Source organism: Paraburkholderia panacisoli (assembly GCF_008369935.1).
Classification (GTDB): domain Bacteria; phylum Pseudomonadota; class Gammaproteobacteria; order Burkholderiales; family Burkholderiaceae; genus Paraburkholderia; species Paraburkholderia panacisoli.
On sequence record NZ_VTUZ01000002.1, the window covers coordinates 1 to 112,681 of the forward strand.

104 protein-coding genes and 4 pseudogenes (1 of these 108 cut by a window edge) are annotated in these 112,681 nt (G+C 62.0%); 37 read left to right on the forward strand and 71 right to left on the reverse strand.

What is annotated here, in order from left to right:
- Positions 1-234: 234 nt before the first annotated feature.
- The 4 genes from FVF58_RS02525 to FVF58_RS02545 all read right to left on the reverse strand — a co-directional run bounded on the left by FVF58_RS02525 (position 235) and on the right by FVF58_RS02545 (position 6,090).
- On the reverse strand, positions 235-813 hold the full coding sequence (locus FVF58_RS02525) for a response regulator (RefSeq protein WP_342802395.1): 579 nt from the start codon (positions 811-813) through the stop codon (positions 235-237).
- Between the two features lie 607 nt (positions 814-1,420).
- Positions 1,421-1,804 carry a YybH family protein gene (locus FVF58_RS02530; RefSeq protein ID WP_149668365.1) on the reverse strand — a complete coding sequence of 128 codons (384 nt, stop codon included), beginning with the start codon at positions 1,802-1,804 and terminating at the stop codon, positions 1,421-1,423.
- Between the two features lie 2,083 nt (positions 1,805-3,887).
- Positions 3,888-4,196 carry an acylphosphatase gene (locus FVF58_RS02540; protein WP_149668367.1) on the reverse strand — a complete coding sequence of 103 codons (309 nt, stop codon included), beginning with the start codon at positions 4,194-4,196 and terminating at the stop codon, positions 3,888-3,890.
- Positions 4,197-4,329: 133 nt separating this feature from the next.
- Positions 4,330-6,090, reverse strand: a complete 1,761-nt coding sequence (locus FVF58_RS02545) for a hybrid sensor histidine kinase/response regulator (RefSeq protein ID WP_149668368.1) — start codon at positions 6,088-6,090, stop codon at positions 4,330-4,332.
- 404 nt (positions 6,091-6,494) lie between these two features.
- On the opposite strand from FVF58_RS02545, the gene FVF58_RS02550 reads away from it, so the two are divergent.
- The 3 genes from FVF58_RS02550 to FVF58_RS02560 all read left to right on the forward strand — a co-directional run bounded on the left by FVF58_RS02550 (position 6,495) and on the right by FVF58_RS02560 (position 8,841).
- Entirely contained in the window at positions 6,495-6,689 is a 195-nt protein-coding gene (locus tag FVF58_RS02550) for a hypothetical protein (protein WP_188130691.1), read from the forward strand.
- A gap of 690 nt (positions 6,690-7,379) precedes the next feature.
- Positions 7,380-7,853, forward strand: coding sequence for a PRC-barrel domain-containing protein (locus FVF58_RS02555; RefSeq protein ID WP_149668370.1), 474 nt, complete (start codon positions 7,380-7,382; stop codon positions 7,851-7,853).
- Positions 7,854-8,262: 409 nt separating this feature from the next.
- Positions 8,263-8,841, forward strand: coding sequence for a phasin family protein (locus tag FVF58_RS02560; protein ID WP_149668371.1), 579 nt, complete (start codon positions 8,263-8,265; stop codon positions 8,839-8,841).
- 296 nt (positions 8,842-9,137) lie between these two features.
- Here FVF58_RS02560 and FVF58_RS02565 read toward each other — a convergent pair whose 3' ends face one another.
- Positions 9,138-9,554 (reverse strand): hypothetical protein, encoded by a 417-nt coding sequence (locus tag FVF58_RS02565; RefSeq protein WP_149668372.1) that lies wholly within the window; start codon positions 9,552-9,554, stop codon positions 9,138-9,140.
- Positions 9,555-9,751: 197 nt separating this feature from the next.
- Here FVF58_RS02565 and FVF58_RS51175 point away from each other — a divergent pair, with 197 nt between their 5' ends.
- The 3 genes and pseudogenes from FVF58_RS51175 (at position 9,752) to FVF58_RS02575 (ending at position 10,841) form a co-directional block, all read left to right on the forward strand.
- Positions 9,752-9,907, forward strand: a complete 156-nt coding sequence (locus FVF58_RS51175) for a hypothetical protein (RefSeq protein WP_188130692.1) — start codon at positions 9,752-9,754, stop codon at positions 9,905-9,907.
- A 292-nt stretch (positions 9,908-10,199) separates the two neighbouring features.
- Positions 10,200-10,396: pseudogene (locus tag FVF58_RS52470) on the forward strand (cold-shock protein); the annotation flags it as partial.
- A gap of 265 nt (positions 10,397-10,661) precedes the next feature.
- Positions 10,662-10,841: a DUF2934 domain-containing protein gene (locus FVF58_RS02575; protein ID WP_149668373.1), complete on the forward strand. Its 180-nt coding sequence runs from the start codon at positions 10,662-10,664 to the stop codon at positions 10,839-10,841.
- Between the two features lie 230 nt (positions 10,842-11,071).
- Here the strand turns inward: FVF58_RS02575 and FVF58_RS02580 are convergent, their stop codons facing one another.
- Complete coding sequence (locus tag FVF58_RS02580) at positions 11,072-11,371, reverse strand: hypothetical protein (RefSeq protein ID WP_149668374.1); 300 nt, start codon at positions 11,369-11,371, stop codon at positions 11,072-11,074.
- Between the two features lie 943 nt (positions 11,372-12,314).
- On the opposite strand from FVF58_RS02580, the gene FVF58_RS52475 reads away from it, so the two are divergent.
- Positions 12,315-12,695 (forward strand): hypothetical protein, encoded by a 381-nt coding sequence (locus tag FVF58_RS52475; protein ID WP_246216907.1) that lies wholly within the window; start codon positions 12,315-12,317, stop codon positions 12,693-12,695.
- Between the two features lie 112 nt (positions 12,696-12,807).
- Here the strand turns inward: FVF58_RS52475 and FVF58_RS02590 are convergent, their stop codons facing one another.
- The 5 genes from FVF58_RS02590 to FVF58_RS02615 form a co-directional block, all read right to left on the reverse strand.
- On the reverse strand, positions 12,808-13,125 hold the full coding sequence (locus tag FVF58_RS02590; protein WP_149668375.1) for a P-II family nitrogen regulator: 318 nt from the start codon (positions 13,123-13,125) through the stop codon (positions 12,808-12,810).
- A 361-nt stretch (positions 13,126-13,486) separates the two neighbouring features.
- Positions 13,487-13,699, reverse strand: coding sequence for an SDR family NAD(P)-dependent oxidoreductase (locus FVF58_RS54645; protein ID WP_149668376.1), 213 nt, complete (start codon positions 13,697-13,699; stop codon positions 13,487-13,489).
- A 364-nt stretch (positions 13,700-14,063) separates the two neighbouring features.
- Entirely contained in the window at positions 14,064-14,531 is a 468-nt protein-coding gene (gene arsN2, locus FVF58_RS02605) for an arsenic resistance N-acetyltransferase ArsN2 (protein WP_149668378.1), read from the reverse strand.
- A gap of 35 nt (positions 14,532-14,566) precedes the next feature.
- On the reverse strand, positions 14,567-15,820 hold the full coding sequence (locus FVF58_RS02610) for an MFS transporter (RefSeq protein ID WP_149668753.1): 1,254 nt from the start codon (positions 15,818-15,820) through the stop codon (positions 14,567-14,569).
- Between the two features lie 14 nt (positions 15,821-15,834).
- A complete protein-coding gene (locus FVF58_RS02615) occupies positions 15,835-16,338 on the reverse strand; it encodes a hypothetical protein (protein ID WP_149668379.1) in 504 nt (167 codons plus the stop codon).
- A 442-nt stretch (positions 16,339-16,780) separates the two neighbouring features.
- On the opposite strand from FVF58_RS02615, the gene arsH reads away from it, so the two are divergent.
- The 3 genes and pseudogenes from arsH to FVF58_RS02630 all read left to right on the forward strand — a co-directional run bounded on the left by arsH (position 16,781) and on the right by FVF58_RS02630 (position 18,287).
- Positions 16,781-17,470, forward strand: coding sequence for an arsenical resistance protein ArsH (gene arsH / locus FVF58_RS02620; RefSeq protein WP_246216924.1), 690 nt, complete (start codon positions 16,781-16,783; stop codon positions 17,468-17,470).
- 9 nt (positions 17,471-17,479) lie between these two features.
- Positions 17,480-17,818: an ArsR/SmtB family transcription factor gene (locus tag FVF58_RS02625; RefSeq protein WP_087645399.1), complete on the forward strand. Its 339-nt coding sequence runs from the start codon at positions 17,480-17,482 to the stop codon at positions 17,816-17,818.
- Positions 17,819-18,287, forward strand: a pseudogene (locus tag FVF58_RS02630) (VOC family protein).
- 168 nt (positions 18,288-18,455) lie between these two features.
- Here FVF58_RS02630 and FVF58_RS02635 read toward each other — a convergent pair.
- Positions 18,456-18,797, reverse strand: a complete 342-nt coding sequence (locus tag FVF58_RS02635) for an ArsR/SmtB family transcription factor (protein WP_149668381.1) — start codon at positions 18,795-18,797, stop codon at positions 18,456-18,458.
- A 273-nt stretch (positions 18,798-19,070) separates the two neighbouring features.
- Between FVF58_RS02635 and FVF58_RS02640 the strand changes: the two genes are divergently transcribed.
- The 3 genes from FVF58_RS02640 to FVF58_RS02650 are packed head-to-tail and all read left to right on the forward strand — an operon-like array spanning position 19,071 to position 20,853.
- A complete protein-coding gene (locus FVF58_RS02640) occupies positions 19,071-19,532 on the forward strand; it encodes an arsenate reductase ArsC (protein WP_149668754.1) in 462 nt (153 codons plus the stop codon).
- A 44-nt stretch (positions 19,533-19,576) separates the two neighbouring features.
- Positions 19,577-20,077: an arsenate reductase ArsC gene (locus tag FVF58_RS02645; protein ID WP_149668382.1), complete on the forward strand. Its 501-nt coding sequence runs from the start codon at positions 19,577-19,579 to the stop codon at positions 20,075-20,077.
- Positions 20,074-20,853, forward strand: a complete 780-nt coding sequence (locus tag FVF58_RS02650) for an aquaporin (RefSeq protein ID WP_149668383.1) — start codon at positions 20,074-20,076, stop codon at positions 20,851-20,853. The genes FVF58_RS02645 and FVF58_RS02650 overlap by 4 nt, the downstream gene beginning before the upstream one ends.
- Before the next feature lie 45 nt (positions 20,854-20,898).
- On the opposite strand, the gene FVF58_RS02655 is transcribed toward FVF58_RS02650, so the two are convergent.
- The 5 genes from FVF58_RS02655 to FVF58_RS02675 form a co-directional block, all read right to left on the reverse strand.
- A complete protein-coding gene (locus FVF58_RS02655; RefSeq protein ID WP_149668384.1) occupies positions 20,899-21,177 on the reverse strand; it encodes a hypothetical protein in 279 nt (92 codons plus the stop codon).
- Between the two features lie 161 nt (positions 21,178-21,338).
- Positions 21,339-21,647, reverse strand: coding sequence for an acylphosphatase (locus FVF58_RS02660; protein WP_149668385.1), 309 nt, complete (start codon positions 21,645-21,647; stop codon positions 21,339-21,341).
- Positions 21,648-21,687: 40 nt separating this feature from the next.
- Complete coding sequence (locus FVF58_RS02665; protein WP_149668386.1) at positions 21,688-23,025, reverse strand: sigma-54-dependent transcriptional regulator; 1,338 nt, start codon at positions 23,023-23,025, stop codon at positions 21,688-21,690.
- Positions 23,026-23,039: 14 nt separating this feature from the next.
- Entirely contained in the window at positions 23,040-24,497 is a 1,458-nt protein-coding gene (locus FVF58_RS02670) for a sensor histidine kinase (RefSeq protein WP_149668387.1), read from the reverse strand.
- Between the two features lie 10 nt (positions 24,498-24,507).
- A complete protein-coding gene (locus tag FVF58_RS02675) occupies positions 24,508-25,386 on the reverse strand; it encodes a substrate-binding domain-containing protein (protein ID WP_149668388.1) in 879 nt (292 codons plus the stop codon).
- A gap of 176 nt (positions 25,387-25,562) precedes the next feature.
- Here FVF58_RS02675 and FVF58_RS02680 point away from each other — a divergent pair, with 176 nt between their 5' ends.
- The 3 genes from FVF58_RS02680 to moaA all read left to right on the forward strand — a co-directional run bounded on the left by FVF58_RS02680 (position 25,563) and on the right by moaA (position 29,784).
- Complete coding sequence (locus tag FVF58_RS02680; RefSeq protein ID WP_149668389.1) at positions 25,563-26,087, forward strand: arsenate reductase (azurin) small subunit; 525 nt, start codon at positions 25,563-25,565, stop codon at positions 26,085-26,087.
- 16 nt (positions 26,088-26,103) lie between these two features.
- Positions 26,104-28,581, forward strand: coding sequence for an arsenate reductase (azurin) large subunit (locus FVF58_RS02685; protein ID WP_149668390.1), 2,478 nt, complete (start codon positions 26,104-26,106; stop codon positions 28,579-28,581).
- A gap of 75 nt (positions 28,582-28,656) precedes the next feature.
- The gene (moaA, locus tag FVF58_RS02690) at positions 28,657-29,784 is read left to right on the forward strand and encodes a GTP 3',8-cyclase MoaA (RefSeq protein WP_149668391.1); all 1,128 of its coding nucleotides are present in this window, start codon (positions 28,657-28,659) and stop codon (positions 29,782-29,784) included.
- A 263-nt stretch (positions 29,785-30,047) separates the two neighbouring features.
- Here moaA and FVF58_RS02695 read toward each other — a convergent pair whose 3' ends face one another.
- From FVF58_RS02695 to FVF58_RS02760, 13 genes are all read right to left on the reverse strand, one after another.
- Entirely contained in the window at positions 30,048-30,353 is a 306-nt protein-coding gene (locus FVF58_RS02695) for a hypothetical protein (RefSeq protein WP_149668392.1), read from the reverse strand.
- 279 nt (positions 30,354-30,632) lie between these two features.
- Positions 30,633-31,175, reverse strand: coding sequence for a hypothetical protein (locus FVF58_RS02700; protein ID WP_149668393.1), 543 nt, complete (start codon positions 31,173-31,175; stop codon positions 30,633-30,635).
- A gap of 1,266 nt (positions 31,176-32,441) precedes the next feature.
- On the reverse strand, positions 32,442-33,044 hold the full coding sequence (locus FVF58_RS02705; RefSeq protein ID WP_149668394.1) for a hypothetical protein: 603 nt from the start codon (positions 33,042-33,044) through the stop codon (positions 32,442-32,444).
- Positions 33,045-33,895: 851 nt separating this feature from the next.
- A complete protein-coding gene (locus tag FVF58_RS02715; protein WP_149668395.1) occupies positions 33,896-34,228 on the reverse strand; it encodes a hypothetical protein in 333 nt (110 codons plus the stop codon).
- A gap of 251 nt (positions 34,229-34,479) precedes the next feature.
- Positions 34,480-34,749, reverse strand: coding sequence for a YlcI/YnfO family protein (locus FVF58_RS02720; protein ID WP_149668396.1), 270 nt, complete (start codon positions 34,747-34,749; stop codon positions 34,480-34,482).
- Between the two features lie 65 nt (positions 34,750-34,814).
- Entirely contained in the window at positions 34,815-35,396 is a 582-nt protein-coding gene (locus FVF58_RS02725; RefSeq protein WP_246216908.1) for a DUF2442 domain-containing protein, read from the reverse strand.
- A 13-nt stretch (positions 35,397-35,409) separates the two neighbouring features.
- Positions 35,410-36,423, reverse strand: coding sequence for a hypothetical protein (locus FVF58_RS02730; RefSeq protein WP_149668397.1), 1,014 nt, complete (start codon positions 36,421-36,423; stop codon positions 35,410-35,412).
- 7 nt (positions 36,424-36,430) lie between these two features.
- Positions 36,431-36,661 carry a hypothetical protein gene (locus tag FVF58_RS02735; protein ID WP_149668398.1) on the reverse strand — a complete coding sequence of 77 codons (231 nt, stop codon included), beginning with the start codon at positions 36,659-36,661 and terminating at the stop codon, positions 36,431-36,433.
- Positions 36,658-37,152, reverse strand: coding sequence for a DUF6088 family protein (locus tag FVF58_RS02740; RefSeq protein ID WP_246216909.1), 495 nt, complete (start codon positions 37,150-37,152; stop codon positions 36,658-36,660). Before FVF58_RS02740 ends, FVF58_RS02735 begins: the two co-directional genes overlap by 4 nt.
- Before the next feature lie 8 nt (positions 37,153-37,160).
- The gene (locus FVF58_RS02745) at positions 37,161-37,442 is read right to left on the reverse strand and encodes a hypothetical protein (protein WP_149668399.1); all 282 of its coding nucleotides are present in this window, start codon (positions 37,440-37,442) and stop codon (positions 37,161-37,163) included.
- A gap of 24 nt (positions 37,443-37,466) precedes the next feature.
- Positions 37,467-37,853, reverse strand: a complete 387-nt coding sequence (locus FVF58_RS02750) for a hypothetical protein (protein WP_149668400.1) — start codon at positions 37,851-37,853, stop codon at positions 37,467-37,469.
- A 343-nt stretch (positions 37,854-38,196) separates the two neighbouring features.
- Positions 38,197-38,799 (reverse strand): HAD domain-containing protein, encoded by a 603-nt coding sequence (locus tag FVF58_RS02755; protein WP_246216910.1) that lies wholly within the window; start codon positions 38,797-38,799, stop codon positions 38,197-38,199.
- A 9-nt stretch (positions 38,800-38,808) separates the two neighbouring features.
- Positions 38,809-40,542: a metallophosphoesterase family protein gene (locus FVF58_RS02760; protein WP_149668401.1), complete on the reverse strand. Its 1,734-nt coding sequence runs from the start codon at positions 40,540-40,542 to the stop codon at positions 38,809-38,811.
- A 215-nt stretch (positions 40,543-40,757) separates the two neighbouring features.
- On the opposite strand from FVF58_RS02760, the gene FVF58_RS52250 reads away from it, so the two are divergent.
- On the forward strand, positions 40,758-41,207 hold the full coding sequence (locus FVF58_RS52250) for a helix-turn-helix domain-containing protein (RefSeq protein ID WP_223191116.1): 450 nt from the start codon (positions 40,758-40,760) through the stop codon (positions 41,205-41,207).
- Between the two features lie 37 nt (positions 41,208-41,244).
- Here FVF58_RS52250 and FVF58_RS02775 read toward each other — a convergent pair whose 3' ends face one another.
- On the reverse strand, positions 41,245-41,457 hold the full coding sequence (locus FVF58_RS02775; protein ID WP_149668402.1) for a hypothetical protein: 213 nt from the start codon (positions 41,455-41,457) through the stop codon (positions 41,245-41,247).
- A gap of 238 nt (positions 41,458-41,695) precedes the next feature.
- Here FVF58_RS02775 and FVF58_RS02780 point away from each other — a divergent pair.
- The 6 genes and pseudogenes from FVF58_RS02780 to FVF58_RS02805 form a co-directional block, all read left to right on the forward strand.
- Positions 41,696-42,070: pseudogene (locus FVF58_RS02780) on the forward strand (glutamate synthase-related protein); the annotation flags it as partial.
- Between the two features lie 200 nt (positions 42,071-42,270).
- Positions 42,271-43,278 (forward strand): glycine--tRNA ligase subunit alpha, encoded by a 1,008-nt coding sequence (gene glyQ / locus FVF58_RS02785; RefSeq protein ID WP_115781864.1) that lies wholly within the window; start codon positions 42,271-42,273, stop codon positions 43,276-43,278.
- Between the two features lie 15 nt (positions 43,279-43,293).
- Positions 43,294-45,393 carry a glycine--tRNA ligase subunit beta gene (gene glyS, locus FVF58_RS02790; RefSeq protein WP_149668403.1) on the forward strand — a complete coding sequence of 700 codons (2,100 nt, stop codon included), beginning with the start codon at positions 43,294-43,296 and terminating at the stop codon, positions 45,391-45,393.
- A gap of 10 nt (positions 45,394-45,403) precedes the next feature.
- Positions 45,404-45,958 carry a D-glycero-beta-D-manno-heptose 1,7-bisphosphate 7-phosphatase gene (gene gmhB, locus FVF58_RS02795; protein ID WP_149668404.1) on the forward strand — a complete coding sequence of 185 codons (555 nt, stop codon included), beginning with the start codon at positions 45,404-45,406 and terminating at the stop codon, positions 45,956-45,958.
- A 38-nt stretch (positions 45,959-45,996) separates the two neighbouring features.
- Positions 45,997-46,755, forward strand: coding sequence for a lysophospholipid acyltransferase family protein (locus FVF58_RS02800; RefSeq protein ID WP_149668405.1), 759 nt, complete (start codon positions 45,997-45,999; stop codon positions 46,753-46,755).
- A 42-nt stretch (positions 46,756-46,797) separates the two neighbouring features.
- Positions 46,798-47,688, forward strand: coding sequence for a M48 family metallopeptidase (locus tag FVF58_RS02805; protein WP_149668406.1), 891 nt, complete (start codon positions 46,798-46,800; stop codon positions 47,686-47,688).
- 100 nt (positions 47,689-47,788) lie between these two features.
- Here the strand turns inward: FVF58_RS02805 and FVF58_RS02810 are convergent, their stop codons facing one another.
- The 3 genes from FVF58_RS02810 to FVF58_RS02820 all read right to left on the reverse strand — a co-directional run bounded on the left by FVF58_RS02810 (position 47,789) and on the right by FVF58_RS02820 (position 49,809).
- Positions 47,789-48,187 (reverse strand): hypothetical protein, encoded by a 399-nt coding sequence (locus tag FVF58_RS02810; protein ID WP_149668407.1) that lies wholly within the window; start codon positions 48,185-48,187, stop codon positions 47,789-47,791.
- 26 nt (positions 48,188-48,213) lie between these two features.
- Positions 48,214-48,600, reverse strand: coding sequence for a lactoylglutathione lyase (gene gloA / locus FVF58_RS02815; protein WP_149668408.1), 387 nt, complete (start codon positions 48,598-48,600; stop codon positions 48,214-48,216).
- 87 nt (positions 48,601-48,687) lie between these two features.
- Positions 48,688-49,809: a porin gene (locus FVF58_RS02820; protein ID WP_149668409.1), complete on the reverse strand. Its 1,122-nt coding sequence runs from the start codon at positions 49,807-49,809 to the stop codon at positions 48,688-48,690.
- Positions 49,810-50,162: 353 nt separating this feature from the next.
- Between FVF58_RS02820 and FVF58_RS02825 the strand changes: the two genes are divergently transcribed.
- Entirely contained in the window at positions 50,163-51,098 is a 936-nt protein-coding gene (locus FVF58_RS02825) for a DMT family transporter (protein ID WP_149668410.1), read from the forward strand.
- 93 nt (positions 51,099-51,191) lie between these two features.
- On the opposite strand, the gene rsmA is transcribed toward FVF58_RS02825, so the two are convergent.
- The 4 genes from rsmA to FVF58_RS02845 form a co-directional block, all read right to left on the reverse strand.
- Entirely contained in the window at positions 51,192-52,022 is an 831-nt protein-coding gene (gene rsmA / locus FVF58_RS02830; protein ID WP_149668411.1) for a 16S rRNA (adenine(1518)-N(6)/adenine(1519)-N(6))-dimethyltransferase RsmA, read from the reverse strand.
- Between the two features lie 157 nt (positions 52,023-52,179).
- Positions 52,180-53,190, reverse strand: coding sequence for a 4-hydroxythreonine-4-phosphate dehydrogenase PdxA (pdxA, locus tag FVF58_RS02835; RefSeq protein ID WP_149668412.1), 1,011 nt, complete (start codon positions 53,188-53,190; stop codon positions 52,180-52,182).
- A 5-nt stretch (positions 53,191-53,195) separates the two neighbouring features.
- Complete coding sequence (locus tag FVF58_RS02840) at positions 53,196-54,560, reverse strand: peptidylprolyl isomerase (RefSeq protein ID WP_149668413.1); 1,365 nt, start codon at positions 54,558-54,560, stop codon at positions 53,196-53,198.
- Between the two features lie 67 nt (positions 54,561-54,627).
- Complete coding sequence (locus FVF58_RS02845) at positions 54,628-56,994, reverse strand: LPS-assembly protein LptD (RefSeq protein WP_149668414.1); 2,367 nt, start codon at positions 56,992-56,994, stop codon at positions 54,628-54,630.
- Between the two features lie 222 nt (positions 56,995-57,216).
- Between FVF58_RS02845 and FVF58_RS02850 the strand changes: the two genes are divergently transcribed.
- Positions 57,217-58,305: an aminoglycoside phosphotransferase family protein gene (locus FVF58_RS02850; protein WP_149668415.1), complete on the forward strand. Its 1,089-nt coding sequence runs from the start codon at positions 57,217-57,219 to the stop codon at positions 58,303-58,305.
- Between the two features lie 9 nt (positions 58,306-58,314).
- Positions 58,315-59,022 (forward strand): N-acetylmuramate alpha-1-phosphate uridylyltransferase MurU, encoded by a 708-nt coding sequence (murU, locus tag FVF58_RS02855; RefSeq protein WP_149668416.1) that lies wholly within the window; start codon positions 58,315-58,317, stop codon positions 59,020-59,022.
- Between the two features lie 188 nt (positions 59,023-59,210).
- On the opposite strand, the gene FVF58_RS02860 is transcribed toward murU, so the two are convergent.
- A complete protein-coding gene (locus tag FVF58_RS02860) occupies positions 59,211-61,097 on the reverse strand; it encodes an ABCB family ABC transporter ATP-binding protein/permease (RefSeq protein WP_149668417.1) in 1,887 nt (628 codons plus the stop codon).
- Between the two features lie 307 nt (positions 61,098-61,404).
- Between FVF58_RS02860 and FVF58_RS02865 the strand changes: the two genes are divergently transcribed.
- Entirely contained in the window at positions 61,405-61,800 is a 396-nt protein-coding gene (locus tag FVF58_RS02865; protein WP_149668418.1) for an acyl-CoA thioesterase, read from the forward strand.
- A gap of 100 nt (positions 61,801-61,900) precedes the next feature.
- Here FVF58_RS02865 and FVF58_RS02870 read toward each other — a convergent pair whose 3' ends face one another.
- Both FVF58_RS02870 and FVF58_RS02875 read right to left on the reverse strand, forming a co-directional pair.
- A complete protein-coding gene (locus tag FVF58_RS02870; protein WP_149668419.1) occupies positions 61,901-62,239 on the reverse strand; it encodes a DUF4148 domain-containing protein in 339 nt (112 codons plus the stop codon).
- A gap of 123 nt (positions 62,240-62,362) precedes the next feature.
- Positions 62,363-63,295 (reverse strand): LysR substrate-binding domain-containing protein, encoded by a 933-nt coding sequence (locus tag FVF58_RS02875; RefSeq protein WP_149668420.1) that lies wholly within the window; start codon positions 63,293-63,295, stop codon positions 62,363-62,365.
- 161 nt (positions 63,296-63,456) lie between these two features.
- Between FVF58_RS02875 and FVF58_RS02880 the strand changes: the two genes are divergently transcribed.
- Complete coding sequence (locus FVF58_RS02880; RefSeq protein WP_149668421.1) at positions 63,457-64,071, forward strand: glutathione S-transferase; 615 nt, start codon at positions 63,457-63,459, stop codon at positions 64,069-64,071.
- Positions 64,072-64,101: 30 nt separating this feature from the next.
- On the opposite strand, the gene FVF58_RS02885 is transcribed toward FVF58_RS02880, so the two are convergent.
- Positions 64,102-67,239: a sensor domain-containing protein gene (locus tag FVF58_RS02885; RefSeq protein ID WP_149668422.1), complete on the reverse strand. Its 3,138-nt coding sequence runs from the start codon at positions 67,237-67,239 to the stop codon at positions 64,102-64,104.
- Between the two features lie 472 nt (positions 67,240-67,711).
- Positions 67,712-68,188 (reverse strand): nitrate reductase associated protein, encoded by a 477-nt coding sequence (locus tag FVF58_RS02890; protein WP_149668423.1) that lies wholly within the window; start codon positions 68,186-68,188, stop codon positions 67,712-67,714.
- A gap of 169 nt (positions 68,189-68,357) precedes the next feature.
- On the opposite strand from FVF58_RS02890, the gene fdhD reads away from it, so the two are divergent.
- The gene (fdhD, locus tag FVF58_RS02895) at positions 68,358-69,197 is read left to right on the forward strand and encodes a formate dehydrogenase accessory sulfurtransferase FdhD (RefSeq protein WP_149668424.1); all 840 of its coding nucleotides are present in this window, start codon (positions 68,358-68,360) and stop codon (positions 69,195-69,197) included.
- 53 nt (positions 69,198-69,250) lie between these two features.
- On the opposite strand, the gene FVF58_RS02900 is transcribed toward fdhD, so the two are convergent.
- The 19 genes from FVF58_RS02900 to FVF58_RS02990 form a co-directional block, all read right to left on the reverse strand.
- Complete coding sequence (locus FVF58_RS02900; protein ID WP_149668425.1) at positions 69,251-70,021, reverse strand: enoyl-CoA hydratase; 771 nt, start codon at positions 70,019-70,021, stop codon at positions 69,251-69,253.
- 114 nt (positions 70,022-70,135) lie between these two features.
- Positions 70,136-71,335: an acetyl-CoA C-acyltransferase gene (locus FVF58_RS02905; protein ID WP_149668426.1), complete on the reverse strand. Its 1,200-nt coding sequence runs from the start codon at positions 71,333-71,335 to the stop codon at positions 70,136-70,138.
- A 190-nt stretch (positions 71,336-71,525) separates the two neighbouring features.
- Entirely contained in the window at positions 71,526-73,961 is a 2,436-nt protein-coding gene (locus tag FVF58_RS02910; RefSeq protein ID WP_149668427.1) for a 3-hydroxyacyl-CoA dehydrogenase/enoyl-CoA hydratase family protein, read from the reverse strand.
- Positions 73,962-74,078: 117 nt separating this feature from the next.
- Complete coding sequence (locus tag FVF58_RS02915; RefSeq protein ID WP_149668428.1) at positions 74,079-75,866, reverse strand: acyl-CoA dehydrogenase C-terminal domain-containing protein; 1,788 nt, start codon at positions 75,864-75,866, stop codon at positions 74,079-74,081.
- Between the two features lie 98 nt (positions 75,867-75,964).
- Positions 75,965-76,564: a TetR/AcrR family transcriptional regulator gene (locus FVF58_RS02920; protein WP_149668429.1), complete on the reverse strand. Its 600-nt coding sequence runs from the start codon at positions 76,562-76,564 to the stop codon at positions 75,965-75,967.
- Between the two features lie 440 nt (positions 76,565-77,004).
- Complete coding sequence (locus tag FVF58_RS02925; RefSeq protein WP_246216911.1) at positions 77,005-78,510, reverse strand: tetratricopeptide repeat protein; 1,506 nt, start codon at positions 78,508-78,510, stop codon at positions 77,005-77,007.
- A 331-nt stretch (positions 78,511-78,841) separates the two neighbouring features.
- Positions 78,842-80,101: a cardiolipin synthase ClsB gene (clsB, locus tag FVF58_RS02930; protein ID WP_149668430.1), complete on the reverse strand. Its 1,260-nt coding sequence runs from the start codon at positions 80,099-80,101 to the stop codon at positions 78,842-78,844.
- Complete coding sequence (gene nudB / locus FVF58_RS02935) at positions 80,098-80,601, reverse strand: dihydroneopterin triphosphate diphosphatase (protein WP_149668431.1); 504 nt, start codon at positions 80,599-80,601, stop codon at positions 80,098-80,100. The genes clsB and nudB overlap by 4 nt, the downstream gene beginning before the upstream one ends.
- Before the next feature lie 162 nt (positions 80,602-80,763).
- Positions 80,764-82,563 carry an aspartate--tRNA ligase gene (gene aspS / locus FVF58_RS02940; protein ID WP_149668432.1) on the reverse strand — a complete coding sequence of 600 codons (1,800 nt, stop codon included), beginning with the start codon at positions 82,561-82,563 and terminating at the stop codon, positions 80,764-80,766.
- Positions 82,564-82,639: 76 nt separating this feature from the next.
- Positions 82,640-83,299, reverse strand: coding sequence for a DUF502 domain-containing protein (locus tag FVF58_RS02945; protein WP_149668433.1), 660 nt, complete (start codon positions 83,297-83,299; stop codon positions 82,640-82,642).
- A gap of 75 nt (positions 83,300-83,374) precedes the next feature.
- A complete protein-coding gene (locus tag FVF58_RS02950) occupies positions 83,375-83,761 on the reverse strand; it encodes an FmdB family zinc ribbon protein (protein ID WP_149668434.1) in 387 nt (128 codons plus the stop codon).
- A 180-nt stretch (positions 83,762-83,941) separates the two neighbouring features.
- Positions 83,942-84,565, reverse strand: coding sequence for a class I SAM-dependent methyltransferase (locus FVF58_RS02955; RefSeq protein ID WP_149668435.1), 624 nt, complete (start codon positions 84,563-84,565; stop codon positions 83,942-83,944).
- Positions 84,566-84,605: 40 nt separating this feature from the next.
- Positions 84,606-86,183 carry a ubiquinone biosynthesis regulatory protein kinase UbiB gene (gene ubiB, locus FVF58_RS02960; protein ID WP_149668436.1) on the reverse strand — a complete coding sequence of 526 codons (1,578 nt, stop codon included), beginning with the start codon at positions 86,181-86,183 and terminating at the stop codon, positions 84,606-84,608.
- A gap of 15 nt (positions 86,184-86,198) precedes the next feature.
- Positions 86,199-86,843 carry a ubiquinone biosynthesis accessory factor UbiJ gene (locus FVF58_RS02965; protein ID WP_149668437.1) on the reverse strand — a complete coding sequence of 215 codons (645 nt, stop codon included), beginning with the start codon at positions 86,841-86,843 and terminating at the stop codon, positions 86,199-86,201.
- Positions 86,844-87,026: 183 nt separating this feature from the next.
- Complete coding sequence (locus FVF58_RS02970) at positions 87,027-88,016, reverse strand: Tim44 domain-containing protein (protein ID WP_149668438.1); 990 nt, start codon at positions 88,014-88,016, stop codon at positions 87,027-87,029.
- A gap of 38 nt (positions 88,017-88,054) precedes the next feature.
- Positions 88,055-88,786, reverse strand: coding sequence for a bifunctional demethylmenaquinone methyltransferase/2-methoxy-6-polyprenyl-1,4-benzoquinol methylase UbiE (gene ubiE / locus FVF58_RS02975; protein ID WP_149668439.1), 732 nt, complete (start codon positions 88,784-88,786; stop codon positions 88,055-88,057).
- A gap of 67 nt (positions 88,787-88,853) precedes the next feature.
- On the reverse strand, positions 88,854-89,267 hold the full coding sequence (locus tag FVF58_RS02980) for a gamma-butyrobetaine hydroxylase family protein (protein ID WP_149668440.1): 414 nt from the start codon (positions 89,265-89,267) through the stop codon (positions 88,854-88,856).
- Positions 89,268-89,349: 82 nt separating this feature from the next.
- Entirely contained in the window at positions 89,350-89,778 is a 429-nt protein-coding gene (locus FVF58_RS02985; protein ID WP_149668441.1) for an HIT family protein, read from the reverse strand.
- Between the two features lie 34 nt (positions 89,779-89,812).
- Entirely contained in the window at positions 89,813-93,907 is a 4,095-nt protein-coding gene (locus FVF58_RS02990) for a DUF3683 domain-containing protein (protein ID WP_149668442.1), read from the reverse strand.
- Between the two features lie 458 nt (positions 93,908-94,365).
- On the opposite strand from FVF58_RS02990, the gene ilvA reads away from it, so the two are divergent.
- From ilvA to queF, 3 genes are read left to right on the forward strand one after another with little or no spacing between them, the layout of a single operon-like run.
- Positions 94,366-95,931, forward strand: a complete 1,566-nt coding sequence (ilvA, locus tag FVF58_RS02995) for a threonine ammonia-lyase, biosynthetic (protein WP_281291132.1) — start codon at positions 94,366-94,368, stop codon at positions 95,929-95,931.
- A gap of 23 nt (positions 95,932-95,954) precedes the next feature.
- A complete protein-coding gene (locus FVF58_RS03000; protein WP_149668444.1) occupies positions 95,955-96,857 on the forward strand; it encodes a 5'-nucleotidase in 903 nt (300 codons plus the stop codon).
- Positions 96,854-97,678 carry an NADPH-dependent 7-cyano-7-deazaguanine reductase QueF gene (gene queF, locus FVF58_RS03005; RefSeq protein ID WP_149668445.1) on the forward strand — a complete coding sequence of 275 codons (825 nt, stop codon included), beginning with the start codon at positions 96,854-96,856 and terminating at the stop codon, positions 97,676-97,678. Before FVF58_RS03000 ends, queF begins: the two co-directional genes overlap by 4 nt.
- A 48-nt stretch (positions 97,679-97,726) precedes the next feature.
- Here the strand turns inward: queF and FVF58_RS03010 are convergent, their stop codons facing one another.
- From FVF58_RS03010 to FVF58_RS03020, 3 genes are all read right to left on the reverse strand, one after another.
- Positions 97,727-98,113, reverse strand: coding sequence for a RidA family protein (locus FVF58_RS03010; protein ID WP_128586072.1), 387 nt, complete (start codon positions 98,111-98,113; stop codon positions 97,727-97,729).
- Positions 98,114-98,187: 74 nt separating this feature from the next.
- Positions 98,188-99,669 (reverse strand): N-acyl-D-amino-acid deacylase family protein, encoded by a 1,482-nt coding sequence (locus FVF58_RS03015; protein ID WP_149668446.1) that lies wholly within the window; start codon positions 99,667-99,669, stop codon positions 98,188-98,190.
- 3 nt (positions 99,670-99,672) lie between these two features.
- Positions 99,673-100,563, reverse strand: a complete 891-nt coding sequence (locus tag FVF58_RS03020; protein ID WP_149668447.1) for a MurR/RpiR family transcriptional regulator — start codon at positions 100,561-100,563, stop codon at positions 99,673-99,675.
- Between the two features lie 157 nt (positions 100,564-100,720).
- Between FVF58_RS03020 and FVF58_RS03025 the strand changes: the two genes are divergently transcribed.
- Complete coding sequence (locus tag FVF58_RS03025) at positions 100,721-101,998, forward strand: amino acid deaminase (protein ID WP_149668448.1); 1,278 nt, start codon at positions 100,721-100,723, stop codon at positions 101,996-101,998.
- A gap of 166 nt (positions 101,999-102,164) precedes the next feature.
- On the opposite strand, the gene FVF58_RS03030 is transcribed toward FVF58_RS03025, so the two are convergent.
- Together FVF58_RS03030 and FVF58_RS03035 are read right to left on the reverse strand one after the other, a co-directional pair.
- The gene (locus tag FVF58_RS03030; RefSeq protein ID WP_149668449.1) at positions 102,165-102,671 is read right to left on the reverse strand and encodes a MarR family winged helix-turn-helix transcriptional regulator; all 507 of its coding nucleotides are present in this window, start codon (positions 102,669-102,671) and stop codon (positions 102,165-102,167) included.
- Positions 102,672-102,702: 31 nt separating this feature from the next.
- Positions 102,703-104,298, reverse strand: coding sequence for an MDR family MFS transporter (locus FVF58_RS03035; RefSeq protein ID WP_149668450.1), 1,596 nt, complete (start codon positions 104,296-104,298; stop codon positions 102,703-102,705).
- A gap of 139 nt (positions 104,299-104,437) precedes the next feature.
- On the opposite strand from FVF58_RS03035, the gene FVF58_RS03040 reads away from it, so the two are divergent.
- Positions 104,438-105,274, forward strand: coding sequence for an EcsC family protein (locus FVF58_RS03040; RefSeq protein WP_149668451.1), 837 nt, complete (start codon positions 104,438-104,440; stop codon positions 105,272-105,274).
- Here the strand turns inward: FVF58_RS03040 and FVF58_RS03045 are convergent.
- From FVF58_RS03045 to FVF58_RS03055, 4 genes and pseudogenes are all read right to left on the reverse strand, one after another.
- A complete protein-coding gene (locus tag FVF58_RS03045) occupies positions 105,244-106,224 on the reverse strand; it encodes an alpha/beta hydrolase (RefSeq protein ID WP_149668452.1) in 981 nt (326 codons plus the stop codon). The genes FVF58_RS03040 and FVF58_RS03045 overlap by 31 nt on opposite strands.
- Before the next feature lie 118 nt (positions 106,225-106,342).
- On the reverse strand, positions 106,343-106,777 hold the full coding sequence (locus FVF58_RS03050) for a CHRD domain-containing protein (RefSeq protein ID WP_149668453.1): 435 nt from the start codon (positions 106,775-106,777) through the stop codon (positions 106,343-106,345).
- A 573-nt stretch (positions 106,778-107,350) separates the two neighbouring features.
- Positions 107,351-107,533, reverse strand: a pseudogene (locus tag FVF58_RS51180) (hypothetical protein); the annotation flags it as partial.
- 369 nt (positions 107,534-107,902) lie between these two features.
- Complete coding sequence (locus FVF58_RS03055) at positions 107,903-109,336, reverse strand: MFS transporter (RefSeq protein WP_246216913.1); 1,434 nt, start codon at positions 109,334-109,336, stop codon at positions 107,903-107,905.
- Between the two features lie 97 nt (positions 109,337-109,433).
- On the opposite strand from FVF58_RS03055, the gene FVF58_RS03060 reads away from it, so the two are divergent.
- The 3 genes from FVF58_RS03060 to FVF58_RS03070 all read left to right on the forward strand — a co-directional run.
- Entirely contained in the window at positions 109,434-110,321 is an 888-nt protein-coding gene (locus FVF58_RS03060; RefSeq protein ID WP_149668454.1) for a LysR family transcriptional regulator, read from the forward strand.
- Positions 110,322-110,772: 451 nt separating this feature from the next.
- Complete coding sequence (locus FVF58_RS03065; protein ID WP_149668455.1) at positions 110,773-111,489, forward strand: c-type cytochrome; 717 nt, start codon at positions 110,773-110,775, stop codon at positions 111,487-111,489.
- A 254-nt stretch (positions 111,490-111,743) separates the two neighbouring features.
- Positions 111,744-112,681: the 5' portion of a c-type cytochrome gene (locus FVF58_RS03070; RefSeq protein ID WP_246216914.1), read on the forward strand. The gene runs 415 nt beyond the window's last position; the window shows 938 of its 1,353 coding nt (coding positions 1-938); its start codon is at positions 111,744-111,746; its stop codon lies beyond the right edge, outside the window.

Here is a 112,681-nt window from a genome sequence, read left to right on the forward strand (position 1 = left end):
CAAAGCCGCCACAAGAAAATGAGTCTTCATCGACGCGCATTGTCGATGCGTGTCGGCTGCGCCGAATGCGAGTAGGTAACGGTGTGCTTAAACTTTTGACTGTACGTGAAGCCGGGGCACTGCCTCACGCGCGCCGTGACCAGCGGTAGCTCGTTGCAGTGCTGCGGCTCGCTGTTCGGCGAACGACATACTTAACGCAGGTCCTCGTTCTGTGGTCGTGCAACCTGGAGCCGATTAGTGCGAGGGAGCCGTAGTGCACAGGCTCCGCACGATGAGAGCAAGTTCAGAAGGAGAGGTGCCTTTCCGGCAGTACCCGTCCAGGCCCCTGCTGGCTGGATTTGTCATAACAAATCGTCTATCAGCGCATGTGTAAGCCAGTATGAAAGGACCAGGAGCCGGAGCACAATGCTTGATTGCATCTGCGGTTTCGAACCCGTCGCGCTGAGGCATCCAGATGTCCAGGAGAACGACGTCCGGCAACCAGTTCCTGATTGTTTCCAAAGCGTCGCCGCATCCGCCCGCAACGCGGGCCTGCATGCCATCAAGTGATAGACATGTCGCAGTAGCAATAGCGGCGCCGCGATAGTCGTCGATGACTAGAACACGGGGCGCGCCAGCCCTACGGGCTTCGCACTGGTTACACACGTGAGAAGTGCACATGCAGGCCTTCCTTAGCTCGATTTTTTTGGCTTTGCCGTGCTTCACGCGACGCTTGGTGTTCCCGTTACATTGGCGGCGGACGCAGCAGTCAGCCTGACAGGGAGCAAAGCGCATACCGCACATAAGGCGCGAGAACACTCCGTATTGCCGCATTCAACTGTCGAATTACTTGGCTTGCCTTCAAAGAAGTGCGACCTGACTTGCGAGAACTTCACCGCAACCGGAGAAACACCTCCCGGCAAGCAACGTTGGCCGGTCCGTAGACGCCCGTTGAGTCGACAATCGCTCGCAACGTTCGAAACTACTGTCGTCGAAGGTAAAGATGAAATGGCGAAGCGCAATCGCCCGCGGAACAGTAAGCGATGCGCTCTTCGGGCGACGCGGCTACTCCTCCTTCCTTCAGACGCTGGAAGGCGTGCACGGCTTACTGCAATGGCCAATGGACGCCGGCCCCCATCAAGGCTGGGAGCAGCTTGTCCAGTCGTATCAGTCCCACCGAAGTTCTCATCAGGAAACGGTAGTTCTTTCGCGCTATCTACTTTGAAGGTGAGCTATGGGTTAAGACGCGTCGCCTGTTCGACCACTGCCGTTGCAAAGTCAACGACAACCGCATCCGGTACCTCGCGCGGCCGCTGCCGCAGCGACGTAGCCGGGACCCGTCGCAACATCGAGAAAGCGGTTGCCGCGCTCGACTTCGAGTGTGTCAAGCAGTGCGCCACTCGACTGAGTCGTCAAGTCGGCGTAATAGGGTTGCAACTCCTCAAGGCGTCGCGGGATTCACGTTCCACGTGTGCGCTTTGATGCGCAACGCGGAGCCTTCCTTCTGTGCAATGAGTAGGAAGTTTCCGCTGATGTCCATGGTCCGTTCGTCCGACACGTTGATATTCCCAGTCCAGGTTCCGGATTCCCAAGCCACATTTCCATCAGACGTGCAAAGCCCCTGCTGGATTTCCAGATGGTTCCAGATTTTCGTTGCCACTTCGGCCCATTCTTCGATTCCCTTTCGGCCGGTCACGGCTTCCTGGCCCGCCGGGATGAGGATGGCGTCTTCGGCAAACAGAGCGACCCAACTGGGTGTGTCGTGGGAGTTGACTGTATCGGCGAACCTGCCGTTCAACGCGGTAAACGCCTGCGAGATGTCCATGGTTCTATCTCCTTGAGGTGTGATGAGATGGAGTTTGGGCGGATTGATGTCGTGACAACTGGCTTCGCACGGCGTGCTATGCCACGTCCATCTCCGGATGGTCCAAAAAAGCGAACTAACATAATCGCCCGCAGTCGGTGCTTCGTTAGTCACAGCGACAAGCGCATGCGTACGCCGGAGAGGGCGCGCCAGGGTGCTATTGACCGGTTATCGAGAGTATGTGCGGGAAGCAAGCGTCCCTAGTCACCAATTCGTCTTGATTCACTACTCCGCCCTGGAAATCAAACACCTCACGACGTGATAAGGAATATATAGATAAGCCTAGGGCAGCGATTGGTGGATGGCAATCCAGGAAGAATATAAACTGCGCGACGGCATGTGGCTGAAGTTGTTACGGAATAAGGATGCCCCACCTTCGATTAACAACCGCCGAACAAATCAAAAACGAGCCCGGTTTCGACAGGGACCACTGGCCATCCATGGCGGATGCGCAATGGGGCGCCACGGTCCATCACTCACGGGCCGCGATGCAGAGTTCCTGATAGCTTCGCTCAACGGCTGATTGAAAACGCTCGAACAGCTTCCGTGGCAAAAGGCCGCTCGCCTAATTTAGCCAGGAGAGCCGGAGGCAGTTCCGCCCAGACGGCGGATGACGCACGCCAACCTTTTCCAGGAAACCCTCCCGACGCGACAACCGAGTCCGCGACGGCAACGGCCGGCAGCAGCTCGACTTCAACAGTCGCCACCAAGCCCCGATACTGATACGTGCGTTGCATTACCTGCCTACTGTTAAGTTATGGTCAAGCAGGTGCGGCTGCCAGATGGTCGCTGGACAGACCGAATCCGCGTGAACGGCGGTTTCGGCAGCGTTGTGCCGTCAATGTGAGCTTTTGCATACGCAGCGGCATACTGGAGCGCGGCATTCTCCGAGACGAAATAGGCGAGGATTCCGAATGCGCTGCACTTTCCGGTCGGGCGCGTGACAAATACGCTTGCCGCATAGCCTAGCTTCGAGATTGATGCGAAAGGCACAATTACGTGCTGTTTATAACTGAATGGCTGGGAGTCCATAGGGTGCTAAAGCCTTCCGGTAGACGTTGCACTCTGTAACGTCGCGGCATTTCCATACGTTCGGCAACGCACGCTCGCGGACAATTCCCACCGTCCGCGGAATGCACCACTTTGCCCGGAGCGAGTCGCGCCGCCCGCCGAAAGCGCCTATTGCTGATAGCAGATTCATCGTGTGAAAAGTTGGTGGCTCAATTGGCGAAACGCCGGAGTTGCAATAAACAGGTTTTTTCCCTGACCGCCGCTTAAGTGCTTTGCTCGTACAGCATGCTCGCGATATGCGAAGCACCTCGCGCATCTCCATCCCGCACCCGTCCAGGTGCTCGACGCCATCAGACGACTGTTTAGGTTTAGCTGCCTTCACATCGATACGCCGGTTTGCCGGCAGGCGCCTGCCGTGTCGACTTATGAATGCCGGCTGGCGCGTTGCCGCGCGCCAGTCCAACTGAGTTGACAACAGCCGCTGCCTGAACCCCCGAAACGAAAATATCTTGGCAACGCGTTCATCTGCAGTCAGGTGAACCGTTGGCGGCACGGTCACCGCAGCCAGACAGGGAAGCAACCAGAGGCGACGACTTTTCGCTGAAGATGGACGCCCTATCTTTTGATGACGGCACATGGCAGGTTTTCCCGGCCGGGACCGGCGGCTATCAATATATGCCGCGCCAGCGCCGTGTGATTGGGTCATCGCCGCCGCGGCTCATTGTTTTCGATATGCGCGCGATGCGCGTGGCATCCTCGTTTGAAGTCGGAAAGGACCCGGATGTCATCGCGTACAACCCTTCACTGCATTTGTTGTCAGGTGTCGTCTCGCTGTTTCGAGTGGGAGAAGGCGCGGTCTCGAAACTGGGTGACGGTCATGTCGGCCCAAACGCGCACGTCGTGGCGGCAGACGTCGAGACACACCGCTCCTACTTTCCACTCAAAAACTTTGGCGGCAGACGATGCTGCGCATCTTACAGCCGAGGCATTAGAAAGGCCCTCGCGGCGCATGCGGCCCTGACGGGCCTCACACCTACAACGTGGGCAAGAGTTCGAAGTTGTCAAAGCGGACAAACGGTGGCTGCACCTCGGTGACCTCAAGCTCGTCGACAAGCGCTGCGGACATGCCCTCGCTGAGCCAGTCGTACATTTCTGCCAGTTGCTCCGGCGAGCCCTGCAGCATCGCCTCTACCGAACCATCCATGCGGTTGCGGACCCAACCGGTGACGCACAGTTCTCTCGCGCGACGTACACAGGCCTCCCGATAGTCCATCCCCTGTACCTGACCACGCACCTGGACCAGTCGGGTCTCAAGCGACCACTCGTTCTCGTGAGATTCCATGGGCGTACTCCGGTTGCAGGTTGATGCACCCAAGAGGGCGTTTCAATGAAGCGGTTCGGACGCAATCGACTACTTGTGCACGTCCTCCGGCAAGCATTTCAGTCGAATTGCCAGCCAGGCGGTTGAGCGAACCCTACGACGGTCGTAGAACGTTCTCGAGGTCATCAAGCGACAGCGGCTTGATGAGATGGGCATCAAATATCCGTTCGTCAGTCTCGGGTCTGCTGGCAACATCGGAGGAGCCCGTCAGGGCCACCAGCTTCGTCAGCGAGCATTGCGCCCGGAGACGAAGCAGTTGTGCCAGTTCAGGGCCGTCCATACCCGGCATCGAGATATCTATGAGGGCAACATCGGGTGCAAATGACTCGACTATGGAGAGCGCGTCATTTCCACTCGTTGCCCGTTTTACCTCATGCCCCTGGAGTTCCAGGAGCGTGCCCAGCGCTTCTGTGGCGTCCGCGCAGTCATCGACAAGCAGGATGCGCCTGGAGGCAATCGGACGCGGTGCGGTCGTGGTCCGTTCGCCCCTTCTTTCGCAGACGATGGGCAGTCGTATCGTCACCTCTGTTCCCTGCCCTTCACCCGTACTCGCAATGGTGACCGTTCCGTTGTGTGCGGTCACCAGATGCTTGACAACAGCCAGTCCGATTCCAAGGCCTCCCGCTGCGCGCTCACGTGCTGAAGCCGACTGTGCAAACATGTCGTAGACGTGTGGTAGCACTGACGCTGAAATACCCATGCCGTTGTCCTTCACTGTGATGACAGCGTCGCACGGCGACTGGCCTTCGGTGGGAGCGATGCTGAGGTCAGGCGCCGCCACCGATAAGGTGATGTCGCCGCCGGGTGGCGTGTATTTCACTGCATTCGACAACACGTTCGACACAACCTGTGTAAGGCGCACGAGGTCCGCGTGAACAGTCACCGGATACGGCGGAACAGCGACATGCAGTCGATGTTGACCGCAGTTGAGGTCGGACTTCATCGCCGTAACCGCGTCCGCGACGATATCCTGCAGCAGCCCGTACGACGGATGAATGGACAGCTTGCCGTGCTTTATCCGCGAAGCATCCAGCAGGTCGCCTACCAGCCGTTTCAGTAGCTGCATCTGCCGGTCAGCAATATCCAGGGCAGACAACACGTCAGGATAGTCTGCAGCGAGCTTGATTGCCGTCGTCAGGGCGCTGTCAATAGGAGCAATGGGATTGCGCAACTCATGGCTCAAGGTCGCAATGAAGTCGTCCTTCCGTGCTTCAGCCAGCGCCAGCGCATTCCTGGCTGCCTCGGCTTCTGTGGCTCGGGCTTCCGCATCTGCTTTCGCGCGCGCCATGGTGAGCGCCGCACAGGTGAAGTTCGCGAGGCTGGTCAGGATTCGGCGGTCCTCGGCGTCGAACAGGTGCTCCCTGTCGTGGGACATCACCCACAACGTGCCCGACGGCTCTGGTTCACCCGGAATCGGCACGACCAGTTCTTCGATAATCTCGGGGGTTACATGCTTCAGGCAGGCAAAATGGCGCTGGGGAAATGAAAACAGTTGCCCTTCAGCCAGTTCGAGCGTAACGCCACTCGGACTGTCTTCAATTGGGGTTGTGGTGCCGGCGACGGCCACGCATTTACCCGACACCGCGACCCATCTCAAAATGCAGGCGTCATCCGCGTCGCGCTCGAGAAGGCCAATGCCCGCGCTGCCAGCCTCGCACAGACTAAGCGCCATGTCGGAGAGCGTTTGCAGCATGGCGCCTCCCGAGGAGGTCAGTGCCTGCGCCAGACGATGCATCGATTCGCTTTCAGCAGCAAAATCGGCTGGTCGGTGAGGACGTGCGCCGAACGCCGGTGTGACCAGCGTCCCTGCGTGCCGTGCGCGTTCCGCTGCGGAAGGCACAGACGGTCTATCCATATGTCCTCCAGGTTGCAACCCGCACCGCCGATGAGCGGAAAAAATTGCCGTACTGGATGAATTGTAGTCGCTACGCGGCGAAGACCCATGGTGGCAACGTGGCTGTCGGCAGCGGTGGCAAGTCAGGGAACGCTTATTGCACCAGCATGCGTTAACCCCTGGATGTGGGCGACTCTGGTCGCGCAATAGTAGCCTTCAGAACAGTGCGATTGGTGCACAAGCGGAATTTAGGAATAGTCTGGAACGAGCGCGTCGAGACGGCGCCACCGTGGCGCTGAAACGGCAGTCCCCCAAAACCTGTGCGGCGAGCGGGACACGCTGGGCCAAAACGTTAGCTTTGCGTATCTGACTTTCAGGAGCACCCTGCCACGTTTCAGGCGTCACCGGTTGACTACATGGGGACCTTGATTTTCGCGGTCGTTGGGCAGGACATCGAAGGTTTCATCGCAAGCGCCGTCATCACCGACGAAGCGGGAGAACGCAGCCAGGCCACCCGAGCGCTGGGCTTCTTTCCGACCGAAATGGAAGCGCGTCAATTCGCCATCGAGTATGCGAAAGCTGAAATCGGGCGGTGCGCCTTGATGAGACTTACGGGTTAGCCCTATCGCCTCCGTCCAGGGGTACCCCCAACCGACCGGACAGACAGTTTACGGGCGGTGCTTGGTAGAGGACATCACGGGCGAAGCAATTCAGGTCGTGAAATGGTAACAGCAACACCGTCGCCCACAGAGCGGCACGCAATAGCGCGCAGGAACCTGGCGCGCCCAAAGCGAGGTCAACAGTATTCGTATCTCACACATTGCGGCAGGAAGCCGATGCCATGGCTGGCGACATGGAATGATGGAGACGGCCATGCCAAGCCGAATCTATGGCGTTTGCAAAGAGCAGCTCGATAGCGCGTTGCCGGAACTTCCAGCGCCATCGCAAAACGTTTCACACGGGTACGCCATTAGGTCATTCTCGGGGCGCACCTGCCGCGGTTCTGCATGTGTTTATGAAGATGCAATAGCCGATTGGTGGATTATGTCTGCCGCATTGCTGGCGAGGGACCTACATCCCGGCGGTGGCCCGTCGTCCAGTAACACCGACAAACGGGTATTCGACGCCCATTTCATCAAACCGCCGTCACTCAACAACCTGGCGTTGGTCTTGCGAGGTTAGTGCCTACATCCGAACTGAAATTCCGCGTCCAGGGCTACCCTGCTTGTCGCGTCGAACTCGTGGTCATCCGCTCGCGCGGGTATGCCGCTTGCGCGTTACAGAAGCAGCATTTTTCAAGGAGGTGAATCATGGGCTCAATCAATCCGCAAGGTCGCACTCAAAGCGGAGCTAACATCGTGGGCGGAGGTGTCGGCGAAGGTCCGGGGCCGGACATCATGGCCGCAGCAACGCTCGATGGGAACAAGGTCATGTCTTCAGACGGCGAACACGTCGGGAAGATTTCAGACATCATGCTCGACGTCCGCAACGGTCGCATCGCCTATGCAGTGCTCTCCGAGGGCGGCTTCCTTGGAATGGGTTCTAACCTGCACGCCATCCCGTGGACCGCGCTGACTCTCGATACGGACCAGAAGTGCTTTTTTGTTGATATTGCGGCGCAGCGCCTCAAGGACGACCCGGGCTTCGACAAGGACCACTGGCCGGCGATGGCCGATGCGAAGTGGGGAGAGACAACGTACAGCTACTACAATCGGGAACCGTACTGGTCCGCAACGCGGGAAGTGGTGGAAAACGACCCGGCCATCCGGCCGAGCGAGCATTAAAAACCTATCCGGTAATCCGGTAAACCGTCCCAAGCGGATGCCTTATCTGCCGCTCAGCGCCTATACCACCGTGACCTGCGTTGGTGGCATAGGCGCACGCAGCATAGCCCCACCACGAAGACGGCGAAGGCGCCATGGCGATGCGAGCAGATGTGAACCCCGTGAGGCGCAACAGTCTGCGCACGCGATATCCGAAGGTGTCGAGCGACTACGGGCCGCACTGCCGGAACTCACCCCAAGTAGGTCTTATTTCACTACTGGAGGCCGGTGAGTCCATCGCCCCTTTTTTCTGCATCCGCCTCGGGAGCGGCCCTTGCTGCGTCACCAGATTCCTACCCCGTAGCGGTGTTCGCGGTCCCATCGAGTGGCTCCGCGGACTTCCCGCTACTTTACCCAGGTGGAGGTTGTAATGAGCAGTCTTTCTGGTGAACAAGCGATTGCTTCGCAGAGAACCAGTCTCGAAACGCTGTCCGATTTGTGGACCAAGGCATTTGGCTGCATCGAAAAGCTGACTGAGCTGAACTTGCGGGCAGTCAAATCGACGCTCGCCGAAAATCAGGCAATCGCAAATGTGGCGTTGTCAACCAAAGACCCGCAGGAGCTATTCGCATTGCACGCAAAGCGGGCGCAAGCTGCGATGGAAGAAGCACAGTCGTACTGGCGGCATGTGAGCAACATCATGTTCAACACACAGGTCGAACTGGCCGCGAGCGCTGAGGCGCAATTCAATAAGCGCCTGCGTGACACGCAGGCGTTTGTCGACATCGTCGCAAGCAATGCACCGGCCGGAAGCGAAGCCGCTGTGAGTGCGTTGCAGTCGGCGGTTACGGCTGCCAGTGAGGCGACTGGCGCGACGATTGAAGCCAGTAAAAAGGCCGCCGAGCAAGCACTGGAGATTGCGGAAAACAACGTTCACGCCGCAGCTTCCTCCTCAAACAGGATGTCGAAGCAGGCCGTTGAACAAGTCAAAGCTGCCACAAGAAAATGAATCTTCATCGACGCGCATTGTCGATGCGTGTCGGCTGCGCCGAATGCGAGTAGGTAACGCTGTGCTTAAACTTTACTGAAGCCGGGGCACTGCGTCACCGGCTCCGTGAGCAGCGGTAGCTCGCTGCAGTGCTGCGGTTCGCTGTTCGGCGGCGAACGACATACTTAACGCAGGTCCTCGTTCTGTGGTCGTGCAACCTGGAGCCGACTGCGGAAAATCGACATAGGCCTCACTGTATCTCACGTACGCAAGCCCTTTATGGAGAAACGTGAGACGTGCCCGAGCGCGAGCCAGCTTTAGCCCTCTAGTGAAAACGGTGAGCCGCCAGTGTTTTCCTCGAACCACTGAAACGCGTCTTCAACGCTGATAAAGCTGACCCGCTCGCGCACGGCCATGAGCGTTCTGACTTGCTCCTTAATGTCGGGAGGTGGGCTGCAATACGCATTGAGTACTGCTTTTCCCGCAAGTACCCGTTCCACTCTTACGTTCTCCAGCGCGAGCGTAACCTTGAAAAAGCCGCGCGAGATAGTGTTGTTTGTAAGGCTGTCGTCCGCGACGATGACTTGTACCGAGGTATCCGAGTCGGCAGCATCACCCCACAGGGTCGCGGTATCGGTCAAATCCGTGCCGATAAGTTCGCCAGCACGGGAATAGCCGTCCTGCACGCTGGTGACGGTTTTGTGAATCGGGTCGATGAGGAACGATACATCCACAAGCGTCTCTCCGTCAGGCCAGAGGCTATGCGGACCATGATACACGCTGAGGCTGTGCGCGAAACCGTCCCGGCTGGCAGCGCGTTGCTCTGGCACACTGGCCATAAGGGTCGAACACGGCTTCCGCGGTACCTACGCTGGTTGAATCTCATACAAATTGAACCAACACGCAGGTAAGCACCGAAAGTCTTGTCGACATGTTGCAGGAAATCGAGACGGCAGACCCTATCGATTACGCCGACCTGCCGTTTGGCGAGAAGGAACTGCGTCGGCTTGTTTTCGGTTCACTCGTGGAACCCCACAAACCCGTTCAGAAGGACCTCAACGTCGATGACCTTCGCGCCATGTACTAACCTGGGCGGCATATTGTCCCGGCGCAGTAGGGCTGTGAGCCGTGAGTACGCGGCTGACGACGCATCCCCGCGCACCCGCGAAGGGTACTAGCGCACTATCGAGCGGTTTGCCCCCCCGTTTTACCGGATTGACCCACGTACCACAGCAGACTACAACTTCACTGTCACTGCCGAAGTCCCCGGAAAGCGGTCGGGCCCGGTGATTGAGCCGGCGCACTCGAAGCAACGGTTGCAATAAATGTACGGCTTGCGCACCGGATTAAACGCACTCTTCAAATTTGTAGGAGTGGGTTTGGCGACTGGAACGGTGAAGTGGTTTAACGACTCGAAGGGGTTTGGATTCATCACGCAGGACGACGGCGGGGACGACCTGCCCAGTTCTCGGAAGTCAGCGCAGCAGGTTTCAGGACCTTCCCGGAGAATCAGAAGGTCAGCTTCGACGTGAAGACCGGTCCAAAGGGCAAGCAGACCGCAAATATCAAACGGGTCTGGGGAAAAGTCTGCATCTTGGGTCTTACGATGCCCGGTCCGTCTGGCGTCGTACTTTCAAGGCGGAGTCGTGCGAGAGCGTCTGGTGAAAAAGTGCCGCCCGCCACCAAGCGTCGAAATCCGGCATCCAACACGAAGCCCCTGCGGTCGCCGGACTGGCTCTCTTTCTGCTCGCGCGTCGGCTCTTCCCCGTTCCGCCGACGAAACGGTAGGCCGAGCAACAACAGGCGTGGCTGTTCGTGAATAATCTACTGGAGAGACTGCAATGGACAATGTTTCGCGGGAAGAGAAGATTCGTGTGCGGGCCTATGAGCTCTGGCAAAAAGACGGCAGCCCCGAGGAACGCGCCGACGAGTATTGGGAGCAGGCCCAGGCCCAGATAGACGAAGAAGAATACGCGGCCAACGAGAGCGGAATTGAGCCAAAGAGCCGGCTGCCCAAGTGACAGAAACCGGACGCTGAAGAGAGCCCGCCGTCGACCGCCCAGCGGAGCCATAACTCTTGCAGGCGAACCGTTCGGCGGCACAGTGCACGCGGCGCGTCCTTCCGTTGCCGCTGTGCGCCGACCCCACGACGTGCCGGACGCTATCCGGTTTCATCACGCTACCGCATAACGCTCCTGACCGGAACTCGACCTCGCAAATTACACAGGACGCTTCTGTGGCAGCACCGCTGTCAGTAGGCCTTCTTCATGCCGCCGCCTTCGGAAGCAGGTGCATCCATTCCTCCCTTCTTCTGCATCTTAGGGTTCATCTGCTTTTGCGACATGTCGCCCGACTTCCCCATCGTGTTTGCGCCGGACGCGCCAGATGGTGACTCCGTAGTGCCGCTTGCATTCGGCGTTCCCATTCCGGTGCCGCCCTGACCTGCACCGGCGCCCCCAGCACCACTTGTGCCCGCACCCTGCGCATAGCCGGCGCCAGACAAACTCAAAATGAATACCGATAACAGTAATCCTGTCGTAGCAACTCGCATGATGGTCTCCCTCGTGGAGCAAAGCGACCAGTTGCGACCCGGGTCGGTGCAACCGCCGCTGCGTTGATTCGCGCAATTCCCGTGCCGCTGATGACCCTCGCAAAGGTTCCTCAATTTCACCGTTCGCGGTTGGCCGTCCCAAGAACTATTGCGAGCAAGAGCGAAGGTCCGCGCACTGGCATGCGGATGCCGCTGCGCCGCACTGCAGGAGGTTCCCTGGACGCTGCTGTCCATCTTCAAGGCGGTCAACATACCGTCTACAGAATGCAAGTGCGCTGGCGAGAATCCAGGGCGATAACTGTCGCACGCCAACTTATGGAGAGAGATTGTTCACTGACAGGGGGCAGGTGGCATATAAATTTGCCGACCGAGTTAAGCCTTGCTGAACCTTGGACTTCGACTGCGTCGGCACGAGCCAGCAGCCGTCGCATACACTGGCATCAGGCACTGCATGCGATTTGCGAACAACGGTCGTCGTGGCATGCGTGTTGCGCGTCCAAAGGCATCAACCTTTTCAGGAGTACGTGACTGACATCTATGAGTTCTGTCCCCGACAAGCGGCATACGACGCGGTCGCCGGCTGTCGGACAGCCGCACACGCAGCACCCAGTCCGTTTGGGTCGCTGCCTCCCTCACGGAGGAAATCATGACGAATCATCGAAAGAGACAGACACGCGACACGGGCCGCGATGATGATAAAGATGACCGACCAGGAGACACCCCGAACTCCTCTGGCTCGCCAGTGCCCGACAGCGCTGCTCCGGTCTTGCAGTCAGAGGACCAAGACGCATTGGTCGACGAAGACGCGCCGGGATGAGATGCGACGGAAAGAGGCGTTCGCCGAGACGGTACATTTCCAGCTAGGGACGCAGCGAGTAGAGATAGCTGCCAGCACGACCTCTTTGATGGCAACCCTGACGGCTGGAAGACGTATGTCGCCCATATGCAGAAGAAAGTGGGATGGTTTGGGACCGGGCTTCTTGAGATGAAAAGAAGCGTCTCGGACGAAGCGGTGCACGTTGCCGCAGAAGAAGCGAGTCCGGTCGAAGCGTCGGTCGAGGCCACGCCGGCCGCTGAGTGGGATGCGCCCGACGAGAAGAAAGGGTTCGCCTTGGCCCCAGCCAGGGTCGACGTCCTGACGCACTTCTGCTCGTGGCGTCTACCGCAGATTCCAGATTCCCGAGGGCCCGAACTCGGCCTTGGCGACAGCACCCTCAATGACAAAAGCCTGAGCTTCTTCTTGCACAAAACAGTACGGGCTGTTGCCGTAGAGCAGTGGTTGCAAGCCGTCGCTCATGCGTCGAAGGCCGAGATGCGAGGTTGATGCTGTTCGTGTGCCATTTAAAGCTCCGATGGAATGGCCGGCGACAAGACCGGCTCATTTCATCGAGCAACGCACGGACCTGCGCTCAGGACCATCGGCGTGAGCCGTCAGGTCAAGGTATTGCCTCAGATTGCGTTCGGACGCGGAAAAACCTTTCGACGGGAATAATCGCGACTATGCCATCTCCGGCCGGCCCGACGTGCGCGATATCCATGATTGCTCTTACGAGGGTTTCAACGTCCGATGCCTGGGCGAAAATTTCGATTTTGAGGTGCTCGGTCGTCCAATCATCGGCAAACAGGTTTGGATGCGCGCCGAACCCTTTTACCTTGCTAACGGTTATGCCGTGGATATCAATAGCGCCGAGCCTCTTTTCCAGAGTTTGCAGAACGTCCGGCGGAACAACCGCCACAACACATTTAAGTTCCATGTCTTGCTCCTCGTTGACTCCTTGATGGAAGGACGTCATGCGCTGCTACCCCTTCGGCGCCCACCTTGCATCAACTACCTGCCTGAGTCTTCCCTGCATCTCGAACTCCGTCTTGTGTCATCTGATAGTGTATCTCCGCCGTACGTTGGGGAACCGGACAAGTTACTGCAATCCGGTCTTCAAAGCATTGCAAGTGCAACGGCGGCGTATCGGCGTTGGCGAGCGTGATAGGTGCCTGCGCCGGCTTCTTCGGGTCGTTGGCCTCTTTTCCATTGACAGCGACCGTTGCTTCACGCGTAGCCCCCGCCGTTGCACCATATGCGTCGATTACTTTTGCGTATTTGACGGAATTGCCGCTGTGTTACTCAGTGCTGAAGTACCCTGGTTCCACTACCGTCACATGAATTCCCAGTGGGGCGACCTCGATGGCCAAGCACTCGGTGATGCCTTCTACGGCGAATTTCGTCGCCCAATAGCTATCTGGCTGCAACGGAACGGGCTGACGGCAAGCTGGCTGGAGCGGATTGAAGTTGTCGCCGAGGCGCATGAAATCGCTCGCGCGGTCGTAGAGCATGAACTCAACGATGAAGGCGATGCGCGGCCCGAGCAGCTATTTACTTCTGCAATGACGGTTCAATACGCATCTCCCCTTGTTGCCAAAATCTGGAGGCGATGTAACAGTGCAGTCTCAAATCGATGCGCGGATTCGTTCCAAGCACAGACCGAAGATGGAACCGGACACGTACAAGGGATACAGCATTTGGGGCCACGCGATTCCTCAGCATGACGGCTATGCGGCGAGCGGAACCATCACGAAGGGTACGAAGCTCGTCGAGAGCTCGGGTGTGCTCGCGGCGTGTAGAACAGAAGATGAAGCACGAAGCATTGGCGTCAATTGGGCGCACGCGTGGGTGGACACCCACGGCTAACCTTCAGTTTCAAGCGCGCGTGACGCTCTCGGTAGGAACACTTTCCAGCACGCGCCTCAGGCAAATCGCCGATGCTGGGCACAACATTGCAAACTGCGCACTTGCCCGGATTTCAGCTGGCGCAGTGGTCCGGTCTGCTACGACATAGCCGGCCCGTTGAAAGAACTCGGCGGCGGTCGTCGTCAGCAACCACAATTCAGAAATGTCATCGGCCCGCGCAACGTTCTCGGCGTAAGCCAGTAATTGGCGACCCAGTCCTTTCTCGCGAGCATTGTTCGCTACGACCAGTGACCGCAGCAGCGCACTTGTCTCGAATTTCTCGAGACCAACGCACCCGATGAACCCTCCGTTTGCGTCCTCTGCGACCAAGAAGTCGTTGAGTGCAATGGCGGTGATGTCGACCGCCGGCAACCCGTTCTCTGCGAGCAATGCTTTGATGGCATCAAGGTCATCACTTCGTGCGGAACGTATCTTCAAAGTCGACGTTATCCTTGATGGTTTCGGAGGCGATGTCAGGCGGCCATAGGTTGAGTGTGGCGGCTAACTCGCACGGCAACGAAGAACGCGATTGCTGACAGTATCGAGACGAGAAACACCGTCCATTCGACAGCTACATAACCGTGAGTGAAGCTCCAGATGCTGGCGGCGGCAATCGGCGCTATCCCCTTGGCGACATTCGAGGGGAACGAGAGCATACCGCTGAGCGCGCCGTAGCCTTCTGTCCACATCAGGTCCTGAACGATGGTGCCGCGGAGGATGGTCATCATGCCATTCGCAGCGCCGTAGCAGAGCGCGAATAGCCACAGCAGCGCGGCCGAGTGACCAGCAGTTATCAGGATAACGGTCGAGAGTGGGAATAGCGTCACGATGATGATGCCCACGGTACTAACATGAACCGTTCGGCCGAAGGTGAACCAGACGGCTCGTGCGGCTACCTGAGCCGGACCGATGAGCGCCATGGTTGTTACCAGCACGGCGTTGGACACGCCGCGCTCGACCATGAGCGGCACGAGATGAAATGTGAGCGCAGCGAACGTCGCGTAGTAGGCTGTGAAGCACACCGCGAGCGCCCAGAAAATCGGCGAACGAAGAGCGCGACGGGTGGCCGCATCATTCGCCAGCTTTACCGCCCCGTTGGTGGGCCGGGTACCCGGGTCAGCGCGCGAAGAACGGATTGCCAGCACATGGATAGGTAGAGAGACAATCAGGTTCAGGGCCGCGAGGACAACGAGCGATGTTCTCCATCCCACCGAGCCAACCAGCAACTGCGTCAGCGGAATGAAGACCGTGCTGGCGAATCCAGCGACCAGCGTGACGAGCGTGATTTTGGTTCGGAAGCTTCGCGGATACCGGTGCGTGACGATGGCGAAGACGGGGTCGTAGAACGTGGCCGCCATGGAGATGCCGAGGCCAATCCATGCAACAAAGAGCACCGTCAGCGACTGCGCGCCGGCCCAGAGCAACAGCATGGCTGCGGCGATGACTGAGCCGACAACCATCACCCGGCGTCCGAGCCCGTGGTCAATCCAGCGTCCAATGGGATAGGCAGCGAATCCGGAGACTAGCAGCCCAACCGAGAGCGCTGCGTTTGTCGCCGTCCTGCTCCAACCCATGGTCTGTTCCATGGGCACGACTAGCAGCGAAAAAGAATAGTAGACGGAGCCCCATGAGACGAGTTGCGCCAGCGCCAAGGCCCAGGTCACGAGCCTGTCGTGACTGTCTGCTGGTGCGGTCTTCTCGCTGGCGTTCTCGTCGCCACTCGACATCGTGCTCAATTTTTTCAGCCTCTCATCTGGCTCAGTTTGTTGGCAGTGCCGCCGCCGGTGCGAAAAGCGTCGCAGCAAAAGAATGTTGTCGAAGCGAGTCTGTGCGCGATGACAGCGGCGACCCGCTCGTGAAGCTGGTCCATACGGCGTGTGTCGGTGGTTTGAGGTGTGACCTGTACGGAACCGAGAAAGCCAATTCCCTCCCGATTGCTATATCGCTGAACGCGTCTCGCAACCAGCCGCTCCCGCAGGCTTGCCAACGCCCCGATGACGCCACTTGCCTCACGGCGGGTGGTTAATGCGACAAAAAACTTCGAGCCCTCGTCAGCGAGACAATTGCGGACTCGCAGCAACGGCGACTTCCAGTCACACGGCGGCCACACACGGCTGAGGACTACCGCATCCATGACGAGGACAGCAGCCGACGAGCCGTCTGCAGCCAGGAATCGCGCAAGTTCGAGTTTCTCGTCAACCGCTTCTGTCAACGCAATCGCTGAAGTCGCGTACCCGGTCTCCATCTGAAACGCCCGCGCTACGTCTGCCGGGAGGGACGCACAGCCTGACTTCCTCAGAGCGCACCCTCCAGCAGACTGTGTCGCTGAGCCAGCAGCTCGCCCGTGTGCCATCAGCATGAGGAATCCTCGTGTAGAGCGGCAATGCCACCCTCCCGAAACTGGCAGGAGCGATTCAGTCGCCATCCGGTCTTCGTTGTCCATGGCAGCCTCCTAATTTTCATATTTCCAGAATACCGGAAATGTCATAGAATGCAAGTAACGAAATGATGACGGTCGTATTCGGCAGGCGCTGTAAAGCAGCCTTGAATCGACCAAACGCCTCCATATAATTGGAAATGTCAAATAGCAAGGTAACGAGATGACAGTTCATGCAATCAATGGCGACCACGGCTTCCCGGCCGCCAGAACAGATTTTTTCGACACCGATATCGCGGCACGCCTCGGCATGGCGGGGCAGCCGCCGGCAAGGATTCTGCTGCTCTACGGTTCGCTGCGTGAGCGGTCGTATTCGCGGTTGCTCGTCGAGGAAGCCGCTCGCCTGTTGCAGACGTTCGGTGCGGAAACGCGGATTTTCGACCCGCGCGGTCTGCCGCACGCAGACGACGTCGACGTTAAGAACCATCCGAAGGTGAAGGAACTGCTCGAGCTGTCGCTTTGGTCAGAGGGGCACGTGTGGTGCAGCCCGGAGCGCCACGGCACCATCACTGGCCTTATAAAGACGCAGATTGACCACTTGCCACTCGTCAGCGGCGGCATCCGCCCCACGCAGGGTCGCACGTTGGCTGTCATGCAGGTCAGCGGCGGCTCCCAGTCTTTCAACTCGGTGAACCAGCTTCGTCAGCTTGGCAGGTGGATGCGGATGTTCACCATCCCCAACCAGAGTTCTGTCGCAAAGGCCTTCGAGGAGTTCGAAGAAGATGGCCGGATGAAGCCGTCGTCCTACTACGACCGCCTGGTTGACGTGATGGAAGAACTCGTGAAATTCACGCTGCTGCTCCGCGGCCGCGCCGATTATCTCGTCGACCGTTACAGCGAACGGGTGAAAGACGGCCGCCCGCTCGACCCCGCGACCGACCTGGCTTCCCGGGCAATCGCTGACCATTCCCGCAAGGAACTGCAGGCGAGTAACCAATAAAGGACTGTGATGGCAACCTTGGATTCGAAGTTAGCGGTCAAGGCGCTCGCGGCGCTTGCGCACGAGACCCGTCTGGCGGTGTTCCGCCTTCTGGTGACAGCCGGCCGCTCGGGTATGAGTCCTGGCGCCATCGCTGAAAAGCTCGGGCTCCCTGCGCCCACGCTGTCATTCCACCTGAAGGAGCTCGCGCACGCAGAGCTCATCGAAGGCAAGAGTCAGGGGCGGTTCATCATCTACTGCGCCAGCTACGACCACATGCAGACGCTCATGGATTTCCTGATGGAAAACTGCTGTGCGGCGGAGCAAGCAGAGCAATGCGGCTGCGCGACCAACGAAACGGAGGCGTAAATGAAGCGATTTCACGTACACGTTGTTGTTCCGAAGCGAAAGCGTGCGTTTCTATAGCAGCATGTTCGGCGCGGAACCGTCAGTGCTCAAGGACGATTACGCGAAGTGGATGCTCGAGGACCCGCGCATGAACTTCGCCATCTCAGCGCGCGGCGGTGAAACTGGCGTCAATCATCTCGGCTTTCAGGTCGACAGCGACGAGGAGCTGGCCGCTCTTCGCGAGCAGGTGATTGCCGGTAGTGTCGCGGTACAGGACCAACCTGGCGCCCAGTGCTGCTACGCCAGCTCGAACAAGTACTGGACGCAGGACCCGGCTGGCGTGCCGTGGGAGACGTATCACACTCTCGGTGGCATCCCCATGTTCGGTGCGGACAGCAGGCAAACAGCCTCTGCCGAAGCGAGCGGGGCCTGCTGTGCTCCGGTCACTTCGATTCCAGCCGTGATTGAGAAAAAAGTCGGCTGCTGCTGAAACGGCAGCAACAAACCAAACGGCCGCCCAAGGCGGCCGTCGCAGGCGCAATTCTCTTCCGGCTTCGCATGGAATTCGCTTCAGGCGGGACGGGTCGCCCAGCGGCGCTGCGCTTTCACATCCGATGGCGCACCGTATCTGGGCCGAGATATTGGCCTTGAGTTCCGGTCACGCGGGAACCGGCTTGCACTTCACCTTCTTTCGGGGCGCGCATGTCGCCGAATCCACTCCCTGGCAACAGTTTTCGGTGAGGAAACCGACCAGGTCGTTCATGTGTTCGATTTCCGGTGCGTAGTAAACGAAGCGGCCTTCCTGACGTGATGTCACCAGTCCGGCGTGCGTCAGCTCTTTCAGGTGAAAAGACAGCGTTGCGCCGGCAAGGTCGAGCTTCTCCTGGATAACCCCCACGGTCAGCCCCTCGGGCCCGGCTGTCACCAGCAGCCGGAAAATGCTGAGGCGCGTCGGTTGCGCCAGTGCGGCCAAAGCCGTGATTGCGTCTTTTTCCTTCATGATGTGCCGTTCGTTGGGACTGTACGATGATTCTAACGCCTGACGCAGCAACCGCGTCGCTGACGATAGGTTGCTTCAGGTCCGTTCTCAGGGGCCAGCCTCGGCTCAGCATGGGATGTCATCGAAACGAGGTTGCTGGCCTCTAACATTTCCATTATATTGGATATATAGATATATCATCCTGAACCACAACCCATTCCGGAGAAATTCGTGGTCGAATCCCGAACCTACAATGTGCTGTTCCTCTGCACGGGCAACTCCGCTCGCAGCGTGATGGCGGAAGCCCTTCTCGCCACATTGGGACAGGGCCGCTTCCATACATTCAGCGCAGGAAGTCATCCGACCGGAAAGGTCAATCCTTTCGCAATCGAACTGGTTACGAAGACGGGCTACGACGTGTCCAATCTGCGTAGCAAGTCTTGGGACGAGTTCGCTGAGCCGGATGCGCCGGGGATGGATTTCATCATCACGGTGTGCGACCAGGCTGCTGGCGAAGTATGTCCCCTTTGGCCCGGGCAGCCAGCCTCAGCACACTGGGGCTTCTGCGACCCTGCCGCTGTGGAGGGCACTGATACCGCGAAGCGCGCCGCATTCGAACAGGTTTTCCAGCAGATTAAACATCGCGTCGACGTCTTCCTCAAGGTACCGCTGGAGACACTTGATGAAGCCGCTATTCGTGCCGAGTTGCGAAGGGTCGGCGAAATCGACGTCTCATCCATCGGCGTGGCTCAGTAACTGATTCGACGCGTATCCATCGGCTTATCTGCTTGAGGTTCGACATGAGCGACAAGGTCTACAACGTCCTGTTTCTGTGCACGGGTAATTCGGCTCGCAGCGTGCTTGCTGAAGTTCAGTTAAATGCGCTTGGCGGTGGTCGGTTCAAGGCCTGGTCTGGCGGCAGTCATCCGAAGGGGGAAATTAACTCGTTGACGCTGCAGCTTCTTCAGCAAATGGGGCTTCCCACGGAGGGACTTCGGAGCAAGTCATGGGATGAGTTTGCCGCTCCCGATGCGCCGGTAATGGACTTCGTGTTTACCGTATGTGACCAGGCGGCCGGTGAACAGTGCCCTGTCTGGCCGGGCCAACCGGTCACTGCGCATTGGGGCGTTCCCGACCCGGCAGCCATTGAGGGCTCCGACGACACCAAGATGCGCGCCTTCAAGGATGCGGCAGCAACGCTGCGTAAGCGGCTCGAACTCTTCAAAAGCCTTCCGCTTGCCTCGCTCGACCGTCTTGCGCTGAGGAAGGAAGTAACTGATATCGGGAAGTCACCACTATGAGGTTGCGTCATGCCATCGTGGCCGAGTTCCTAGGTTCGGCACTGCTTCTGGCAACCGTCGTGGGCTCCGGAATCATGGGCGAACGACTTGCCGGCGGCAACGTGGGAATCGCGCTCCTGGCCAATACCCTGGCAACTGGCGCAGGATTGGTCGCGCTCATCGCCACCTTTATCAGTATTTCGGGAGCACACTTCAACCCATTGGTAACGCTCGCCGAGGTCTGCCTTGGCAAACTGCGATGGAGGCACGCAGGTGCCTACGTCGCGGCGCAAGCCGTCGGGGCAATTGCGGGCGTGATAGCTGCTCACGGAATGTTCGACCTGCCATTAATAGAAGCATCGCGGCACGTGCGCACTGGACCGTCACAATGGTGGAGTGAGGTTGTCGCTTCGTTCGGCTTGCTCACGGTCATTCTGAACGTCGCAAAACGACGAATTGAGTTTATTCCGGTTGCGGTCGGCGGCTACATCACTGCAGCCTATTGGTTCACGGCATCCACCTCGTTCGCGAACCCTACTGTGACTATTGCGCGCTCGCTCACAGACACCTTTGCTGGCATTCGACCTGTCGACGCGCCCGGATTCATCGTCAGCGAATTGGTTGGCGGCGCTCTCGCAGTATTCCTGTTTCGTTGGATGGAGCGTTCACATGACTCATCGGGAAGCGCACCTAAGGCAGTTGAGGAGAAGGAAGCCGAGGATGATGTTGGGCGCTTGCGTGCAGGCAATGCTGAACAGATTGGCGAGACCGAAATCCCTGACGCGCGGCGGCGCTAACTCCAATCAGGTGACACGGACGCTCTCTCACCACGCCAGCCCCACTTACTGGCCAATGAGGACCTGAGGGCTGATTACGACGGCGGGAACAGGTTGATAAATCACGGCGGGAGGCTGGGTAACATACCCGCCTTTGCATTTGCTCTTTTCTTTGTATTCGCCGTTTCCCTTCCATTTGCGTTCGACCTTACAGCCGCCGTCCCAATATTCCTCCTTGTAATCGCCACCATGTTTTTTCCAGGAGTCAGCGCGGGCGCCAAGGGACACCACTGCGAGCGGGACCGAGAGCAAGGCGCTTGCCAGCAACAGGCGGGACGGTTTCATGGCGGGTGACGGAGCAGGTTGTAAGGTTGTGAGGGTAGCCTTTGGCCCCTCCGCCAGGTGTATCAAAGAGTTACGGTCGGTAATACTCCGATACCACTCCGCAACGCGCCCGCTTCAGCGACAGAGCAACAGGTACTTCCACGGTGGTGATTTGCCTGCACTCACAAAGTGGGCAAGCGCTCGAAGTTGTCAAAGCGGGCAAACGGTGGCGGCACCTCGGTTACCTCAAGCTCGTCGACAAGCGCTGCGGACATGCCCTCGCTGAGCCAGGCGCACATCTCCGCCAGTTGCTCTGGCGAGCCCTGCAGCATCGCCTCTACCGAACCATCCATGCGGTTGCGGACCCAGCCGGTGACGCCCAGTTCCTTCGCGCGACGTACGCAGGCCTCCCGATAGCCCACGCCTTGCACCTGGCCACGGACCTGAACCAGTCGGGTCTCAAGCGGTTCGTCCTTATCGTGAGATTCCATGGGCGTACTCCGGTTGCGGTTGATGCGCCTGCGAGGGTGTTCAATGAAGCGGTTCGGCTGCAATCGCATGTTTGCGCATCTTCTCCCACAGGCTCTTCCTGGAAATGCCAAGGGCGTGGGCGGTCTCTGAAATATGGCCCTGGTGCTGCAATAGCGCGGCGCGAATGAACGCGTTTTCGCAGGCGGCCATGTAACCGTCGAGCGGAGTATCCATATCAAGCGCTGCCGCAGCCTGGGACCCGTCCTCCTCGAAAATATCGGAGGAGAAAAGCATGTTGCGGGAACACACGATGCATGCGCGTTCAAGACGATTCTGCAACTCTCGCACGTTCCCAGGCCAGCCGTACGTTGCGAGTCGCGCTTCGGCAGACGGATGAAACAGTTTCGTGGGTTCACCTAGCCGGTTGGCGATATCGCGTACGAAGCGGTGCGCAAGCCAGAGGACATCGTCGGGCCTGTCGCGAAGTGCAGGCATGCGTAGCTGGAGGATGTTGATGCGATAGAAAAGGTCCTCCCGAAACTTCCCTACCCGGACCAGTTCCGCGAGGTCCCGATTCGTTGCGCAGACCAGCCAAAAGGTGGTTTCGAACCCTCTCTCACCGCCGACTCTCGTGACGCGTCGCTCCTGCAGCGCCCGCAGCAACTTCACTTGCATCGACAGAGGCAAATCGCCTATCTCATCGAGGAAGAGCGTGCCACCCTCGGCCTGCTCGAAGTAGCCTTTCTTCTGCCGCTCTGCACCAGTGAAGGCTCCTCTCTCGTGGCCGAAAAATTCGGACTCGAGAAGCGTCTCCGGGACGGCGCCGCAGTTAACTGCGACAAACGGTAACGCCTCACCAGGTGCATGCTGATGAATGAACCGTGCAAGCACTTCCTTGCCGACACCGGACTCGCCAGTAATCAGAATTGATTTGGCACGGCCGGCGATTCGCGGCACGAGGTCTGCGAGGCGCCTCATTGCTTCGGACACGCCGAGTTCGCTCTGGGCCGGCATGGCCTGGTCTGGAATCCCCGTTCCTGTCAGAAGACGGACCTTGTCGACCAGTGCGCCAATGTCGAACGGCTTCGTGATGTAGTCGGCAGCGCCGCTCTTCAGGAGAGACACCGCCGTGTCGACCGACGCGTAGGCGGTGATGAATACAAATGGCGGCACGGATATGTGCGTGGCCATTGAACGTGAAAACAGTTCTTCGCCTGAAATGTCGGGCAGCCGGATATCGCTGATGACGGCCTGATACGGCCGGTTCTGTAAGGCATCCAGGGCGGATTCACCGTCAGTGTGCCAGTCCACGTCGAAACCCTCCAGGCGGAAGCGGTCGGCCAACGACTCCCCCATGATGGGGTCGTCCTCGACGACACAGATAAGCGTTGCCGACATGATGCTCTCCCGCTTCATGGAGAATTAACCGGTAACAGCACTGCAAAACACGTTCGCCCCGGTGCGCTATCGACTGAAATTGTGCCACCAAGCTGCGTCGCGATTTGATAGCTTACCCACAGGCCGAGGCTGTACGAGCGCCGACCCTCGGCTATGGCGACCGACCCAAACGGCTCGAACAGGTGCTCCATGGCCACGCCGGATATGTGCTGACCCGTGTTCGATACCGTAATTTGTAGTCCTAGTCCGTTGACTGCGACCAGGCAGTCAACGCGTCCGCCAATCTCTACGGCCTTCACTGCGTTGAGCAGCAGATTGAGAACGAGCTGGCGCACCAGATGCGCGGGAAGTCCAATCGCCTCGTCCAGTTCAATTTCCCAATGAAATGCTGCCTGCTTTGCCTGTATCTGCGGCGCAATCAACAGCTTCAAATCCTGCCAGTCCGACAGGCTCATTGCCGGCGAGTCGAGGCGAGCCTCAAACAGTAACGCGCCGACCGTGGCGCGAATTTGGGCAAGACCGCGTTCGAGCAACCCCAACGTCTTTCTGGTTTGGGCGTCGGGTTCACCATGTGTGTTGAGTGTGTCGATGGCGTTCAGCATTCCGCCGAGCGGATTATTGATTTCGTGTGCAATGCCCGCGGCGACCTGGCCTACAGCCGCCAGTCTCTCGGAGACGACCACTTCGCGTTCCAACGCCTGTTTCTGCGCCAGTTCGGCGAGCATCGCCTGGAACTGCTGTTCCAGTTGACCTATTTCGTCGTTCCCTTGCGCTGTGATACCCGCGCCGACTTTTTCAGGGTGCTCCTTCCCAATGCGGCCCATGGCGGCCGTGAGGCGTAGGAGCGGTTTTGCCATCCGGTCGCCCCAGACCCAGCCCAGCGGTATGAGCAGCAGCAAAGCCGGCACCGTAGCCACGGCTAGCTTGAGCAACGTTGACCGTACACGGTCGTAAAAGATATTGGCGTCATAGACCAGCACCACATAGCCGAGGCGGCTTCCGTCGTCCGAATTCACCGGCATGCCGGCGGTGACGTCGCGGCTTGCGAGTAATCCCGGAAAGTCGAAAAAGAACGGGTCGCCTGAACTGCGTAGATGTGAGATGACCATACCGAATTGTGCAGGAAGCTGGGTGACCGGCCGCTGGACAGGTTCCTTTCGGGGAGAGGTCGAGGCGTACACCCGGGCCTTCGAGTCGAACAGAACGATTTCTTTCAGCGGATTCGAAGGCTCCCTGACTGCCACCGGCGTCCGTATCACTTCGAACGCGCGCCACAGGTCGTCCTTGACCATCGGGTCCCGGACCGACAGCGCGAGAACGCGGCACAGATTCTGGGCGCTGCTTTCAAGGTCATTTCTGGCATCGGACACCGCAACGCTTACGAGCGCGAAGGTCACGAGTATCTCCGTCAGCAGGATGACTGCGCTCAGCGCGAGCGGAATCTTGTAGCGGTAGCTGAGATGGGACAGCATCTGCGCGGCCCTATACCGGCCCGGAGTTCAGGATGGCAACCAGGCGGCGTATGCCGTCGAACACCTTGTCGTCGTCAGGCACGAAGCCATCAAGGTTCAATCGCTGCAGCACATCCCGAGCTGCAGGCCGGTCCTTCATTCCGAGCAACGCACGCTGGATACGAAGAAACGATTCGTCGTCGAGCGAGCGGCGCGCCACAATCGGCGGAAAACCATATTGGGGAGAACGCCACGCCACCCGCACCTCGCGGGTGCGCTCCGGGTACTGCTTCTCGATGGTGTCGTAGACGTACCCATCAATCTCGCCCGCATCCGCAAGTCCCGTTGTCACGGCATCAACGACTTTTCTGTGCGCATATGTGAAGAAGGACTTCTTGAAAAAGCCGGTCGGCCGGATACCCGCCCGTATCAGCTCAGTGGTCGGGACCAGAAAGCCGGAATTGGATTGCGGGTCGCTGAATGCGAACACGCGGTTTCGAAGCTGCGTGACGTGAGTGGTCTGCGTATCGCTCTTGGGGACAATCAGATATGAACGATAAAGCGGCTTGCCCTGATAGTCCGGTATCGCCATCAAGCGCATCGTTTGTGAGTTGGTGACGTATGGAAACCCGCATACCCATGCCACATCAAGCCGGTTCTCGGCGAGAAGGTCGTCAATCTCACGATAGCTATTGCGCTGCACAAACCTCACTTCAGCGCTGCACATCTCTCCGAGTTCGCGGCTCCAACGGTCGAGCAGGCTGATTTCGTTATCGAGGAACACGGCAGTCGTGCCGAACGCAACCGTTGGGATTTCACCGGCAGTCTCAAGCTTGAAGGACGAGAGGAGCGGGACGCTTAGCGCGAAGCGCAGAATCTGCCGGCGCCGGATGTTACTAATTGGTGACATAACGGCTGCCTCCCCATCACGAACCGTTACCGAATGGTAATGGCGTCCCTCAGGTCTGCTGAATTTGAATCCTCTTGGCGCAAGCCTTCCGGCGGACGTCGGACCGCATGGCATACCTCTTGCCGTTACGTCGATGCTAACGACTACACGAGCAAGATTCAAGCGAGGAGGAGACCATGTCCGAACTCAAAATCCGGCGTCGCACATTCCTGAAGCTGGGCGGCGGCTCGATTGCCGCAACCGCCGCTTCTGCCTTGGTACCCAACGTGGCCTCGGGCGCAAACCCCGTGGATACCAGCAGGACGAAGCTCCCTTATCCGAAAAAAGCCGTTGGTCAGGCGGGACGCATGACGGTCAACGCTCCGGTCACGTTTGCCTATCCTGATGCAGCGTCGCCGTGCACAGCTCTCAAGCTCGGCAGCCGTGTACCAGGCGGCGTCGGACCCGACGGGGACATCGTCGCCTATAGCACCATGTGTACGCACATGGGCTGCCCCGTCGTCTACGAGCCGACGACGAAGGTCTTCAAGTGCCCCTGCCACTTCAGCATGTTCGACGCGGAAAAGGCCGGACAGATGATTGTCGGGCAGGCCACCGAAAATCTGCCGCGCGTGCGCCTTCACTATGACGAGAAGACAGGCACCTTGTCGGCAGTCGGCATGGAAGGCCTGATATACGGCCGCCAAGCCAACGTTCTTTGAGTTCGAGGAGCTGAAAATGCCTACCGAAAAGGACCGCATTGCGCTACCGCCGGTCACGGCCCAGCGAACCAACATGACCTGCCACTTCTGCATCGTTGGATGCGGATATCACGTGTACAAGTGGCCGGAAGACCAGGAAGGTGGCCGCGCGCCGAATCAGAATGCGCTCGGCGTTGATTTCCGCAAGCAGGTGCCGCCACTCACACTCATCATGACGCCTGCCATGGAAAACGTGGTCACTGACCGCGACGGCTCGCGCCACACCATCATGATTGTCCCGGACAAGAGTTGCGTCGTGAATAGCGGCTTGAGTTCGACGCGCGGCGGCAAGATGGCGATGTACATGTACGCGGCTGACGGAATAACCCAGGAGCGCCTGAGACAGCCGCGCATCTATCTAAGCGACCAGTGGGTCGATACGACATGGGACCAGGCGATGGCGCTATATGCCGGCCTGATGAAGAAGGTGCTCGACAAGGATGGTCCGAGCGGTATTGTCTTTTCTGCCTTCGACCATGGTGGTGCGGGTGGCGGCTTTGAGAACACGTGGGGTTCCGGCAAGCTGATGTTTACGGCGCTACAGACCCCGATGGTCCGCATCCACAACCGCCCCGCGTACAACTCGGAGTGTCACGCGACTCGCGAGATGGGTATCGGCGAACTGAACAATTCATACGAGGACGCCGAACTGGCTGATGTCATCTGGTCCATTGGCGCGAACTCGTACGAAACGCAGACAAACTATTTCCTCAACCACTGGGTGCCGAACCTGCAGGGCGGGACGCTCGACAAGAAAAAGCAACGCTTCCCAGGCGAAGCATTCCCGAAGACCAAAGTCGTGTTCGTGGACCCGCGACGTACGCCTACCGTCGCGGTCGCCGAGCAGGTAGCCGGAAAGGACAACGTGCTGCATCTGGATATCCAGCCGGGCACGGACATCGCATTGTTCAACGGGATTTTTACCTACGTGGTCCAGCAGGGATGGATTGACAAGGACTTCATCGCCGCCCATACGAATGGGTTTGACGCGGCGGTCCAGGCCAACAAGCTGTCACTCGACGAATGCAGCAAAATCACGGGCGTACCTGTTGAGAAAATCAAGACCGCAGCGGAGTGGTCATATAAGCCGAAGGGGCCGGGCCAGCTTCCGAGAACGATGCATACCTACGAAAAGGGCATCATCTGGGGCAACGACAACTATCTGATTCAGTCGTCGCTACTGGACGTTGCTCTGGCCACTCACAATGTCGGACGGCGGGGTACCGGTTGCGTACGCATGGGTGGGCACCAGGAGGGCTATACGCGCCCACCCTATCCGGGCGACAAGAAGATATACATCGACCAGGAGCTCATCAACGGCAAGGGGCGGTTGATGACCTGGTGGGCGTGCAACAACTTCCAGACTAGCAACAACGCACAGCAACTACGGGAAGTGGTCTTGCGTCGCTCGCAAATTGTGAAGGATGCGATGCAGCGCGCCCGTGGTGCGACCTCGGAACAAATGGTCGACATCATCTACGATGCGACGACGAAGGGCGGGCTGTTCGTCGCGAATATCAATATTTACCCGACCAAGCTCGAAGAGGCCGCGCACCTGATGCTGCCTGCGACTCATCCCGGCGAGATGAATCTGACGTCGATGAACGGTGAGCGCCGCATGCGCCTGTCCGAACGGTTCATGGACCCGCCCGGAAGCGCGATGCCAGACTGTCTCATCGCGGCGCGCGTCGCCAACGCGTTGCGCGCCATGTATCAGAAAGATGGCAACACGAAGATGGTCGCGCGTTTTGACGGTTTCGACTGGAAGACCGAAGAGGACGCGTTCAACGATGGATTCCGTCGTGCCGGGCAACCGGGAGTGGAAAAGATAGATAGCCAGGGCGGCGATACCGGAAATCTGGTCACCTACGAACGGCTACGCGTTATGGCTAACAACGGGGTGCAACTGCCTGCCAAAGCGTGGGAAGGCGGCAAGCTGGTCGGTACCGAGATGATGTACATGGACGGCAAGTTCGATACGCCAGACGGCAAGGCCCAGTTCAAGCCTTCGCCGTGGCCGGGTCTGCCGAAGACGGTTGCTGACCAGAAGGGCAAATACCGCTTCTGGATTAACAACGGCCGCACGAACGAAGTCTGGCAAACGGTGTACCACGACCAGTACAACGAATTCGTCCGCGCTCGTGACCCGATGGCCTATATCGAACTTAACCCGGACGATGCGCAGGGGCTCGGAATTGCCGCTGGCGACATCGTCGAGGTCTACAACGATTTCGGGTCTACGTACGCGATGGCGTATCCGGTCGTCGAACAGAAGCATGACCAGACTTTCATGGTGTTCGGTCACATCAACGGCATCCAGGACAACGTCACGACGACATGGACGGACCGCAACATCATTCCCTACTACAAGGGCACGTGGGCGAACATCCGTCGCGTCGGGTCAATGAAGGATTACAAGCAAACGGTCAGCTTCAAGAGTCGCCGTTATACATAGGTGACGTCGGCCGGCGCATTGCCGGCCGTATTCTTTCTGAGCCGGCGGCTATCCGCACGTGGGAGTGGCGCTGCGATGAAGGCATTTACGCTGGGGCGAGTCATTCCGCTCGTGGAAGTCAGCGCCGCTGACCCGGCTGAGCGCAATTTGCTTGCGTCAGACTCCGCGGCAATGGAGTTGCCGCTTCGGGACACGCGCCATCGCCCATTGCGAGACCTGCGCATTTCGGTTACGGACCGCTGCAACTTCCGTTGCGTCTACTGCATGCCGAAGGAGGTGTTCGACAAGGACTATGCGTTCCTGCCCCGACGCGAACTGCTCAGCTTCGAGGAAATTGAGCGCGCTGCACGGGTGTTCGTTGGCCTCGGTGTCGAAAAGATTCGACTCACGGGTGGAGAACCACTACTGCGAAAAGACCTTGAATATCTTGTCGACCGGTTGGCCACGTTACGGACGCCCCGTGGCGAAGACGTCGAATTGACGCTGACGACCAACGGCTCTCTGCTAAGTCGTAAGGCGCAACTGCTGCGGAACGCGGGATTGAAGCGCATCACAGTCAGTCTCGACTCAATAGACGAGGCTGTGTTTCAACGAATGAATGGCGTCGACTTTCCTGCCGCATTGGTGCTGGAGGGAATCGACGCTGCACTGCGTGTCGGCCTCGCTCCGGTCAAGGTTAACATGGTGGTGAAGCGCGGGGTGAACGACACGCAGATTCTGCCAATGGCACTCCACTTCCGGGGAACTGGCGTGGAAGTCCGTTTCATCGAGTTCATGGATGTCGGTGCGAGCAACGGCTGGAACATGGGGTCGGTGGTGTCTTCATCCGAGGTTGTTCGTCGCATTGACGCGGCGTTCCAGCTCTTACCAGTTGGTCGCGACAAGCCTTCAGACACGTCGGTTCGATTTCGCTACGCTGATGGTCAGGGAAACATCGGCGTCATCTCAAGCGTCTCACAGCCTTTCTGCGGTGACTGCACCCGGCTGCGGTTGTCGGCGGACGGCCAGCTCTTCACCTGTCTGTTCGCCTCTCGCGGCCTGGACATACGAACGCCAATGCGAAACGGACACACTGATGAAGCGTTGCGCCAACTGGTCGCTTACCTTTGGAGACGGAGGGCCGACCGCTATTCAGAGCAACGTGGTAAAAGCAGCGTCACGGACGACCGGTCCAAAGTCGAAATGTCGTTCATCGGCGGTTGATGGCAGACGGCCGCTCTGCTGCCATTCATCACAGAGGTCGAGGGTGATTATTCAGTCGGTCCCTCCGTGAGCCACTTCTACAAACTACTTCACACGATGTCCCTGTTCGTCGACGACCACCTCACCGTCCTCTTTCACGAAAGGCACCGTGCTCGTGTGCAACCCGCTGTTATCGCGTCGGTGGCAATTCAAGATGTAGCCTATACACGATTACCGAGTCAGCGAATGGGATACCACCGGCATAGTGACGAGGAAGCTACGTACTACTGGCCCTTTTGCCTTGAGCCGCCAAGTCCACTGTTGACGTCGCTGTTCGCGCCGCTATTTGTACCCTTATTCAGACCGTTGGTCTTGCCCCGCTCCGTCCGGGGGATACTGCGCGCCGCGCCGACGCCACTGCCCGTGACGTCGGGAGCACCGTAGCCCGTCTCGTTCGGGGTCTTCATCAAACCGGCGCCGACGCCGGGTGTCGGGAGCCCGCCAGCGCTGCCGCCGGCTTGTGCGTATGTGATTGCCGACAGTGCCATCGCGAGAGCCGAAGCGAAAAACGTCTTAGTTATATGTTTCATGGCTAACCTCCATGCAAGCGTCTGCCGCTCACATGAATAGGCGCCGCAAGGGGCGTGCCTTGTGTCGCTGAATCTTCGCCGTTGCCAAGGCAAACAGGCCACGAAATCGGCAACGGACGCTCACGCAATGCGTGATGTCCGGAAAATACCGCCCTCACGACGGTCCTTCGCCGTGCCTGGCGCTCCGCCGCGTTCTGCATTGCAGCGAGCCGCTCGCAGGCTCTCGGCTCTCGTGGGTTTCTGGTATGGATGGGCGCGTGCTTCGTGGGAATTGGCCCGTCATTTCGGCGGGCCAATTCCCATGTACCACACGTGAAAAATCGCGATAGAGTTTTCCTGCTTACCCGTTGACCAGGAAATTGGCCGTGCTCTCATGCTCTCAATTGGGAGTTCAAGCTGAGGTTCGCTCAGTTTGCCTTCCAGCACCCATTGGCGCTCACTTTCCGATAGCCGGTTAATCCGGAGTGTGCCGGCACCTTGGAGTCCGTTGAATTTTCCTGTCGCTCCGCTGACTTCCCACAGGCCGTTAAAAGCAGAACGTGGCTCGCCGCGTTTGCCTGGCAAGGTTATCTGTCGCAGTTGCGTCTTCAGATAGAGTATGTCGCCGGGGCCACCACTGATGACAAGATAGCCGGTTCCTCGACCATTGGTTTCAGGTCCCAATTTCACCTCGTGGAATCCCCACTCCTGCATCGTCGCGGCGCGAAGCATGCCCTCGCTTACCATCTTGCCTGAGCGACGCACAAGCGCGGCATCTCGATTGCTGCCGTCTGCAAACACCAGTTTCGTGTATTCATTGGGCAACCCGGTTCTTGATGTCAAACCGGATTTCGGCTGCGAACGGCTTTGCTTGAGTCAATGATTGGGTCCCGGCCACGCCGCCTGCGGGCGACCCCTGAGTCAACAGGCTCGATTGCAACTGAATTTGCTGTTGCTCGCCTTCCGTCGCCTGCGCGCGCACAGCATCCAGTCGACCTCCCCCCTCGAACGTCTGCCTGCGGCGAACTTTCCGACAACTCGTCGTTGTTCCACATCCGGAGGGGCAGAACTGTAATGACAGCCCAGTTAGCGATGTCCTGCACGACGACATAACAGCGGTCGTCGACCACCCGCCGCCCTCGAACAGCGAACCGCAAAATCCAGCACATGCCAGCTCCTCTATCTGTCGTGCATTTTGTAACAACACCGACAGAAGTGCCTAGGCCGGCCCCGGTGCGCCCACAGGAAGCGCAATACGTCAAAGTCTCCCTGAAGCCGCTCGTTGAGGGCGATAAGTTGCTCTAACTGTTATGCGAGCGGGTCTTGCTTCTCGCCTGACAGATGACGTTGGCCAGCCGAGGGCCGAACCGCGCAGGGCACCGGGGACAACTCGCCCAACTAGTTTAGATAAGGGAGGCGTTCAGCTGGCTCGGCGCCAAGCAACCGCAGCAGCACCCGTCTACGGTCAGCGCAAGCGTGGCGGTCGCCATCTTCTGACGCGATGAGATGGACTAGCCCCGCTGCTTGGAGGGCGATGACGTCCGGCGTTACTGCGTTCGTCTCGGCCGACGCATTGCGCAGGCGCAAGAGAGTCGCGAGCTCCTGCGCACTCAGCGTCACGGGGTGCCTATGAGCACGATGCGTCGAAGCGCTGCCGTAATAGTGTTTTGCTTCCATGACCGTGTCGTCCCTGCAAGTCGTGTTATGGAGCCCAAACCCATCGGGCGAGCGCTGGTTTGAAAAATGAATTGTGGCCAATCCAAGCGACGATAGGGGAAAACATGCGGTTTCCCGCGTAACTTCTTGTAAGTGCTGACGCGACCAGCGCCGGCCGCCTCCTGGAATGACATTCTGCTTCGTTGCAGCCAACCGCACTGTTAGCGAGCGCACAAGCTGTTGGTACATTTGCCTCCGAGAAGCTCACACGACCGCCGCCAAAATCGTGTGCAGCTCGACCGGCAACACAGGTCGCCAGCACACAGGTGCTCGAACGCCTGCTAAAGCAGTGACTTGTTCAATTTTCCTGATATCTGCCTTGCTTCGCGTCCTCGAGCCCTACGAGCGTGCTGTCACCACCCGCGCGCCTTACCTCTCGAACAGAGTGACCCATTAGTCGCCAACGCCTCTTGAGCGAGTTCTTCCTTCCACGTCGAATTTCTCGCCAACCACGCTTTCCTGGGCCCGCATGTTGCACGCCGGCGTTGGGCCGCACGTTGTTGTTCCGTCCTCCGCAGTGAAAGGGCCCGCAATTTCCTGATGGCTTACAACACCGTGAAGGCGGTGACCCTCTTCGGTCAGCACGAATCTAACGTCGATGATGGTGGAAGCGATGGGAGCGGTAAACGTAATGTGCATGACGCCCGTGCAGTTCGGGAAGACGGTGTAAGTGCCGGTTTCGCCCGTATCAAATCCGGTCGTCGGGTCGGTCAGTCCGGGCCGTTTAAACCCGTCACTAGAGACGTAGTCAGACCGGGTGAAGGCACCAGTGCCATCAAACTTCTGGATAAACACTGCGTCAACGATGTCGGGAGTGGGTATTCGGTGTGGATTGCCGCCTGCGTCGAAGAAGCCGATGAATTCGCCACGAAGCGAAAAACCATAGAGGCCTTTGAGCGTCGCGTTCGAACACTCATCTTCTGCACGCGCCGTACTACTTACGGTCAGCAATGCGGCGCTTGCAAGCACCGCCCCTTTCCAGAAATTGCGGTTCATTTTTCATCTCCTGTTTGCTGGTTAATAGGCCCGTGGACGCCGCCCCGGCCGACCTGGGTATTTATTCGGGGGCACCGGTGGCGCGCAGAAGGGACGGGCGGCATGGAAGCCGCCCAAACGCGGACATGGCTCGACACTTCACTGGCGGGATGCCTCGTGAGCCACACGACAATATTAGGAGGTTGCGTCGGACTTTCCGGCCAAGATTCAGCCGGATTCAGGAGATTGAAAGCGGAATGTCATAGCGCTGATACACGCTGTTCTGGGAGAATCTGCTCCCCGATTTCCGCTTGCCGGTAGCGAGAGAAATCTATCAAGCCTGTCTCAGCCATCTGTTCAATTCAAGCTGCTTCAGACCGGTGCGCGCCCGCATCTATGTGCGACGTCTTCTGCCTGTTGCTGCTAGCCAACCGGAGCCTGCGAGAAACCACATTAGCATTCCTCAATTCCACGCGTCGATAATACGCAATGCGAGCGGCTAGTTGCGACGGCCGGGTTCACCCCCTCCAACACTACCGGGTCGAGACAAACTCCTTCGCCTCGCATTCCAGCAACGGCTGACGGGAAAGCAAACCGGGTCATCGGCATCAAGTAGAACGACACCGTGCATTTGACCAGAAAAGGCCAATGGCCCGTATGCGCCCAAACGCGTCGGGATAATTCTTACGCAGCGCCGATAGCGCAATCCGCGTCGCTCGCCACCAATCCTCGGGGTGCTGTTCTGACCATCGGTGCCTCGGCCTCGATATTTCCGACGGATGGCGAATGGTCCCAACTACATGTCCATCTCTGGCCGCTTTCGGACGGACTGCCGCGACCGGTTTCGATTCTGACGACGCGCGTGGGTCAGCTCATGCACCAGCACCGCCGGTTGGGTCCGGACGGAGTGGCGTCTGCAGGAGCGGCGACGGCCCCCACATCTCAACCTTGAAATTGGTCGCGAAGGTCCGTAATTCCTGCTCCAGCGCGCGCCATGGCCCGTCTGCGAACGTCGCCCAGTCGATTGTAGACCTCCAGCAGGTGGTCGTTCGAATCTGCGGGGCGCCGAGCATATTCCGGTTCGCGCGAAGTTCGACCAGACCTGGCTGCTGCACAATCGTTTCCGCCGCCTTCCTGGCCCATTCGGCGTAAGACTCCAGATTCACGCCTGGCTGCAGGTCGTACGTATTCGTCACCTCTATCATGGACGTCTCCTCACCGATGGAGTTGGGTTTCGGCAGGCACATGTCCACTGCCAGTCCGCCGGTATGGCATTGCGCCGCGTTTCTGATACTGCCTTCGTTCGCCCCAGTGGGTCAAGCAGCGTTTCCGTGACAAAACATCGAACTTGCTCTCGGAGAAGGCCGGAAATGGGACACGTGGGTTCTCGTCGATTCATACGGATATGGAAGCTGAAGTTGGGTATCCGCCGACCAGTCCGGATTTCGTCAAGCCGTTACCGCGGTGAATCTTTTGCCGCAACGAGCCGTCGCGTGAGTTCAGAATGTACGTCGTCCGCATTGAAAAACTCGTTGTCGCGATGTGCCCGCTCTACTGACGCAAGACCTCGCGCGATAAATCCACTTTGGAAGCGACGGCGAGAGACGCATTCACGCAACGCAGTCTCCATGAACTCTTCAAGCGACTCGTTCTCACGAAGGACGCTCTCGACTGCCATCAGGAGCTCTGGGGCGACACGAAGCGTCGACAACATGGTCTTCTTCATAGGATACATAGACTCCCCTACCACACGCGCGAAGCTCGCACGCACAGCGCTCAGTCAGTTGCCTGCTACCAGCCAAGCAGGGTACGCAGCCGTGCCATTAACCAGTCCGTTTCAACGCGCTCCGTCCATCCTTTGCGTTCAATTGCTCTCCTCATGCCGTTTAGCGTAACGTCGCGTGAATGCTGAGGATACTTCGCCGCGTCTTCAAGGGTCTTTCGAATGAGCTGCTGCGCGAGGTCTTCGCACATATCCCAACGGACCCACCGCTCTTCCGCTGTCAAACCGACGATAAGCCTGCCGTCAATCCAACGCCCCGCGAGTTTTGGCTGCGTTCCCGACAGCAATGCAGGTGTTGGGTCCCAGGGAAAATCGTCAGGTACCTGCGAGGTCAATCGTTCATCGCGATGGCGCCTCTCAGCATCGCGCATCAGTTCGCTGACGCTTATGACTTCAGCGAGTTGGTCCCATCGCAGGGCAGCGCCCGACGCCGAAATGTGGCAATCGCGACGTTGCTCAGGGGTTGCCACCCACAGTTTCGAGAGTCTTCGCAAGGGGACTTGCAGTCTGCCTCCGTCTTTCAGGACGACGTTGATGCAATCCTCGTCCGCGGTCACGCCGATTGCTATCGGTCGAATGCGACATATCATTTAACACCCCCCCCTAGCGGCCTGCGCTCAGCGCAAGGAGGTGAGCGATGACTTGCTTCGCGACGTCGACAAACGTTTTGTGCTTGCCAGCCGCTATTGTTTGCGAGTTGAGCGTAGAGCCTGGCGCAGCTACGATTCGGATTCGAACGAGCTCGCCCACGACAAGGATTTGGACGCAAGCTTCGGGTATTGGCGTGGAATCCCCAACCGCTTGTTGCTCAACGAAAAGCGTAAATATCCGAGCCTCCGGATACGGGCCCAATGGCCACTCGTATCCGTGCGAGTGAAGCGCTTCTGAGGCGCGCTCCCACAATGGTCTCCGCGGGTCAATTTCCGCCATCGCTGTGTACAGCCGTTCAACATCGCTCGGCTCGCGTTGGTGCTCACCCTTATACATCTTAACGATGGTGCGTGACCATTCTGCTGCCCAGGCCGCGGCTATCCGTCTGACTGATTTGAAATCAACGTCGTCGTCGAGCATCTCAACGGGACGGCGCCCGCCCAAGCTACCTCGCGGCGACGACAGGAAACCAAGTCGGCTCATCGGTTCAGCAGGAAAGATGATTCGACAAATTGTCTGCAACCGCTTGCGATTCAGCGACGGGTCGGCCAACAACGCGGGGAAGTATTCAGTCTCATCGACGTCGACGCCAAAGACACTCCCTTCTTCTATTAGCCGCGCCAGGCGCTTCTCTCTTACACCGATGCGTTTTTTGAATTCAGTCGGTGTCAGCAACTCCTCGCTTGCAATCATGTCACGACGTGCACGAAGCGCTTGCTGCCATAAATGCTCTCGCAATATGTCGCCGCCTACGTCTTCACCCGCCTCGAGGTACGATTCGCGAACAATCTGCTCGATGCGAGCAATCACCTCGTCCGGTAACTTCTGGAACTTGCTGCGGTCCACTGTGGAAAGTCGGAATTTATTAGCGGCGATTTTGCGCACAAGCGATGATGCGACGAACTGAGGAACGTCGAATTCGCTGTCGATACGTCGCATCGCGATGTCCCAGCCGCTTTCGGTCATACGTGCCTCACGAGGCTGAAGTCAAGATAACTACGCGCTCGGACCATTGCTCGTCGGTCGCTTGGTTCCACCCTAAAGTAAGGCCTCCCACGGCGGGATGGTGCACGTGCAAAAGACTTCCGTCGGCGGACCGGTGACGCTCGCCCGTCCACATGTCGCTCACAAGAACCACGTCGCAGATTTCCTCCGCGTCGCTGTCTGCTTCCTGCAAGCGACGCAGAATGTCTCGTACTTTCATGGGTGCAGCTCCTTACTCCGATGCGCGCCGCTTCGTTCGTAGGTGATAAACCTGCTCCCCAGAGAAATTCGGCGCGTAATACGGCGACGCCCCGTATCTACCACCGAAAGCACTGGCACCTGTGTGGTCTTGCCGGCGTTGTAATCGCGGGCCAGCTTGCCATGAGCGACGTCAATTTCTAACTTGCGAAAAACTTCCGCTGCTATTTCCTCGAACGTAGCGGCCGGCGCAAGCTCCCGCGTAAATTTATTGAGCCGCGTTCTGACGTAAATTCCCACGCCGACTCGCACCAGCCTTTTGGTCTTGACCAGATTGGATAGGACCCGGCTGAGTTGCGCCGGACTACCGAGGGCGGCAAGCTCCGAACGAAGAATCACAACGCCTTTCCTGCGGGCAATGGAGCGAGTCACCCGGTCTTTGAGTTTCATGTCGAACTTTTTGAGCCCATATCGTTGACCGCCGGCGCACGCGCGGTTGACAACGGCATTCATACTCGCACCTAGAGCAGCGTTACTTCGTCTGCTGCGAGCAGCACAACTAGGACTCTTTCGTACGTGACGTGCTCGCAGTTAGTACGAAGCTCGCGATGTGGCTCGCCCATGTACAGCATTTCGTATGGACGGCCTTTATCAACACCTTGCTCTCGAGTCCAACCGACACTGCTCGACGAGATAAATCTGACCTCCTCGGCGTACTGTTCCCTATCGCCAGGCGGCACAAGCATAACCGCGGCACTTGGGTCGGCGTTGCGCAAAAACTCCATCAATTCGGCTATCGTCATGATGCGAGGTTTCCTCCTTAAACTTCAGCTAGCTGATGCTGGCCCGCGACGAGCGAAGAACGAAATTGTCGCTGTGTTAATTTGCTCCGCAAGACGACAAGCGTCATCAATCGATACCGATGGCACAAAAGGCGATGTGCTGTTGGCCCACTCAGTCAGCTGTTCTACGACCTCGCGTTCCGACGACGACGCGTGTAATGCCGTCAAGCCAGCGTCGACCACATCAACACTCGGATGCGTCAGTCCGTCCAAGCTCATTCCATTGGACTCGGCCAGTTCGCATAAGCAGAAATAGATGGACTCGAAGGTGCATCTGAATCGCGAATGTGCTGACAAGCCAGAGTCGTGCGCGTCCCGCAGATACGCCGCACTGTTGGCAAGCCGTGGACGGTTGTCGTTCTGCTTGCTCATCTCGTTCTCTTTCGCCGTCGTGGCCGCGCTAGCTCGGCAGGTACGCCCGAAAGCCGCAAATCGCGTGGCGCCGATGCCGCTGCCAGGATGAACGCCAATGCATTGCGCTGCTTCGCTGCCTTCCCGGTAGGTGCGTGCAGCAACGTGTCCAGGAAGCATTTGCAGAACAGCTTTTTGATGCGTCGCTTGAAGTTGTTGGTAGCTTGCTGGCAGAACTCACGTCGATACTGCTTGCAGTGTCTTAGGAAACGGCGCCGAAAATCCCTTGAGACATCCGCGAGCGCAAATTCAAGCGTTCGGTCGGTCTCTGTGCCCACCCTAAGAGACTCCTTGCGGGTCCGCCTCATGTCCGACCACCATCGGCGGATGCTGCGGACGTTCGAGACTCGGACAGCAATCCAGCAGTACCGAACAAAGCGGCCAGGCGTTCGGCGAACAATTTTTGGACGTCTTTGTCGCCAAGGCCCACGCCCGGCTGGCAATGCACCAAATGTCCCTCGACGCCTTCGAAGCCCTCACGCATATCATCAAGTGCCATCCACTTTTTGATTCCATGTCTCCGCACATGTCGGCGAACCTGTTGACCACGAGGTATCTCCCGCCACGCTCCTAAGAAATCCTCTCCGCGACTGAAGGTCGAGCCAACCACTCGTGCTCGAAGTGAAGCAAATGGCAAGCTGTTGAGCGCCGCTTCGAAGCCGATTGCTTCCACCCAACTTGTGGACAAAACGATTTGCAATGCAGGATATGGCGCCAGCATCGTTTCGAGCACACCAGCGAACTCAAAAAAGCCGACGGTAGGGTCACTGGGAACAATGCCAGCTGCAGTCACGTATGCATCGCAAGAGTGAAGGCAGTTATCGAAATCGACATACAACACGTCCGTATCGCTATCCAGTTTTCGCGGAGCACCAGTAATGCCATTAGGTAATTCATGGTCCATCATCCGGTTCTCCTATGAGGGCAACGCAACCGCCGAAATGTTGTCCGTGATTTCCTTGAGCATTTTCAGGTCGAGCAGAACTGTGCGGGGCTCGTTGATAGCAGCAGCGTCCGCCACACGGATAGCGGGCTGTAGCTTGCCGCGGGTTGGGTGCGCGACGACGAGGCGATGAAGAATCGCGAGCCGCTCATCTTTATCGCCTGCTGTCACCACTTCCACGAAAGCCGCGTAGGCAGAGATGCGTAACGCGGCAATGGGCGGACGAACGACCTTTGCATCTATTCCGTAGGAAGCGAGGGTTGTTAGTACGTCGTGTGCCATATCGCACCATAACGCCAGCTGAATGGCAGCCCGAGAAGGCAGCGACTCAATGTCGTCAACTTGTGCTGACAACCTATCTGCCTTCGCGTAGTAGTCGTACTGCTTGGGCTCGCTCATCTCGGTCGGATACCCACGCGGCGCATCCACTGAATTGAAGAGGAAGTTGACACCGGCCCAACGGTCGTCGCTTGCAACCAGCTCTTTTTCGATGGCTCCGGATATCTGTGCCAATCGCGCAAAACCTTCCATTTCCTCGTAAATGACACGCCGAATGCATGCGCGGTGAATGGAACTTTTGCTCATGGTGAGTGGCACGGCGTTGCGAATAGCAGCTTCGTGTCCCTTCATCTGCTCGACTACTGGCAGCAATACTTTTGACAACGGTGCCGTCAACCCGGCCTCGATGTCCAAAGGCAACGGATGAAGGATTGCGTTTGGCTGCTCCAGCGGCTCTGTAGCATCGTCTCGGGTGTCCTTTCGTCTTCTTCGCCTCGCCAAACTACGAGACAGGATGTCATCAAAGGACAGGTCATCGTCGACGCGAATGCACCGGTCTGAACGTGAAACCATCCGGACCCCGTCCACGACGATGTCGCTGTGAGCAGGAACCCGGCCATGCATCCAGACATCGATGCTCGCGCGGTGACGACGAAGCAGCCATCGCAGGTCGTTCGTCTGTGCGAATAGTCGCGCGTTCGCTCTCCGGTCTTTACGCCCCGGCCATCCGAGTGGGTCGACATCTTCAGACCGGTAATGCGCTACTGCCTGCAATGGTGCACGCACTGGCGAGTTGTCCGAGATAACTACCGTTGGTCCATCGAAGGGGACATCCAGTTGTGCGTTCAGCCAGCTCACAGCTTTCCTGTTCTCAACGAACGAGATTGCAGGATGGAAAGCTGTCGCCTCATGCCGGGCACGAGACGTAGGGGACGGAAGGCCCGCTTGTCGGCAAAGCTCTTCGGCATGCTGGCAATTGAACGGGTCATCCCACCACGACGATGCGTCGATATTGAAATCAGGACAGCCGGCAAGACATTCAGCAACTAGCGAAGGTCTCCAATCGTCAAAGGAACACCACAGAGTCGTGCCTAGAAATCTCACGCCTTGCAAGACAACCGCGTCCTTTTCCAACACGTGCACAGAGGTCCGTGACGCGAGAGATTGGGCCAGTATGGCAGCTTGTGTTGCATCCCGTCCCGCCAGCTCACTTGAGCCCAAGACATAGATTGTGGGCAGGCCTGTTGCCGCTAGGGCCGGGATTGCTGCTTCAAGACTCCCAAGACCTCCCGCAACAACTAGGACGTCGCAGTTTTTTACGGCAGCAAGCGATTCACGGCGTTCCTCTACGGTTGCGCCCGCCAGCAACTGGATGCGTGGGAACGGGTCGTCGCGGTACAGGCGCCAAAGCCCTGACGAGGTGGCCATCCTTCTCTTCCTTAAATTTGAGGGGTGTTGAACCCACTAAAACTGGCTTAGGGCGCTCACCGCCCGAGCTCAAATGCATAGGCGAAATCTACCCAGGTGTATGGAGTTTGTCTATATAAAGTTAGTCTATATAAAGTTATGCTATACGGAGTTGACCGTAGACTAACTTCATACAGCATGGGACCATCGGCGCCTTAAAATCTCTCTGGCTATCGATGACGTCTCTGGCCGAACGTTTCGCCCAAAATCTCAAGTGGTGTCGCGAGGAGCTCGGATGGTCGCAGAGCGAGCTGGCGAGCCGGGCAGAGGTGGACTCGACGCTGATAAGCCGTATTGAACGGAATCTGGTTAGCGTTTCTCTCGACCGCGCTGCCCGATTTGCTCAAGTTTTAGGGGTGGAATTGTCGGCGCTGCTTGATACCCCAAAGGGTACGAAGGTCCCGTTTGGCATTCACAGCCTGGGCACCATTTCGAGCGCGCAAGTTATGGCAAATGTAAAGGCAATGCGGGAGGCCACCGGCCTCAGCCAGAGCGTCGTAGCCAAACGGGCGACTCTTCAACGGGGCCACATCTCAGTCCTCGAGAAAGGCGAGACGAAACTGTATTTGAAGACACTAGAGAAGCTTGCAGCGGCTCTTAAAGTCACGCCCGGGCAGCTTCTCTAGTCGCTGGGACCAGAAAGACTCAATGATGGGATTGGCATCAGGGCAGTGCTACGCCTGTGGTTTGGACCCAAGTGTTGACGACGTCGACGCGCCAGCGAAGAAGCTCCCTGTCGCGTAGTTCGGCGCGCGGTGGAAGCAGCCAGGGGCGGTTTTTTGCTCGCAAGATAATGGCGCGCGGCGAAAGCTTCAAAAGCTCCGCGAGTTCGTAGGGGTCGAGATAGGTTGCTGTTTGGCTGTCGGCATTCGTCATGCGCTTTATAGCGCGAGGAATTTAGACACTGGCCCCTAATGACCGCGGCGGCAGCCGTTCGATGTTGCCGGTCGGCGGCGAAAACCAATCCGTCTGGTACGGCGAACGGGTCATCGCGCGGCGTTGAGGTGGAGGGGTTTTGATGGCAAGACTGTGACCTCAAAAGGTTGCTCAACTATTACAGAGCCTCGCGCTCACTCACATCCAGCCAAATAGTTGCTTTTTGGGGGGCATAATCATGGGCTGCATCCAGGCGCAGACCTGCCACACCGGACGCTGCCCGACCGGCGTCGCGACCCAGGACCCGGTGCGTCAGCGCGCGCTGGTCGTGCCGGACAAGGCCGACCGCGTGTTCAATTTCCACCACAACACGCTGCACGCGCTGAAGGAAATCATTCAGGCCGCCGGACTCAGACATCCGGCGGAACTGCGCGCGCATCACATCGTGCGGCGCGTGTCGTCGCATGAGGTGCGCCTGATGTCCGAGCTGCTGAAGTATCTCGAACCGAACGATCTGCTCAACGGCAACTATCGCTACTCGCTGTTCGAGAAGTATTGGCCGCTTGCGCAAAGCGATTCGTTTTCGGCGAAGGCGGAGCTGGCGGCGACGTAATCGCCAACTGCCCCCGCAACGACACAGGGCCGCCTATCGCGGCCCTGTGTCGTTCAAAAACCGCGCTCACTCGCGTCCGACCCCGCAAAACGGACACCCCCCTGCCTTTCCGTTAAAATCTCAGGTTTAGCACTTCGCTCCACGGCCACCTCGCGCGCTTCGGCGCTGCGCGGCACGGCCTCATGCCCGAAAGGCACTTCATGCTCACGTTTCAGCAAATCATCCTGACACTGCAGTCCTATTGGGACAAGCAGGGTTGCGCGTTGCTCCAGCCGATCGACATGGAAGTCGGCGCGGGCACGTCCCACGTCCACACGTTCCTGCGCGCGATCGGCCCCGAGCCGTGGCGCGCCGCCTACGTACAACCGTCGCGCCGTCCGAAAGACGGCCGCTACGGCGAGAACCCGAATCGTCTGCAGCACTACTACCAGTATCAGGTGGTGCTGAAGCCCGCGCCGGAAAACATTCTCGACCTCTACCTCGGTTCGCTCGAAGCCCTCGGCTTCGATCTGAAGCAGAACGACGTGCGCTTCGTCGAAGACGACTGGGAAAACCCCACGCTCGGCGCCTGGGGTCTGGGCTGGGAAGTGTGGCTGAACGGCATGGAAGTGACCCAGTTCACCTACTTCCAGCAAGTCGGCGGGCTGGACTGCAAGCCGGTGCTCGGCGAAATCACGTACGGGCTCGAGCGTCTCGCGATGTATTTGCAGAAGGTCGAAAACGTCTACGATCTGGTGTGGACAGAGTGGGAAGAGCAAGGCCCGAACGGCCCGGAACTGCGCCGCCTCACGTATGGCGACGTGTATCACCAGAATGAAGTCGAACAGTCCACGTATAACTTCGAACAGGCCAATGTCGATCTGCTGTTCACGTTCTTCAACAGCTACGAAGCGGAAGCGAAGCGCATGATCGAAGCGCAGATCGCGCTGCCCGCCTATGAGCTGGTGCTCAAGGCCGGCCACACCTTCAACCTGCTCGACGCGCGCGGCGCGATTTCGGTCACGGAGCGTGCGGCGTACATCGGCCGGATTCGCGCGCTGTCGCGTCTGGTCGCGCAGGCTTACTACGATTCGCGTGAAAAGCTCGGCTTCCCGATGCTCGGCAATCCGGTGCACGGTGTGCCCGGCCTCACCACCGACGAGCAAGATGCCGCAATGCCCGCGTGGGCGCCGCCGCTGAAAGTCGAGCGCAAGATCGACCAGGACTGACGAGAACATCAATCAATGACTCATCCCCATCAAGCTACCCTGCTCGTCGAGCTGCTCACCGAAGAACTGCCGCCGAAGGCGCTCGCACGTCTCGGTGACGCGTTCGCCGAAGGCATTGCGCAGCGCCTCGCAGCGCGCGACCTGATCGACGGCGAACTGTCGTTCGAACGTTATGCCACGCCCCGCCGCCTCGCGGTCACCATCAAGAACGTGCGTGCGGTCGCGCCGGAAAAACACGTGCGCGAAAAAGTGCTGCCGGTTTCTGTCGCGCTGGACAAAGACGGCCAGCCCACCGCACCGCTCGCGAAGAAACTCGCCGCGCTTGGCTTCCCCGATTTTTCGGTGAACGACCTGGAGCGCGCACAGGACGGCAAGGCCGAATCGTTCTTCCTGCGCTATGCAGCACCCGGCGCCACGCTGGCCGAAGGCCTGCAAAGCGCGCTCGACGAAACGCTCGCCAAACTGCCGATCCCGAAGGTCATGACCTATCAGCGCCCGGACGGTACCAATGTGCAGTTCGTGCGTCCGGTACATCGACTGACCGCGCTGCACAACGACGAAATCGTGCCGGTCACCGCGTTCGGCATCGACGCCGACGACACCACGCTCGGCCACCGCTTCCTCTCCGAAGGCTTCGTGCAGATCCAGCATGCGGATGCGTACTCGGAGACGCTGCTGCACAAGGGCCACGTGGTGGCGAACTTCGCCGACCGCAAGGAAACCATCCGCACGCATCTGCTTGCGCACGCCAACGGCGACCAGGTGGTGATGCCGGAAGCGCTGCTGGACGAAGTGACGTCGCTGGTCGAATGGCCAGTGGTCTACGCGTGCAGTTTCGAGGACGAGTTCCTGCAAGTGCCGCAGGAATGCCTGATCCTCACGATGCAGACCAACCAGAAGTACTTCGCGCTGACCGATGCGAACGGCAAGCTGCGCTCGCGCTTCCTGATCGTGTCGAACATCGAAACGACCACGCCGGGCGATATCGTCGAAGGCAACGAGCGCGTGGTGCGCCCGCGCCTGGCCGATGCGAAGTTCTTCTTCGAACAGGACAAGAAGAAGCCGCTCGCGGATCGCGTGCCGCTGCTCGCCAACGTCGTCTATCACAACAAGCTTGGTTCGGCGCTGCAACGCGTCGAGCGTGTTGAAGCGCTGGCCGGCGCGATCGCCGGGCTGATCGGCGCCGATGCTGCGCTCGCAAAGCGCGGCGCGCGCCTGGCCAAAGCCGACCTGATCACCGACATGGTCGGCGAATTCCCCGAGCTGCAAGGCACGATGGGCACGTACTACGCGCGCCACGACGGCGAGCCGGAAGAAGTCGCGCTCGCGTGCACGGAACACTATCAGCCGCGCTTTTCGGGCGACGCGTTGCCCACCACCGCGACCGGCACCGTCGTCGCGCTGGCCGACAAGCTCGAAACGCTGGTCGGCATCTGGGGCATCGGCTTGCAACCCACCGGCGAAAAAGACCCGTTCGCGCTGCGCCGCCATGCGCTCGGCGTGCTGCGGATTCTGGTCGAGAAGCAGTTGCCGGTCGACCTCATTGAACTGCTGCACACCGCTCACGCGCAATTCGGCGCCGTGCCGAACGTTGCCGATTCGACGCAAGCCATCTACGAATTCTTCGTGGATCGCCTGCGCGGCCTGCTGCGCGAACGCGGCTACGCAGCTGGCGAAATCGACGCGGTGCTGGCGCTGAACCCCACGCGTCTCGACGACATCGTCGCGCGCCTCGATGCGGTGCGCGAGTTCGCGACGCTGGCCGAGGCGGAATCGCTCGCCGCGGCCAACAAGCGCATCTCGAACATCCTGAAGAAGTCGGAAGGCGCGGCGACCGGCGGCGTGCAGCCCGCTCTGCTCGTCGAGACGGCGGAAAAAGCCCTGCATGCGCAGCTCGAACAGGTCGCGCCGCGCGTGCAGACGCAACTGGCCGCGCGCGACTACACGGGCGCGCTGACCGCGCTCGCCGCACTGCGCGAGCCGGTCGACACGTTCTTCAACGACGTGATGGTCAACGCCGAAGATCCGGCGCTGCGCGCCAACCGTCTGGCCTTGCTCGGCGCGCTGCATCAGCAGATGAACTGCGTCGCCGACATTTCCCGACTCGCCGCCTGAGCCCCGCGCCATGCCGAACAGAAAAGTGGTGATCCTCGACCGCGACGGCGTGATCAACGTCGACTCCGACGCGTTCATCAAGTCGCCGAGCGAATGGGTCGCACTGCCTGGCTCGCTCGAAGCGATCGCGCGTCTGAACCAGGCCGGTTATCGTGTGGCGATCGCGACCAACCAGTCGGGTATCGGCCGCGGTCTGTTCGACATGAACGCGCTCAATGCGATGCATCTGAAGATGCATCGAATGGCGGCGGCGGTCGGCGGACGTATCGAAGCCGTGTTCTTCTGCCCGCACACGGCGGAAGATCACTGCGAATGCCGCAAGCCGAAGCCCGGCATGCTGAAGATGATCACCGAGCGTTTCGAGGTCGATCCGGCGCATACGCCGGTCGTGGGCGATGCAATGCGCGATCTGCAGGCCGGCGCTGCGCTCGGCCACCCGCTTCATCTGGTGCTGACCGGCAAGGGCCGCAAGACGCTCGCGGCCGGCGGCTTGCCCGAAGGCACGATCGTGCACGACGACCTGCGCGCGTTCGCACTCGACTTTCTCGCCGACGCTCAAGAGTGACGCGCCCTGCGCGTCCCCAACCCTCACAGACCACGCCGATGCGCTTCATCCGTTCTTTGCTGCTGCTGATCTACTTCGTCCTGTTCACGGTGCCGTATGCGATCGCGTGCTTCATTGCGTTCCCGTTCTTGCGCGCCGACAACCGCTACTGGATGGCGGCCGGCTGGTGCCGCGCAACGCTCGAGACGGTGCGCTGGCTCAACGGCATCCGCTACCGCATCGAAGGCTACGAGAACCTGCCCGACGGTCCGGCGGTGCTGCTCTCCAAGCATCAATCCGCGTGGGAAACGCTGGCGTTTCCGGCGCTGATGCCGCGGCCGCTGTGCTACGTCTTCAAGCGCGAGCTGCTTTATGTACCGTTCTTCGGCTGGGCGCTCGGCATGCTGAAGATGGTTCACATCAATCGCAAGGAAGGCAAGTACGCGTTCGAATCCGTCATCAGACAAGGCAAGGCGCGCATGGCGGAAGGCGCATGGGTCATCATGTTTCCGGAAGGCACCCGTACGCCCACCGGCAAGCAAGGCAAGTACAAGACCGGCGGCGCGCGCTTCGCGATCGCCTGCGGCGCACCGGTCGTGCCGATCGCGCACAATGCAGGGCGCGTGTGGCCTCGCAACTCGTTTCTGAAATATGCGGGTATAGTCACAGTGTCGATCGGCAAGCCGATCGAGACGACGGGGCTCACGCCCGACGAAGTCAACACGCGCGTCGAACAGTGGATCGAAGCTGAAATGCGTCGCATCGATCCCACCGCGTACCGCGCGGCGGATGACAACTCCGCCGCCGCACCAATCTGACGCGCCCACGCCCTCGCGGGCGTATTGCGCGAAGCGAATCCGATGCAGAAGTCTCCTACGTCGCAGCCCGCTGCGGCGCTCGATAACCGGCAGCTCGATCTCCCGCTCTTCGCCGAGCCGGGGTCGACGTCGTCGTCCCCGTCCCCTTCCGCGCCATCGGCCGGCTCGCCTGTCGCGCAACAGCCGGCCGTGCCGCTTGCGCCGGATGGCAGCAAGCTGCGCAGCCTGGCCATCGGCTCGCGCACGCTGCATTACGCGCTCAAGCGTTCGGCGCGCCGCTCGATCGGCTTTGCGATCGACAGCACCGGTCTGACGATCACCGCGCCGCGCTGGGTCACGCTCGCCGATATCGAAACCGCGATCACCGAAAAGCAGCGCTGGATCTTCACGAAGCTGATCGAATGGCAAACGCGAGTCGAACAGCGCGCGTTGCCGAAGGTCGACTGGAAAGACGGCGCCGAGGTGCCGTATCTCGGCCAGCCGGTGCGTGTGACGCTCGGTTCGCCGCAAGGCACGTTGGCGTTCAGCGCAGCCGACGCGGCGCTACAGGTGCCGTTGCCGTTGCAGGCCGATCCGCAGCAGATCAAGGACCGCGTGCAAGGCTGGCTGCAAGGCGAAGCGAAGCGTCTGTTCGGCGAGCGCCTCGCGATTTACGCTGACAAGCTCGGCGTCGACTATCGCGCGTATGCGCTCTCGTCAGCGGCCACGCGCTGGGGAAGTTGTTCGAGTGACGGCAAGATTCGCCTGAACTGGCGGCTGATTCATTTTCCGCTGTCCATCATCGACTACGTCGTTGCACACGAACTCGCGCATCTGCGTGAAATGAATCACAGCCCACGCTTCTGGCAAACGGTCGAATCGATTTTTCCGGAATTCCGCGAAGCGCGGCAGACGCTGAAGTCGCATCCGCCGGAATTGCTGCCGACGCTTTGAGGTCCTCGCGTCTTTTCTGAAACCGGCGCTTCATCTTGATGAAGCGCCGGTCCGCATGGCGACCGGCCAACACCGGTCACGCCTCGCGACGACTCGCGGCTTACTCCGTGCAGAAGGTTTCGTGCAGATGACGCCACGTCACCTTGCCGTGCGCGTCGAGATCCAGCACCGCTGTCGAGCGCCGCACGTTCGCGTTGCCCGCAGCGTCGCGCTGAAACTCGCGATACTTCACCACCGCGCCCGACGGATACTCCGCGACGATCTCCATGTCGCGGATCGTGATTTGCGAGCCGGGACGCGCGCCGCGCAGCTGCGCGAAAATGTCGCACGCGCCCGCATGATCCAGAGCAGCACCGGACGGCATCACCATCGTGAATTGCGGCGCGAAGCGCGCCACGATCCGTTGCAGCGCGCCGTCGTCCGCGGAGCCGTCGAACAATGCCTGGATTTCAGCGTGGATCTCACCGAGTTCTTTGAAGTAGGGATTATTGTTGTTCATTGCTTGAGCGTGCCCCGCCGTCTACCTCATTTTTTCTTCTGGATGAATTCGATCTTGTAGCCGTCCGGGTCAGTGACGAAAGCGATCACGGTGGTGCCGTGTTTCATCGGGCCGGCTTCGCGCACGACCGTGCCGCCCTGTGCCTTGATCTTGTCGCAAGCGGCATACGCGTCTTCGACTTCGACCGCGAGGTGTCCGAAGCCGGTGCCGAGATCGTACGAAGGCGTGTCCCAGTTGTGCGTCAATTCGATGACAGTGCCGTCGCGTTCGTCCGTATAGCCGACGAAGGCGAGCGTGAATTTACCGTCCGGATAATCGTCGCGGCGCAGCACTTTCATGCCGAGCAGCTCGGTGTAGAAGGCAATCGAACGATCCAGATCCCCAACCCGGAGCATGGTGTGAAGCAGGCGCATTGTGCACTCCTTGGTGCGTGATAACGAGACCGTCAATGTACCCGGAATCAAGCGTCGCTGCAGGGGACGGGTCACACGCGCCGGCGCTCAGAACTGATGCCGCAGCCCCGCCATGAGCCCGAGTTGCGTGCCTTTCTGCGCGAGTCCGATGCCGTTGACGCCTTGCAGTTGCGCGCCGATCAGACCGCCCCGGTACTGCGCGTAATCGCCTTCAAGATAGACGTCGGTGCGCCTCGACAGGTTATAGTCAGCGACCAGTTGATACTGCCATGCCGAGCCATCCTGTTTGGCGGTCTTGCCGTCCTGCAACGTACGCCACACGTTCACCGCGAAGTGCCACGCGTTGCCCACCTGCTGCGTGATGCCGCCCATGATCATGCGACGCCGCGCGAAGTCCGTGTACTTGAGCGCGGCCAGTACGGGCGCGGTGAAGGGTCCGTTGGCGAAGTTCGAAAAGCCGGCGTCGTTCTGATTGACGATGTAGCCCGCCGAGAAGCGTGTCAGGTTCCACGTGTACGAACCGCCGAAGGTCCACGCCTTCGCTGCCGCGCCGTTGACCGAATCTTTCGACTCTTCGTACGCGCCGCCGATACTGAACGGACCGCTCGCCGGTTTGTAGGCCGCAGCCGCGCCGATCTGGCTGCCGTACGAATTGCCCGCGTTGCCGCCGAACGCGTATCCAGCCGAGAAGAGGAAGCCGTTGTATCTCGCCTGATATTGCACCTGGTTGCTGGTCCAGATGCCGCCCGTCATCGTCACTTCCGGCTGGAAGCTGAAATCGTAGGGAATCCAGTAGTTGCTGCCATAGCCGCCGGCCGTGATGCCTTCGATCATCACGTTGTACTGCCGCCCCAGGATCACCTGGCCAAACGCGTTCGAACGCACACCGACCTGCGCCTCGTTGAAGAACGGCAACGTGGGATCGCTCTGCCCGCTGTTGACATAGAAACGATTTTCGAGCTTGAAGAAGGTGGACCAGCCGCCGCCGAGGTCCTCGACCCCTTTCACGCCCCAGCGGCTTTGCGTCAAGCCGCCTGGTCCAAGCCCGATCGACGAGTCGCCAGCCTTGTTCACGTTGGTCAGATAGCGGACGCTTTCGTCGACCACGCCGTACAGCGTCACGCTCGACTGCGCGTGCGCCATCGGGCATCCCAGCGACGCGATCGCCGCGGGCATCAATGCCGCCGCCCACCTGCTTACGTGCTTCATGTCGTCTCCTCGTACCGGCTCCGCATTGCGCGGATCGGGTCGTCGGCGTGGGCGTCGGCGCGCTGCACTGCAGGTGACGCAGTCCGTACGAAAGTCCTGATGAAACGCTGGTGTTCGAACCTTAGCGCGAAATGGCGGCGCTCATACATTAGTCTGACGAAGGTGTTGCTAACGGAGCAAAGGACTTGCAGCCTGTAAGAAGCACGCGTAGAAGGTAGGGGCTTCGGTTTGCGGGCGGGCTAGGTTTGCTATCGTATGATCTATCGTCGCGGCCGCTCGCCCTTAGGCTGGCATCCGCTGCTGAGCGCCGCCCCCGTCACCGCTACCTCCACATCTCGCCGCCATCGACACCCATGAGCACCACCGCCCTGCCCGCACGCCGCGCCCCGGATAGCTTCGCAATCCTCTTGATGATCGGCCTGTGCGCGATCTGGGGACTACAGCAAGTCGCGATCAAAAGCACCAACTCGGCGCTGCCGCCGGTCTTCCAGGCCGGCTTGCGTTCGGCGATCGCGGCGGTGCTCGTGTGGGGTTGGGCGCGTACCCGCGGCACGCCGCTCTTTCGCGACGACGGCACGCTAGGCGCAGGCCTGCTCGCGGGCGTGCTGTTCGCCGCGGAGTTCGTCTGCATCTTTCTCGGCCTGACGCTGACCAGCGCGTCGCGCATGGCGGTGTTTCTGTACACGGCGCCGTGCTTCACCGCGCTCGGGCTGCACTGGTTTGTCCACGGTGAACGGATGCGGCGGATTCAGTGGCTCGGCATCTTCGTCGCGTTTGCGGGGATGGCGCTGGCATTCGCGGACGGCTTCCTGCACGGGCCCGCTGCGCGCGGCTCGGCGCTCGCGGGTGTGGCCGGCGACGCGCTCGGCGTGCTGGCCGGCATCACATGGGCCGCGACGACCGTGGTGGTGCGCGCGACGCGCCTCGCGCAATCGAGCGCGAGCAAGACGCTGTTCTATCAGTTGGCGGTGTCGGCGGTGGTGTTGCTCGCACTGGCGCTCGGGCTCGGCCAGGCGCGCGTGGAGACCGTCACGCCGCTCGCCCTGGTAAGTCTCGCGTATCAGGCGGTGATCGTCGCGTTCGTCAGCTATCTGGTGTGGTTCTGGTTGCTGACGCGCTATATCGCGTCGCGCCTGTCGGTGTTCTCGTTTCTCACGCCGATGTTCGGCGTGACCTTCGGTGTGCTGCTACTCGGCGACTCGTTCAGCCTGCGCTTCTTGTTGGCCGCGCTGCTGGTGTTGACCGGCATCGCGCTGGTCAATGCACCGGCGAAGCGGCTTGCGGCTTAGGGATTGGCGCCGCGCGCGCACGACTCGACGCGCGGGGCGAATGGCGCTCGGCATACGAGCGCGATCCGTGTGGTGTGGCCCGGCGCGCGTGTCTTACCGTTTGCCCGCCACGATCTGCGCCACGCGCACGTATTCGGCAACCGGCACGTCTTCGGCACGGCGTTGCAGATCGAAACCGAGCGCGTCGAAATCCACCGAATCGCGAAACGCAGCCAGCGTATTGCGCAACATCTTGCGGCGCTGCGAGAACGCCGCCGTCACCACTTCGCCCAGCACCCGCTCGTCGACGGGCGGCAGCTCATGCAGCTCGTACGGGATCATCCGCACGATCGCCGAATCGACCTTCGGCGGCGGCTGGAACGCTTCGGGCGGCACGTCGAGCTGCTTGTCGATCACATAGCGGTATTGCAGCATCACTGACAGGCGGCTGAACGCCTTGGTGCCCGGCTCCGCCACCATCCGCTCGACCACTTCATTCTGCAGCATGAAATGCTGATCGATCACGAGATGCGCGAACGAGGTCAGATGAAACAGCAGCGGGCTCGAAATGTTGTACGGCAGATTGCCGACGATACGCAGCGACGCCTTGTCGCCAGGCGCGGCCAGCGAGCCGAAGTCGAACGCGAGCGCATCGCCCACGTGCAGTTCGAGCAGATCGCCGAACTTCGTCTTCAGGCGGCCGATCAGATCGCGATCCAGTTCGACCGCGTGCAGCGGCGCTTCCGGCGTAGCCAGGCGCTCGATCAGCGGTTCGGTGAGCGCGCCGAGCCCCGGCCCGATTTCGACCATGCGCTCGCCGCGCTGCGGCCGGATCACGTCGACGATCGAATCGATCACGCCCAGGTCGACCAGAAAGTTCTGACCGAAACGCTTGCGCGCGAGATGACCTTGGTGCCGGCCCTGTTGCTGTCTGCTGGTGGACATCGAAGAAACGCTAAGAAAGAGAACTGCTTAAGAAAAGGAATACGCGCAATGCACGTGCGAACCACTCGCAGGCCGCGCATGCTTCGCACTGCTGCTCGCCTGCTCGCGCCCGCTCGCGCCGAACACCCGGCCGCGGAACGCGCGCAGCGGCGCCGACTCAGCCCACGCGGCGGTTCTGCGCCATAGACACCGCCGTATCGATGGCGGCAATCAGGCTGCCCGCATCGGCGCGGCCGGTGCCGGCCAGATCGAGCGCGGTGCCGTGATCGACCGAGGTGCGGATGATCGGCAAGCCGAGCGTCACATTGATGCCTTCGCCGAACGTCGCGTACTTCAACACCGGCAGGCCCTGATCGTGGAACATCGCCAGCACGCAGTCGGCCTGCTCCAGATAACGCGGCTGGAACAGCGTGTCGGCCGGATAGGGACCGCGCGCGTCGATGCCCTGATCGTTCACGAGTTTGAGGGCCGGCGTGATGACGTCGATTTCCTCGCGGCCCAGATAGCCGTTTTCGCCCGCGTGCGGGTTCAGCCCGGTCACGAGGATGCGCGGCGCCGGCAAGCCGAAGTGATGGCGCAGATCGTGGTCGATGATACGCAGCGTCTCGACAAGACTCTCGATGGACAGCGCCGCAGAAACATCCTTGAGCGGCAGATGCGTGGTCGCGAGCGCAACGCGCAGCGGACGCTTGCCGGTGCCGGCCAGCATCATCACCACACGCGGCGTGTGGGTGCGCTCGGCCAGGTATTCGGTGTGGCCGGTGAACGGCACGCCGGCGTCGTTGATGGTGCTTTTCTGCAGCGGTGCCGTGACGATCGCGTCGAACGTGCCGGCCAGTGCGCCATCGATCGCACTGTCGAGCAGATCGAGCACGTAGCGGCCGTTGGCGGCGTCCAGCTTGCCTGCGAGCGACGGTGCGCCGAGCGCCCTGTGCTGCATGCGCACGCGCCGCCCATGCGCCAGCAGCGCGGCCCAATCGACACCCACCGCGCGGGCGCGTTCGGCGAGCAGCACCGCGTCGCCGAGCACGGTGAACTGTGCAGCGGGCCAATGCGCCGCCGCGCCGGCCAACGCCTGCGCCGTCAGTTCGGGGCCGACGCCGGCGGGTTCACCGGTCGTGATCGCGATCTGCAACGGCAGGCTGGCGGACTGGGCGGCGCTCGTCATGATGGTTACTGCACGCTCGACAGCGTGGGTTTGACTTCCACATACGCGGTGTCGCGCAATTCGCGCAGCCAGTCGGCGTAAGCCTGTTCCGCCTTGCGCTGACCGATTGCCTGACGCGCCAGATCCATCTGCTGCGACACCGAGCCTTCCGTTTCGCGGCGGCCCAGCACCTGGATCAGGTGGTAGCCGTACTCACTGCGGACCGGTTCGCTGATCTGCCCGTCCTGCAACGAGTTCATGGCGCGCTCGAATTCCGGCACCGTCTCGCCCGGGCTGACCCAGCCGAGGTCGCCGCCTTGCGACGACGAACCGTCTTGCGAGTAGGTATGCGCGAACTTCGAGAAATCGCCGCCTGCGGCGATCTGGTTCTTGATGTCGAGCAGCTTCTGACGCGCTTGCGGCTCCGACATGCCGTCGCCGATGCGCAGCAGGATGTGGCGCACGTGCGTCTGCACGAGCTTCGGCGCATCCGAGCTGGTGCCCTGACCGGCGCGGCGGTCGACCAGCCGCACGATTTCGAAACCGTCGTTGGTGCGGATCAGATCCGGACTGACTTCGCCCGGTCGCATCGTCGACGCGGCCTTGACCAATTCAGGCGGCAGCTTGGACGGCGCGAGGAACCCCAGGTCGCCGCCGTTCTTCGCGGCGTCCGGCGCCTGCGAGTTGGCCTTCGCGAGCTTTTCGAAATTGGCGCCGCCCTTGGCTTCGTTCAGCAGCGCCTGAGCCTTCTGCTGCGCCGCCTCGATGTCGGTCTCCGACGCGTTCAGCGGCGCCTTCACGAAAATGTGCTGCAAATGCAGGTCGCTCGTCTGGCCGGCGTTCGGGCCACGCTGACTGGCGATGTAGTTCGCGACCTCGGCGTCCGACACCGTGATCTTGCTGTCCACTTCCTTCTCGCGCAGACGCGACAGCGTGAGTTCGGTGCGCGCGTCGCCGGTGAACGTGGCCCAGGGCACGCCTTGCGCCTCGATGCGCGCGCGGTACATTTCGAGCGACATGTTGTTCGCCTGCGCGAGCCGCTCGAGCGTTTTTTGCACGGCGGCGTCGTCGATGGTGATGCCGTCTTCTTTCGCCTTCTGCAGCTGGATGCGCTCCAGCACCATCTGATTGAGCACCTGCTGGCGCAGCTGGTCCATCGGCGGTACCGGCGCGTTCTGCTGGTTCAGCCGCCGCGTGATCAGGCCGATGCGCTCGTCGAGCTCGCGCCGCGTGATGACACCGTTGTTGACCACTGCGGCGATGGTGTCGACCGTCTGGCCGCTATTGCCGCCCAGCGCCTGCGCCTGTACCGGCGCAACCGACAGGAAAGACGCCGCGCCGACGAGACCGGCCGCAAGCGTTGCCAAGCGAAGCTTTTTCATGATTGCCACAGATACTCCAATGATGTCGGGCACGCCTGGCCCGTCTTTTCGCATGCTATAAATGATCGGGCGAACGTCATTCGTAATTGGTGAAACGCGACTCCGGCGGCGGCGGCGGGGGCAACGGCGTATAGCCCGCCACGCTGCTGCGGAACGCGGTCATCAGCCCGTTGTCGACGCTCGACAAGCCCTTGAACGTCAACTGCGCGAGAAACCGCGTGCTCGACTGATTCTGCCCCGAGGTGTTCAGACCGTTCGCATAGCGCTGGATGCCGGCGCCGAGCGTCCAGCAGTCGGCGTCGTATTGCATGCCGATCAGGCCGTCGACGATCCGATGGCCGCCCAGGTCGTAATTAAACCGGGCGACGCCGTACACCCGGTGCGTGAGCGGCCATTGGCCCGAAACCAGCACCTGGTTGATCGGCTGGTTGTCGAGCGTGGTGTTCGCGCGCGTATAGCGATACGCGACGTTGATCACCTTGCCGCTCGCCGGGCTGAACCCGAAGCCGACGCTCGTCTTCACCAGCTGATTGTTGTCGGCATTATATTGGAACGCCGTTTCCGAAGCGAAACCGGCGCCGAGCTTGAGCGACGCGCCCGCGATCAGGTCCGAGTGCGTGGCCTGCGTGCTGGTCTGGTTCGGCTCCAGCGTGACGCGCTGATCCTGGAAAAAGTACTGCTGCGCGATCACGAAGCGCGCGCGTTCGTCGCCCGTGGCCGGGTTGATGAAGCGCGTGGTGATCGCCGCGGTCAGACGGTTCGCATCGGCGATCCGGTCGTTGCCGACAAAGGTGTTCGGCGTGAAGATTTCCGCCAGACCGAAGTCGGAATCGGCGGTGTCGAACAGCGGCGCGTTGTTCTGGTTGCGATACGGCGTGTACACGTAGTACAGGCGCGGCTCCAGCGTCTGAATGTAATCCGCGCCGAACACGCGCACCGAACGCTCGAAAATCAGCCCCGTGTCGAACGTGAACGTGGGGATGGATTCGGTGAAATTCTTCGCCGAGCCGGCCGGCAGATCGGTGCCGATGTTGTTCAGGTTGTACGACGCGAAGTGCCACTGCACCTTCGGCGTGACGAAGTAGCCCGGCCCGACCACCGAATACGACACGTACGGGTTGAACAGTACCCGCTGGCCTTCGGTCACGTCCGCGGTGGTGATGCGGAAGTTCGTGTAGTCGGCCTCGGTGCCGAAGTCGAAACCGCCGACGTTGTACTTCGCGTACTTCACGTTCAACTGCGGCTCGCGGCCATACGGCGCGACCGACGGCTCCAGCGTCTGCCAGTGCTGTTCGCGCGCGAGCACCGACCACGGGCCGTTGTTGTAGGTCAACCCGGCTTCCTGCTGATACAGGAGCTGGGTGCCGTTCATGAACTGATTAACCGACGACGACAGGTCTTCCGGATAGGTGTTATCCGAAACCTTGTTGTAGTAGATGTAGCCGCCGAACCCGTTGCCGAAGTTCTGGTTGTGCTGGATGTACAGCGCGTAGCGGTTCGTATGCGTCAGGTGATCGTCCGGCAGAAACTCGCCGGTGATCGAGCCGGAATACGTGGGCGACAGATAGCGGAACGTGCTCTGCAACTGCACACCGCGCTTCGAGATCAGACGCGGCGTGACCATCAGATCGCGATTCGGCGCGATGTTGAAGTAATACGGCACCGACAGTTCGAGGCCGTTGGTCGAACTCAGCGAGAACGTGGGCGGCAACAGCCCGCTGCGCCGGTCGCCCGACAGCGGGAACGACAGCCACGGCGACGCGAACACCGGCACGCCCTGGAAGAACAGCACGCTGTTGTACGCTACCCCTTCGTCCGCGCCGGTGTCGAAGTCGAACTCGCTGCCCTTGATGTACCACGCCGGGTTGTCCGCGCAAGCGCACGCCGTGTAGGTGCCCTTCGTGAACACCGAGCGTTCGTAGTCGAGCAGGTCAACGCGCTCCGCGCTGCCCGAGCCGCCCGTCAGGTTGAAGTGGTATTTCGGCGAGGTCATGAAGCCTTCGGTCGAATCCACGCGCAGATGCGCTTCGGGACCGATGAAGGTATTGCCGCTGTTGATCACGTGCACCTGGCCGTACGCGTCGGCCATGTCGGTGTCCTGATCGTAGTGCAGCGCGTCGGCCTTGATGACGGCGGTATTGCGGCGCACCTCGGCCGAACCCTTGGCCGCCAGGTCCTGGTCGATGGTGCCGCTCGCGCTGTCGCCGAGCACGAACGTGGCCGGCCTCTGGCCGGTCTGCAGCGGATGTTCTCCGAGTTGCGGGTCAAGCCGCATGCCCCAGGGCGCGTCGATAGGTTGCGGCTGCGCGGCTTCCCCCACCAGCTGGGCGTGCGCAAGCGCGGGCATCAGGCCCGGAGCGGCGATCAACGCCGCGACGAGCCGCCTTTTGCGCGGCACTACGGCACAAGAGGGAGTCGTTTGGGAAAGCTGTCTAGGCGGCATGTATCGTTTGGCGAATCGGCCCGTCCGTCAGCTTTTGCAGTCACGATCCACCGCCTGCACACCCCGACCGTGACAGTCGGCTGTACATCAATAATTACAATCTGTCGAACGATGAGGCGGGCGGTAAAGCGCAACACGCGAAAGCTGGCGTGAGTCGCGTCAAAAAAGTCGTGGGGTATTATATGGCAAGACGTTGCCCCTCTGAATTTGCCGCCGGTTTTCATGACGCTCCCCCCTTCCCAAGACACCAACGATACCCGCCTCGAACTGCTCAAAGCCTGGCTGCAAGGCCACGCGGCGCGCTATGCGCTGCAGCTCGACACGCTTGCCCCCGCGTCGTCCGACGCCAGTTTCCGCCGCTATTTCCGGCTCACCGGTAAGGCTGCGGAAGGCGAAAGCGCCGCCACCCTGATCGCCGTCGATGCCCCGCCGCCCGAAAAGTGCCGCGAATTCGTGCAGATCGCCGGTTTGCTCGACGCGGCCGGCGTGCACGTGCCGCGCGTGCTGGAGGTCGATTTCGACGCCGGGCTGATGCTCGTCACCGATCTGGGCACCGCGTCGTACCTCGGCGCGCTGACCGGCGCGCAACAGGCGAACGACCCGCGCCGCGCCCGCGCGCTGATGCGCGACGCGCTCGACGCGCTGATCCGCTGGCAACTGAGCTCGCGTGAAAACGTGCTGCCGCCGTTCGACGAAGCGTTCCTGCGCCGCGAGATGGAGTTGATGCCGGAGTGGTTCATCGGCCGGCACCTGGGCCGCGAGGTCGACGACAAGACACGCGGGCTGCTCGATCGCACGTTCGCGCTGCTGATCGCGAGTGCGCGCGCGCAGCCGCAAGTGTTCATGCTGCGCGATTTCATGCCGCGCAATCTGATGGTTGCCGCGCCGGATTCGCCACGTCCCGGCGCCAACCCCGGCGTGCTCGACTTCCAGGACGCGGTGTACGGCCCGATCACGTACGACGTCGCGTCGCTGCTACGCGACGCATTCCTCGGCTGGGACGAGGAGTTCGAACTGGATTGCTTCGTGTACTACTGGGAACGCGCGAAAAAGGCCGGCTTGCCCGTCGATGCCGATTTCGGCGAGTTCTACCGCCAGATCGAATGGATGGGGCTGCAACGGCACATCAAGGTGCTGGGGCTGTTCTGCCGGATCAACTACCGGGACAACAAACCGCATTACATGAAGGATCTGCCGCGTTTCATCGGCTATGCGCGCAAGGTGGCCGAACGCTATGCGCCGCTGCGCCCGTTCGCGAAGCTGCTCGACGATCTCGAAGGCCGCGCGAATGAAGTCGGCTACACGTTCTGACCAAAAACAATGTCCCTGAAGAAAGCGATGATTTTCGCCGCGGGCCGCGGCGACCGCATGCGTCCGTTGACCGACGCCTGTCCCAAGCCGTTGCTCCAGGTGGGCGGCAAACCGCTGATCGTCTGGCAGATCGAACGGCTCGCGCGGGCCGGCTTCCAGACCATCGTCATCAATCATGCATGGCTCGGCGCGCAGATCGAAGCCGCGCTCGGCGACGGTTCGCGCTGGCAGGTCGAACTGCGCTACTCGGCTGAACATGCGGCGCTGGAGACGGCGGGCGGCATCGTGCAAGCGTTGCCGCTGCTGGAAGACGACGGCGCGAGCGAAGTGTTCGCGGCAATCGCCGGCGACGTGTACGCCGATTTCGATTACGCGACGCTGAATGCTCGCGCCGACACGCTGAAGACACGCTCCGAGCCGGGCATGCATCTGGTGATGGTGCCGAATCCGGCGTTTCATCCGCGCGGCGACTTCGGTCTGATTGACGGCGTGCTGTCGCTCGACGCACAGCCCCGCTTGACGTTCGGCAGCATCGGGCTTTACGACACGCGCATGTTCCGCGATCTGCCGCGCGGCACACGGCGCGCGCTCACGCCGTACTACCGTGAGACGATTGCGCGCGGGCTCGCGAGCGGCGAGTTGTATGAAGGCTTGTGGGAGAACGTTGGTACGCCTGAGCAGTTGCAGGCGCTGGATCAACGGTTGAACACGCGCTGAGCGTAGCTAGTCGGGGGTAACTCCGAAAGCGTCGGACAGAGCGCTGGCATCGCGCGACGCTCTGCTCGATGTGCAACGCCACATACATCGCGCCCGGCATCCGGCCGCGCGATCAGCGTCTACCTATAGCGCTCACCGTTCGAGCCGCCTCGCGCCTTCCGCAAGCACGCCAATAAAGCGCGGCCCGCTCACCGTCCGCCATCCCCCGCCCCCACCGTTTCCACCAGTTCGGGCGCCGCCGCCGCGCGCTGCTGCAACGCCCACATCTGCGCGAACAGGCCGTTCGCGCTCAGCAACTCCGCATGCGTGCCGCGCTCGACGATGCGCCCCTTGTCCATCACGATGATCTGCTGCGCGTGCACCACCGTCGACAGCCGGTGCGCGATGATCAACGTCGTGCGCTCGCGGGCGATCTGATCGAGTTCGTGCTGGATCGCGCGCTCGGAACGCGAATCGAGCGCGGAGGTGGCTTCGTCGAACAGCAGGATCGGCGGATTTTTCAGGATGGTCCGCGCAATCGCGACGCGCTGCTTTTCGCCGCCCGACAATTTCAGCCCGCGCTCGCCGACCGGCGTCTCATAGCCCTTCGGCAGCCCTTCGATGAATTCGTGGATATGCGCCGCGCGCGCCGCCGCGATCACTTCTTCCCGCGTCGCCGACGGCCGCCCGTAAGCGATGTTGTAGTAGATCGAATCGTTGAACAGCACCGTATCCTGCGGCACGATGCCGATCGACGCGCGCAGCGAATCCTGCGTAACGTCGCGAATATCCTGACCGTCGATCTGGATCGCGCCGCCCGTGGCGCGATCCAGATCGTAGAAGCGGAATATCAGCCGCGCGAGCGTCGATTTGCCCGAACCGCTATGGCCGACCACCGCCGTCGTGGTACCTGCGGCAATCGTGAAGCTCACGTCGTGCAGAATCTGGCGCGCCGGCTCGTACGCGAAGTTCACGTGCTCGAAGCGCAGCTGCGCGCCGCTCACCCGCAAAGCCGACGCATCGGCGAGATCGGGCACTTCCCGGGTCGCGCCGAGCAGCGTGAACATGCGGTCCATATCGGTGAGACTCTGCTTCAGTTCGCGATACACGACGCCGAGGAAATTCAGCGGAATATAAAGCTGCAGCATGAAGGTGTTGATCAGCACCAGATCGCCGAGCGTGAGACGCCCGGCCATCACGCCTTGCGTCGCGCGCCACAGAATGAACACGAGCCCCGTGCCGATGATCGCCTGCTGTCCGAAGTTCAGCGCCGACAGCGAGCGCTGCGATTTGATCGCCGCCGTGCGATAACGCCGGAGATTTTCGTCGTAGCGGCTCACCTCCCACTCTTCGTTGCCGAAGTATTTGACGGTCTCGTAGTTGAGCAGCGAGTCGATCGCGCGCGAGTTCGCCTTCGAATCGAGATCGTTCATCGTGCGGCGAAAATGGGTGCGCCACTCGGTGACCTTCACCGTGAAGACGATGTACACCGCGAGCGCGATGAACGTGACGATCGCGTAATACGCCTCGTATTTGACGACGAAAAAACCGAGCACGAGGCCGACTTCGACCAGTGTCGGCAGAATGCTGTACAGCGAATAAGAAATGAGTTGCGTGATCCCGCGCGTGCCGCGTTCGATGTCGCGCGACATGCCGCCCGTTTGCCGTTCGAGATGGAACCGCAACGACAACGCATGCAAATGGCGGAACACCTTCAGCGCCAGTTGCCGCACCGCGCTCTCGGTCACTTTCGAAAACAGGATCTCGCGCAGTTCGGTGAAGAGCGACGTGGACAGCCGCACCACCGCATACGCGACCACCAGCAGCCCAACGCCGCCCAGCAGCACGATGGCCGGCGAGTCGTGCGCGCGGCCGAGCGCGGTCAGATGCTGCACCGACGCGAGGCTGTCGACGATGCGCTTCATCACGATCGGCACGCCGAGATTCGCCACCTTCGCGCCGATCAGGCAGCTCAGCGCGAAACCGACTCGCCATTTGTAGGTGGCGAGGTAAGGCAGCAGCGACAGGATCGTCTGCCAGTCGTTGCGAGGCTGGGTGGAGATCGGCGAGGGTTCGGACGAGGACGGACGGCGCATGGGGATCTGCAAGGGGGGAGAGGGTGGAAATGCCGGAGTTCGCAGCGGTGCGCCGAGCGCGGCATGCCGATCCGGCACACTGCTTTGTCGCGCGACCCCGCTGGGCGCTTTCCCGTACAATTCCTGATCTTTCTATTGTCGCAGAAGCCGGCTGGCGCCGCTTTTCATGGGCTGTCGGCCGTGGGCCGCACGTTGGCCGCGCGGCCGTGCCGGATGGCCCGGTTTCCCGCTGCCCGCCGCAGTCGTCGTGAAATTCCCGCCTGCTGCTCGAGCCGACCGAGCCAATACGTTTCTCAAGGATGTCCCGATGACCGATCTTCTTCAACTGCCGTCCAAGCCTTGCGCGCTGCGCGTCATGCCGCAACCGTCGGACGCGAATGTCCACGGCGACGTGTTCGGCGGCTGGATCATGGCGCAGGTGGATATCGCCGGCTCGATTCCGGCAAGCCGCCGCGCCAACGGACGGGTGGCGACCATCGCGGTCAATTCGTTCGTGTTCAAGCAGCCGGTGTTCGTCGGCGACTTGCTGAGCTTTTACGCAGATATCGTCAAGACGGGCAATACGTCGGTGACGGTGTCGGTCGAGGTCTACGCGCAGCGTATGAGCCTGACCGAAGACCTCGTGAAAGTCACCGAGGCGACCCTCACCTACGTCGCCACCGACAGCGACCGTCGCCCGCGCGCGCTGCCCGTGCTCGATTGACGAGGTTCTGCGGTCACGCAAAGAAAACGAGGCGCCAAGGCGCCTCGTTCAGTTTTACCCGTGATACCCGGATAAGCGAGCGCACGCGGTGCGCAGCGCTTTACTGGCTCGCTGCCGCGCCAATGCCCGCCTTCTTCTGCGCGTTCTGAATGTCGGTCGGATAGTTCGGATCGTTGCGCGACGGTTGATAACCGTGCGCCTCCAGTTGTTTCAGCTCCGCGTTTTTCTTCTCCCGCGCCTGCTTGCGCGCGGCCTTGCGCTCGGCCTTCGTGGTGGCTGCCGGTTTCGACGCGGCCATCGCGTTGGCCGCATCCGCATCAGCGCCGGCCGGCCCGCCGCCCGCGCCGCCGGTTTGCGCGAACGCCGGCGCGGCGCACGCCACACTGAGCACCAACGATGCCAGCAACACAGCCCGTTTCTTTGCAGGTGAAGACGTCATGTTTTCTCCAGTCGGATTGGCGAATCGTTGGCTTTGCGGTTCCCAGCAAAGCCGGCGATAGGAACCACGAATATAGCCGACCGAAGCGCCCGCGCAAAACGCCGTGATCCGCCAGCGCACGGCCTAGGTGGCGCGAATCGGGGCCGTCGGCGAACCGCCGCCGCGCAAATAAGTGTCGACCTGGCCTTCGATCCACTGCGCGAAATGCGCCTGCCCGGCATTGAGCGTGTCGCGCTGCTGCCACACAAGCCAGTACGGATAGCGGTACGGCACGCGGATGTCGGTAATCTGCACCAGCGTCCGTTGGGCCAATGCATGCGCGACCAGACTGCGCCGTTCGAGCGCGACGCCCTGCCCGAGCAAAACCGCGCCGATCACGATGTTCGAGTCGTTCGCCGACAGCACCACTGCGTCGGCGGCGGGCGCGGCGACCTGCGCCGCCTGACACCAGTCGGTCCACGGCGCGTCGGGGCTGGAGATCAGCGGACAGGCGAACACGTCTGCAGCAGTCACCGGCAAGCGGCCATTCGGCCCGAGCGCGAAATGCGGCGCCGCGACCACCACCATGTCGTCATCGAACAGCTTTTGTTGCGCGACGTCGGGCCAATGCCCCTGCCCCATGCGGATGCCGATATCGCTCATGCCCTGGCGAAAATCCTCGACCTGCAGACTGGTCACGAGACGCACCCGGTAGTACGGATGCGCGTCGCGAAAGCTCGCCAGGCGCGGCACCAGCCAGTGCTGCGCGAACGACGGCACCGTCGAGATCACCAGTTCGCTGTCGTCGGGGCGCGCCTGCGCGCGGCGCGTCGCCTGCGTGATGTCGCGCAGCGCCGCGCGGATGTCGAGCGCGTACAGCCGCCCTTCCTCGGTAAGCCGCAGTCCGCGCGCCTCGCGGATAAAGAGCGCGACGCCCATCGCATCTTCGAGCACCTTGATCTGCTGGCTCACCGCCGAGTGGGTCACATGCAATTCGCGCGCGGCCTGGGTGACGCCGCCCAGCCGGGCGACGGCCTCGAAGCAGCGCAGCGCAGTCAAAGGCGGGATCGGTTTCATGTTAGAAATTCTGACGGAAGTCGTCGGTAATTGTCGCTTTTTTTGGCGCGCCGGGATGCTTAATCTATCGGCTTGCCGCGCTCTCAATTTGCGGCGGCCCGCAATCGCCGGGTCCCGTTGGGCCAGCGGCACGCGATGATAGAACTTCTAACGGGAAAGAGATGAAACTGATCGGAATGCTCGATTCGCCCTACGTGCGGCGAGTCGCTATCTGCCTCAAATTGCTGAAGCTCGATTTCGAACACGAGTCGATTTCAGTCTTCAGCACCTACGACCAGTTCGCGAAAATCAACCCGGTCGTCAAGGCGCCGACGCTGATCGCCGACAACGGCCTCACCGTCATGGACTCGACGCTGATTCTCCAGTACCTGGCGACGCTCGCCGGGCCGGAGCAACGGCTATTCCCCACACGCCCGGACGACGCGCTGCGCGCCGCCCGCCTCACGGGGCTCGCGCTCGCCGCGTGCGAGAAGTCCGTGCAGATCGTCTACGAGCGCAATCTGCGGCCGGCCGACAAGCAGCATGAGCCGTGGGTCGAGCGCGTGCGCGCGCAATTGCTCGCCGCTTACGCGGAACTCGAACGCGAGCTCGCGACGGCCACGCTGCCGGCCGGGCAGGACTCGTTCGACGCGACGGACGTGACCGTCGCAGTCGGCTGGCATTTCACGCAGATGATGTTGCCGGAGATTGTCAACAAGGCGGCGCACCCGCACTTGCAGGGGTTTTCCGCGTTCGCCGAGGAGCTACCGGTGTTCCGGAGCACGCCGGCGGTGTGAGCGGACGCGCACGGGGGCCGGGGCGGCCGATCACGCCGTCTCCAGCTCCCGCGCCACGCCCCCTTGCAGCAACTCGGATATCGCATCCGTCGACAACGGCCTCGCGAAGTAGAACCCTTGCATCTCGTCGCACGCGCGCGCTTTCAGGAAGTCGAGCTGCGCCGACGTTTCCACGCCTTCCGCGATCACGTTCAGCTTCAGCGAATGCGCGAGCGCGATGATCGCCGACGTGATCGTCTCGTCGTCGCCCGACATGCCGATGTCCGCGACGAACGAGCGGTCGATCTTCAGCCGGTCCACCGGGAAGCGCTTCAGATAGCTAAGGCTCGAATAGCCGGTGCCGAAGTCGTCGATCGCGAGACCGATGCCGAGTGCGTGCAGTTCGTTGAGCATCAACACCGCTTCTTCGGCGTTGCGCATGATGGCGCTTTCGGTCAGCTCCAGTTCCAGATATTTCGGTTCGAGGCCGGTCTCGGTCAGCACCTGCATCACGAGCTTCGCGATATTGCGCTGCTGGAACACCCGCGCCGACAGGTTCACCGACACCCGCGTCGGCGGCAAGCCCTCGTCCTGCCAGGCCTTGTTCTGGCGACACGCTTCACGCAACACCCATTCGGACAGCGGGCCGATCAGACCGCTCTCCTCCGCCAACGGAATGAACGCCGACGGCAGCACCAACCCGTCTTCCGGATCGCGCCAGCGCACCAGCGCCTCGATGCCGACAATCTGTCCGCTGAGAATATCCACCTGCGGCTGGTAGTGCAGCAGGAACTCGTTGTCGCGCAACGCGCGACGCAAGCGCCGTTCGAGATTCAGCCGCGCGCCCGCGCTCGCGTTCATCTCCGGCTGATAGAACTGGAACGTATTGCGGCCCATGTCTTTCGCGCGATACATCGCGAGGTCGGCCTTCTTCATCAGCGTTTCGGCGTCGTCGCCGTCTTGCGGGAAGAGGCTCGCGCCCATGCTGCAACCCACGTACAGCTCGGTGCCGTCGAGCCACACCGGCTCCGAGATCGACGTGCGCACGCGCTCCATCCACGCGATCAGCGACTGTTCGTCGACGGTATCGGTCATCACGATCACGAACTCGTCGCCGCCGTGCCGGGCCACCGTGTCGCTGGTGCGCGAGCAGCGCGCGAGCCGCTCGGCGACCACGCGCAGCAGACGGTCGCCGACGCTATGGCCGAGGCTGTCGTTGACGTTCTTGAAGCCGTCCAGATCGAGAAATACGACCGCGACGCCCTTGTGATTGCGTTGCGCGATGACGAGCGCATGTTCCAGCCGGTCGCGCAGCAGGTTGCGGTTCGGCAGGCGCGTGAGGCCGTCGTAGTTCGCCTGGTATTCGAGCTGTTCCTGGTAGCGGATCAGATCGGTCACGTCATTGATCACGCCGATGTGATGCGTGATCACGCCTTCGGCGTTCGGCACCGGCGCAATGAACAACTGATTCCAGAACAGCGCGCCGTCCTTGCGATAGTTGCGCACCACCGCGCTCACTTCGCGATTCGCCGCCAGCGCCTGGCGGATCAGCGCGACGCCCTCCTGGTCGCGGTCGTCGCGTTGCAGCACGCGGCAATCGTGGCCGATCACTTCGGCGGGGTCATAACCGGTGATGCGCATGAACGCGGGGTTCACGTATTCGATCAGGTTGCCCGTGGGCGACGGCGCGGTGATCAGGATCGCGTTGACGCTCGCGTCGAGCGCGCGGCTTTGCAGACGCAACGCGAGATCGGCCCGCTTGCGCTCGGTGATGTCCGTGTACGACCCGAGCACGCCGATTACGCGGCCCTCGCCGTCGGTGAACGGCAGCTTGCTCGTGACCGTGGTGTGGTGCACGCCGTCGATCACCACGTCGACTTCGAAGTTCATCTTCGGCACGCCGGTGCTCACCACTTCCTTGTCGTGGTCGCTCAGCAGGTCGGCGAACGCGCGCCACGGCAGGTCGGCGTCGCTCTTGCCCACCACCTGCTCGGGATACGCGAGCCCCGCGTCGCGCGCGAACGCCATGTTGCAGCCGAGGTAGCGAGAGCTCAGGTCCTTCCAGAAAATGCGCTGCGGAATGTTGTCGATCACCGCTTCGAGCATCTGGTTGGACCGCTGCGCTTCAGCTTCGGCGTTGATCTGGTCGGTGACGTCGTCGGCCAGCACGAAGAGCGCCGCGCGGCCCACGAAGTTCAGCGGGTGATACGACACGTCGACGCTGATGACTGAACCGTCCTTGCGCCGGTGATGCCAGATGCCCGCCATCGTGCGGCCATGCGGGACCGCGCCGGCGCGTTGCAGATACGATTCGAGACGCGCGATCTCGGCATGCGAGCGGATCGCGCGAATCGTCATGCCGAGGAATTCGTTTTCCGTGTAGCCGTACTGCTGGATTGCGGCCGTGTTGACGGCGAGAAACCGCAGCGTCTCGCGATCGAAGATATACATCGGCACAGGATGGTCGTCGAACAGGCCGCGAAAGCGCTCGTCGTTGCGGCCGAGCGCGCGGACCGTGCGCAGCTTTTCGCGCGCTCTGCTCTCGCGCGCGCCGAACGTGAAGATCAACAGCATGCTGCCGGTCAGCATCGTTACGATCAACAGGAACATGGCGCGCTGCGTATCGCTCGCCGAGACCGCGAGCGCCCGCTGCAACGCCTGGTTTTCCTCGCTGCGCAGCGCGGCCAGCGCGTCTTCCACGCGATCGAGTTCGAGACCGAGGCGGGTGTAGGTCGACGCGGCCCAGGCGCGCGACGCGTTGGGTTCGGCGGCGGTGGCGCTGACGGCCGAGGTCGTGGCCGCGCTTTTCAACAGCGCGTCGTCGATGTCGCGTTGCAGCGCGTGGCTATCCGCGCTCAGCGTGGCCAGTGCGTCGAGCATGCGCGGCTCGCCGGCGAGTTCCTGATGCAGTTCGCGATCCAGACCGGCGAGCGAAGTCGCCATCGCAGCGGCTGCGTTGACCGGCACCGGCTCGCCCGATGCCTCGAAACGGCCGAGCGCGGCCAGCGCCCCGTCGAGCGCCAGGTGGTAGCCGTCGATGTGCTGGCGCACGCTCGTCGAACGCAGCATGCGCTCGGCGGCGTCGCGCTGGCCGCAAATCTGCGTGTAGGCGACGAACGCGTTCGCCCCGACCGCGGCAACGACGACCGCTACGTTGATCAGCAGCCGCTTCGATAAAAAAGGAGTCATGGATTCCGAACGTCAATCGTTCCGAGGGCGGGAGCGCGCGGTCGCTTTCGGTGCGTCGGGCCGCATCGATGCGAGTCTTTTTACGCGCCAACCTATGGATAACGGCAGCGTTTGGAGCGGGTTGAGGGTGGGGAGTGAAAAAAAGCGTAAGGGGTGGGGATGGGGGTGCGGTGGTTGCGGTGGGCCTGCGGGCTGCAGGGCTGCGATAGGCGTGGTTAGCGAGCCGCGGGGCGGCGCCATATGTGATCGGTGATCGAGCGCGCGTGATTTGCCGGAACTCACCGCTGTTTCTGAACTGCTGTATCTACCTGCCGGGACTGGACTGCCTTGCTCACCTGCCGGAACTGAACTGCCGCGCCTGACCGGCCGCTATTGGCCGGTCCCATTTGGCCGGCCTTACGTAGCCCCGGCTTTACCTGGCCGCTCTCATCTCGCCGGTCGCACCGGGCCCAAGGCCCTTAGCCGGCCGCACCTAACCGGCCGCACCAAACTCCTTCATCGCCGGCACGAAGTCGTGACTCACCTCCGGCTTGCGCGACAGCTTGGCGAGCACGTAGCGCTTGAACGGCGCAAGCTCGGCCCAGTGGGCCACGCTCGGCGTGGCGAGCCCCGCCAGCCCCGCGTGACGCGCGACGCCGTCCGGCACGCTATCCGTGCAACGCCAGGCCGGCGCCTCCTCGGGCGTGAACCACTCCGGTTCGATATTCGCGTGGGTGCGCAGCATTTCGAACAGCGCGTGATCGAAATTCGGCTCGATCTCCGCGTCTTCCTCGACCGGGAAGCGCGCCAGCAGCTTGCGGTCTTCGAGCGGCAGCAACTGCCACTGCGCGAGCGTGATGCGCAGCCCGAAGCGGTCGAGGTTAAAGCGCACCGACATCGGGATATAGGTGAAATTCTCCGAAGACTCGACCTCGAAGTTGAACAGAAGCGGTGCTTCGTTGAGTCCCATGACAGTGCTCCTCCTGATGGCGGACAGCGTGCGAGCGCAGCTTGAGGTATTTTAGAACCTTATTTGCGCAACGGCGGCATGGCTGGGCAGCGCCGCAAGCCGCGCAGCCGCGTGGGCCCCTGCTCATGCCAGTGGCCACCCTCGCGCGGCATCAAAGGAGGAAAGCAGCTTGAACGAACAGGAAACAGCCGGACAGCCGGGCGCGGTGGAGCGCCAGGTGCACCGGCATCGCGGCGCGGCGGTCGAAACCGTCACCGATCATGTCGGTCAGGAGTGGCCGGTCGCGCTTGTCTTCAACGGTATTTCGCACGCGGTGATGATGTGCACGCCGCGCGATCTCGAAGCGTTCGCGGTCGGATTCGCGATTTCGGAAGGGATCGTCGAGCGCGGCAGCGACATTCAGGATATCGAGGTCGAGCTGCATGACGACGACGAATTGCCGCACGCCGAAGTGCAACTGCAGGTGGTGCAACAGGCGTTCGTCGCGCTGAAGGACAAGCGCCGCGCGCTGGCCGGGCGGACCGGCTGCGGCGTCTGCGGAATCGAAAGCATTGATCTGCTCGATCTGAAGCCGGAGCGGGTGCCCGACACCGGCTTTCTGCAACGGCTCGCGCCGGATGCGATCGCGCGCGCCGCCCGCGAACTGCCCGGGCACCAGGCGCTAACGCGGCTGACGGGCGGCCTGCACGCAGCCGCATGGTGCGACGCGGCGGGCGCGATCCGTTACGCGTTCGAGGATGTCGGCCGTCACAATGCGCTCGACAAGCTGATCGGCCAGCTGGTGCTCGATCGCGCGGATACCCGCGACGGCTTCGTGTTTCTGTCGAGCCGTGCGAGCTACGAGCTAGTGCGCAAGGCCGCGCGCGTCGATGTGCCGATGGTCGCCACGATTTCCGCGCCGTCGTCGCTGGCGATTGCGATTGCCCGCAAGGCGGGCGTGCGGCTCGTCAGCTTCTGCCGCGAAGGCAGCTACGTCGACTACGACACGTTGCAGCCAGAGCGGACTTGAGCGAATGAAGCGTGACGGCGGTTCCCGGTGCCTCGCCGCCTGGAGGGGGCGCATCAGTCGAACTGCCTGAAGTCCGGCTTACGCTTCTCGAAGAACGCCTTGAACGCCTCGCGCGCTTCCGGCGCGAGCAGCATCTTGCCGAAGTGCACCGCTTCGTCCGTCATCTGCGTTTGCAGTTCCTGGTGGCTGGCGTGCTTCATCAAACTCTTCGTCACGCGCAACGACGACGCCGGCAGCGCAGCCAGCTTCGCGGCCTGCGCGGCCGCGAACGCATCGACTTCGGCGGCCGGCAGCACGCGATTCACGAAACCCATGCGGTGCGCTTCGGCCGCGTCGAACGCCTCGCCGAGCAGCAGCTTTTCCGCCGCTGCCTGATAGCCACCCACGCGCTGCAACAGCAGACTCGACGCCGCTTCCGGACACAGCCCGAGTTGCGTGAACGGCAACGAAAAGCTCGCGTTATCGGCCGCATAGACCAGATCGCAATGCAGCAGCAAGGTCGTGCCGATGCCCACCGCCGGTCCCGCCACCGACGCCACCACCGGCTTCTCCGCCGAGCTGATCGCGCGCAGGAACTGGAACACCGGCGCGTTCTCGCCCATCGGCGGCGTCTTCATGAAATCTTCGAGATCGTTGCCGGCGCTGAAGATGCCCGCGCTGCCGCGAATCAGGATGGCGCGCACCGACGTGTCGCCGTGCGCCTGGACCAGTGCGTCGGCCATCGACTGATACATCGCGGCCGTAATCGCGTTCTTCTTGCCGGGCCGGTTGAAGGCAATCGTCAGCACGCCATCGGCGCGTTCGACCAGAATATCCATCGTCATCTCCTTCATCTCGTGCTGTTGCTGAGAACGTAAAAATGGTTCGCAAGCCTGACGGCCTGCGAACCATTCTGCGGTCGTCAAGGAATCACTGCGGGAATCACCGTGTGAACTGGTTTACAGACGCTCGATGATGCCCGCCGCGCCCATGCCGGTGCCGACGCACATCGTCACCATCCCGTACCTGTAGTTGCGGCGGCGCAGGCCATGCACCACCGTCGATGCACGAATCGCGCCCGTGGCGCCGAGCGGGTGGCCGAGTGCGATCGCGCCGCCCAGCGGGTTGATCTTCGACGGGTCCAGACCCAGGTCCTGGATCACCGCCAGCGATTGCGCTGCGAAGGCTTCGTTCAGTTCGATCCAGTCGAGGTCGTCCTGCTTCAGACCAGCGGCCTTCAGCGCGGCCGGAATCGCTTCCTTCGGCCCGATGCCCATGATTTCCGGCGGCACGCCGCGCACGGCGAAGCTGACGAAGCGCGCGAGCGGCGTCAGGTTGAATTCCTTGAGGATCTTTTCCGACACGACGATCAATGCGCCCGCGCCGTCCGACGTTTGCGAGCTGTTGCCCGCCGTCACCGAGCCTTTGTTCGCGAACACCGCGCGCAGCCGCGCGAGACCTTCGAGCGACGTGTCCGCGCGCGGGCCTTCGTCGAGCGAGATTTCACGCGTCTGTACGCGCACTTCACCGGTCGCGAGATCGGGGAAGCGCTCGGTGATCGTGTACGCGGCGATTTCGTCGTTGAATTCACCGGCCTGCTGCGCGGCGATCGCGCGGCGGTGCGATTCGACCGAGAACGCGTCCTGCGCTTCGCGGCTGATCTTCCAGCGCTCGGCGACTTTCTCGGCGGTCAGGCCCATGCCGTACGCAATGCCGATGTCCTCGTTGCGATCGAAGATATGCGGCGACAGCGACGGCTTGTTGCCCATCATCGGCACCATGCTCATCGATTCGCAGCCGCCTGCGATCATCGCGTCCGATTCGCCGACGCGGATGCGGTCGGCGGCCATTGCCAGCGCGGTCAGGCCCGACGCGCAGAAGCGGTTCACCGTGACGCCGCCGACCGTGTTCGGCAAGCCGGCCAGCAGCGCGCCGATCCGCGCGACGTTCAGCCCCTGTTCCGCTTCCGGGATCGCGCAACCGACGATCGCGTCTTCGATCACCTTGGTATCGAGGCCGGGCACCTGCGCCACGGCCGATTTGATTGCGTGCACCAGCAGTTCGTCGGGCCGCGTGTTCTTGAACATCCCGCGCGGCGCCTTGCCGATCGGCGTGCGGCTCGCGGCGACGATGTATGCGTCTTGCAATTGCTTTGCCATTTGAAGCTCCTTTGTCGACGGGAGTTAGCGCTTTAGCGCTTACTCCCGTCCCATGCGGTCCTATCGCGGTCGACAGGAGTTAGCGCTTTTGCGCTTACTCCCATCCCATGCAGTCTTATTGCGGTCGACCAGAGTCAGCGCTTCAGCGCTCACTCCCGTCCCATGCATATAGATCCGGTCCGTTCGTCGCTCAGTTGCGCACCGGCTTGCCGGTTTGCAGCATGCCCATGATCCGTTCCTGCGTCTTTTGCGTGCCGAGCAACTCGACGAACGCACGGCGCTCGAGCTGCAGCAGCCATTCCTCATCGACCAGACTGCCCGCTTCCACATCCCCGCCGCACACCGCTTCCGCGATGCGGCTGGCAATCAGGTAATCATGCTCGCTGATGAAACGGCCATCGCGCATGTTGACGAGCGATGCCTTGATGGTCGAGATCGCCGAGCGCCCCGCCACCGGCACCTGCGTCACCCTCAGCGGCGGCCGATAACCCGCCGCGGCCAGCGCGCGAGTTTCCTTCTTCGCGACATCGAGCAGTTCGAACACGTTGAACACGATCGTGTCGGACGGCTTCAGGTAACCCATTGCGCGGGCGTCGAGCGCGGACGCCGAGACCTTCGCCATCGCGGCGTTTTCGAACGACTTCTGCAGGAACTTCAGCAGGTCGCTGGTCGCGCCGACCTGCGTGGCGGCTTCCGCCGCGCGCAGCGCCGCTTCCTTCAGGCCGCCGCCGGCGGGCACGAGACCCACGCCGACTTCCACCAGACCCATATAGCTTTCGATGTGCGCGACCCGCTTCGCACTCTGCAGCGCCAGCTCGCAGCCGCCACCGAGCGCGATGCCCGACACCGCCGAGATCACCGGCACGCTCGCGTACTTCACCCGCAGCATGCCTTGCTGAAACTTCTTCACGAACGGCTCGATGCCCTTCGCGCCGCCCATCATGAACGCGGGCATCGCTTCTTCGAGGTTGGCGCCCGCGGAGAACGGGCCGCCCGGTGTGCCGAGTTTCAGCGACGTCGGCTGCCACACCACGAGGCCCTTGTAGTCCTTTTCGGCCAGTTCGATGGCCTGCGTCAGACCGTCGATCACCGACGGTCCGATCGTGTTCATCTTGCTCTTGAACGACACGATCAGTACGTCGTTCTCGCCCGCGCGATCGTCGACCCATGCGCGCACGGCGTCGGTTTCGAACAGCGTCTTGCCGTAGGTCTTCGGATCGGCCGCGGTTTCGCCGGCGAGCGGCGCACGGAACACCTGCTTGTCATACACGGAGAGCGACGAGCGCGGCACGAAGGTCTTCGAAGCCGGCGACCACGAACCTTCGTTCGTATGCACGCCGCCCTTTTCCGCGACCACACCTTCGAGCACCCACGACGGCAGCGGCACGTTCGACAGCGCCTTGCCCGCCGCGATGTCTTCCTGGACCCAGCCGGCGACCTGCTTCCAGCCGGCGGTCTGCCAGCCTTCGAACGGGCCTTCGTTCCAGCCGAAGCCCCAGCGGATCGCCAGATCGACGTCACGCGCGTTGTCGGCGATCGACTCCAGATGCACGCCGATGTAGTGATACACGTCGCGGAAAATCGCCCACAGGAATTGCGCCTGCGGATGCTGCGTTTCGCGCAGCAGCTTCAGACGTTCCGCTGGCGGACGCTTCAGGATTCGGCCGACCAGTTCGTCCGCCTTCGCGCCGCCCTCGACGTACTCGCCCGTCTTAGGGTCGAGCACCTTGATCGCCTTGCCTTCCTTCTTGTAGAAGCCGCCGCCGGTCTTCTGACCCAGCGCGCCCTTCTTCACCAGTTCGGCCAGCGCGGCCGGCGTTTCGTAGACCGGGAAGAACGGGTCGTCCTTCAGCGTGTCCTGCATCGTCTTGATCACGTGCGCCATCGTATCGAGACCGACCACGTCGGCGGTACGGAACGTGGCCGACTTCGCGCGGCCCAGGCGCGAGCCGGTCAGGTCGTCCACTTCGTCGAAGCGCAGACCGAATTTCGCGGCTTCCGCGATGACGGCGAGGATCGAGAAAACGCCGACACGATTGGCGATGAAGTTCGGCGTGTCTTTCGCGCGCACCACACCCTTGCCGACCACGCTCGTCAGGAACGTTTCGAGTTGATCGAGAATCTCGGGGCGCGTCGTCGTGGTCGGAATCAATTCGACCAGGTGCATGTAGCGCGGCGGGTTGAAGAAGTGCACGCCGCAAAAGCGCGCCTTCAGTTCATCCGGGAAACCTTCCGACAATGCCGTGATCGACAGGCCCGACGTATTGGTCGCGAAGATCGCGTTCGGCCCGATGTGCGGCGCGACTTTCTTGTACAGATCGTGCTTCCAGTCCATCCGTTCGGCGATCGCTTCGATCACGAGGTCGCACTCGGCGAGCTTCGCGATGTCGTCGTCGTAATTGGCGGGCTGGATGTATTGCGCGTCGTCCTTTACGCCGAACGGCGCGGGCGACAGCTTCTTCAGATTCTCGATCGCCTTCAACGCGATCGCGTTCTTCGGGCCTTCCTTGGCGGGCAGATCAAACAGAAGCACGGGCACCTTGGCGTTGATCAGGTGCGCGGCGATCTGCGCGCCCATCACGCCGGCGCCGAGCACGGCTACCTTGCGAATGATCAGATTGCTCACGTCGTTCCTCCGGGGGAATTATGCGGATGTCGCGAAGCTTCATGGATGCCTCGCGATGTGTGGCTGGTGAGGCGCCGCGTCTGCGACACGCGCGGCGCCTGCTTTGAGGTGGAAGCGTTAGAACAGCGCTTCTTCGATGTCCATCAGCGACTTCGAACCGGCGCGCGCCTGACGGATCGTCATCGCCGTTTCCGGCAGCAGCTTCGCGAAATAGAAGCGCGCGGTGGCGAGCTTCGCCTTGTAGAACGGATCGCCCGATGCTTCCTTGTCGAGCGCGATACGCGCCATGCGCGCCCAGAAGTACGAGAACACCAGATGGCCGACGGTGCGCAGATACGGCACGGCCGCGGCGCCGACTTCGTCCGGGTTCTGCATCGCCTTCATGCCGATTTCCATCGTGAGCTTCTGCACCTTTTCGCCGATATCGGCGAGCGGGTTGACGAACTCCTGCATCTCCGGCTTGATGCCTTCTGCTTCGACGAATTCCGTCACGAGCTTGCCGAACGACTTCATCTTCGCGCCCATGTCGCCGAGAATCTTGCGGCCGAGCAGGTCGAGCGCCTGAATCGCGTTGGTGCCTTCGTAGATCATGTTAATACGCGCGTCGCGCACGTACTGCTCCATGCCCCACTCGGCGATGAAGCCGTGGCCGCCGTAGATCTGCATGGCGTGATTGGTGCTTTCGAACGCGTTGTCCGACAGGAACGCCTTCAGGATCGGCGTGAGCAGCGCGACGAGATCGGCGGCTTCCTTGCGCACCGCTTCGTCGCCGTGCGACAGTTCCTTGTCGATATGCAGTGCGGACCAGTATGTGAACGCGCGCGCGGCTTCGGCATAGGCCTTCTGCGTGAGCAGCATGCGGCGCACGTCGGGGTGCACGATGATCGGGTCGGCTGCTTTTTCCGGCGCCTTCGGGCCGGTCAGCGAACGCATCTGCAGACGCTCTTTCGCGTACGTGAGCGAGTTCTGGTACGCGACCTCGGTCAAACCGAGGCTCTGCATGCCGACGCCCAGGCGCGCGGCGTTCATCATCACGAACATCGCATTCAGGCCTTTGTTCGGCTCGCCGACCAGCCAGCCCTTCGCGTTGTCGAGATTGATCACGCAGGTCGCGTTGCCGTGAATGCCCATCTTGTGTTCGATCGAGCCGCACTTCACGCCGTTGCGCTCGCCCGGCTCGCCCGCTTCGTTCGGCACGAACTTCGGCACGATGAACAGCGAAATGCCCTTGGTGCCCTTGGGCGCATCCGGCAGACGCGCGAGCACCAGGTGAACGATGTTTTCCGCGAGATCGTGCTCGCCGCTGGAGATGAAAATCTTCGTGCCGCTGATCGCATACGAGCCGTCGCTGTTCGGCTCGGCCTTGGTGCGCAGAATGCCGAGGTCGGTGCCGCAATGCGGCTCGGTCAGACACATCGTGCCGGTCCAGACGCCTGAGACCAGCTTCGGCAGATAGCGCTGCTGCAACTCGGGCGTGCCGTGCGCATGCAGACACTCATACGCGCCGTGCGAGAGGCCGGGGTACATCGTCCACGCCTGATTGGCCGAGTTCAGCATTTCATAGAGCGCGTTGTTGACGAAGGCGGGCAGCCCTTGGCCGCCGTATTCCGGATCGCAGCCCAGTGCCGGCCAGCCGGCTTCGACGAACTGTTGATACGCTTGCCGGAAGCCCTTCGGCGTAGTCACGACGCCGTCGCCGGCGTACGTGCAGCCTTCCTGGTCGCCGCTGTGATTGAGCGGGAACAGCACTTCGGAGCAGAACTTGCCGGCCTCTTCGAGGACCGCATTGATCGTGTCGACGTCGAGATCCGCGTGCTTCGGCATCTGCTTGATCTCGGCTTCCACGTTAAGCAGTTCGTGCAACACGAATTGCATGTCGCGCAGCGGCGCGGCGTACTGTCCCATGACTCTCTCCAAAGTTTGACAAGAAGCCAGGCTGCTAGCTGAGTCCGTGGATCGGAACCTTCTGTGCCGCTGAATCCGGTTGGTTTCCAACGACGCTGCTAACGGCTTTCGCTTTGATACGAAATAATCAGTTTTTCCAGCGCGGCCCACGTGAGACGCACCGCATCCGGCAAGTGCAAGAAGCGCGCATCGTGATGCAGGCCGAGCGTGACGCTGTACAGTTCGAAAAGCATCAGCTGCGGATCGGTGTCGGCGCGCAGATGCCCTTCTTCCATTGCCTGCGAAATCGCGCGCGTGAGTGCCGCACGCCAGATCGTCACGCTCGACACCAGTTGCTCACGCACCGGGTTATCCGCGCGGTCGTCGTATTCGACGGCGCCGCTGATATAGATGCAGCCGGTGGTGACTTCCTGGATGCGCTTCTCGATCCAGCGGGAAATCATCGCGCGCAAGCGCGGCAAGCCACGCGGCTCGCGCAAGCTCGGAAAAAACACCTCGTCTTCGAAACGACGGTGATATTCGCGCACGACTTCGACCTGCAAGTCCTCGCGCGATCCGAAATGCGCGAACACTCCGCTCTTGCTCATCTGCATGCGCTCGGCAAGCAGGCCGATAGTCAGACCTTCCAGTCCGTCGCGGCTTGCCAGATCGAGTGCTGCATCGAGAATCGCGACTCGCGTTTGTTCGCCTTTTCGCATAGCTGTTTTTTACCGTTCTAATGTGACCGAAAGAAAATCGAACGGCCGTACTATTATTGAGCGCTGCCGTCCGCGAGACAAGGACTTTATTAGAAACCGGTTTCTAACCGGCTTCAATTCTGCGACATCCGTCAATCAGACGAATCAGATTTTTTAGAGGCGTTTGCCTTGGCACAGGGATTGCCGTTCCGAGTGCTTGATTTGCCGATTGTCGCAGCCGGCCGACATGATGCAGCAAGTGGGCGGAAATCAAGAAGGGTTTGGTGAACAGCGACGGGGTTGGGAGACGGCTGTTCGAGAAATTGCGAACTGCAGCCGCCGTGGATAGCGGCGCTGCGAGCGAGCGGCTGGCGTTACAGCGGAGCCGTTGCCAGCCCGCTCAAACGACCGCCTGACGGCTAGCGTGACGAGCGGGAGGCTCGCAGCGGCGCAAGCGACGGTCATTCAGCTAGCGTTTGGAAGCGCTGCCGCAGGGCTGCGGCGACCCGCTCCAGCACATTGTCCCAGTCGCCTCGCTGCGTCTGCGTGAAAAGACGCAGGCCGGGATACCACGGACTGTCGTCCCGGCCGCGCAGCCAGCGCCAGCAGCCCGCGAAGCGGTTCAGCAGCCAGACCGGTTTGCCCATCGCGGCGGCAAGATGCGCCACTGAGGTATCCACGGATATCACCAGATCGAGGTTGTCGATCAGTGCCGCGGTATCGGCAAAATCCGACAGTTGATCGGTCCAGTCCGTCAGACGTGCGTGGCTGACGGCTTCGGCGAGCTTTGCGGGATCGTCGTTCTTTTGCAGGCTGATCCAATGCACCTGGCGCTGCGCAAGCAGCGGCACGAGCTGCCCGACCGGCAGGCTGCGCAGCCGGTCCAACGCAGTGCCCGAATGGCCGCCCGCCCACACCACGCCGACACGCGGCAAATGCCGCGTGTCCGGCAGCGCTTCGAGCCGTGCGCGCCATTGCGCGGCGAGTTGGGCGTCGGCATGCAGATAGGCAAGCGCGGCCGGAATGGTAGGCAGGCGCGTCTGGAACGCCATCGGCAGGGACATCAGCGGACAGTAGTGGTCCCATCTGCTCACGTCCGGCACCCCGTCGAGCAGAACCAGGCCCGGCCAGCGTGCGCACAACGACTGCTCGTACAGGCGCCGCAACGGCCGCGGGCACACATAACCGACCTCGGAACAATGCGCGAGCGCCATCGGCAGATAGCGCACGAACTGCAGGCTGTCGCCATAGCCTTGCTCGTTGAGGACCAGCAGACGTCCGCCGCGCGCACGCCCCGAGCGCGCGGCGAGAGGAGCCTGCGGCGCCTCGCCCGACCAGCGCGGCAGCGCCACTTGCACGGGCACCTGCGCGGGCCGTCCATCGGGCAGCTTGGAGCTGACCCAGCGGTCTTCGAAATACGGCCACGCTTCTTCATAGCGGCCGGACGCGAGCAAAGCCATCGCCAGGTTGTTGCGCGCGACAAGGTTGGCGGACGATAACTCGACGGCACGCCGGTAGTGCCGCTCGGCATCTTCCAACGCGCCGAGGTCCGCGTAGATGCGCCCGAGGTTGTTATGCGCCGCCGAATGGTCAGGCTCGATTTCGAGCGTTCGACGGTAGCTAATTGCGGCTTCGTCGAGCTTGTCGAGATGTTGCAGCGTCAGCGCGAGGTTGTAGTGGAGCGCGACGAAGTCCGGTTGCAACGTGAGCCCTTGCCGCAGACTGTCGACGGCACCCGGAAAGTCGCCGAGTTTGAGTTGAATCGCGTAGAGCGTGTTGTACAGGATCGGCTCGGGACGAATCTGGATCGCGCATTCAAGCCAGCGCCGCGCGCTTTGCGTGTGGCCCGACGCAAGCGCGAGCAGGCCTCGCAGATGAATAGCCCCGACATGCTCGCCGTCCTGTCCGAGAATTCGATCGGCCAGCATCTGCACCGCGTCGAGGCGACCCGCCTGATAGGCCGCCATGGCTTGGTCGTGAAGGCTCGACGTGTCGTCGGCGTGGATAGTCGGAGAAACGCGCATGATTGACGAGCGAGCGTCCATGACGCGCCGGTCCGGCCGCTGTGAGCGGCACGAACCTGGCGGCGGACACGGGTTGATGATGAACAGGGTTTCAGCGGCGCGCGTGATGCGGCGGGCCGTGCGATTACGATCAAGCGGAGATTATCGTGGGGCTGCTGCGGGGAGTCTTTAGGAGCGTTCTGAAACGCGTTGTGATTTGCCGGCCGTGCAGGCCAGGCCGCCAGCCATTAGCAGCCTCGCCCGGCTCGCATCACCCTACGCGCGGCACAACCGCCTAATCGTAACCACCCACCGTCAACAACTTCATCGCCACCCGATAGCTCGTATAAGCCAGCCAACTCAACGCTCGCTCGCCCGCCGGACGCGATTCGTAGCGCGCCTCATCCATACGGCGCGAGTCCTTGAACGCATCGAGAATCGCCTCGCGCAGCGCGTTGATCGACGGGTCGTTCACCAGCACCACATTCGCCTCGTTGTTGAGCATCAGACTCAGCGCGTCCAGGTTCGACGAGCCCACGGTCCCCCAGTTCGAATCCACCACCGCGACCTTGCCATGCAGCAGCGTCTTCTCGTACTCCGCGATCTGCACGCCAGCCCTGAGCAACGCGTGATACAGGAACGGCACCGCATAATCGAGCGCCTTGAACTCCTTGCGCCCGATGATCAGCTTCACCACGACGCCGCGCCGCGCCGCGAACACCAGCGCGCGCCGCAGCTTGCGCCCCGGCATGAAGTACGGATTGGCGAGCAGGATTTCGTGACGCGCCTGGCCGATGGCGGCCAGATACGCCTTTTCGATCGCGCGGCGGTTGATCAGGTTGTCGCGCGCGACGAATGCCACGCACGGCTGGCCGCCCGCCCACAGTTCCTCGTTACGGCGGCGGCGGCGGCGCCGCAAGCTGCCGAGCGATGCGGAAGTCTGCTGCCCGAGGTCCGGCTGCAGCGATTGCAGCGGCCGATGCCCGAGCTGAATCCGCCGCCATTGCACCTCGAACGCCTGGCGCACGTCGGCGACCACCGGCCCATGCAATTCGACCGCGAAGTCCCAGCGACGGTACGGCAGCGTCTCGCCGTTATTCTCGTAGTCGTCGACGATGTTGATGCCGCCGCAATACGCGAATTGATCGTCGATGACCGCCAGCTTGCGATGCGTGCGCGAAAAGCCGAAGCGACCGAACAGATGCGGGTTGTAAATGCGATGGTCGATGCCCGCAAGCGGCCACTCGATGAACATCGGCAGACGCGCGGTGCCGATGCCGTCGGTGATCACGCGCACCCTCACGCCGCGCGAGGCCGCGCGCAGCATCGCCTCGTTGACCGCCTGGCCGGCCTTGTCGTGACAGAAGATATAGGTTTCGAGAACCACGTCCTGCTGCGCGGCGTCGATGCGTTCGATCAGCGCGCTGAAAAACTCGTCGCCCGAACGCAGCAGTCGAACATCGTTGCCGCTCGTGAAGCGGTAACGTTGCCAATAGCGCCGGCCGAGCAGCGCATGCCGCAGTCGCGCGAAACGGCCCGCGCCGCGTGTGCTCATCGGCGAGGCTCCGCGGCGGGCCCGGCCGCGCGCCGCGCGCCGAGCCGCCTCGGCAACTGCAAGATCGCATCCGCATTCGACGACGAAAAGCAGCGCGACGCCGCCTCTTCGTAGGGCAGCCACAGGAAGGCAGTGTGCTCGCGCGGCGCCAGCGTCACTTCGAGCTGCTCGGGCACCTGCACGCTGAACCAGTGCTCGGTGTTGTGGATCACGCCTTCGGCATAGCGATAGCGGAACTCCGGATAGATCTCGTATTCGATCGAATATTGCCAGTCGAACAACGCGCTTTGCGGCACCACTGCGCCGCCGACCACGATGCCGGTTTCTTCCGCGACTTCGCGCACGGCCGTTTCAACGAGCGGTTCCTCGAGCTGATCTTTGGAGCCCGTCACCGACTGCCAGAACCCCGGATGATCGGCGCGCTCGATCAGCAGCACATCGAGCGCGGGCGTATGAATGACGACGAGTACGGATTGCGGAATTTTCGGCGGTTTCGGCATGGCGTAGAAACTGGGCGCAACGCTTGCGCGGTACATGTCGGATGACGGTCGAAAGCAGTTGCTTCGACTGTAACGCAAAAAGCGAAAAAGGCGCATCAAGCGCCTTTTTCGTATGCTCCTGCTGTCGTTTTCAGACAGCATTCCCTTGCCTCAAGCCATGACTTACGCCTTCGGTTCGGGCGTACGCAGACGGATGTGCAACTCGCGCAACTGGCGCTCGTCCACTTCGCTCGGCGCCTGCGTGAGCAAGCACTGCGCGCGTTGCGTCTTCGGGAACGCGATCACATCGCGGATCGAATCGGCGCCGGCCATCATCGTGACGATGCGGTCCAGACCGAACGCGATACCGCCGTGCGGCGGCGCGCCGTACTGCAGCGCGTCGAGCAGGAAGCCGAACTTGGCTTGCGCTTCTTCCGCATTGATCTTCAATGCGCGGAACACCTTGCTCTGCACTTCCTCACGGTGGATACGCACCGAACCGCCGCCGATTTCCCAGCCGTTCAGCACCATGTCGTAGGCCTTTGCAAGGCAGCGCGCCGGATCCGTTTCCAGATACTCGAGGTGCTCGTCCTTCGGGCTCGTGAACGGGTGATGCGCGGCGACGTAGCGGTTGTCTTCCTCGTCGTACTCGAACATCGGGAAGTCGACCACCCACAGCGGCTTCCAGCCGGACTCGACCAGGCCGTTGGCCTTGCCGAATTCCGAGTGGCCGATCTTCAGACGCAGTGCGCCCAGGCTGTCGTTCACCACCTTCGCGCGGTCCGCCGCGAAGAAGATGATGTCGCCGTCTTGCGCGCCGGTGCGCTCGATGATCGCCTTGACCGCCTCGTCGTGCAGGTTCTTGACGATCGGGCTTTGCAGACCGTCACGGCCCTTCGCGACCTCGTTGACCTTGATCCATGCGAGACCCTTCGCGCCGTAGATGCGCACGAATTCCGTGTAGCTGTCGATGTCGCCACGCGAAAGCTCGCCGCCCTTCGGCACGCGGATCGCCGCGACGCGGCCGTCCTTCGTGTTGGCCGGCGTGCTGAACACCTTGAAGTCGACGTCCTTGACGGCATCGGTCAGGTCGGTGAATTCGAGCTTCACGCGCAGGTCCGGCTTGTCCGAACCGAAGCGGCGCATCGCTTCCGAATACAGCATGACCGGGAATTTCTCGGCCAGCGTAACGCCGATCGTTTCCTTGAACACGTGACGGATCATCGCTTCGAACAGATCGCGGATTTCCTGTTCCGACAGGAACGAGGTTTCGCAGTCGATCTGCGTGAATTCCGGCTGACGGTCAGCGCGCAGGTCTTCGTCGCGGAAGCACTTGACGATCTGGTAGTAGCGATCGAAGTTCGCCACCATCAGCAGCTGCTTGAACAGCTGCGGCGACTGCGGCAGCGCGAAGAACTGGCCCGGGTTCGTACGCGACGGCACCAGGTAGTCGCGCGCGCCTTCCGGGGTGCTCTTCGTGAGCATCGGCGTTTCGATGTCGATGAAGCCTTGCTCGTCCAGATACTTACGCACTTCGATCGCGACGCGGTAACGCAGACGCAGGTTGTGTTGCATCTGCGGACGGCGCAGATCGAGCACGCGGTGCGTGAGACGCGTGGTCTCCGACAGGTTGTCGTCGTCGAGCTGGAACGGCGGCGTGATCGACGGGTTCAGCACGATCAGCTCGTGGCACAGCACTTCGATCTTGCCGCTCTTGAGCGCGGCGTTGGTCGTGCCTTCCGGGCGGCTGCGCACCACGCCCTTGATCTGCAGGCAGAACTCGTTGCGCACGCCTTCGGCGGCCTTGAACATTTCCGCGCGATCCGGGTCGCAGACGACCTGGACGAGCCCTTCGCGATCGCGCAGGTCGATGAAGATGACCCCGCCATGGTCGCGGCGGCGGCTCACCCAGCCGCACAGCGAGACGGTTTGGCCCAGCCGTTCTTCGGTCACCAGACCGCAGTATTCAGTTCTCATCGACATGATGTTTGTCTTTCGTTTTGCATTGGTTGAACGGCGCGCTGCAGTTGAACACTGCGTGAAACACTGCGCGCCGGCATTACAGCGGAGGCTCGACTGTCGTGCCGCGCATCGGCGCCGGCGTCGGCGGTGCGGACGGCGCCACGACGCCCATCGAGACGATGTACTTGAGCGCCGCGTCGACGGTCATGTCGAGCTCGATCACTTCGCTTCTGGGCACCATCAGGAAGAAGCCGGACGTCGGGTTCGGCGTGGTCGGCACATACACGCTGACGTAATCTTCTTTCAGGTGGTTGACCACGTCGCCGCCGGGAATACCGGTCAGAAACGCGATCGTATAAGAGCCGCGGCGCGGGTACTCGATCAGGAGCGCCTTGCGGAACGCGTTGCCGCTGCTCGACAACAAGGTATCGGACACCTGCTTGACGCTGGTGTAGAGCGGGCCGACCACCGGAATGTGGGCGACCAGCAGTTCCCACCACTTCACGAGCTTCTGCCCAATGAAGTTCTGCGTCAACAGCCCGACAACAAAGATGAACGCGAGCGTAAGCACCGCGCCGAGGCCGGGCAGGCGATAGCCGATTGCGCGTTCCGGCTGCCACGACGTGGGCAGCAGCAACAGCGTCTGGTCCATCGTGCCGATGATCAGACCGAGCACCCACAGTGTGATAGCCAGAGGCACCAGCACCAGCAGGCCAGTCAGGAACACCGATTTGAGCGTCGTTTTTTTCGTCGTCATGTGTACCGCCAGAAAGCCGCGCAGGCCGAAACCCAACGCGCGGTGTGTGCGCCGCCCCCGAGGGCGGCAATGCCACTAGGCGCTGCCGGCGCCGCTCGCACTCGTCGAGGCGGCCGGGGCGGCAGCTGGCGCGGCCGGCGTAGCGGCTGCGCTGGACGAACCGGCCGCGGCCGGGGCCGTGTCGGATTTGGCGGCGCCGTTAGTGGCGGCCGCGGTCTCGCTCGCGCCATTGGACGCGCCGTTCGCGTCGGGCTTGGCCGGCGCGCCCGCGCCGCCATTGCCGCCGCGGAAATCGGTTACATACCAGCCGGAGCCCTTCAACTGGAAACCGGCGGCAGTGACCTGCTTGCGAAAGGTGTCTTTCCCGCACTCGGGACACTGCGTCAACTGGGGGTCGCTCATCTTCTGAAGCACGTCCTTCCCGAAGCCGCATGACTCGCAACGATAAGCGTAGATCGGCATGAACTTTTCCCTACTGAATTCTTGTAAACGCTTGCAAAGCCTTGAATTATAGCCGCAAACGATATCCGTTCCGTGGATTTCGGGAACCGATGCTCGACGCGACCGCCGTTGCGCTAGATTGGGGCGGCCGCAGTCGAATCAAGTGCAGCCCACGCCGCGTTCGAGCGTGGCCGCGCGCCTTCAGGCGCGACGGCGCCACGTGAGCCAGCGCTCACGTCCGGCAAAAACGGGGATCGAATCGGTCACGGGTTCGTCTTCGACCAGCTCGAAGTCAGGCGTGAGCAGCCCGTGGAGTTCGGCGCGCTCGATACCGAACGGCGGCCCTTTCGGCGTCGCGCCGATGAAGTAGAAGCCTGCGAGCAGCGCGCCGCCGGGCAACAGTTCGGCCATCCGGCGCGCGTAGTCGGGGCGGCGTGCCGGCGGCAATGCGCAAAGGAACGCACGCTCGTAAATCCATGCGGGCGTGAAAGGCGGCTCGTAGGTGAAGAAATCCGCCTGCTCCACCAGCTGCGCATTCCCGGCGCCCAATTGCTCGTGCGCCGCGGCGACGGCGGCCGGTGAAAAATCGATCGCGCGAACCGGGTTGCCCTGACCGGCGAGCCAGACCGCTTCGTACGCGCTGCCGCAGCCCGGAATCAGCACGGCGGCGCCGCTATGACGTTCGGCGAACGCGCGGAACGCGGCTGGCACGCCCGCCTGATCCCACGGCATGAAGCCGCGCTCGAAGCGCTCGTCCCAGAACGCCGGCGAGTCGGGGTCGCGGGTCGTGAAGTCGGGCGAGGAAGGTTGGGTCGGGTCGCTCATCGGATGCCTCGCGTGGGTTGCGTGAGTCGCATGGGTGGTATCAACCGCCGTAAGCCAGCGCCAGAAACGCGCGCGCCAGCACGGCGCCGACGCCGACCGCCACGCCGAACATCAGCAGTCCCTGCAGCAACCGATTGGTACGCTTCTGCTCGAGCAGAATCTGGCGAATCATGTCGTCGTTCACGCCGCGCGTGCTGTCGTGGCGATGGGCCAACACGTGATGGATCAGCCGCGGCAACTGCGGCAGCGTCTTGCTCCATTGCGGTGCTTCGATCTTCAGGCGCTCGTACCAGCCGCGCACGCCTATCTGCTCGTTCATCCAGCGTTCGAGATACGGCTTCGCCGTCTTCCACAGATCCAGCTCCGGATCGAGCGAGCGGCCGAGCCCTTCCACGTTCAGCATGGTCTTTTGCAGCAGCACCAGTTGCGGCTGGATTTCGACGTTAAAGCGGCGCGAGGTCGAGAACAGCCGCATCAGCACCTGGCCGAGCGAAATGTCTTTGAGCGCGCGGTCGAAATACGGCTCGCAGACCGCACGAATCGCACTTTCGAGTTCTTCGACCCGGGTGGTCGGCGGCACCCAGCCCGACTCCAGGTGCAGCGTGGCGACGCGGTGGTAGTCGCGCTTGAAGAACGCGAGGAAGTTCTGCGCGAGATAGTTCTTATCGAAGTCCGACAGTGCGCCGATGATGCCGAAGTCCAGCGCGATATAGCGGCCGAAGTGCGCCGGATCGAGACTCACCTGAATGTTGCCCGGGTGCATGTCGGCGTGGAAAAAACCGTCGCGGAACACCTGGGTAAAGAAAATCTCGACGCCTTCGCGCGCCAGCTTCGGAATGTCGACGCCGGCCGCCCGCAGCGTTTCGACCTGGCTGATCGGTACGCCGACCATGCGCTCCATCACCAGCACCGTGGGCGTGCAGAACTCCCAGTACATTTCCGGCACCATCAGCAGATCGAGCCCGGCGAAGTTGCGCCGCAGCTGGCTGCCGTTGGCCGCCTCGCGCATCAGGTCGAGTTCGTCGTGCAGATACTTGTCGAACTCGGCGACCACCTCGCGCGGCTTCAGGCGCTTGCCGTCGGCCCACAGCCGCTCGGCCCACACGGCGATGTCGCGCAACAGCGCGAGGTCGGAGTCGATCACCGGCAGCATGTTTGGGCGCAGCACCTTCACCGCGACGGGCTTGCCGGCGTGCTGCCCGGCCTTCACTTTCGCGAAGTGCACCTGTGCGATCGACGCGCTCGCCACCGGCACCCGCTCGAAATCGTCGAACAGCACATCGACTGGTGCGCCGAGCGACTTCTCGACGATCCCGATCGCGACCGCCGAGTCGAACGGCGGCACCTGATCCTGGAGCTTCGCCAGTTCGTTGGCGATGTCGACCGGCAGCAGATCGCGGCGGGTCGACAGCACCTGGCCGAACTTGACGAAGATCGGCCCGAGACTTTCGAGCGCGAGCCGCAAGCGCACGCCCGGCGGCGCGTCGAACTTGCGGCCGATCGTGGTGATACGCAGCAGCAGACGCACGCGCCGGTCATTGACGCGGCTCAGCATCATTTCATCGAGACCGAACCGGATGACCGTGAAGAAAATCTTGAGGAAACGCAGAAAACGCATAGTTGTGCCCGGTGACTAGCGCGTGCCGCGCGACGTGGCGGCGCCGCCCGGCGCATTGGCGCCGCGGGCTTCGACCTTCTGTTCAAGACGCTCGATGCGTTTTTCCACGCGCGCCAGAGCGTCGCGCGCGCGCGCCAGTTCGACGTTGAAATCCGCGAGCGCGGCGCGGCGCACCAGTTGCGGATTCTCGTCGAGCAGATATTCGGCGGCCGTGTCGAGCAGGTTGCGGCCGGTGCGCTGCACATGCTCGCCGACCGTGCGCACGACCGACGCCACCCGCCAGGCGGGACCGTCGCCGATCAGCTTCGCCAGATCTTCCTCCGGCTCCCAACGCAGATGCTCGGCAAGCTTTGCGATCACAGTGGCGAACTCAGCGTCGCCTTCGATCTTCACATGCTTCATGACGGCGGCCTGCCCGCCTTGCACGAAGGCGGGCAGCGCATCGGACGGGACCGAGACGGTCACGTCGAACTGGTGCGTTTCGGTTTCGCCGACCGCGGTCAGATAGCCGTCCGGTTGCACCAGCAGCGTCAGGTCGACCGGTGGACATGAAAGACGGGCGGTCTTGCCCGCGTACGGAGCGAGGCGCTCACGAGCCCACGATTCGCGGGCGAGCAGATGATTGACAGCAGCAGCGAAGGGCTTGGCGGCGAGGGTCATCGAAAGTGGCAAGAAAAAACCCGCGCGAACGAGGTGCTCGCGCGGGTTCCTATTGTAACGTCCGATCGCTTCGCGGCCCGCTATGCCGAACGGCCAACGATATGCGCAAAATCAGGACAAGTCGCACCGCCTGGCCATGCCTCGGCCGTCGCGGCTTTGTCCCGGCTTGATGCCGCTACTTGTTCAGTGCTGCGCCACCTGCTGGATGCCGGCAAGCAACCAGCCTTCGCCGGCGCGATTCGCCTTCGACAGATTCCAGACTTCGACGAACGGCTCCGCCGCCGCGCCCGGCGCTTCGCGAATCAGGCCGGAGAAGCGCACGCTCGCGAAGTATTCGTTCGCGCGCTCTTCGACGCCCAGCAATTCGGCGTTCAACTGCACCACGTCGGTCTGATTGGACTCCGTGCCGCGCGAAGCAAGATCGACCCGCACTTCGGCGAACATTTCCGGGGTGGTGAATTCGCGGATATCTTCGACGTTGCCCACGTCCCATGCGGCTTGCAGGCGCACGAAGTACACCTTGGCATTACGCAGGAACGCTTCCGAATCGAAGCCGGCCGGCACCACAGGCGTCGGGTTGATGGACGGCGTGCCCAGCGGGTTGCCCTGCGGTTCGAGATACGAGCCGGTGGGCGGCGCGCTGTAGCGAGGCTCCTGAACGTAGCCGGTGCTGCCCGCGTTCAGCGACGGCGAAGCACCGGCATACGCCGGTTGCGCAGCATCGCGCTTGCGCCCCGTGAAGCGGCGGATCAGCCAGATGACGACCATCGCGATCAACGCGATGATGATCACGTTAGCCATCATGCCGGCGAAGGCCTCGCCCATGCCGAAGTGCGACAGCAAGGCCGCGATGCCGAGACCGGCGGCCAGGCCGGCGATCGGGCCTAGCCAGCGGTTGCGGTTAGGCGCGGCCGGCGTCGGCGCGGGCGCCGGTTGCGCGCGCTGCTGCATCGCCTGATTGCTTTGGGACGGTTGCGACGGCGTCGCCTGATTTTGCTGCTGAACAGTGTTCGACTGACGGCCGATGCTACGGCCACCGCCCATGCGGCGAGCTTCCGCATCGAGCGAGGCGAGAGAGCCGGCCATGATCAGACCGACCATCGCGATCAGTCCGATTCTTCTCACCAGCGACCGCCCAACCTTACGGGGAGATAACATACCTGAATCGGACATTTTCGTACTTTCCTTTAAAAAACGATGGGTTAGGGACCCTAGTATTTGATCCCCACATGTAAAGCTACCACGCCAGCTGACAAATTGTAATATTTGACGCCGTCCAGGCCTGCTTGTTCCATCATTGTTTTCAAAGTTTCCTGATCCGGATGCATACGGATCGATTCCGCCAGGTACTGATAGCTCTCGGCGTCTTTCGCAAAGCGTTCGCCAAGCCACGGCAACACCTTGAACGAATAAACATCGTAGACCTTCTTGAGCGGATCCCATACCTTCGAGAATTCCAGCACGAGCAGCCGGCCCGCCGGTTTGAGCACGCGACGCATTTCCGCCAGCGCGATGTCTTTATGCGTCATGTTGCGCAAGCCGAATGCCACGGTGACCACGTCGAAGTAATTGTCCGGAAATGGAATTTTCTCCGCATCGCAGAGCAGCGCCGGGGTGATGACGCCCTTGTCCAGCAAGCGGTCGCGGCCCACGCGCAGCATCGATTCGTTGATGTCGGTGTGCCAGACTTCGCCGCTCTCCCCCGCCTGTTTCGCGAAGGCCTTCGACAGGTCGCCCGTGCCGCCCGCGATGTCGAGCACCTTGTAGCCCGGCCGCACGTTCGCCTGGGCGATCGTGAACATCTTCCACGCCCGGTGCAACCCGCCCGACATCAGGTCGTTCATCAAGTCGTAGTTGGCGGCAACCGAGTGGAACACACCCGCCACCTTCTGCGCTTTTTCCTGTTCGTCGACCGATTGAAAGCCGAAGTGGGTTTTGCTCATCGCGCTCGTCCTTTCGCGTATTCTGAAATGTGGAGCCGCATCGGTGCGGCGATCGGGGCGAATCGTATCAGTGACAGTGCCCGTGCGCAGCGCCGGATGGCACCATCGGGGTATCGCGGTCAACACCGGCCGCTTGCAGTTTGGCGAGATAGTCGCGCCAGAGTTCATCCTGGCGCACCGCCATGTCATACAGCAGGTCCCACGAATAGATGCCGGTGGCGTGCCCGTCGGAGAAAGTGGGCTGCAGCGCATAGTTGCCGACGCCTTCGATCATCGTGATCGTGACGTCGCGCTTGCCGGTCTGCAGGGTTTCCTGGCCGGGGCCGTGGCCCTGCACTTCCGCTGACGGCGAATACACGCGCAGCAGTTCGAACGGCAGGCGAAACGATTCGCCGTTTGCGTACTGCAATTCGAGCACGCGCGATTTTGAATGCACGACCACGCCGGTGGGCACCGGGGTCTCAGGGGTCAATCCGCTCATGATGGCCTCGTAAGAGAACGCCGGGCCGCTCCAGGGTGCGCCCCCTTCGGGGCCCGGCGCTAAGCGACAGGTTGGAGGGCGCTCAGCTAAGAGCCTGTTCGATTTCCCGCCGCACCGCTTCGCGCAGCAACGTGGCTTGCGCGCGGCGCGACGACAGCATCGCTTCGGACACCGTGCGCTGGCGCGGCGCCCAGATGGGCAGCGGAAAATGAGCGTCGTTCGAAAAACGCGGAATCACGTGCCAGTGCACGTGCGGCACCTGGTTGCCGAGGCTCGCCAGATTCACCTTGACCGGTTGCATGATGCGCCGGATCGCGCGCTCGACCGCATACACGGCCTTCATCACGCGATCGCGCTCGTCGGCGGCGAGATCGGAAAACTCGGCGACGTGCCTGTTCCAGATCACCCGGCAAAAGCCCGGGTAATCGTGTTCGTCGGCGAGGACGACACGCAAGGCGTCGTCCTGCCATAGCACATCGCCGCCATCTTCACGACAAAAAACGCAGTCCATCGTCGGCCTCAGGCAAAAATCGTCAGTCGTGCCATTAAACCAGCACGCGCTCGATTCCGCCATTGTTCGCCCGTTGAACGTAGTCCGCCATCCATTCTTCGCCCAACACGTGGCGCGCCATCTCGACGACGATGTAGTCCGCCTCGGTGTTCGCGTCCTCGTTGTAGCGCGACAGCCCTTGCAGGCAGGACGGGCAGCTCGTCAGGATCTTCACGTCGGTGGCGCCGTTCGACTGCGGGCCGTCGCCGGCCTTGAGCACGGAGCCGTTCGGCGCACCCGCCGCACCGGCCGATGCATTGGCCGGATTGATTGCGTTCGCGCCGGCTTCGGCCACGAGCGGAATGCCGCGCAGCTTGGCCGCACCCTTGCGAATCTCTTCTTCCTTGCGGAAGCGGACCTGTGTCGAAATGTCGGGACGTGTCACCGCGAGTGTGCCGGATTCGCCACAGCAACGATCGTTCTTCTCGATCTTGTAGCCGTCTTTTTCCGAACCCATCAGCTGATTGACCAGCTTGACCGGGTCCATAGTCTTGATCGGCGAGTGGCACGGGTCGTGGTACATGTAGCGCACGCCGTTCACGCCGTCGAGCTTGATGCCCTTCTCCAGCAAGAATTCGTGGATGTCGATGATCCGGCAGCCGGGGAAGATCTTCTCGAATTCGTAGCCGGCGAGCTGGTCATAGCAGGTACCGCACGACACCACCACCGTCTTGATGTCGAGATAGTTCAGCGTATTGGCGACGCGGTGAAACAGCACGCGGTTATCCGTGACGATCTGCTCGGCCTTGTCATACTGGCCCGAGCCGCGCTGGGGATAGCCGCAGCACAGGTAGCCCGGCGGCAGCACGGTTTGCACACCTGCTTCCCACAGCATCGCCTGAGTCGCCAGACCGACCTGCGAGAAAAGCCGCTCGGAGCCGCAGCCCGGGAAGTAGAACACCGCTTCCGTATCGGCGGTGGTCGTCTTCGGATTGCGGATGATCGGCACGATCTTGTTGTCTTCGATATCGAGCAACGCGCGCGCGGTTTTCTTCGGCAGGTTGCCCGGCATCTTCTTGTTCATGAAGTGGATCACCTGCTGCGTGACCGCCGGCTTGCCGACCGTGGCCGGCGGATGCGCGGTCTGCTTCTTCGCGAACTTCTTCAGCACTTCGTTGCCGAGGCGCTGTGCCTTGTAGCCGACGCCCATCATCGCGGTGCGCGCGAGCTTGATGGTCTGCGGATTGGTGGCGTTCAGGAAGAACATGCCCGCCGCGTTGCCCGGATTGAACTTCTTCTTGCCCAACTTGCGCAGCAGGTTGCGCATGTTCATCGTCACGTCGCCGAAGTCGATCTTCACCGGGCACGGCGTCACGCACTTGTGACAGACGGTGCAGTGATCGGCGACGTCGTTGAACTCGTCCCAATGCTTGATCGACACGCCGCGGCGCGTCTGTTCTTCGTACAGGAACGCCTCGACCAGCAGCGAGGTGGCGAGAATCTTGTTACGCGGGCTGTACAGCAGGTTGGCGCGCGGCACGTGGGTCGCGCAGACCGGCTTGCACTTGCCGCAGCGCAAACAGTCCTTGATCGACTCGGAAATCGCGCCGATGTCAGACTGCTGCATGATCAGCGATTCGTAACCCATCAGGCCGAAGCTCGGCGTGTACGCGTTGCGCAGGTCCGCGCCTTCGAGCAGCTTGCCCGCGTTGAAGCGGCCATGCGGATCGACGCGCTGCTTGTACGCGCGGAATTCGCCGATCTCTTCGTCGGTCAGGAATTCGAGCTTGGTGATGCCGATGCCGTGCTCGCCCGAAATCACGCCGTCGAGCGAACGCGCCAGCTTCATGATGCGTGCGACCGCAGTGTGCGCGTCCTGCAGCATCTCGTAGTTGTCGGAGTTGACCGGCAGGTTGGTGTGCACGTTGCCGTCGCCCGCGTGCATGTGCAGCGCGACGAACACGCGGCCGCGCAGCACCTGCTTGTGAATCGCCTGGGCCTCTTCGAGGATCGGCTTGAACTCGCCGCCGTTGAAAATCTGCCGCAATTCAGCGCGGATTTCCTGCTTCCACGACACGCGGATCGTGCGGTCCTGCGTGATGTGGAACACGGTCGCGTCGGGTTGCTGGTCGGCGCGGTCGGCGAACTTCTCCGCCAGCGCTTCGTAGCCGAGGCCGACCAGATAGTGCTGCGCCTCGCGCACCGACAGGTCGAGCTTGTCACGCAGGAATTCCCAGCGCGTGCGCACGCGCGCGAGCAGATCGAGTGCCTGTTGCACACGATCTTCGAGCAGCTCGGCGCTGGGGATTTCGTTGGCGTCGTCGCTCTTGCCGAGCGGCAGCTTGCCGCCCTTGAAGAACGCTTCGAGCGCGTCGACCAGTTGCAGCTTGTTCTTGATCGACAACTCGATGTTGATGCGCTCGATGCCGTCCGTGTATTCGCCCATGCGGTCGAGCGGAATCACCACGTCTTCGTTGATCTTGAACGCGTTGGTGTGCTTGGCGATCGCCGCGGTGCGGCTGCGGTCGAGCCAGAACCGCTTGCGCGCCTCGGCGTTGACCGCCACGAAGCCTTCGCCGCTCTTGCCGTTGGCCATCCGCACGACTTCCGAGGTAGCCTGCGCGACCGCGTCGGCGTCATTGCCGACGATGTCGCCGATCAGCACCATCTTCGGAAACGCATTGCGCTTGCTCTTGGTCGCATAGCCGACCGCGCGCAGATAGCGCTCGTCCAGATGTTCGAGGCCCGCGAGAATCGCCCCGCCCTGGCGCGACGTCTCGAACAGGTAGTCCTTGATTTCGACGATGCTCGGAATCGCCTCGCGCGCCTGGCCGAAAAATTCGAGGCAGACGGTACGCGTGTGCGCGGGCATCTTGTGCAGCACCCAGCGCGCGGACGTGATCAGCCCGTCGCAGCCTTCCTTCTGCACGCCCGGCAGGCCGGCGAGGAATTTGTCGGTGACGTCCTTGCCGAGACCTTCCTTGCGGAACACGCGGCCCTTGATGTCGAGCGATTCGGTGCGCAACAGCTTTTCGCCCGGCGCGTAGTTGCCGTCGAACCACTTGAGCTCGAAACGCGCGACTTCAATGTCGTGAATCTTGCCCATGTTGTGGTCGAGGCGCGTGACTTCGAGCCAGTTGCCTTCCGGGTCGACCATGCGCCACCACGCGAGGTTGTCGAGCGCCGTGCCCCACAACACCGCCTTCTTGCCGCCCGCGTTCATCGCGACGTTGCCGCCGACGCAAGAAGCATCCAGCGAGGTCGGGTCGACTGCGAACACGAAGCCGGCCTGCTCGGCTGCTTCGGTCACGCGGCGCGTGACGACGCCCGCGCCGGAGAAAATCGTCGCGACCTTGCGGTCGACGCCCGGCAGTTCGGTCATCTCGACCGCGCCGAGCTGCTCGAGCTTTTCGGTATTGATGACGGCCGAGAACGGCGTGAGCGGCACCGCGCCGCCCGTATAGCCGGTGCCGCCGCCGCGCGGAATCACGGTCAGACCCAGTTCGAAACACGCCTTGATCATGCCGGCGATTTCGGTCTCGGTGTCCGGCGTGAGCACGACAAACGGGTATTCGACGCGCCAGTCGGTCGCATCGGTCACGTGTGACACGCGGGACAACCCGTCGAATTTGATGTTGTCCTTTTCCGTGACCTTGCCCAGCACCTTGGTCGCGCGGCGGCGCAAATCGTAGGTCTTCTGGAATTCGCTCGCGAACTCGTCGACCGCGCGGCGCGCGGCCTGCACCAGGGTTTCGACGCGGGCGGCACGGTCCACGCCTGCTTCGTCGCCATGTTCGACCAGATCGGCGCGGCGGCGCTTCTCGATCTCGGACAGACGGTGATGCAGCGCTTCAATCAGAAGCGCGCGGCGCTTCGGATTGTCGAGCAGATCGTCCTGGAGGTACGGATTGCGGCGCACGACCCAGATATCGCCGAGCACTTCGTACAGCATCCTCGCCGAGCGGCCGGTGCGGCGTTCCGCGCGCAGTTCGGCGAGTATCGACCACGCGTCGTCGCCCAGCAGGCGAATGACGATTTCGCGGTCGGAAAACGACGTGTAGTTATAGGGAATTTCGCGCAGACGCGCTTCGGGATCGGCGGCCACCGCGTTGGCGGCCCCGTGCGGATCGAAAACTTGAGGTGCGTTCATGTTGGACGACTCTGTAGGTCAACCGCGCGTTTTTTAATGAGGCGTCGGCTGACGGTGCGCGAGGGGCGCAATGCCTGGAAATCTTCTAGGGAGCGAAGCACGCCCGACGGCCTACCCACGTCGGTCGCTTCGCGGCGCTCAGATATAACTACACGATCGTGCGTGGCGAACGTGACGCTGCGCCGCGGGACAAGACTCACGCGGGACGGGCATCAAGTGGGCGATCCGAGGCTGCCAGTGCATCTTCCGATCCTTATTCCAAAACGGAATTCTACCGCATGATTCCGCCCCGCGTTGACGGCTGCAATCGGAGCTGTGACAGGGCTTTGCGCGTTTTCGCGCGGAATCGCCTTGTGACGCGCATGCGAAGAATTGACTGACCGAACGGTCGGGAGGCCCTCTGCGGCGCGGCTTTCGCGGATAAGCAGAAGGCCAGCGCGCGCACCGTTGGCGCTATCATTGACCCTTTCCCGTCTCACAGCGCGCATCGCGCCACTCGCATGGCCTCCCACGACTACCTGAAAAAAACCCTGACCGCGCGCGTCTACGACGTGGCCCGCGAGACCGAACTCGAACGCGCGCCGAACCTGTCGGCGCGGCTGCGCAACCCGGTCTATCTGAAGCGCGAGGACAACCAGCCGGTGTTCTCGTTCAAGCTGCGCGGCGCGTACAACAAGATGGCGCATATCCCGGCCGAAGCGCTGGGGCGTGGGGTGATTACCGCATCGGCGGGCAATCATGCGCAGGGCGTGGCATTGTCGGCGGCACGCATGGGCGTGAAGGCGATCATCGTGGTGCCGGTCACGACGCCGCAGGTGAAGGTCGATGCCGTGCGCGCACACGGCGGCCCGACGGTCGAGGTGGTGCAGTTCGGCGAATCGTATAGCGACGCCTACGCACATGCGGTGAAGTTGCAGGAAGAGCGCGGCCTGACCTTCGTGCATCCGTTCGACGACCCTTACGTGATCGCGGGCCAGGGCACCGTCGCGATGGAGATTCTCAGCCAGCATCAGGGACCGATTCACGCGATCTTCGTGCCGATCGGCGGCGGCGGACTCGCGGCCGGCGTGGCCGCGTATGTGAAATCGGTGCGCCCGGAGATCAAGGTGATCGGCGTGCAGACCGACGATTCGTGCGCGATGGCCGCATCGCTGAAAGCGGGCGAGCGGGTCACGCTGAACGAAGTCGGCCTGTTCTCGGACGGCACGGCGGTGAAGCTGGTCGGTGAAGAAACCTTCCGGCTGTGCAGCGAATATCTCGACGACGTGCTGCTCGTGGACACCGATGCGCTGTGCGCGGCGATCAAGGACGTGTTCCAGGACACCCGCAGCGTGCTCGAACCCGCGGGCTCGCTGGCGGTCGCCGGAGCCAAGCAGTATGCGGAGCGCGAAGGCATCGAGAACCAGACGCTGATCGCGATCACGTCGGGCGCGAACATGAACTTCGACCGCATGCGTTTCGTCGCCGAGCGCGCCGAAGTCGGCGAGGCGCGCGAAGCGGTGTTCGCGGTGACGATCCCCGAGGAGCGCGGCAGTTTCCGGCGCTTCTGCGAACTGGTCGGCACGCGCAGCGTCACCGAGTTCAACTACCGGATCGCGGACGCGAACTCGGCGCATATCTTCGTTGGCGTGCAGATCAGGAATCGCAGCGAGTCGGCGCAAATCGCGGGCGCGTTCGAAGCGCACGGCTTCGCCACCGTCGACCTGACCTTCGACGAACTCTCGAAGCAGCACATCCGCTACATGGTCGGCGGGCGCTCGCCGCTCGCGCATGACGAGCGGCTGTTCCGCTTCGAGTTTCCGGAGCGGCCGGGCGCGCTGATGAAGTTCCTGTCGTCGATGGCGCCGAACTGGAATATCAGCCTGTTCCACTATCGCAACCAGGGGGCGGATTACAGTTCGATCCTGGTGGGCATCCAGGTGCCCACGAGCGAGACCGGGGAGTTCGACCGTTTTCTCGCGACGCTCGGCTATCCGTACTGGGAAGAGACGCAAAACCCGGTGTATCGCCTTTTCCTCGCCTGATCTCCTGGGATTGAAACGCGCAGATGGCTCTTTCGCTCGTCGACAAACTGGTGGTGGCAATCTCGTCGCGCGCGCTGTTCGACTTCGAGGAAGAGAACCGCGTGTACGAGGAAGGCGACCTGCATGCCTATGAAGCCTTGCAGCGCGACCGGCTGAACGTGCCGGCCAAACCGGGCGTCGCGTTTCCGCTGATCCGCAAGCTGCTGGCATTGAACGCCGGCGGCCATCGCGTCGAAGTGGTGATCCTGTCGCGCAGCGATCCGATCAGCGGATTGCGCGCGTTTCATTCGTGCCGTGAACATGGGCTCGCGATCGAGCGCGGTGTCTTCACACGGGGACGCGCGCCATTCGGTTATCTGAAGCCGTTGAACGCGTCGCTGTTTCTGTCCGCGAATCAGCAGGACGTGCGCGACGCGCTGGCCGCCGGATTTCCCGCCGCGCGCGTGTTGCCCGAATCGGCGAAAATGGCGAGCAAGTATCCGGACGAAATCCGCATTGCGTTCGACGGCGACGCGGTGCTGTTTTCCGACGAAGCCGAGCGCGTGTTCCAGAAGGACGGCTTGCGCGCCTTCGTCGGCCACGAGACTCACAACAAGGACCTGCCGCTCGCGGACGGTCCGTTGAAGCCGCTGCTCGAAGCGCTGCACCGGCTGCAAAAACTCGCGGACCAGGCCGCGCCGATGCATATTCGTACGGCATTGGTGACGGCGCGCTCGGCGCCCGCGCACGAGCGCGCGATCCGCACCCTGATGGCGTGGAACATCGAAATCGACGAAGCGATGTTCCTCGGCGGCCTCGACAAGAGCGCGTTCCTGCGCGAGTTCGAGCCGGACTTTTTCTTCGACGACCAAATTGGCCATTGCGAATCGGCCCGCGTCGTGACGGCGACCGGGCACGTGCTGAGTGGCATCGTGAATGCATCATGACACCCGAACAATCTCCGCTGGGTAAAGCCTCCACTTACACCGAACAGTACGACGCGTCGCTGCTGTTTCCGATTGCGCGCAAAACCGCACGCGAGGCAATCGGGATCGGCGCGCAATTGCCGTTTTTCGGCACGGACATCTGGAATGCGTATGAGTTGTCGTGGCTGAACAAGCGCGGCAAGCCGCAGATCGCGGTGGCGACTTTCTTCGTGCCGGCCGACTCGTCGAACATCGTCGAGTCGAAGTCGTTCAAGCTCTATCTGGGCTCGTTCGCGCAGACGGCCTTTGAATCGATCGAGGTGGTGCGCGACACGATCAAACGCGATGTGTCCACGGCTTGCGGCTCGACTGTGTCAGTTCATCTGGCGACGCCGCACGAGTTCGGCAAGCTGCAGATGGAAGAGTTCGAAGGTCTGTCGCTGGATCGGCTGGATCTCGACGCCGACGTTTATCAGCCGGACGCTTCACTACTGAGCGCGGCGCACGATGAAGCGCCGGTAGAGGAAACGCTGTTCTCCAACCTGCTGAAGTCGAACTGTCCAGTGACCGGACAGCCCGATTGGGGCAGCGTGCAGATTCATTACGTCGGCCCGCAGATCGACCAGGCGGCACTGCTGCGCTACATCATCTCTTACCGCAATCACACCGGCTTTCACGAGCAGTGTGTCGAGCGGATTTTTATCGACGTGATGAAAGCCTGCAAGCCGGTCAAGCTGGCGGTGTACGCGCGCTATACGCGGCGCGGCGGACTGGACATCAACCCGTTCCGCACCAACTACAATTTGCCGATGCCCGACAACATGCGTCTGGCCCGGCAATAAACAAGCCATCGGGTTGTCGCTGAGGGCCTCGCCCTCAGCGACAACCCGTTAAGCCGTCGGCTTCTTATAAGCGACGCAATCCACTTCCACCCTGCAGTCGATCACCATCGACGAAACCACACAGGCGCGCGCCGGCGGATTGTCCCCGAAGTACTCGCGGAACACCTTGTTGAACGACGCGAAGTCACGCGGATCGTCGAGCCACACGCCGCAGCGCACGACATGCTCCGCGCCATAGCCGGCTTCCTTCAGAATGGCGAACACGTTCTGAATCGCCTTATGCGATTGCTCGACGATCCCGCCATTGATCACTTCGCCGTTTTCCATCGGTGTCTGACCCGACACGAACAGCCAGCCGTCCGCTTCGACCGCTCGTGCAAACGGCATATGCTGACCGCCCGTTCCCTTTCCGCCTTCAACGCCATAACGCTTCATCTTCACACTCCTCATAAAGTCCGGCGCGGGCTCGGCACCAGCGCCGCGCCCGCCACAATCAATCGATTAAAAAATCAGAACGCGCCGTGCGCGTCACCTTTCGACGCCGCGCCGCGCGCGACGAAGTGACCGGCACGCTCGCCCGTGACCGCGCCATCGCGATACGACAGCACGCCGTTCACCCACACCGCGTCGATCCCGTCGGCTGCTTGCTGCGGGTTCTCGAACGTCGCCGCGTCGCGCACTTTGTCCGGGCTGAACAGCACCAGGTCGGCGTGATAGCCGATGTGCACCTCACCACGCTGCGTGAGGCCAAACCGACGCGCCGACAGGCTGGTCATCTTGCGCACGGCCTCTTCGAGCGGCAGCAGACCGGCGTCGCGCGCGTAATGGCCGAGCACGCGCGGAAAGGCACCCCACAAGCGCGGATGCGGCAGCGGATCGTTCGGCAAACCGTCCGAGCCGACCATCGTCGCGGGATGCGACAGGATGCGCCGCACGTCCTCTTCCGACATGTTGTGATACACCGCGCCCGCCGGTTGCAGGCGCTTGCCCGCTTCCTGCTGCGTGACGCCCCACTGCGCGGCGATCTCCTTCAGGAGCTTGCCGGCCACCTCCGGATGCGGCTCGGACCACGTGATCGTGATGTCGATATCGCCCGTGATCTGCTTCAGAGCGAGCGTCGACGAACTGCGGTTGTACGGATAGCAATCGCAGCCAATCGGCTGCATGCGCCGCGCGCCTTCGAGCGACTGCAGCACTTCTTCGCTGCGTCCCCAGTTCGACGGGCCCGCGCACTTCAGATGCGAGATCACTACCGGCACATGCGCATGACGGCCGATGCGGTATGCCTCGTCCATCGCGTCGAGAATCGCGTCGAACTCGGTGCGCATGTGCGTCGTGTACAGCGCACCGGCGGCGGCGAGCGGCTCGGCCAACGCCATCACTTCTTCGGTCGGCGCGGCGAACGCCGAACCGTACGCGAGCCCCGAACTCAGACCCAGCGCGCCGTTGGCCAACGCCTCTTCGAGCTGCGTGCGCATGCCGTCGATTTCCTGCGGCGTCGCCGCGCGATCGAGCCGGTCCATCTGATTGCTGCGCAACGCCGTGTGCCCGATCAACGCGCCGACATTCACCGCCGGACGCGCGGCGTTCACCGCCTTCACGTACTCGGCGAAGGTCGGGTACTGGAACGCGTCGCGGTCGCCGAGCAGGTTCATCGGATCAGGCGGATCGCCCTTGAGCGCCACCGGCGACGCGCTGATCCCGCAATTGCCGACGATCACCGTCGTGACGCCCTGCGTGATCTTCGGCAGCATTTGCGGCGAGCGGATCACGTGCGTGTCGTCGTGCGTGTGCACGTCGATGAAACCCGGCGCCAGCGCGCGGCCCTCGGCCTCGATCACTTCTTCGGCGAGCCAGTTGGACAGATTGCCGATCGCGACGATGCGGCCGTCGCGGACCGCCACGTCGCGCTCGACGGGCGGCGTGCCGGTGCCGTCATATAGTTGCGCGCCGACGATCAGCGTATCGGCGGCTTCGGGATGCGAATGCATGAATCAGTCTCCTAACGGTTGTCGATCGCCGCCGCCGCGGTGCGCGTCGAGCGCGTGCTTCATGCGGCGCAGCAATTCGCGGCTCTCGTCACCCTGGCTGACGGCAAGTTCGGTGACGAGCACATCGAGCGCCATCATCATCGCGTAGCGCGACGACGACGGCTTGTAAATAAAATCGGTCTCGAACGCGACGATCGGGATCACCCAATCAGCGAGTTTCGCTAGCGGCGAGGTGGGCGCGGTAAGCGCGATCACCGTCGCGCCGTAGCTGCGCGCAATCTTGCAGTTCTCGACCATCTCGGGCACACGCCCGGTGGTGGACAACGCGATCACCACGCACTCGCGCGACACGGTGCTCGCCACCATGCGCTGCAACAAGCCGTCCTGATAGGTCGCGACCGGCCGGCCGAGACGCACGAGCCGAAAGCGCATCTCGTCGGCGAGCGCGGTCGAGCCGCCGCCCATGCCAAACACGTAGATCATGCGCGCCGCGCGCAGCGCGGCCGCCGCGTCGCCCAAAGGCGCCTGGCGCAGCAGTCGATGATTATGGGCCAGCGCAGTTTGCAATTCATCGAACACGCGGGTCGCGATCGGCTCGGGCGCGTCGCCGGGGTGACCCGGCTGCAGGAAGCGCTGACCGACCGCGGCCGCTTGCGCGAGCCGCAGCTTCAGCTCGCGCACGTCGCGGCAACCCACCGCCTTGGCAAAGCGCGTGACGGTCGCGACGCTCACCTCGGCCTGCTGCGCGAGCGCGCCGATGCTGGCACGCGAAGCGCCCGTCAGATCGTCGAGGATCAGCGCGGCGACCTTGCGCTCGGCCGAACGCAGTTCGGGCGCGCATTCGGCGATGCGCGCGACGATGTCGAAGGCCAGCGGTTCGGCGGTCAAGTTCATTGCGGACTGTGGGGGAATCGCGCGAAGGCCTGCGACGACTGACAACGCGCCTTCGCCAAGCCTTGGTACTAAATAACATTTCTCCGGCCATCGTACTTTCGGTAACATGGTAAAGTCAAATCTGATTCAATTTAACTGGCCGATGGAGCAAGGAGACATGAAAGTTACAAACTATCAAGGCGCAACGATTGATCCTTATAGCAAGGGCTTGGGCATGGTTCCGGGCGCCAGCATCCAGCTCACGGACACCGCGCGTCTCGAATGGAATCTGCTCAATGAAGACGTGAGCCTGCCCGCCGCCGTGCTGTACGCGGATCGCGTCGAGCACAACCTGAAGTGGATGCAGGCCTTCGTCGCGGAATATGGCGTGAAGCTCGCGCCGCACGGCAAGACCACCATGGCGCCGCAACTGTTTCGCCGTCAGCTCGAAACCGGCGCGTGGGGCATCACGCTCGCCACCGCGCATCAGGTGCGCGCGGCGTATCACGGCGGGGTCTCGCGAATCCTGATGGCCAACCAGCTAGTCGGCCGGCGCAACATGATGATCATCGCCGAGTTGCTGAGCGATCCGGACTTCGAATTCTTCTGCCTCGTCGATTCGGCCGAAGGCGTCGAGCAGTTGGGCGAGTTCTTCACGTCGGTGAAAAAACCGCTGCAAGTGCTGCTCGAACTCGGCGTGCCGGGCGGCCGCACGGGCGTGCGCGACGCAGCGCAGCGCAACGCCGTGCTCGACGCGATCGCTCGCTATCCGGACGTGCTGAAGCTCGCCGGCGTCGAGTTGTACGAGGGCGTGCTGAAGGAAGAGCACGAAGTGCGCGAATTCCTCCAAGGCGCGGTCGCGGTCACGCGTGCGCTCGTCGAAGAGGGGCGTTTCGCGCGCACGCCGGCGGTGCTGTCGGGCGCGGGTTCGGCGTGGTACGACGTGGTCGCGGAAGAATTCGTGAAGGCGTCGGAAACCGGCAAGGTCGAGGTCGTGCTGCGCCCCGGCTGCTATCTGACGCATGACGTCGGCATCTATCGCAAGGCGCAGACGGACATCTTCGCGCGCAATCCGGTGGCGAAGAAGATGGGCGAGGGTTTGCTGCCGGCGCTGCAATTGTGGGCCTACGTGCAGTCGATTCCCGAGCCGGATCGCGCGATCATCGGTCTCGGCAAGCGCGACTCCGCTTTCGACGCGGGCCTGCCGGAACCGGCGCGCCACTATCGTCCGGGCAGCGAAGCGCCGCGCGATATCGCGGCAAGCGAAGGCTGGGAGATTTTCGGCTTGATGGATCAGCACGCGTATCTGCGGATTCCCGCCGGCGCCGATCTGAAAGTGGGCGACATGATCGCGTTCGACATCTCGCACCCGTGTCTGACGTTCGACAAGTGGCGTCAGGTGCTGGTGGTCGATCCGGCGTATCGCGTCACCGAGGTGATCGAAACGTTCTTTTGAGGGTTCCGCAAACGGCGCGCTGGGCGGTGATGCGGCGCGTCGTTCGCGGCACGGCTTGCCGTGTCAGGCAAATCAGCTTTGACGGGGCTGGCGATTCAGCGAGCTTGCCGGCCACACTGAGACGCCTTGAGCGCGGCGGCCCCGATGAGCCCAGCGGGCGCGTGAATCACAACTGACGCGGCGCGCCACTACCCGCCGCTTCAACCGCCTGCCCGGCAACCGCCCCAGCAGCGGCATTGGCCGCAGCCGCCACTTCGCCAATCCTCACCTCGAGCATCTTCAACGCGCCCGACAGCGCGCTCAACGCTTCATCCGGCAGCCCGGCCATCGTGTCGTGCAAAAACGCATTGCGACGCGGCAAGCTCGCCTCGGTCGCGGACTGCCCCGCTTCCGTCAGGCGCACATTGGTCACGCGGTTATCGCGCGTATCCATGCTGCGCGCAATCCAGCCCAATCCTTCCAGCGTCTTCAACTGCCGCGTGAGCGCGCCCGGATCGACTCGCAGGCGCTCGACCAGCCGCTTCTGCGACGACTCGCCTGCCTGCTCGTGCAACGCGAGCAGAATGCGCCAGCGCGGCAACGGGTGGCCGACTTGCGCCTCGAATGCCGACATGAACGCCCGATAAGTGCGACCAAATTGCTGCATGACGGCGACGCGGTCCTGATCTTCCATGATGTGCTCAGTAAAACGGTGAATCTGACAATCAGTCCGCGTGAATCACGGGCTCTAGCTTGCGCTGCAGTTTGATCGGCGGCACGCGGCGGCTTTGCCATACCGACACCACCGCGATGATCGCCGCCATCGCGAGGCCCAGATGAATCGCCCCAACGAGTGCTTCGCGCGCGCTTTCCAGCAGCATTGCGCCGTTGTGGCCCGCATGCGTCAACTGTTCGACCAGGGTGGTTTGCGCGTCCCGGTTGATCAGGATTTGCGGATCGCCGAGCTCGGCGAACCAGTGCGATGCGTTCGCGCTGTCGAGCGCGCTGCGCACGCCGCTCGCGTACATATGGCTCACCAGCGTGCCGGTCAGCGCCGTGCCGATCATCCCGCCGATCATCCGCAGCGATTGCAGGAGCGCCGTCGCGATGCCGAGGTGTTCGCGGCCGGCCGTCTGCTGCGCGAAGATCGTCAGGTTCGGCATCACGAAGCCGAGCCCCAGCCCGCCCACCACCATGAACGCCATCAACACCCACTGCTGCATGGAACGCGTGGCGACGACCACGCCGAGACACGACAGCGCAACCAGCGCAAAGCCGATGTACAGCATCAGATTCGGATTGCTCACGCGCGACACGATGCGCCCGTTGGCGATACTGCCGATCGTGATGAACACGACCAGCGGCGTGATGACGAGCCCCGCATCTTTCGGCGACATGCCGAAGCCGCCCTGGAACAGCAGCGGCGCGTAGAACAGCAGCGAGAACATGGTGAAGCCGCCCAGCACGGCCAGCGTGAAGAGCGCGGCCAGGCTGCGGTTGCGGAACATGTCGACCGGCAGGATCGCTGTCGGGCAGCGCTTTTCCCACTGCCACAGCGCGTAACCCGAAGCGATACTCAGCGCGAGCAGCGCGAACGCGCTCAAGGTCACGCCATGTTTCGGCAGCAGCTCGACGAACAATTGCAGCGAACCTAGCGCCACCGCGATCAGCGCGGCGCCGGGCCAGTCGAGCCGCATCTTGCCCGCATGCTCGACGTGCCGCAGATGCGGCAGGAAGCGCCAGACGAAAAACAGCGACAGCAGGCCGACCGGCAGATTCACATAGAACACCGAGCGCCAGCCGTAGTACTGCGTGAGGAAGCCGCCCAGCGACGGCCCAACGGCATTCGCAATGCCGAACGCCGAACTCATCAGCACCTGCCAGCGCAAACGCACGACTGAGTCGGGGAACAGATCGGGAATGCAAGCGAACGCGGTGCCGACCAGCATGCCGCCGCCGATGCCCTGCAAGCCGCGCGCGAGCACCAGAAACAGCATGTTGTTGGCCGCGCCGCACAGCACCGACGCCGCGGTGAACACGACGATCGACGCGATCACGAACGGCTTGCGGCCGTAATAGTCGCCGAGGCGGCCGAAAATCGGCACGGTGATCACCGAGGTCAGCAGATACGACGTGGCGACCCACGCGTACAGCTCGAAGCCTCTGAGTTCGGAGACGATGGTGGGCAATGCCGTGCCGACCACAGTCTGGTCGAGCGCGACCAGCATCGTGACGAACGAAATGCCGAGCATCGCCAGCAAGGATTCACGGAAGGGTAAAACTTGCCCACTCGAGTGGTGGGCCGCGGTATGGACAGCCATTTTTGATGGAGCAACAGTTGACTCGTCAAAAGATTGGGAATCATACCACGGTGCGACGCTCTAAGCGGAACGTGCCGCCGCGAGCCATCGTGCCGGCAATCAACCGAAGAATGCCCACCACATGATGCCAGGGAGGCACATGCAGCCGAGTTCGCTCGCATCACCGTTATCGGAACTGGACCTGAATGCGCTGCGGCGCGCGAAACACCAATTGGAAAGCCCCGCGCTGGCGATGAAGCTGGCGAGCATCGTCGGCGCGCCGCTGGAGAAGCTATTGGCGCGGATGCCGGCATTCGCCAACGCAAAAGTCACGGACGCGACCGAGCTGGCGTTGCGCAAGTGCCTGTCGATCGCGCTGCGCACGCTGGGCCGGCGCGACGCCGGCTCGTTGATCGCGCCCGACAAGCCGAGCAACCTGCTGCACAAGTTCGCGGTGGCGACCACCGGTGCGGCCGGCGGCGCATTCGGCGTGTTCGCGCTGCCGGTCGAATTGCCGGTCACGACCACGCTGATGTTCCGCTCGATCTGCGACATCGGGCGCAGCGAGGGCGAGGATCTGTCGTCGATCGAAACGCAGCTGCAGTGTTTGACGGTGCTCGGCATGGGCGGAACGTCGAGCGAAGACGACGACGCCGAGCTCGGCTACTTCTTCATGCGCGGCGCGCTCGCGCAGGCGGTGTCGAAGGCGTCGTCCGAAATCGCGACCAAGGGGTTCAGCTCGCATGGCTCGGCGGCGCTGCTGCGGCTGCTCAACGCGATCGCCGCGCGCTTTTCGGTGCAGGTGAGCGAACAGATCGCCGCCAAATCCATTCCGGCGATCGGCGCGGTGCTGGGGGCGATGGTCAATACGGTGTTCATCGACCACTTCCAGCAAGTCGCGCACGGGCACTTCACGGTGCGGCGGCTGGAGCGGCAGTACGGCAACGAAACGATCGAGGCCGTGTATCAGACTCTCGATATCACGCTCGACGCCTGAGCGGCCGCTGGCGCGGTGTTCGCGGCGCGGCTCGTCGCGTGTCGCACGAAGGCCGCCGCGTGCTGGAGCGCACGGCTCGCTTCCGGGATGAACGGCGCGAACATCGGCCATACGTGCGGCATCTCCTTCCACACTTCGAATTCGCAGTCGACACCCGCTGCGCGCGCGTTGTCGGCGACACGTTGCGAATCGTCGAGCAAGACTTCCGTGCTGCCGGCCATCATGAACAGCGGCGGCAAGCCATGCAGGTCGGCGTAGACCGGCGACGCGTAAGGATCGGTGGCCGGGCTGTCCCCGAGATAGACCTGCGCGGCCCGCGCGATCGCGGCGCCGCAGAACATCGGATCGACGCTGTCGTTGCCGCGGATGCTCGCGCCGGCCGCGGCCAGATCGGTCCATGGCGAGAACAGCAGGCCGCCTGCCGGCAGCGGATCGCCGGCGTCGCGCAGCGCCACCAGTGTGGCGAGTGCAAGGCCGCCGCCGGCTGAATCGCCGGCAATCACGATCGACTCAGGCGCCGTGTCCATCGCGATCAAGCGTCGATACGCCGCGAGCGCGTCATCGAGCGCCGCCGGGTAGCGATGCTCGGGCGCGAGACGGTAATCGAGCGAAAAGACCCGCGCATCGGCGCGCGTCGCCAGTCCGAACACGATCGAGCGATGCGTGCGCGGTGAGCAGAAGTAGTAGCCGCCGCCGTGGCAATACAGCACGGTGGCGGCCGGCGCATGAGCAGCCGGCGCGCCGTCAACGCGCTCCAGCCATTCGCCGCGCAGAGGCGCGTCGTGCGCGCCGTAGGTTTCACGCAGACGCCAGCCGCGCGGCACACTCGGCGACCAGACGCGCTTCTCGGTCAGCGCACGCGCTCTCTCGACATCGACGCGCGGCTTGAGTGTCTCCGGTCGAAACTGCCTGCGCAGATACCAGCATGCGAGTGCACTTTGCCAACTCATCGGGACGCGCTCCTTCGTAACTGTCCCGTCATGGTACGTGCGTTCAGCGTTGCGCCGGTGGACGGTGGCGTCTAATGCCGGGCGAAGGCCCGGCCACCGGGCATCCCGAGCGTGCCGCCTAGTTCGCCGGCAAAACCTGTCCGCGAATCTCGCCCATCGGGTTCTGCGCGGTGTGCACGTTGAAGTACCACTGCCCGGCCATCAGATCCGTGACCTGTTGCTCGGTGAGCTTGGTCGCTCCTTTGATCGGGCTCGCGAGCGCGCCCTTGTCGATCGGCACCTGGATCTTCGCGTTCTGACCGACCGGCGCGGGTCCGTGGAAATGCGCTGCGGTGGCCGGACCGCTCAGGCCTTCATAAGTGATGGTCCATTGCAGCGATTGGGTCGACGTATCGAAGGTGGCGTTCAGCATCCCGTGTCCATGGCTCACCCGAGGTGGCACTTCGCTCGAAGGTTCGAGGTCCGCCTTCAGATCCACCGTGTCCGCGAACGCGACCCCCGACGCCAGCGCCCACAACACCACAGCCAGATTCAGTTTTCGTAGCGTAATCATGGTCTTCTCCGGACGTTGATGCACCGCCGCACCGATCGGTCGGTCACGCGCGGCGCCACGCCATACTAGTGCAAATCGTTGGTGCATGTCGGCGCGCGGGAGTGGGCTTGACCGGCGCCGGTGTTGAGGTGTGTTCGCGGCGGCCGCTGGCTGGGTGCTCGTTGGGTAGTTGTCCGTAGTTATTCGCGCAGATGATCTTGGGCCAAGACGTTCGTGAGCGTGTGTACGAACCGTGCGTGTTGAGGGCACCTGTGCGTCGAACTTCCGATCAACCGAGCGGCCTCGCAGGACGATTTCATCGCCTTATTCGAACAGTTAATTGCGGATTTTGAACTAAATCAATCGCGGCATCTCGGCTATGCTTCCTTTTGCGAGAAGTGACTCCTTCATCGAAGGATGTCTCCAAATCTTTTAACGCGGCTTCGGCCGCGTTTTTTTCGCCCTCCCGCTTTTCAGCCTGATTTTCACGCGCGCGGCTGCATTTTCTTGCATCCGGCTGCACTCGCTTGCACTGCCTCGTGAAAGCGCACTTGTGCATGTCCGCGCCGCCGCAAGCGCTCCAACCACAACGCTCTACGCGAGCAAAGTCGCCTGCTGCTCGACGCCGTCGAGCATGGCGCAGCATTTGCCGATCAATGCGAGCCCGTCGCTACGTAAACGCTCCGGTGTTTTCTCGGCGATATCGCGGCGATATTCGTCGAGCGCTTGAGCCAGCGGCGGATATTGCAACACGCTTGCCGCCCCTTCCAGGCGATGTTACCGGCATCGTGCGCAAGCCGGGCAGAATGAATGCGGACTGTTCGCCAGAATGCTTCGAAGATGAGCCGCGATTTATCGCATTCGTTGTAGGAATGATTTGCGCACGCGCTAGAAGAAGCGAAGCCACGGAGCACACTTTAATCTGCCGCGTGACGGCGAACCAAGCTGCCAGAGCGGCGATAAAATCACCCCTGCCACGCGACGAAAATCGGATGGGTCCTCCGGCGATAACCTGATAGCTGATTCCAGCTGTAAAAGAAGATAAAAATTTATTATCCGGACTGAGTATTTTCGACATACTCGCGTCGCCCATTTCCGGTTAAGACGCAATGACTCTGCGCGACTCGCGCCGCCACCGCGCCCGCATCAGGTGGCGTCGCAGGCTCGCGCCGTTTGCGCGCCGCCCTTAGGCACCGCGCGCGGAAACACCGGCAACGCGATCAACGCGCACGCGCTGGCCACCGCCCACACCATCGGCCACGAACCGACGGACAGCAACGGCGGAATCGCAAGCGGCGTCAGGAACAGCATAAGGAACACACAGGTATTGCCGATCGCGAGCGCCGTGCCCGCGCGGCTCGTCCCGGCCAGCGTGGCGAGCTCCGTGAAGGCGACGCCGTGCCATGCCGACGCGCTCACGCCGCCCAGCACGATCATCAGCGCGAACATCACGGCCATCGCCGCGTGATGCAAACCGGCGAGCCCGGTCAGCAGCGCCAGCAACGCGAACAACCCGGCGGTCAACAGACTGCAGATGCGCATGTACTCCCGCCGATTGCCCCGCCGATCGGTCCAGCTGCCGCTCCAGACCCGCGCGATCGCAGCGCCCGTCTGCACCGCGGCCATCGTCACGCTGATCGCCAGCACGCCGGCTCGGCTGAAGTCATGCAGGAACACGGTGCCGAACGTGACAATGGCGATTTGCGGCACGCACAGCGCCCCAGCGCCGAGCGCCACGCGCCAGATGCGGGTGTCGCGCAACGGAGATCTCCTGGCTGGCGCGGCGGCTACCGCGCTGGCGCCATGCAGCGCCGTGCCGGCTGCTGCGCTTGAGCCATGCATCGCCGTGCTGGTTGCCGCGTTTGCGCGGGGCATCCCGGCGCTCATGGCCGCACTCGATCCATTCGCGTGCCCGACCGTCCGTCCGACGCCCTCTCCATCAGCGCTAACGTGCGACGGTTCATGCAACCACAGCCACGCGAACAGCGCCGTGATCGCGCACGCGAGCGCCAATACCGTATAAACGCTCGCAAATCCGCAACGCGATGCGAGCGCCGGCAACATCAACGCGCCGAGCCCGCCGCCTGCTGGCACCGCGGTCTGCCGGATGCTCATCGCCAGCCCGCGCTCGCCCTCGCGAAACCACGCCATCACCGCGCGGCCGCTCGATCCGTTGACGCTGCCGCCGAGCAACCCGACCAGCAGCAGGCCGAGCGCTAGCGTCGTCACGCTGGGCACACGAGCGCCGCTCGGCGCGACGAACAAGGCGAGGCCGGCAAGCGCGGCGGCAGTCGACAGCAGGCCGAGCAGCAACACCCGGCGATCGCCCCAGCGGTCGGTCAGCAAGCCCCACGGCAACTCGCTGAGCGCAATGCCGAGCCCGAGCATGCCGAGCACCAGCCCCAAGCCGTGATTGTTCAGGTGATAGCCCGAACGTAAAAACACCGCCGTCGTCGGAATACCGGAAAAAGCGGCGGAAAAGCTGGCGTTCGCTGCGAATCCCACTCCCAGCACCTTCCAGCGATGACTCGCCGCAAGTTCGCTCACGGCCCGCATGGCCAGAATCGATCTGCTACCCATGACATCCCCCTTGCAAATAATCTGGGGGTATCCTACGGGTGGGCTTTCCATCGGAAAAGCCGGAAATTCAGATGACTTCCATCGGATATACCGAATCATGAGCCAACGCGGATTCGACCTCGCGCAGTTGCGCACTTTCGTCGCCGTCGCCGAATCGGGCAGCGTGTCGGCGGGCGCGCAACGCGTGTTCCTGTCGCAGTCGTCGGTGAGCGAGCAGTTGAAGAAACTCGAGGAGCGCGCCGGCCAGCCGCTCTTCGTGCGCAGCAAGCAGGGCGTCAACGCCACCGCCGCCGGCAGCCGTCTGCTCGACCACGCGCGGCGCATCATCGCAATGAGCGAAGCGGCGTTCGAAGACCTGCAAGGCCGTTCGCTCGATGGCGAACTGCGCATCGCAATCACCGACTATTACCGCCCGCACGACATCGCGCGCATTCTCAAGGCGTTCTCCGAACAGCACCCGCGCCTGAAGCTGCATGTCACCGTGCTGCCGAGCGCCGTGATCGACAGCAATGCCGATGACGATGCGTCGTTCGACATCGGCCTTTCGTTGCGGCTCGTCACCGGCAAGCCGCACTCGAGCGGCCGGCGCGCCGGCGCGGCGAGCACCGTGGTGCGGCGCGAAAAGCTGCTGTGGGTGAGCGCCGCCGACGCCGCGCCGCGACCGGCCGCGCCGTATCAACTGGTGCTGCTACCGTCGAGCTGCCAGCTGCAGCGTTTCGTGGTCAAGCTGCTCGACGAGCACAACGTGCCGTATCTGGTCTCGCATTCCGCGTCGGGCGTCGCGGGTTTGCAACTGGCGTTGAAGGCCGGGCTCGGCATTTCCTGCCTGAACGAATCGTCGATTGGCGGCGGCGTGGTGGCCTGTGCGGCGAACATCGGGCTGCCCGCGTTGCCCGCAGTGGAATTTCATCTGCTTCCGGGACGTCCCGGCGAAAGCGAACGCGTGAGCAACGCACGGATGGCCTTGATGCGCCTCTTCGCGTGACGGGAATTTGATCAGCATCAAACAATCACAGTCGCGCGATAGCATTTACGTAGAAAGAGCCCGCAAAATAGGACGTTGAAAGCGCTCTGACTGCCGCCTATGATGAACAGACGTACGACTTTCCAATCTTTGTCTGCTATTGACGCTTTGGATAAATTGCTGCAACCTGCTACACGCTGCAGCACGTTTCAGGTGCCGTTCCCGCAGCCCGAAAGCCGCCATCCACCGGCGCATTCAGGCGGATCATTGTTTGAGTCAAGCAATTGCATCGCCGCATCGAATATTGTTTCGCCATCCAAATTAAATCCGTTCCGATTTGCAGTAACGCAGTCGTCATAAGAAAAAAACTGGCAGACCCGCGATGCGTCGTCCGTTGGATTCGCGAATCGATCCGCGAGCGCACGCATGAGAAACAAATCGAGAAAAAGAACGTTCCCCAACGAGGCCTCGCGTGCATCGTAGAACTATCGGATCTTCGGTACTGTTCGCGTTTTACGTGCTGTGGAGCGGCGCGGCGCTCGCGGCCGCCGACGCGCCCGGCGCGATGCCCCCGGGCATGGACGAGCGCGTGCGCGCCTGCACCTCGTGTCACGGCGTGCAAGGCCAGGGCCGCAATAACGATTACTTTCCACGCATCGCCGGCAAGCCAGCGGACTATCTGTTCAATCAGCTGACCGCCTTCCGCGACGGCGGCCGCACCTATCCGCCGATGGGCTACCTGCTCGCGTTTCTGCCCGACGACTATCTGCGCCAGATCAGCGAGTACTTCGCCGCCCTGCAACCGCCCTATCCTGACGCCGATCACACCGAGGTCTCGCCCAAGGTGCTTGCCGCCGGTCAGCAGCTCGTGATGCACGGCGACCCGGCGCGCAAGATACCGGCGTGCATCGCGTGCCACGGCGCGCGCATGACCGGCACGCAGCCGGGCATTCCTGGCCTGCTCGGGCTGCATGCGAGCTACATCGCCGGACAGATGGGTACATGGCGCTCGGGCACGCGTCGCGCGCTCGAACCGGACTGTATGCATACGATCGCGGTCAAGCTGAACGACCGGGACATCACCGCGGTATCGAGCTGGCTCGCGCGCCAACCGCGTCCGGCCGATCCACGGCCCGCACCGGCGTCCGCTGAGCGGCTGCCTCTTGCATGCGGGAGCCAACCGCAATGAAGCCGATACTTTGCTTGCTGGGGTTGGGTCGGGCGTTGAGCGGCGTTTGCGGCGCTGGGATGCGCTCTGCCTCGCGGTTTGTTTCGTGGTGCTTCCTGAGCGTCGTCTCGTGCTACTTTGCCGGTGGCCCGTCGAAGCGTTGCGCGTGGTTCGCGTCGAGTCGTTTTGTGCGTCGTTTCGCGAGCCGTTTGTCGTGCGCCTCATCGTTGCGCGCTTCGCGCTGCGTTGCACACGCTACGGCACCTCGCCGTCGTGTGGCTGCATCGCTCGCTTCCGGCTCGCTAAGCGCGTGCCTGATCGCAACCGGTGGCGCTGCGCTGCTTCATGCGCTGCATGTGCCGCTGATCGCCGAAGCACGCGCCGCCGACACCGCGACGCCAGCCACACCGCAATCCCCGCCCAGCCCCTTCACCACCATCACCCCCGCCCATAGCGACCCCAACGACACTCGCCCCGACATCGTCAAACGCGGCGAATATCTGGCGCGCGCCGGCGACTGCATCGCCTGTCACACCGCGCCGCGCGGCAAGCTGTTTGCCGGCGGCCTCGCGATGGAAACGCCGTTCGGCACGCTGTATTCGCCGAACATCACACCGGATGCGCAATACGGCATCGGCACGTGGAGCGAGGAAGCGTTCTTCAAGATGATGCGCACCGGCCGCAAACCGGACGGCTCGCTGATCTATCCCGCGATGCCGATCGCCCAGTACACCAAGGTCACCCGCGAGGATTCGAACGCGATCTTCGCTTTTCTGCGCACCGTCGAGCCGGTGCGCCAGCCTAATCGCAAGCACACGCTGCGCTTCCCGTTCAACCAGCGCGATCTGTTATATGGATGGCGCACGCTGTATTTCCGCGAAGGCGAGTTCCAGCCCGACCCGACCAAGTCGGTCGAATGGAATCGCGGCGCGTATCTGGTCGAAGGGCTCGGGCACTGCTCGATGTGCCACACCAAAATCAACATGCTCGGCGGCTCTTCGCCGCGCGATCAGTTCGCCGGCGGTCTGATCCCGGTGCAGAACTGGTACGCGCCGTCGCTGACATCCGACAAGGACGGCGGCCTCGGCGACTGGAGCATCCAGGACATCGTGGACCTGTTGCAGACGGGCACCTCCGCGCGCGGCGCCGTGTATGGCCCGATGGCCGAAGTCACCTATCACAGCCTGCAGCACCTGAGCGACGACGACATCCG

What these genes read in the sequence shown, in the direction of transcription:
- FVF58_RS02660 (WP_149668385.1), bottom strand. Translation starts at nt 21,647, where the DNA reads ATGGAATCTCACGATAAGGACGAACCGCTTGAGACCCGACTGGTTCAG.
- FVF58_RS02675 (WP_149668388.1), bottom strand. Translation starts at nt 25,386, where the DNA reads ATGTCACCAATTAGTAACATCCGGCGCCGGCAGATTCTGCGCTTCGCG.
- FVF58_RS02685 (WP_149668390.1), top strand. Translation starts at nt 26,104, where the DNA reads ATGCCTACCGAAAAGGACCGCATTGCGCTACCGCCGGTCACGGCCCAG.
- FVF58_RS02955 (WP_149668435.1), bottom strand. Translation starts at nt 84,565, where the DNA reads ATGAGCGACCCGACCCAACCTTCCTCGCCCGACTTCACGACCCGCGAC.
- FVF58_RS02860 (WP_149668417.1), bottom strand. Translation starts at nt 61,097, where the DNA reads ATGCGCCGTCCGTCCTCGTCCGAACCCTCGCCGATCTCCACCCAGCCT.
- moaA (WP_149668391.1), top strand. Translation starts at nt 28,657, where the DNA reads ATGAAGGCATTTACGCTGGGGCGAGTCATTCCGCTCGTGGAAGTCAGC.
- FVF58_RS02845 (WP_149668414.1), bottom strand. Translation starts at nt 56,994, where the DNA reads ATGCCGCCTAGACAGCTTTCCCAAACGACTCCCTCTTGTGCCGTAGTG.
- FVF58_RS02720 (WP_149668396.1), bottom strand. Translation starts at nt 34,749, where the DNA reads ATGAAGAAGACCATGTTGTCGACGCTTCGTGTCGCCCCAGAGCTCCTG.
- FVF58_RS02540 (WP_149668367.1), bottom strand. Translation starts at nt 4,196, where the DNA reads ATGGAATCTCACGAGAACGAGTGGTCGCTTGAGACCCGACTGGTCCAG.
- FVF58_RS03045 (WP_149668452.1), bottom strand. Translation starts at nt 106,224, where the DNA reads ATGAGTTGGCAAAGTGCACTCGCATGCTGGTATCTGCGCAGGCAGTTT.
- FVF58_RS03040 (WP_149668451.1), top strand. Translation starts at nt 104,438, where the DNA reads ATGCAGCCGAGTTCGCTCGCATCACCGTTATCGGAACTGGACCTGAAT.
- murU (WP_149668416.1), top strand. Translation starts at nt 58,315, where the DNA reads ATGTCCCTGAAGAAAGCGATGATTTTCGCCGCGGGCCGCGGCGACCGC.
- arsH (WP_246216924.1), top strand. Translation starts at nt 16,781, where the DNA reads ATGGCGGGGCAGCCGCCGGCAAGGATTCTGCTGCTCTACGGTTCGCTG.
- FVF58_RS02800 (WP_149668405.1), top strand. Translation starts at nt 45,997, where the DNA reads ATGCGCTTCATCCGTTCTTTGCTGCTGCTGATCTACTTCGTCCTGTTC.
- FVF58_RS02615 (WP_149668379.1), bottom strand. Translation starts at nt 16,338, where the DNA reads ATGGAGACCGGGTACGCGACTTCAGCGATTGCGTTGACAGAAGCGGTT.
- glyS (WP_149668403.1), top strand. Translation starts at nt 43,294, where the DNA reads ATGACTCATCCCCATCAAGCTACCCTGCTCGTCGAGCTGCTCACCGAA.
- FVF58_RS03000 (WP_149668444.1), top strand. Translation starts at nt 95,955, where the DNA reads ATGGCTCTTTCGCTCGTCGACAAACTGGTGGTGGCAATCTCGTCGCGC.
- aspS (WP_149668432.1), bottom strand. Translation starts at nt 82,563, where the DNA reads ATGTCGATGAGAACTGAATACTGCGGTCTGGTGACCGAAGAACGGCTG.
- FVF58_RS02525 (WP_342802395.1), bottom strand. Translation starts at nt 813, where the DNA reads ATGCGGCAATACGGAGTGTTCTCGCGCCTTATGTGCGGTATGCGCTTT.
- FVF58_RS03030 (WP_149668449.1), bottom strand. Translation starts at nt 102,671, where the DNA reads ATGGAAGATCAGGACCGCGTCGCCGTCATGCAGCAATTTGGTCGCACT.
- FVF58_RS03015 (WP_149668446.1), bottom strand. Translation starts at nt 99,669, where the DNA reads ATGCATTCGCATCCCGAAGCCGCCGATACGCTGATCGTCGGCGCGCAA.
- FVF58_RS02670 (WP_149668387.1), bottom strand. Translation starts at nt 24,497, where the DNA reads ATGCTGTCCCATCTCAGCTACCGCTACAAGATTCCGCTCGCGCTGAGC.
- FVF58_RS52475 (WP_246216907.1), top strand. Translation starts at nt 12,315, where the DNA reads ATGCAGAAGAAAGTGGGATGGTTTGGGACCGGGCTTCTTGAGATGAAA.
- FVF58_RS02970 (WP_149668438.1), bottom strand. Translation starts at nt 88,016, where the DNA reads ATGTCCGATTCAGGTATGTTATCTCCCCGTAAGGTTGGGCGGTCGCTG.
- FVF58_RS02810 (WP_149668407.1), bottom strand. Translation starts at nt 48,187, where the DNA reads ATGAACAACAATAATCCCTACTTCAAAGAACTCGGTGAGATCCACGCT.
- FVF58_RS02990 (WP_149668442.1), bottom strand. Translation starts at nt 93,907, where the DNA reads ATGAACGCACCTCAAGTTTTCGATCCGCACGGGGCCGCCAACGCGGTG.
- FVF58_RS02945 (WP_149668433.1), bottom strand. Translation starts at nt 83,299, where the DNA reads ATGACGACGAAAAAAACGACGCTCAAATCGGTGTTCCTGACTGGCCTG.
- FVF58_RS51175 (WP_188130692.1), top strand. Translation starts at nt 9,752, where the DNA reads ATGTTGCAGGAAATCGAGACGGCAGACCCTATCGATTACGCCGACCTG.
- FVF58_RS02965 (WP_149668437.1), bottom strand. Translation starts at nt 86,843, where the DNA reads ATGACCCTCGCCGCCAAGCCCTTCGCTGCTGCTGTCAATCATCTGCTC.
- FVF58_RS03020 (WP_149668447.1), bottom strand. Translation starts at nt 100,563, where the DNA reads ATGAACTTGACCGCCGAACCGCTGGCCTTCGACATCGTCGCGCGCATC.
- FVF58_RS03050 (WP_149668453.1), bottom strand. Translation starts at nt 106,777, where the DNA reads ATGATTACGCTACGAAAACTGAATCTGGCTGTGGTGTTGTGGGCGCTG.
- FVF58_RS02610 (WP_149668753.1), bottom strand. Translation starts at nt 15,820, where the DNA reads ATGTCGAGTGGCGACGAGAACGCCAGCGAGAAGACCGCACCAGCAGAC.
- rsmA (WP_149668411.1), bottom strand. Translation starts at nt 52,022, where the DNA reads ATGTCCACCAGCAGACAGCAACAGGGCCGGCACCAAGGTCATCTCGCG.
- FVF58_RS02645 (WP_149668382.1), top strand. Translation starts at nt 19,577, where the DNA reads ATGAGCGACAAGGTCTACAACGTCCTGTTTCTGTGCACGGGTAATTCG.
- FVF58_RS02650 (WP_149668383.1), top strand. Translation starts at nt 20,074, where the DNA reads ATGAGGTTGCGTCATGCCATCGTGGCCGAGTTCCTAGGTTCGGCACTG.
- FVF58_RS54645 (WP_149668376.1), bottom strand. Translation starts at nt 13,699, where the DNA reads ATGCTCTACGACCGCGCGAGCGATTTCATGCGCCTCGGCGACAACTTC.
- FVF58_RS02920 (WP_149668429.1), bottom strand. Translation starts at nt 76,564, where the DNA reads ATGCGAAAAGGCGAACAAACGCGAGTCGCGATTCTCGATGCAGCACTC.
- FVF58_RS02885 (WP_149668422.1), bottom strand. Translation starts at nt 67,239, where the DNA reads ATGACTCCTTTTTTATCGAAGCGGCTGCTGATCAACGTAGCGGTCGTC.
- FVF58_RS02900 (WP_149668425.1), bottom strand. Translation starts at nt 70,021, where the DNA reads ATGACGATGGATATTCTGGTCGAACGCGCCGATGGCGTGCTGACGATT.
- FVF58_RS02880 (WP_149668421.1), top strand. Translation starts at nt 63,457, where the DNA reads ATGAAACTGATCGGAATGCTCGATTCGCCCTACGTGCGGCGAGTCGCT.
- FVF58_RS02850 (WP_149668415.1), top strand. Translation starts at nt 57,217, where the DNA reads ATGACGCTCCCCCCTTCCCAAGACACCAACGATACCCGCCTCGAACTG.
- FVF58_RS02740 (WP_246216909.1), bottom strand. Translation starts at nt 37,152, where the DNA reads ATGAATGCCGTTGTCAACCGCGCGTGCGCCGGCGGTCAACGATATGGG.
- FVF58_RS02775 (WP_149668402.1), bottom strand. Translation starts at nt 41,457, where the DNA reads ATGACGAATGCCGACAGCCAAACAGCAACCTATCTCGACCCCTACGAA.
- FVF58_RS02655 (WP_149668384.1), bottom strand. Translation starts at nt 21,177, where the DNA reads ATGAAACCGTCCCGCCTGTTGCTGGCAAGCGCCTTGCTCTCGGTCCCG.
- FVF58_RS02530 (WP_149668365.1), bottom strand. Translation starts at nt 1,804, where the DNA reads ATGGACATCTCGCAGGCGTTTACCGCGTTGAACGGCAGGTTCGCCGAT.
- FVF58_RS02545 (WP_149668368.1), bottom strand. Translation starts at nt 6,090, where the DNA reads ATGGATAGACCGTCTGTGCCTTCCGCAGCGGAACGCGCACGGCACGCA.
- glyQ (WP_115781864.1), top strand. Translation starts at nt 42,271, where the DNA reads ATGCTCACGTTTCAGCAAATCATCCTGACACTGCAGTCCTATTGGGAC.
- FVF58_RS02865 (WP_149668418.1), top strand. Translation starts at nt 61,405, where the DNA reads ATGACCGATCTTCTTCAACTGCCGTCCAAGCCTTGCGCGCTGCGCGTC.
- FVF58_RS02985 (WP_149668441.1), bottom strand. Translation starts at nt 89,778, where the DNA reads ATGGACTGCGTTTTTTGTCGTGAAGATGGCGGCGATGTGCTATGGCAG.
- FVF58_RS02760 (WP_149668401.1), bottom strand. Translation starts at nt 40,542, where the DNA reads ATGGCCACCTCGTCAGGGCTTTGGCGCCTGTACCGCGACGACCCGTTC.
- FVF58_RS02925 (WP_246216911.1), bottom strand. Translation starts at nt 78,510, where the DNA reads ATGGCGGCCTATCAGGCGGGTCGCCTCGACGCGGTGCAGATGCTGGCC.
- FVF58_RS02640 (WP_149668754.1), top strand. Translation starts at nt 19,071, where the DNA reads ATGGCGGAAGCCCTTCTCGCCACATTGGGACAGGGCCGCTTCCATACA.
- ubiB (WP_149668436.1), bottom strand. Translation starts at nt 86,183, where the DNA reads ATGCGTTTTCTGCGTTTCCTCAAGATTTTCTTCACGGTCATCCGGTTC.
- FVF58_RS02725 (WP_246216908.1), bottom strand. Translation starts at nt 35,396, where the DNA reads ATGATATGTCGCATTCGACCGATAGCAATCGGCGTGACCGCGGACGAG.
- FVF58_RS02625 (WP_087645399.1), top strand. Translation starts at nt 17,480, where the DNA reads ATGGCAACCTTGGATTCGAAGTTAGCGGTCAAGGCGCTCGCGGCGCTT.
- pdxA (WP_149668412.1), bottom strand. Translation starts at nt 53,190, where the DNA reads ATGACGAGCGCCGCCCAGTCCGCCAGCCTGCCGTTGCAGATCGCGATC.
- FVF58_RS02580 (WP_149668374.1), bottom strand. Translation starts at nt 11,371, where the DNA reads ATGCGAGTTGCTACGACAGGATTACTGTTATCGGTATTCATTTTGAGT.
- FVF58_RS02735 (WP_149668398.1), bottom strand. Translation starts at nt 36,661, where the DNA reads ATGAAAGTACGAGACATTCTGCGTCGCTTGCAGGAAGCAGACAGCGAC.
- FVF58_RS02915 (WP_149668428.1), bottom strand. Translation starts at nt 75,866, where the DNA reads ATGGGACAGTACGCCGCGCCGCTGCGCGACATGCAATTCGTGTTGCAC.
- FVF58_RS52250 (WP_223191116.1), top strand. Translation starts at nt 40,758, where the DNA reads ATGACGTCTCTGGCCGAACGTTTCGCCCAAAATCTCAAGTGGTGTCGC.
- ubiE (WP_149668439.1), bottom strand. Translation starts at nt 88,786, where the DNA reads ATGAGCAAAACCCACTTCGGCTTTCAATCGGTCGACGAACAGGAAAAA.
- FVF58_RS02705 (WP_149668394.1), bottom strand. Translation starts at nt 33,044, where the DNA reads ATGAACCGCAATTTCTGGAAAGGGGCGGTGCTTGCAAGCGCCGCATTG.
- FVF58_RS02575 (WP_149668373.1), top strand. Translation starts at nt 10,662, where the DNA reads ATGGACAATGTTTCGCGGGAAGAGAAGATTCGTGTGCGGGCCTATGAG.
- gmhB (WP_149668404.1), top strand. Translation starts at nt 45,404, where the DNA reads ATGCCGAACAGAAAAGTGGTGATCCTCGACCGCGACGGCGTGATCAAC.
- FVF58_RS02950 (WP_149668434.1), bottom strand. Translation starts at nt 83,761, where the DNA reads ATGCCGATCTACGCTTATCGTTGCGAGTCATGCGGCTTCGGGAAGGAC.
- FVF58_RS02695 (WP_149668392.1), bottom strand. Translation starts at nt 30,353, where the DNA reads ATGAAACATATAACTAAGACGTTTTTCGCTTCGGCTCTCGCGATGGCA.
- FVF58_RS02745 (WP_149668399.1), bottom strand. Translation starts at nt 37,442, where the DNA reads ATGACGATAGCCGAATTGATGGAGTTTTTGCGCAACGCCGACCCAAGT.
- FVF58_RS02905 (WP_149668426.1), bottom strand. Translation starts at nt 71,335, where the DNA reads ATGGCAAAGCAATTGCAAGACGCATACATCGTCGCCGCGAGCCGCACG.
- FVF58_RS02890 (WP_149668423.1), bottom strand. Translation starts at nt 68,188, where the DNA reads ATGGGACTCAACGAAGCACCGCTTCTGTTCAACTTCGAGGTCGAGTCT.
- FVF58_RS02590 (WP_149668375.1), bottom strand. Translation starts at nt 13,125, where the DNA reads ATGGAACTTAAATGTGTTGTGGCGGTTGTTCCGCCGGACGTTCTGCAA.
- FVF58_RS02635 (WP_149668381.1), bottom strand. Translation starts at nt 18,797, where the DNA reads ATGAAGGAAAAAGACGCAATCACGGCTTTGGCCGCACTGGCGCAACCG.
- FVF58_RS02555 (WP_149668370.1), top strand. Translation starts at nt 7,380, where the DNA reads ATGGGCTCAATCAATCCGCAAGGTCGCACTCAAAGCGGAGCTAACATC.
- FVF58_RS02560 (WP_149668371.1), top strand. Translation starts at nt 8,263, where the DNA reads ATGAGCAGTCTTTCTGGTGAACAAGCGATTGCTTCGCAGAGAACCAGT.
- FVF58_RS03010 (WP_128586072.1), bottom strand. Translation starts at nt 98,113, where the DNA reads ATGAAGCGTTATGGCGTTGAAGGCGGAAAGGGAACGGGCGGTCAGCAT.
- queF (WP_149668445.1), top strand. Translation starts at nt 96,854, where the DNA reads ATGACACCCGAACAATCTCCGCTGGGTAAAGCCTCCACTTACACCGAA.
- FVF58_RS02875 (WP_149668420.1), bottom strand. Translation starts at nt 63,295, where the DNA reads ATGAAACCGATCCCGCCTTTGACTGCGCTGCGCTGCTTCGAGGCCGTC.
- FVF58_RS02665 (WP_149668386.1), bottom strand. Translation starts at nt 23,025, where the DNA reads ATGTCGGCAACGCTTATCTGTGTCGTCGAGGACGACCCCATCATGGGG.
- FVF58_RS02980 (WP_149668440.1), bottom strand. Translation starts at nt 89,267, where the DNA reads ATGAGCGGATTGACCCCTGAGACCCCGGTGCCCACCGGCGTGGTCGTG.
- FVF58_RS03035 (WP_149668450.1), bottom strand. Translation starts at nt 104,298, where the DNA reads ATGGCTGTCCATACCGCGGCCCACCACTCGAGTGGGCAAGTTTTACCC.
- FVF58_RS02680 (WP_149668389.1), top strand. Translation starts at nt 25,563, where the DNA reads ATGTCCGAACTCAAAATCCGGCGTCGCACATTCCTGAAGCTGGGCGGC.
- clsB (WP_149668430.1), bottom strand. Translation starts at nt 80,101, where the DNA reads ATGAGCACACGCGGCGCGGGCCGTTTCGCGCGACTGCGGCATGCGCTG.
- gloA (WP_149668408.1), bottom strand. Translation starts at nt 48,600, where the DNA reads ATGCGCCTGCTTCACACCATGCTCCGGGTTGGGGATCTGGATCGTTCG.
- FVF58_RS03025 (WP_149668448.1), top strand. Translation starts at nt 100,721, where the DNA reads ATGAAAGTTACAAACTATCAAGGCGCAACGATTGATCCTTATAGCAAG.
- FVF58_RS02870 (WP_149668419.1), bottom strand. Translation starts at nt 62,239, where the DNA reads ATGACGTCTTCACCTGCAAAGAAACGGGCTGTGTTGCTGGCATCGTTG.
- nudB (WP_149668431.1), bottom strand. Translation starts at nt 80,601, where the DNA reads ATGCCGAAACCGCCGAAAATTCCGCAATCCGTACTCGTCGTCATTCAT.
- FVF58_RS02715 (WP_149668395.1), bottom strand. Translation starts at nt 34,228, where the DNA reads ATGATAGAGGTGACGAATACGTACGACCTGCAGCCAGGCGTGAATCTG.
- FVF58_RS02730 (WP_149668397.1), bottom strand. Translation starts at nt 36,423, where the DNA reads ATGACCGAAAGCGGCTGGGACATCGCGATGCGACGTATCGACAGCGAA.
- FVF58_RS03055 (WP_246216913.1), bottom strand. Translation starts at nt 109,336, where the DNA reads ATGGGTAGCAGATCGATTCTGGCCATGCGGGCCGTGAGCGAACTTGCG.
- FVF58_RS03060 (WP_149668454.1), top strand. Translation starts at nt 109,434, where the DNA reads ATGAGCCAACGCGGATTCGACCTCGCGCAGTTGCGCACTTTCGTCGCC.
- FVF58_RS02755 (WP_246216910.1), bottom strand. Translation starts at nt 38,799, where the DNA reads ATGATGGACCATGAATTACCTAATGGCATTACTGGTGCTCCGCGAAAA.
- FVF58_RS02825 (WP_149668410.1), top strand. Translation starts at nt 50,163, where the DNA reads ATGAGCACCACCGCCCTGCCCGCACGCCGCGCCCCGGATAGCTTCGCA.
- FVF58_RS02750 (WP_149668400.1), bottom strand. Translation starts at nt 37,853, where the DNA reads ATGAGCAAGCAGAACGACAACCGTCCACGGCTTGCCAACAGTGCGGCG.
- FVF58_RS02820 (WP_149668409.1), bottom strand. Translation starts at nt 49,809, where the DNA reads ATGAAGCACGTAAGCAGGTGGGCGGCGGCATTGATGCCCGCGGCGATC.
- FVF58_RS02805 (WP_149668406.1), top strand. Translation starts at nt 46,798, where the DNA reads ATGCAGAAGTCTCCTACGTCGCAGCCCGCTGCGGCGCTCGATAACCGG.